The sequence below is a fragment of the Micromonospora sp. C28SCA-DRY-2 genome (assembly GCF_030519475.1).
In the GTDB taxonomy this organism is placed as follows: domain Bacteria; phylum Actinomycetota; class Actinomycetes; order Mycobacteriales; family Micromonosporaceae; genus Micromonospora.
Genome location: NZ_JAUMKD010000009.1, coordinates 1 through 111,281, shown reverse-complemented (window position 1 = coordinate 111,281; position 111,281 = coordinate 1). Strand labels below are relative to the sequence as shown.

105 protein-coding genes, 2 tRNA genes, 1 pseudogene and 1 riboswitch (1 of these 109 running past the window's edge) are annotated in these 111,281 nt (G+C 73.7%); of the genes and pseudogenes, 58 read left to right on the top strand and 50 right to left on the bottom strand.

The genetic code is table 11. From position 1 onward, the window contains the following. Positions 1-411: the 5' portion of an MFS transporter gene (locus tag Q3W71_RS27815; RefSeq protein WP_302922428.1), read on the bottom strand. It extends 924 nt beyond the left edge of the window; only the first 411 of its 1,335 coding nucleotides appear in the window; its start codon is at positions 409-411; its stop codon lies off the left edge, out of view. 107 nt (positions 412-518) lie between these two features. Between Q3W71_RS27815 and Q3W71_RS27810 the strand changes: the two genes are divergently transcribed. Continuing rightward, on the top strand, positions 519-1,142 hold the full coding sequence (locus tag Q3W71_RS27810; protein WP_302922427.1) for a TetR/AcrR family transcriptional regulator: 624 nt from the start codon (positions 519-521) through the stop codon (positions 1,140-1,142). Positions 1,143-1,238: 96 nt separating this feature from the next. Next, positions 1,239-2,576, top strand: coding sequence for an acetyl/propionyl/methylcrotonyl-CoA carboxylase subunit alpha (locus Q3W71_RS27805; protein ID WP_302922426.1), 1,338 nt, complete (start codon positions 1,239-1,241; stop codon positions 2,574-2,576). A gap of 79 nt (positions 2,577-2,655) precedes the next feature. Here Q3W71_RS27805 and Q3W71_RS27800 read toward each other — a convergent pair whose 3' ends face one another. From Q3W71_RS27800 to Q3W71_RS27775, 6 genes are all read right to left on the bottom strand, one after another. Further along, positions 2,656-3,837 (bottom strand): ABC transporter permease, encoded by a 1,182-nt coding sequence (locus Q3W71_RS27800; protein ID WP_302922570.1) that lies wholly within the window; start codon positions 3,835-3,837, stop codon positions 2,656-2,658. A 62-nt stretch (positions 3,838-3,899) separates the two neighbouring features. Beyond that, complete coding sequence (locus tag Q3W71_RS27795) at positions 3,900-4,595, bottom strand: ABC transporter ATP-binding protein (protein WP_302922425.1); 696 nt, start codon at positions 4,593-4,595, stop codon at positions 3,900-3,902. Further along, positions 4,592-5,713 (bottom strand): peptidoglycan-binding protein, encoded by a 1,122-nt coding sequence (locus Q3W71_RS27790; protein WP_302922424.1) that lies wholly within the window; start codon positions 5,711-5,713, stop codon positions 4,592-4,594. Before Q3W71_RS27790 ends, Q3W71_RS27795 begins: the two co-directional genes overlap by 4 nt. Further along, positions 5,710-6,327, bottom strand: coding sequence for a hypothetical protein (locus Q3W71_RS27785; RefSeq protein ID WP_302922423.1), 618 nt, complete (start codon positions 6,325-6,327; stop codon positions 5,710-5,712). Before Q3W71_RS27785 ends, Q3W71_RS27790 begins: the two co-directional genes overlap by 4 nt. A 69-nt stretch (positions 6,328-6,396) precedes the next feature. Continuing rightward, complete coding sequence (locus tag Q3W71_RS27780) at positions 6,397-7,635, bottom strand: sialidase family protein (protein ID WP_302922422.1); 1,239 nt, start codon at positions 7,633-7,635, stop codon at positions 6,397-6,399. Continuing rightward, positions 7,632-8,171 (bottom strand): SigE family RNA polymerase sigma factor, encoded by a 540-nt coding sequence (locus tag Q3W71_RS27775; RefSeq protein ID WP_302922421.1) that lies wholly within the window; start codon positions 8,169-8,171, stop codon positions 7,632-7,634. The genes Q3W71_RS27780 and Q3W71_RS27775 overlap by 4 nt, the downstream gene beginning before the upstream one ends. A 211-nt stretch (positions 8,172-8,382) precedes the next feature. Between Q3W71_RS27775 and Q3W71_RS27770 the strand changes: the two genes are divergently transcribed. Then, a complete protein-coding gene (locus Q3W71_RS27770; protein ID WP_302922420.1) occupies positions 8,383-9,303 on the top strand; it encodes a hydroxymethylglutaryl-CoA lyase in 921 nt (306 codons plus the stop codon). Between the two features lie 54 nt (positions 9,304-9,357). Here the strand turns inward: Q3W71_RS27770 and Q3W71_RS27765 are convergent, their stop codons facing one another. After that, a complete protein-coding gene (locus tag Q3W71_RS27765) occupies positions 9,358-9,696 on the bottom strand; it encodes a rhodanese-like domain-containing protein (RefSeq protein ID WP_302922419.1) in 339 nt (112 codons plus the stop codon). Between the two features lie 34 nt (positions 9,697-9,730). On the opposite strand from Q3W71_RS27765, the gene Q3W71_RS27760 reads away from it, so the two are divergent. The 4 genes and pseudogenes from Q3W71_RS27760 to Q3W71_RS27745 form a co-directional block, all read left to right on the top strand. Next, positions 9,731-10,372 (top strand): TetR/AcrR family transcriptional regulator, encoded by a 642-nt coding sequence (locus tag Q3W71_RS27760; RefSeq protein ID WP_302922418.1) that lies wholly within the window; start codon positions 9,731-9,733, stop codon positions 10,370-10,372. Positions 10,373-10,662: 290 nt separating this feature from the next. Next, the gene (locus tag Q3W71_RS27755; RefSeq protein ID WP_302922417.1) at positions 10,663-12,195 is read left to right on the top strand and encodes an acyl-CoA carboxylase subunit beta; all 1,533 of its coding nucleotides are present in this window, start codon (positions 10,663-10,665) and stop codon (positions 12,193-12,195) included. A gap of 101 nt (positions 12,196-12,296) precedes the next feature. Next, positions 12,297-13,451, top strand: coding sequence for an acyl-CoA dehydrogenase family protein (locus tag Q3W71_RS27750; protein WP_302922416.1), 1,155 nt, complete (start codon positions 12,297-12,299; stop codon positions 13,449-13,451). 201 nt (positions 13,452-13,652) lie between these two features. Then, positions 13,653-16,169 (top strand): annotated as a pseudogene (locus Q3W71_RS27745) (helix-turn-helix domain-containing protein); the annotation flags it as partial. A gap of 331 nt (positions 16,170-16,500) precedes the next feature. Here the strand turns inward: Q3W71_RS27745 and Q3W71_RS27740 are convergent. Further along, positions 16,501-17,010, bottom strand: coding sequence for a MarR family winged helix-turn-helix transcriptional regulator (locus Q3W71_RS27740; RefSeq protein WP_302922415.1), 510 nt, complete (start codon positions 17,008-17,010; stop codon positions 16,501-16,503). Between the two features lie 102 nt (positions 17,011-17,112). Between Q3W71_RS27740 and Q3W71_RS27735 the strand changes: the two genes are divergently transcribed. Beyond that, entirely contained in the window at positions 17,113-17,694 is a 582-nt protein-coding gene (locus Q3W71_RS27735) for a YceI family protein (RefSeq protein WP_302922414.1), read from the top strand. Between the two features lie 321 nt (positions 17,695-18,015). Continuing rightward, positions 18,016-19,494 carry a glutamate--cysteine ligase gene (locus tag Q3W71_RS27730; RefSeq protein WP_302922413.1) on the top strand — a complete coding sequence of 493 codons (1,479 nt, stop codon included), beginning with the start codon at positions 18,016-18,018 and terminating at the stop codon, positions 19,492-19,494. 43 nt (positions 19,495-19,537) lie between these two features. Here Q3W71_RS27730 and Q3W71_RS27725 read toward each other — a convergent pair whose 3' ends face one another. Beyond that, a complete protein-coding gene (locus Q3W71_RS27725; protein WP_302922412.1) occupies positions 19,538-20,950 on the bottom strand; it encodes a hypothetical protein in 1,413 nt (470 codons plus the stop codon). Positions 20,951-21,138: 188 nt separating this feature from the next. Between Q3W71_RS27725 and Q3W71_RS27720 the strand changes: the two genes are divergently transcribed. Further along, a complete protein-coding gene (locus Q3W71_RS27720; protein WP_302922411.1) occupies positions 21,139-21,819 on the top strand; it encodes a PASTA domain-containing protein in 681 nt (226 codons plus the stop codon). A 259-nt stretch (positions 21,820-22,078) separates the two neighbouring features. Beyond that, a complete protein-coding gene (locus tag Q3W71_RS27715) occupies positions 22,079-22,852 on the top strand; it encodes a PASTA domain-containing protein (RefSeq protein WP_302922410.1) in 774 nt (257 codons plus the stop codon). Between the two features lie 159 nt (positions 22,853-23,011). Here the strand turns inward: Q3W71_RS27715 and Q3W71_RS27710 are convergent, their stop codons facing one another. After that, a complete protein-coding gene (locus Q3W71_RS27710; RefSeq protein ID WP_302922409.1) occupies positions 23,012-23,443 on the bottom strand; it encodes a hypothetical protein in 432 nt (143 codons plus the stop codon). Between the two features lie 99 nt (positions 23,444-23,542). Then, positions 23,543-23,830 (bottom strand): hypothetical protein, encoded by a 288-nt coding sequence (locus tag Q3W71_RS27705; RefSeq protein ID WP_302922408.1) that lies wholly within the window; start codon positions 23,828-23,830, stop codon positions 23,543-23,545. Positions 23,831-24,453: 623 nt separating this feature from the next. Here Q3W71_RS27705 and Q3W71_RS27700 point away from each other — a divergent pair. The 3 genes from Q3W71_RS27700 to Q3W71_RS27690 all read left to right on the top strand — a co-directional run bounded on the left by Q3W71_RS27700 (position 24,454) and on the right by Q3W71_RS27690 (position 26,182). Next, complete coding sequence (locus Q3W71_RS27700) at positions 24,454-25,335, top strand: helix-turn-helix transcriptional regulator (RefSeq protein WP_088996753.1); 882 nt, start codon at positions 24,454-24,456, stop codon at positions 25,333-25,335. Beyond that, a complete protein-coding gene (locus Q3W71_RS27695; RefSeq protein WP_088996754.1) occupies positions 25,305-25,526 on the top strand; it encodes a DUF397 domain-containing protein in 222 nt (73 codons plus the stop codon). Before Q3W71_RS27700 ends, Q3W71_RS27695 begins: the two co-directional genes overlap by 31 nt. A 248-nt stretch (positions 25,527-25,774) precedes the next feature. After that, a complete protein-coding gene (locus tag Q3W71_RS27690) occupies positions 25,775-26,182 on the top strand; it encodes a hypothetical protein (protein ID WP_302922407.1) in 408 nt (135 codons plus the stop codon). Here Q3W71_RS27690 and Q3W71_RS27685 read toward each other — a convergent pair. Then, positions 26,150-26,812 carry a hypothetical protein gene (locus Q3W71_RS27685; RefSeq protein WP_302922406.1) on the bottom strand — a complete coding sequence of 221 codons (663 nt, stop codon included), beginning with the start codon at positions 26,810-26,812 and terminating at the stop codon, positions 26,150-26,152. The two genes, Q3W71_RS27690 and Q3W71_RS27685, sit on opposite strands and share 33 nt — an antisense overlap. 223 nt (positions 26,813-27,035) lie before the next feature. On the opposite strand from Q3W71_RS27685, the gene Q3W71_RS27680 reads away from it, so the two are divergent. Further along, positions 27,036-28,910, top strand: a complete 1,875-nt coding sequence (locus Q3W71_RS27680; protein ID WP_302922405.1) for a S8 family serine peptidase — start codon at positions 27,036-27,038, stop codon at positions 28,908-28,910. A gap of 63 nt (positions 28,911-28,973) precedes the next feature. On the opposite strand, the gene Q3W71_RS27675 is transcribed toward Q3W71_RS27680, so the two are convergent. From Q3W71_RS27675 to Q3W71_RS27665, 3 genes are all read right to left on the bottom strand, one after another. Further along, positions 28,974-29,780 (bottom strand): WecB/TagA/CpsF family glycosyltransferase, encoded by an 807-nt coding sequence (locus Q3W71_RS27675; RefSeq protein ID WP_302922404.1) that lies wholly within the window; start codon positions 29,778-29,780, stop codon positions 28,974-28,976. Next, a complete protein-coding gene (locus Q3W71_RS27670) occupies positions 29,777-30,892 on the bottom strand; it encodes an NAD-dependent epimerase/dehydratase family protein (RefSeq protein ID WP_302922403.1) in 1,116 nt (371 codons plus the stop codon). The genes Q3W71_RS27675 and Q3W71_RS27670 overlap by 4 nt, the downstream gene beginning before the upstream one ends. A 68-nt stretch (positions 30,893-30,960) precedes the next feature. Next, positions 30,961-31,046: transfer RNA gene (locus Q3W71_RS27665), tRNA-Leu, on the bottom strand. A gap of 225 nt (positions 31,047-31,271) precedes the next feature. Here Q3W71_RS27665 and Q3W71_RS27660 point away from each other — a divergent pair. From Q3W71_RS27660 to Q3W71_RS27625, 8 genes are all read left to right on the top strand, one after another. Further along, positions 31,272-32,060: a DUF3662 and FHA domain-containing protein gene (locus tag Q3W71_RS27660; protein ID WP_088996759.1), complete on the top strand. Its 789-nt coding sequence runs from the start codon at positions 31,272-31,274 to the stop codon at positions 32,058-32,060. Between the two features lie 6 nt (positions 32,061-32,066). After that, positions 32,067-32,552: an FHA domain-containing protein gene (locus Q3W71_RS27655; RefSeq protein ID WP_074315675.1), complete on the top strand. Its 486-nt coding sequence runs from the start codon at positions 32,067-32,069 to the stop codon at positions 32,550-32,552. Beyond that, the gene (locus Q3W71_RS27650) at positions 32,549-33,988 is read left to right on the top strand and encodes a PP2C family serine/threonine-protein phosphatase (protein WP_302922402.1); all 1,440 of its coding nucleotides are present in this window, start codon (positions 32,549-32,551) and stop codon (positions 33,986-33,988) included. Before Q3W71_RS27655 ends, Q3W71_RS27650 begins: the two co-directional genes overlap by 4 nt. Before the next feature lie 137 nt (positions 33,989-34,125). Beyond that, on the top strand, positions 34,126-35,505 hold the full coding sequence (locus Q3W71_RS27645) for an FtsW/RodA/SpoVE family cell cycle protein (protein ID WP_302922569.1): 1,380 nt from the start codon (positions 34,126-34,128) through the stop codon (positions 35,503-35,505). After that, entirely contained in the window at positions 35,502-37,007 is a 1,506-nt protein-coding gene (locus Q3W71_RS27640) for a penicillin-binding protein 2 (protein WP_302922401.1), read from the top strand. Before Q3W71_RS27645 ends, Q3W71_RS27640 begins: the two co-directional genes overlap by 4 nt. Before the next feature lies 1 nt (position 37,008). Continuing rightward, positions 37,009-38,382: a serine/threonine-protein kinase gene (locus tag Q3W71_RS27635; RefSeq protein WP_302922400.1), complete on the top strand. Its 1,374-nt coding sequence runs from the start codon at positions 37,009-37,011 to the stop codon at positions 38,380-38,382. Then, a complete protein-coding gene (gene pknB / locus Q3W71_RS27630) occupies positions 38,379-40,199 on the top strand; it encodes a Stk1 family PASTA domain-containing Ser/Thr kinase (RefSeq protein ID WP_302922399.1) in 1,821 nt (606 codons plus the stop codon). Before Q3W71_RS27635 ends, pknB begins: the two co-directional genes overlap by 4 nt. 118 nt (positions 40,200-40,317) lie before the next feature. Then, the gene (locus tag Q3W71_RS27625) at positions 40,318-40,659 is read left to right on the top strand and encodes a hypothetical protein (protein WP_302922398.1); all 342 of its coding nucleotides are present in this window, start codon (positions 40,318-40,320) and stop codon (positions 40,657-40,659) included. A gap of 191 nt (positions 40,660-40,850) precedes the next feature. Here the strand turns inward: Q3W71_RS27625 and Q3W71_RS27620 are convergent, their stop codons facing one another. The 4 genes from Q3W71_RS27620 to Q3W71_RS27605 are packed head-to-tail and all read right to left on the bottom strand — an operon-like array spanning position 40,851 to position 44,757. Next, positions 40,851-41,501: an aminodeoxychorismate/anthranilate synthase component II gene (locus tag Q3W71_RS27620; RefSeq protein WP_302922397.1), complete on the bottom strand. Its 651-nt coding sequence runs from the start codon at positions 41,499-41,501 to the stop codon at positions 40,851-40,853. Positions 41,502-41,505: 4 nt separating this feature from the next. Continuing rightward, the gene (locus Q3W71_RS27615) at positions 41,506-41,787 is read right to left on the bottom strand and encodes a hypothetical protein (RefSeq protein ID WP_167180430.1); all 282 of its coding nucleotides are present in this window, start codon (positions 41,785-41,787) and stop codon (positions 41,506-41,508) included. A gap of 4 nt (positions 41,788-41,791) precedes the next feature. Next, positions 41,792-43,954, bottom strand: coding sequence for a class E sortase (locus Q3W71_RS27610; RefSeq protein WP_302922396.1), 2,163 nt, complete (start codon positions 43,952-43,954; stop codon positions 41,792-41,794). Beyond that, positions 43,951-44,757, bottom strand: coding sequence for a DUF881 domain-containing protein (locus Q3W71_RS27605; protein ID WP_302922395.1), 807 nt, complete (start codon positions 44,755-44,757; stop codon positions 43,951-43,953). Before Q3W71_RS27605 ends, Q3W71_RS27610 begins: the two co-directional genes overlap by 4 nt. 228 nt (positions 44,758-44,985) lie before the next feature. Between Q3W71_RS27605 and Q3W71_RS27600 the strand changes: the two genes are divergently transcribed. Both Q3W71_RS27600 and Q3W71_RS27595 read left to right on the top strand, forming a co-directional pair. Beyond that, positions 44,986-45,249, top strand: a complete 264-nt coding sequence (locus Q3W71_RS27600) for a cell division protein CrgA (protein ID WP_167180432.1) — start codon at positions 44,986-44,988, stop codon at positions 45,247-45,249. Positions 45,250-45,631: 382 nt separating this feature from the next. Then, the gene (locus Q3W71_RS27595; protein WP_302922394.1) at positions 45,632-47,827 is read left to right on the top strand and encodes a (Fe-S)-binding protein; all 2,196 of its coding nucleotides are present in this window, start codon (positions 45,632-45,634) and stop codon (positions 47,825-47,827) included. A 55-nt stretch (positions 47,828-47,882) separates the two neighbouring features. On the opposite strand, the gene Q3W71_RS27590 is transcribed toward Q3W71_RS27595, so the two are convergent. Then, the gene (locus Q3W71_RS27590; protein ID WP_302922393.1) at positions 47,883-48,563 is read right to left on the bottom strand and encodes a GPP34 family phosphoprotein; all 681 of its coding nucleotides are present in this window, start codon (positions 48,561-48,563) and stop codon (positions 47,883-47,885) included. Positions 48,564-48,689: 126 nt separating this feature from the next. Between Q3W71_RS27590 and Q3W71_RS27585 the strand changes: the two genes are divergently transcribed. The 3 genes from Q3W71_RS27585 (at position 48,690) to Q3W71_RS27575 (ending at position 52,175) form a co-directional block, all read left to right on the top strand. Then, a complete protein-coding gene (locus tag Q3W71_RS27585; protein WP_302922568.1) occupies positions 48,690-50,003 on the top strand; it encodes a hemolysin family protein in 1,314 nt (437 codons plus the stop codon). Continuing rightward, complete coding sequence (locus tag Q3W71_RS27580) at positions 49,996-50,997, top strand: hemolysin family protein (protein WP_302922392.1); 1,002 nt, start codon at positions 49,996-49,998, stop codon at positions 50,995-50,997. Before Q3W71_RS27585 ends, Q3W71_RS27580 begins: the two co-directional genes overlap by 8 nt. 182 nt (positions 50,998-51,179) lie before the next feature. Beyond that, positions 51,180-52,175, top strand: a complete 996-nt coding sequence (locus tag Q3W71_RS27575) for a C40 family peptidase (protein ID WP_302922391.1) — start codon at positions 51,180-51,182, stop codon at positions 52,173-52,175. A gap of 95 nt (positions 52,176-52,270) precedes the next feature. Here the strand turns inward: Q3W71_RS27575 and Q3W71_RS27570 are convergent, their stop codons facing one another. Further along, the gene (locus Q3W71_RS27570; RefSeq protein ID WP_302922390.1) at positions 52,271-54,229 is read right to left on the bottom strand and encodes an N-acetylmuramoyl-L-alanine amidase; all 1,959 of its coding nucleotides are present in this window, start codon (positions 54,227-54,229) and stop codon (positions 52,271-52,273) included. A 322-nt stretch (positions 54,230-54,551) separates the two neighbouring features. Next, positions 54,552-54,688: riboswitch (cyclic di-AMP (ydaO/yuaA leader) on the top strand. Positions 54,689-54,700: 12 nt separating this feature from the next. Here Q3W71_RS27570 and Q3W71_RS27565 point away from each other — a divergent pair. Then, positions 54,701-55,741: an NlpC/P60 family protein gene (locus Q3W71_RS27565; protein ID WP_302922389.1), complete on the top strand. Its 1,041-nt coding sequence runs from the start codon at positions 54,701-54,703 to the stop codon at positions 55,739-55,741. A gap of 59 nt (positions 55,742-55,800) precedes the next feature. On the opposite strand, the gene dcd is transcribed toward Q3W71_RS27565, so the two are convergent. Beyond that, positions 55,801-56,379 carry a dCTP deaminase gene (gene dcd / locus Q3W71_RS27560; RefSeq protein WP_302922388.1) on the bottom strand — a complete coding sequence of 193 codons (579 nt, stop codon included), beginning with the start codon at positions 56,377-56,379 and terminating at the stop codon, positions 55,801-55,803. A gap of 79 nt (positions 56,380-56,458) precedes the next feature. Here dcd and Q3W71_RS27555 point away from each other — a divergent pair, with 79 nt between their 5' ends. Beyond that, on the top strand, positions 56,459-56,992 hold the full coding sequence (locus Q3W71_RS27555) for a pyridoxamine 5'-phosphate oxidase family protein (RefSeq protein ID WP_302922387.1): 534 nt from the start codon (positions 56,459-56,461) through the stop codon (positions 56,990-56,992). A gap of 60 nt (positions 56,993-57,052) precedes the next feature. Here Q3W71_RS27555 and Q3W71_RS27550 read toward each other — a convergent pair whose 3' ends face one another. After that, positions 57,053-58,039: a zinc metalloprotease gene (locus Q3W71_RS27550; RefSeq protein WP_302922386.1), complete on the bottom strand. Its 987-nt coding sequence runs from the start codon at positions 58,037-58,039 to the stop codon at positions 57,053-57,055. 373 nt (positions 58,040-58,412) lie between these two features. Between Q3W71_RS27550 and Q3W71_RS27545 the strand changes: the two genes are divergently transcribed. Next, positions 58,413-58,486, top strand: a tRNA-Gly gene (locus Q3W71_RS27545). Positions 58,487-58,602: 116 nt separating this feature from the next. On the opposite strand, the gene Q3W71_RS27540 is transcribed toward Q3W71_RS27545, so the two are convergent. Then, on the bottom strand, positions 58,603-59,820 hold the full coding sequence (locus Q3W71_RS27540) for an MFS transporter (protein WP_302922385.1): 1,218 nt from the start codon (positions 59,818-59,820) through the stop codon (positions 58,603-58,605). A gap of 65 nt (positions 59,821-59,885) precedes the next feature. Between Q3W71_RS27540 and Q3W71_RS27535 the strand changes: the two genes are divergently transcribed. Next, entirely contained in the window at positions 59,886-60,284 is a 399-nt protein-coding gene (locus Q3W71_RS27535; RefSeq protein WP_302922384.1) for a MerR family transcriptional regulator, read from the top strand. 144 nt (positions 60,285-60,428) lie between these two features. Here the strand turns inward: Q3W71_RS27535 and Q3W71_RS27530 are convergent, their stop codons facing one another. After that, positions 60,429-61,607, bottom strand: a complete 1,179-nt coding sequence (locus Q3W71_RS27530; protein WP_302922567.1) for an epoxide hydrolase family protein — start codon at positions 61,605-61,607, stop codon at positions 60,429-60,431. Positions 61,608-61,912: 305 nt separating this feature from the next. Between Q3W71_RS27530 and Q3W71_RS27525 the strand changes: the two genes are divergently transcribed. Genes Q3W71_RS27525 through Q3W71_RS27515 form a run of 3 tightly spaced genes read left to right on the top strand, consistent with a single transcriptional unit; the run spans position 61,913 to position 63,163 of the window. After that, positions 61,913-62,371 (top strand): SRPBCC domain-containing protein, encoded by a 459-nt coding sequence (locus Q3W71_RS27525; protein WP_302922383.1) that lies wholly within the window; start codon positions 61,913-61,915, stop codon positions 62,369-62,371. Then, positions 62,368-62,718, top strand: coding sequence for a metalloregulator ArsR/SmtB family transcription factor (locus Q3W71_RS27520; protein ID WP_302922382.1), 351 nt, complete (start codon positions 62,368-62,370; stop codon positions 62,716-62,718). Before Q3W71_RS27525 ends, Q3W71_RS27520 begins: the two co-directional genes overlap by 4 nt. A 1-nt stretch (position 62,719) precedes the next feature. Then, the gene (locus Q3W71_RS27515) at positions 62,720-63,163 is read left to right on the top strand and encodes an SRPBCC domain-containing protein (RefSeq protein ID WP_302922381.1); all 444 of its coding nucleotides are present in this window, start codon (positions 62,720-62,722) and stop codon (positions 63,161-63,163) included. Positions 63,164-63,219: 56 nt separating this feature from the next. Here Q3W71_RS27515 and Q3W71_RS27510 read toward each other — a convergent pair whose 3' ends face one another. Together Q3W71_RS27510 and Q3W71_RS27505 are read right to left on the bottom strand one after the other, a co-directional pair. Further along, on the bottom strand, positions 63,220-63,594 hold the full coding sequence (locus Q3W71_RS27510) for a VOC family protein (protein WP_302922380.1): 375 nt from the start codon (positions 63,592-63,594) through the stop codon (positions 63,220-63,222). An 88-nt stretch (positions 63,595-63,682) separates the two neighbouring features. After that, entirely contained in the window at positions 63,683-64,579 is an 897-nt protein-coding gene (locus Q3W71_RS27505; RefSeq protein WP_302922566.1) for a bifunctional 5,10-methylenetetrahydrofolate dehydrogenase/5,10-methenyltetrahydrofolate cyclohydrolase, read from the bottom strand. Positions 64,580-64,815: 236 nt separating this feature from the next. Here Q3W71_RS27505 and Q3W71_RS27500 point away from each other — a divergent pair, with 236 nt between their 5' ends. After that, complete coding sequence (locus Q3W71_RS27500) at positions 64,816-65,154, top strand: YciI family protein (protein WP_302922565.1); 339 nt, start codon at positions 64,816-64,818, stop codon at positions 65,152-65,154. Beyond that, positions 65,147-66,370 (top strand): RNA polymerase sigma factor, encoded by a 1,224-nt coding sequence (locus Q3W71_RS27495; protein WP_302922379.1) that lies wholly within the window; start codon positions 65,147-65,149, stop codon positions 66,368-66,370. Before Q3W71_RS27500 ends, Q3W71_RS27495 begins: the two co-directional genes overlap by 8 nt. Before the next feature lie 71 nt (positions 66,371-66,441). Here the strand turns inward: Q3W71_RS27495 and Q3W71_RS27490 are convergent, their stop codons facing one another. Beyond that, the gene (locus tag Q3W71_RS27490) at positions 66,442-67,545 is read right to left on the bottom strand and encodes a hypothetical protein (RefSeq protein ID WP_302922378.1); all 1,104 of its coding nucleotides are present in this window, start codon (positions 67,543-67,545) and stop codon (positions 66,442-66,444) included. A 28-nt stretch (positions 67,546-67,573) separates the two neighbouring features. Continuing rightward, complete coding sequence (locus tag Q3W71_RS27485) at positions 67,574-67,894, bottom strand: PadR family transcriptional regulator (RefSeq protein WP_302922564.1); 321 nt, start codon at positions 67,892-67,894, stop codon at positions 67,574-67,576. A 99-nt stretch (positions 67,895-67,993) separates the two neighbouring features. Between Q3W71_RS27485 and Q3W71_RS27480 the strand changes: the two genes are divergently transcribed. After that, entirely contained in the window at positions 67,994-68,875 is an 882-nt protein-coding gene (locus Q3W71_RS27480; protein ID WP_302922377.1) for an LLM class flavin-dependent oxidoreductase, read from the top strand. A gap of 37 nt (positions 68,876-68,912) precedes the next feature. Here the strand turns inward: Q3W71_RS27480 and Q3W71_RS27475 are convergent, their stop codons facing one another. Further along, positions 68,913-69,344: an ASCH domain-containing protein gene (locus Q3W71_RS27475; protein ID WP_302922376.1), complete on the bottom strand. Its 432-nt coding sequence runs from the start codon at positions 69,342-69,344 to the stop codon at positions 68,913-68,915. A 103-nt stretch (positions 69,345-69,447) separates the two neighbouring features. On the opposite strand from Q3W71_RS27475, the gene Q3W71_RS27470 reads away from it, so the two are divergent. Further along, entirely contained in the window at positions 69,448-69,978 is a 531-nt protein-coding gene (locus tag Q3W71_RS27470; protein ID WP_302922375.1) for an alpha/beta hydrolase, read from the top strand. 49 nt (positions 69,979-70,027) lie between these two features. Here Q3W71_RS27470 and Q3W71_RS27465 read toward each other — a convergent pair whose 3' ends face one another. Continuing rightward, positions 70,028-70,579, bottom strand: a complete 552-nt coding sequence (locus Q3W71_RS27465) for a phosphoribosyltransferase (protein ID WP_302922374.1) — start codon at positions 70,577-70,579, stop codon at positions 70,028-70,030. A 208-nt stretch (positions 70,580-70,787) separates the two neighbouring features. Here Q3W71_RS27465 and Q3W71_RS27460 point away from each other — a divergent pair, with 208 nt between their 5' ends. The 4 genes from Q3W71_RS27460 (at position 70,788) to Q3W71_RS27445 (ending at position 75,258) form a co-directional block, all read left to right on the top strand. After that, entirely contained in the window at positions 70,788-71,402 is a 615-nt protein-coding gene (locus Q3W71_RS27460) for a septal ring lytic transglycosylase RlpA family protein (protein ID WP_302922373.1), read from the top strand. 100 nt (positions 71,403-71,502) lie between these two features. Further along, positions 71,503-72,630: a PP2C family protein-serine/threonine phosphatase gene (locus Q3W71_RS27455; protein WP_302922372.1), complete on the top strand. Its 1,128-nt coding sequence runs from the start codon at positions 71,503-71,505 to the stop codon at positions 72,628-72,630. 162 nt (positions 72,631-72,792) lie between these two features. Then, positions 72,793-74,649, top strand: a complete 1,857-nt coding sequence (locus Q3W71_RS27450; RefSeq protein ID WP_302922371.1) for an acyl-CoA dehydrogenase — start codon at positions 72,793-72,795, stop codon at positions 74,647-74,649. A 339-nt stretch (positions 74,650-74,988) separates the two neighbouring features. Next, entirely contained in the window at positions 74,989-75,258 is a 270-nt protein-coding gene (locus Q3W71_RS27445) for a DUF6458 family protein (RefSeq protein WP_043961115.1), read from the top strand. Between the two features lie 110 nt (positions 75,259-75,368). Here Q3W71_RS27445 and Q3W71_RS27440 read toward each other — a convergent pair whose 3' ends face one another. After that, positions 75,369-75,905 carry a histidine phosphatase family protein gene (locus Q3W71_RS27440; RefSeq protein ID WP_302922370.1) on the bottom strand — a complete coding sequence of 179 codons (537 nt, stop codon included), beginning with the start codon at positions 75,903-75,905 and terminating at the stop codon, positions 75,369-75,371. A gap of 114 nt (positions 75,906-76,019) precedes the next feature. On the opposite strand from Q3W71_RS27440, the gene Q3W71_RS27435 reads away from it, so the two are divergent. Next, entirely contained in the window at positions 76,020-76,307 is a 288-nt protein-coding gene (locus Q3W71_RS27435; protein WP_302922369.1) for a DUF6458 family protein, read from the top strand. A 57-nt stretch (positions 76,308-76,364) separates the two neighbouring features. Here the strand turns inward: Q3W71_RS27435 and Q3W71_RS27430 are convergent, their stop codons facing one another. Further along, positions 76,365-77,042: a hemolysin III family protein gene (locus tag Q3W71_RS27430; RefSeq protein WP_302922368.1), complete on the bottom strand. Its 678-nt coding sequence runs from the start codon at positions 77,040-77,042 to the stop codon at positions 76,365-76,367. Between the two features lie 110 nt (positions 77,043-77,152). On the opposite strand from Q3W71_RS27430, the gene Q3W71_RS27425 reads away from it, so the two are divergent. Genes Q3W71_RS27425 through Q3W71_RS27415 form a run of 3 tightly spaced genes read left to right on the top strand, consistent with a single transcriptional unit; the run spans position 77,153 to position 79,384 of the window. Then, positions 77,153-77,791 (top strand): allophanate hydrolase subunit 1, encoded by a 639-nt coding sequence (locus Q3W71_RS27425; protein ID WP_302922367.1) that lies wholly within the window; start codon positions 77,153-77,155, stop codon positions 77,789-77,791. Further along, the gene (locus Q3W71_RS27420; RefSeq protein ID WP_368051246.1) at positions 77,788-78,648 is read left to right on the top strand and encodes a biotin-dependent carboxyltransferase family protein; all 861 of its coding nucleotides are present in this window, start codon (positions 77,788-77,790) and stop codon (positions 78,646-78,648) included. The genes Q3W71_RS27425 and Q3W71_RS27420 overlap by 4 nt, the downstream gene beginning before the upstream one ends. Next, positions 78,632-79,384: a LamB/YcsF family protein gene (locus Q3W71_RS27415; RefSeq protein ID WP_302922366.1), complete on the top strand. Its 753-nt coding sequence runs from the start codon at positions 78,632-78,634 to the stop codon at positions 79,382-79,384. The genes Q3W71_RS27420 and Q3W71_RS27415 overlap by 17 nt, the downstream gene beginning before the upstream one ends. Before the next feature lie 15 nt (positions 79,385-79,399). Here Q3W71_RS27415 and Q3W71_RS27410 read toward each other — a convergent pair whose 3' ends face one another. The 7 genes from Q3W71_RS27410 to Q3W71_RS27380 all read right to left on the bottom strand — a co-directional run bounded on the left by Q3W71_RS27410 (position 79,400) and on the right by Q3W71_RS27380 (position 89,713). Then, positions 79,400-81,232, bottom strand: coding sequence for an NHL domain-containing thioredoxin family protein (locus Q3W71_RS27410; protein WP_302922365.1), 1,833 nt, complete (start codon positions 81,230-81,232; stop codon positions 79,400-79,402). Positions 81,233-81,383: 151 nt separating this feature from the next. After that, positions 81,384-84,041 carry a hypothetical protein gene (locus tag Q3W71_RS27405; protein WP_302922364.1) on the bottom strand — a complete coding sequence of 886 codons (2,658 nt, stop codon included), beginning with the start codon at positions 84,039-84,041 and terminating at the stop codon, positions 81,384-81,386. Between the two features lie 347 nt (positions 84,042-84,388). Beyond that, positions 84,389-84,526, bottom strand: a complete 138-nt coding sequence (locus Q3W71_RS27400; protein ID WP_167180486.1) for a hypothetical protein — start codon at positions 84,524-84,526, stop codon at positions 84,389-84,391. A gap of 222 nt (positions 84,527-84,748) precedes the next feature. Then, positions 84,749-86,233, bottom strand: coding sequence for a dihydrolipoamide acetyltransferase family protein (locus Q3W71_RS27395; protein WP_302922363.1), 1,485 nt, complete (start codon positions 86,231-86,233; stop codon positions 84,749-84,751). 5 nt (positions 86,234-86,238) lie between these two features. Continuing rightward, on the bottom strand, positions 86,239-87,228 hold the full coding sequence (locus Q3W71_RS27390) for an alpha-ketoacid dehydrogenase subunit beta (RefSeq protein WP_302922362.1): 990 nt from the start codon (positions 87,226-87,228) through the stop codon (positions 86,239-86,241). Next, positions 87,228-88,412: a pyruvate dehydrogenase (acetyl-transferring) E1 component subunit alpha gene (pdhA, locus tag Q3W71_RS27385; RefSeq protein WP_302922361.1), complete on the bottom strand. Its 1,185-nt coding sequence runs from the start codon at positions 88,410-88,412 to the stop codon at positions 87,228-87,230. The genes Q3W71_RS27390 and pdhA overlap by 1 nt, the downstream gene beginning before the upstream one ends. Positions 88,413-89,059: 647 nt before the next feature. Beyond that, positions 89,060-89,713, bottom strand: coding sequence for a hypothetical protein (locus Q3W71_RS27380; RefSeq protein ID WP_302922360.1), 654 nt, complete (start codon positions 89,711-89,713; stop codon positions 89,060-89,062). Between the two features lie 105 nt (positions 89,714-89,818). On the opposite strand from Q3W71_RS27380, the gene Q3W71_RS27375 reads away from it, so the two are divergent. Further along, positions 89,819-90,439 carry a phosphatase PAP2 family protein gene (locus tag Q3W71_RS27375; protein WP_302922359.1) on the top strand — a complete coding sequence of 207 codons (621 nt, stop codon included), beginning with the start codon at positions 89,819-89,821 and terminating at the stop codon, positions 90,437-90,439. An 88-nt stretch (positions 90,440-90,527) separates the two neighbouring features. Here the strand turns inward: Q3W71_RS27375 and Q3W71_RS27370 are convergent, their stop codons facing one another. Then, complete coding sequence (locus Q3W71_RS27370) at positions 90,528-91,211, bottom strand: NUDIX domain-containing protein (RefSeq protein ID WP_302922358.1); 684 nt, start codon at positions 91,209-91,211, stop codon at positions 90,528-90,530. 75 nt (positions 91,212-91,286) lie between these two features. On the opposite strand from Q3W71_RS27370, the gene Q3W71_RS27365 reads away from it, so the two are divergent. Together Q3W71_RS27365 and Q3W71_RS27360 are read left to right on the top strand one after the other, a co-directional pair. Beyond that, on the top strand, positions 91,287-92,348 hold the full coding sequence (locus Q3W71_RS27365) for an SPFH domain-containing protein (protein WP_302922357.1): 1,062 nt from the start codon (positions 91,287-91,289) through the stop codon (positions 92,346-92,348). Positions 92,349-92,415: 67 nt separating this feature from the next. Continuing rightward, positions 92,416-93,354 carry a hypothetical protein gene (locus tag Q3W71_RS27360; RefSeq protein ID WP_302922356.1) on the top strand — a complete coding sequence of 313 codons (939 nt, stop codon included), beginning with the start codon at positions 92,416-92,418 and terminating at the stop codon, positions 93,352-93,354. 93 nt (positions 93,355-93,447) lie between these two features. Here the strand turns inward: Q3W71_RS27360 and Q3W71_RS27355 are convergent, their stop codons facing one another. The 3 genes from Q3W71_RS27355 to Q3W71_RS27345 all read right to left on the bottom strand — a co-directional run bounded on the left by Q3W71_RS27355 (position 93,448) and on the right by Q3W71_RS27345 (position 98,313). Then, entirely contained in the window at positions 93,448-94,674 is a 1,227-nt protein-coding gene (locus Q3W71_RS27355) for a hypothetical protein (RefSeq protein WP_302922355.1), read from the bottom strand. 124 nt (positions 94,675-94,798) lie between these two features. Then, positions 94,799-96,460 carry a GTPase gene (locus tag Q3W71_RS27350; protein ID WP_302922563.1) on the bottom strand — a complete coding sequence of 554 codons (1,662 nt, stop codon included), beginning with the start codon at positions 96,458-96,460 and terminating at the stop codon, positions 94,799-94,801. Positions 96,461-96,477: 17 nt separating this feature from the next. Next, the gene (locus Q3W71_RS27345) at positions 96,478-98,313 is read right to left on the bottom strand and encodes an ABC transporter (protein ID WP_302922354.1); all 1,836 of its coding nucleotides are present in this window, start codon (positions 98,311-98,313) and stop codon (positions 96,478-96,480) included. A gap of 221 nt (positions 98,314-98,534) precedes the next feature. On the opposite strand from Q3W71_RS27345, the gene dnaK reads away from it, so the two are divergent. The 5 genes from dnaK (at position 98,535) to Q3W71_RS27320 (ending at position 103,273) form a co-directional block, all read left to right on the top strand. Further along, positions 98,535-100,391 carry a molecular chaperone DnaK gene (gene dnaK, locus Q3W71_RS27340; protein WP_302922353.1) on the top strand — a complete coding sequence of 619 codons (1,857 nt, stop codon included), beginning with the start codon at positions 98,535-98,537 and terminating at the stop codon, positions 100,389-100,391. A 48-nt stretch (positions 100,392-100,439) separates the two neighbouring features. Further along, positions 100,440-101,210 (top strand): nucleotide exchange factor GrpE, encoded by a 771-nt coding sequence (gene grpE, locus Q3W71_RS27335; RefSeq protein ID WP_302922352.1) that lies wholly within the window; start codon positions 100,440-100,442, stop codon positions 101,208-101,210. Positions 101,211-101,296: 86 nt separating this feature from the next. Then, a complete protein-coding gene (gene dnaJ / locus Q3W71_RS27330; protein WP_302922351.1) occupies positions 101,297-102,475 on the top strand; it encodes a molecular chaperone DnaJ in 1,179 nt (392 codons plus the stop codon). A 32-nt stretch (positions 102,476-102,507) separates the two neighbouring features. Next, positions 102,508-102,948, top strand: coding sequence for a MerR family transcriptional regulator (locus tag Q3W71_RS27325; RefSeq protein ID WP_109899609.1), 441 nt, complete (start codon positions 102,508-102,510; stop codon positions 102,946-102,948). Between the two features lie 142 nt (positions 102,949-103,090). After that, positions 103,091-103,273 carry a hypothetical protein gene (locus tag Q3W71_RS27320; RefSeq protein ID WP_302922350.1) on the top strand — a complete coding sequence of 61 codons (183 nt, stop codon included), beginning with the start codon at positions 103,091-103,093 and terminating at the stop codon, positions 103,271-103,273. A gap of 178 nt (positions 103,274-103,451) precedes the next feature. Here the strand turns inward: Q3W71_RS27320 and Q3W71_RS27315 are convergent, their stop codons facing one another. The 4 genes from Q3W71_RS27315 to Q3W71_RS27300 form a co-directional block, all read right to left on the bottom strand. Beyond that, the gene (locus Q3W71_RS27315) at positions 103,452-103,883 is read right to left on the bottom strand and encodes a hypothetical protein (protein ID WP_302922349.1); all 432 of its coding nucleotides are present in this window, start codon (positions 103,881-103,883) and stop codon (positions 103,452-103,454) included. Between the two features lie 162 nt (positions 103,884-104,045). Then, positions 104,046-105,251 (bottom strand): cation:proton antiporter, encoded by a 1,206-nt coding sequence (locus Q3W71_RS27310; protein WP_302922562.1) that lies wholly within the window; start codon positions 105,249-105,251, stop codon positions 104,046-104,048. A 7-nt stretch (positions 105,252-105,258) separates the two neighbouring features. Further along, the gene (locus tag Q3W71_RS27305) at positions 105,259-105,759 is read right to left on the bottom strand and encodes a cation:proton antiporter regulatory subunit (RefSeq protein ID WP_088996827.1); all 501 of its coding nucleotides are present in this window, start codon (positions 105,757-105,759) and stop codon (positions 105,259-105,261) included. Positions 105,760-105,838: 79 nt separating this feature from the next. After that, positions 105,839-106,138 carry a winged helix-turn-helix domain-containing protein gene (locus Q3W71_RS27300; RefSeq protein ID WP_368051239.1) on the bottom strand — a complete coding sequence of 100 codons (300 nt, stop codon included), beginning with the start codon at positions 106,136-106,138 and terminating at the stop codon, positions 105,839-105,841. Positions 106,139-106,397: 259 nt separating this feature from the next. Here Q3W71_RS27300 and Q3W71_RS27295 point away from each other — a divergent pair, with 259 nt between their 5' ends. Continuing rightward, a complete protein-coding gene (locus Q3W71_RS27295) occupies positions 106,398-106,649 on the top strand; it encodes a hypothetical protein (protein WP_302922348.1) in 252 nt (83 codons plus the stop codon). Positions 106,650-106,768: 119 nt separating this feature from the next. Here Q3W71_RS27295 and Q3W71_RS27290 read toward each other — a convergent pair whose 3' ends face one another. Next, positions 106,769-107,905, bottom strand: a complete 1,137-nt coding sequence (locus Q3W71_RS27290; protein ID WP_302922347.1) for an epoxide hydrolase family protein — start codon at positions 107,903-107,905, stop codon at positions 106,769-106,771. 82 nt (positions 107,906-107,987) lie between these two features. Here Q3W71_RS27290 and Q3W71_RS27285 point away from each other — a divergent pair, with 82 nt between their 5' ends. Further along, positions 107,988-108,635, top strand: coding sequence for a TetR/AcrR family transcriptional regulator (locus Q3W71_RS27285; protein ID WP_302922346.1), 648 nt, complete (start codon positions 107,988-107,990; stop codon positions 108,633-108,635). Positions 108,636-108,720: 85 nt separating this feature from the next. Beyond that, positions 108,721-111,281, top strand: a 2,561-nt coding sequence (gene clpB, locus Q3W71_RS27280; protein ID WP_302922345.1) for an ATP-dependent chaperone ClpB, incomplete at its 3' end; no start/stop codon positions are given.

The window sequence follows — 111,281 nt, the reverse complement described above, 5'->3', positions numbered from 1 at the left end:
CCGGGGCAGGGCGGCCGGCGGCACCACCGCCGGCAGCAGCGCGAACGCGGCGGCGTCGAAGAGCGTGCCGAGCGTGGCGAGCAGGAACGCGACCAGCAGCAGCGCGGCCACCCCGGCCCGGTCGACGGCCACCGCGACGGCGAGCCCGCCCACCACGGCGGCGCGCAGCCCGTCCGCCACCGCCATCGTCCGGCGCCGGTCCCAGCGGTCCGCGTACACGCCGCCGAGCAGGCCGAACAGCAGCGGCGGCAACTGGGCGGCGACGGTCACCGCGGCGATCACCCGCGGGTCCCGGGTCAGCGTGGCGGCCAGCAGGGCCAGGGCCGGCGTCCGCAGGGCGTCGCCGAACCGGGACGAGACGGCGGCGGACCAGAGCAGGTGGTAGTCGCGGCCGAGCCGGGGTGCGGTCATGCCGGGGACCCTGCGGGCTCGACCGGGTCGAGGGTCAACCCGGGAGTGACCCAACCGACGGGTAACCGAGCCTCCACGTGGTGCGGCGTGCGGTCTACGCTTGCCCGGTGACGGTGGAGCAGCAGGCACGGGGCACGAACGTTGCTGCGGGGTCGGGTCGGCGCCGGTCCCGCAAGGACGAGATCCTGGAGATCGCGGTCGGTCTCTTCGCCGCGCGGGGCTACCACGGCGTCTCGATGGACGACATCGGCGCGGCCGCCGGGGTCACCGGCCCGGCGCTCTACCACCACTTCGCCGGCAAGGAGGCGATGCTGGTCGCCGCGCTGATCCCGGTCAGCGAGGGGCTGCTCGCCGGTGGCCGGGAGCGGTCCGCGGGCCACCCCGACGACCCGCGCGCCGCGCTGGAGTCGTTGATCGACTTCCACGTCGACTTCGCCCTGGCCAACCCGGCGGTGATCGCCCTGCACCTGCACGAGCTGGACCGGCTCCCCGACGAGCCCCGGCGCCGGATCCGCCGGCTCCAGCGGCTCTACGTCGAGGAGTGGGTGACCGTGCTGACCGCGCTGCACCCCGGGATGCCCGACGGCGAGGCGCGGGTGCTGGCCCACGCCGCGTTCGGCCTGATGAACTCCACTCCGTTCCTCGGCGGCGAGGTGGACCGCCGCCGCCGGGCCGAACTCCTCCGCGGCGCCACCCTGGCCGCGCTGCTGGCCCCCACCCCTCCCGCCTGACTCCCCCCCACTCCCGCTTGGGGTGGGGGGCTCGTGGGGGGTTCGGGTGGCGTGGTTCGCTGTCAGCGTCCCAATCCCTGGACACCGGGAGGAAGCATGATCGAGTCGCTGCTGGTCGCCAACCGGGGCGAGATCGCCCGCCGGATCATCCGTACCGCCAGGCGGCTCGGCGTCCGCGCGATCGCCGTGCACTCGGAGGCCGACGCCGGCCTGCCGTTCGTGACCGAGGCCGACGAGGCGGTCTGCGTGGGTCCGGCGAACCCGGCCCAGAGCTACCGCAACGTGGAGGCCATCCTCGCCGCCGCCAAGTCGACCGGCGCGCAGGCCGTCCACCCCGGCTACGGCTTCCTGTCGGAGAACGCCGACTTCGCCCGTACCGTCGAGGCGAGCGGGCTGATCTGGGTCGGGCCCGGCGCGGACGCGATCAGCGCGATGGGCGACAAGATCAACGCCCGGAACCTGATGGCCGCGGCCGGCGTGCCGGTGGCGCCCGGCACCACCGAGCCGGCGGCCGACCTGGACGCGGCGGCCGCCGCGGCGGCGGAGATCGGCTACCCGGTGATGGTCAAGGCCGCGGCCGGCGGTGGCGGCATGGGCATGGGCGTGGCGAACGACGAGGCCGCGCTGCGCACCGAGTACGACAAGGTGCGCTCGTTCGCCGAGCGGATGTTCGGCGACGGCTCGGTGTTGATCGAGCGGTACTTCCCCCGGGTGCGCCACGTCGAGGTGCAGATCCTCGGCCTGGCCGACGGCCGGGTGGTGGCCCTGGGCGAGCGGGAGTGCTCGGTGCAGCGGCGCAACCAGAAGCTGGTCGAGGAGTCGCCGTCGCCGGCGGTCTCGCCGGAGCTGCGCGAGCGCTTCCTGGCGGCGGCCGTGCGGGCCGGCGAGGCGGTCGCCTACCGCAACGCGGGCACCGTGGAGTGCTTGCTCGATCCGACCACGCAGGAGTTCTTCTTCCTGGAGATGAACACCCGGCTCCAGGTCGAGCACCCGGTCACCGAGCAGGTCTACGGGGTCGACCTGGTCGAGGAGCAGCTGCGGGTCGCCGCCGGGCTGGCCCCGACCTTCCACCCGGACGCGCTCGCGCCGCGCGGGCACGCCATCGAGCTGCGGATCAACGCCGAGGACCCGAAGCGCTTCCTGCCCGGACCGGGTGCGATCAGCACCTGGAACGAGCCGGCCGGCGAGGGCGTACGGGTCGACTCCGGCTACGTCGCCGGCAACACGGTCACCCCGTTCTACGACAGCCTGATGGCGAAGCTGATCGTCAGCGGCGCCACCCGCGAGGAGGCGTTGCGGCGGGCCCGCGCCGCGGTGGCCCAGTTCGAGGTCGCCGGCCCCAAGTGCAACCTCCCCTTCTTCGCCGAGCTGCTGGAGAACGAGGAGTTCCGCTCCGGCGACTACGACACCGGCATCGTCTCCCGCATGCGCTGACCCGGTCTTCGCGTCGATCGAGAGGTTGGCGGTGCGCGTGGCTCGTCGCCGCCAACCTCCTCGATCGACACCGGTTCCGTCAGGGGCCGGCCAGGGCCACGGTGGGTGGGAGGCGACTGGCGCGGATCGCCGGAAGGAGGCCGGCGCCCGTACCGACCAGCACCGTCGCGCCCAGGCCGCCGACCATCGCCCAGGCCGGCACCACTGTGGGCCATTCCTGGCTGTACGCGTACAGCGCGGTGATCCCCGCTCCCAGCAGGGTGCCGCCGACGCCACCGAGGGCGGAGAGCAGCAGCGCCTCGGCGAGGAACTGGACCCGGATCTGGCCTCGGGTGGCGCCCAGTGCTCGCCGTAGCCCCACCTCCGCCCGGCGTTGCAGGATGGAGATCACCATCGTGTTGGCGATGCCGACGCCGCCGACGAGGAGCGCGACGGCGCCGAGACCGAGCAGCAGCCCGTTGAGCGCGGTGTCGGTAGCCTGCCGGGCGGCCAGCGCGTCCGAGGGGCGGGACACGACCACCTCCTCCGGCGCCGACGGGTTGGCGGTCCGCCCCAGCACCGCGCCGACCGCCTCGACGTGGCTCTCCGCCGTGCGGACGTAGACCCGGGTCGGCCGGCCGTCGAACCGGAGGTAGGTCCGGGCCGCGGGCCACCCCACCAACGCGGCCGAGTCCAGTTCCTCGGCCAGCGGCACGGGCGCGAGCACGCCGACCACGGTGAACCACTCGCCGCCCAGCCACACGCGTAGCCCGACCCTCGGTACGTCGAGCCGCCGCGCCGCGGTGGTGCCGAGGACGACCGTCGGGTATTCCGCCGTCGCGGCGGTGAACCAGGAACCGGAGCTGACAGTCGCGCCGACCGTGTCGAGCAGTTCCGGCTGGGCGGCGAGCACCGAGATGCTGCCGGTCTGGCCGGGCGGCACCCGGTCGTTGCGGTAGACGGCCTGGTCGACGGCGCCAGTCGCGCCGACCGACTCCACCGGCCCGATTCGGGCGATCATGCCCACCGACTGTTCGGGTAGGACCGCCCTCTCCCCGGCCAGGGTCTTTCCCGGCGCCACGGTGAGCAGGTTGGTGCCGAGCCGGTCCAGGGTCCGATCCAACTCGGCCCGGCTGGAGGTGGAGATGCCCACCACGGCCAGCATCGCGGCGATGCCGATGGTGACGCCCAGGGCGGTGAGCGCGACCCGGAGCGGGTGGGTCCGCAGCCCGACGGAGCCCACCCGCGCGATGTCGGCCGGGGAGAGCCGCCCCGGTCGCAGCTTCCCGGACCCACCCGGGGTCGGCGGGATGGTTCCGGGCGCCCCGCCGCCGGAGCGCCCGGTCACGCCGGCACCGCCGGTGTCCGGGCCGAATCGTGCACGACCAGACCGTCCCGCAGCACGACCCGGCGCGGCAGGCCGGCGGCGACCTGCTGGTCGTGGGTGATGACCACGACGGTGGTGCCCTGTTCGTGCAGGCCGCGCAGCAGCGCCAGCACGGACGCGCCGGCGGCGGAGTCGAGGTTGCCGGTCGGCTCGTCGGCGAGCAGCACCGCCGGTTCGCCCACCACGGCCCGGGCGATCGCCACCCGCTGCCGCTCGCCCCCGGACAACTCGTGCGGCCGGTGGTCGAGCCGGTGGCCGAGACCGACCCGCCGCAGCGCTGCCTCGGCGCGCCGCCGTCGCTGTTTCAGCGGTACGCCCGCGTAGAGCAGCCCGTCGGCCACGTTGTCCAGCACCGGCATCCCGGCGGCCAGGTGGAACTGCTGGAACACGAAGCCGATCCGGGTCCCACGCAGGGCGGACAGCTGTCGGTCGGTGAGGGCCGAGACGTCGTGCCGGTCGATCCGTACCGTGCCGGACGACGGCCGGTCCAGCGTGCCGATCAGGTGCAGCATGGTCGACTTGCCGGAGCCGGACGGGCCGACGACGGCGACCAGTTCGCCGTACCCGATGCGCAGGTCGACCCCGCGCAGCGCCGCCACCCCACCCGGATAGATCCGGGAGACACCCGCCAGCTCGATGACGTACCCGCTCATCCCGGCACCCCCACCAGCAGCCCTTCGGCCAGTCCCTCGCCCTGCACCTCGACCCGTCCCTCGGCGAACAGTCCCGCCCGCACCGGCAGGATCCGGGTGCCGCCGGGCCCGGTGACCTCGACGCCGTAGCCGCCCTCCGCCAGGGCGAGCAGCGCGTCGACCGGCACGGTGAGCACCATCTCGCGCTGCTGGGCGAGGTACCGGACGTCGACCGGCGCGTCGGTCAGCCCGCCCAGCGCCCGCTGGTCGGCGACGGCGATCGTGACCTGAACGGTGGCCGAGCCGGTGCCGGGCCGTTCCGCGTCGACCGGTCCCTGGCCGCCCGCCGCCGCGGCCGGCGGGCCCACCGACGTGACCTTCCCGGCGACCGAGGCGCCGGTCGGCAGGGTCACGGTGACCTTGGTGCCCTTCTTCGCCCAGGTCGCCTCGCCGGCGCTGGCGGACACCGTCACCACCCGGGTGCCACCGGTGTACGCCAGCACGGTGCCGGTCGCGCTCGCGCCGACGGGCACCAGCCGCTGGGAGATGCGGAGCGCGCCGGGGGCGTAGATCACCCGCTCCCGGTCCACCGTGCCGGTCTGCGGTATCCCCAGGTCCTTCTGCCAGCGCTTCACCGCATCGGCGGTGCTCGTGGAGAAGATGTCGTCGACGGTGAATCCGCGGTAGCCGAGGGCCGCGAGATTGCGTTCGAACTGCCGCACGTCCGAGCCCCGCACGCCGGTGGTCAACGGCCGGTACATCGGCAGGGCGCCGTACAGCAGCACCACCGGTTGCTCGTCGGCGCGCAGCAGGGCCTCGCCGCGCCGGACCGTGGCCCCCGTCTCGGGCAGCCAGGTCACCGTGCCGGCGGCCAGCGAGGTGAGCGGGGTGGCCGCGCCGTACCCCAGCTCGCCGGCCAGCGCCACGGACCGGACCAGGGTCTGCCGGGTGATCGGGGCGGTCGCGGCGGGCCCGGTACGGGTAGGTGGCGGGGCGTCGCCGCGACCGCCCAGGCCGAGGGTCGCCGCGCCGGCCAGCGTGAGCGTCACCAGCGCCAGGCTGGCCCCGGCGGCGGCTCGGAGCCGCCGCCGTGCCGGTCGGCGCCGGGTCACCTCGGTCCGGTCCATCGGGTCGCTCATCCGCGGCCGGTGGCGTGGGGGTCGGGCGTGGTCGACGGTTGCCCACGAAGCACCGGCTCGCAGATCTGGCCGGCCCGGCGCTGGGCGGCCGCCTGCTGCTCGCTGACCGCCGGGCCGCCGTTGTCGTCGTCCTGGGGCCAGTGGCCGTCGGGGCCCGGGTCCGGGAAGTCCGCGATTCCGTTCTCACGCATGCACCCGGCGTACGCCCGCCGGTGCCCGATCTCCTCCGCGGTCAGCGCCGACGGCTTCTCCTCCGCCCCCTCCGGAACCGGCACGTTGTACTTCGCGCAGGCCCGCTGGGCCTCCAGCCACTTCGGGTCACCCTTCTTCGGGACACCGGGCGCCCGCAGGTCGACTCCGCCCCGGGCATCCGGGTCCGGCACCTGGAAGCCTCTCTCGCGCAGGCAGGCGACCCACTGGCGCCGCGCCTCGACGTACTGGGCGACGACGCCCGTGGCGGCCGACGCCGACGGCTGGGTGCCAGGGCCGCCGGCGGTGGCGACCGCCGGTGGCTGGTCCTCCGCGCCGCAGGCGGCGAGCGCGACGACCAACGCGGTGGCCCCGAGGCCGACGAACCACGAGCGTCGGCGGCGAGGCGGCATGGAGTAGATCATGACTTTTCCCATCTTTTCGGGGTGACCAGGGCGCGGCGCATCGCCGATCGCCCGCTGAGGGTGTGGGTGCTAGCGGTGGGTCACCGGCGACCAGCGCCAGCCGTCGGTGGAGCCGTACAGGGTGCCGTCGGCGTCGGGGGCGTAGAACCAGCCGTCCGGCGCGCGGCGGACGGCTTCGGCGCTCTTCGGCAGCCCGTCGAGTTCGACGGCCCGGTACGCGTCGCCGTCCCTGGCCGCCCAGTAGCGGCGCACGTCGCCGTCCCGGCCGTTCAGCAGTTGGGTGAGCACGTGGGTGCCGTCGGCGGTGACGAAGGAGCCGGTTCCGGCCAGCCCGTCCGGCAGGCCGGCGGTGGTCAGCCGCTGCCACCGCGTGCCGTCGGCCCGGTAGACGGTCCGTAGGCCGTCGACGGAGACCACCGCGTAGGCCGTCGCCGTCCCGGTCACCGCCAGCATGGGCGGCTCGCACCTCTGTTCCGGGCAGGCCGGCGCGTCGGTGAAGACGTGCGTGGACCAGGTGCGGCCGGCGTCGGTGCTCGTCGACACGGCGGGCTTGCGGGTCGTCGGGTCGGTGCCCGCGATCCGGAGCCGACCGGCCGACTCCTCGATCCGTAGCTCGTCGGTCCGCCTGTTCAGCGGGGGCTGCGCTGCCAGCCGCCCCACCCCGCCGGTCGTCGGGTCCACCGCGTGCAGGACGCACGGCTGGTCGGCCCGAGCGGACCAGCAGATGGCCACGCCACCGTCCGGTACGGCTTCGGCCGTGCCGGTGGACGGGGCGGCGGCCCAGGTGCGACCGCCGTCGAGGCTGGCAAGGAGGGCCGTTCCGGCGGCGGACCGCGCGTCGGGTGCGGTCGTGATCAGGGTGTCGGGGCCGACGACCGTCAGCGCGTCGGGGGCGATCGGGGCGCCCCGGTCGCTCCAGGTGCGGCCGCCGTCGGACGAGCGGACCACGGCGACGGTCTGCTTCCGGCACGGTTCGTCGGCGCAGTGCGACAGGGCCAGGTAGAGGTGGTCCCGGTCGGCGGCGCCGGCCCACCGGATCCGGCTTCCGGTCGCCGGATCGGGATTCCCGGTCGGGGTCGCCGGACCGTCGAGCGGCGGGCCGTCGACCGACGGAGGCACCGGCGCCAGCAGGTTCACGGCGGCGACGGTGACCAGGGTGAGGGCGGCGGCCCCGGCGACGGTCGTCGCCGCGCGTCGCCGACGGTGCCGGCGACGGCCGGCGTCGTACACCTCGTTCGCCGTCAGTAGGCCCGAGGGCCGCGCGGGCGAGCCCGCCGCATCCTCGAAGAGCTCACGCAGCCCGGTCATGCCCTTCCCTCCATGGCGCCGGTGAGGCTCGGAACGGCGTCGCCGAGAAGTTGGCGCAGCGTCGCGAGACCGCGTGCCGTCTGGCTCTTGACCGTGCCCTCGGAACACTTCAGCGCGGCAGCCGTCTCGGCCACGTCGAGCCCCTGGTAGAACCGGCAGATCAGGGTCACCCGCTGGCGCGGTGGCACCTGGTTCAGCGCCTGTGCGAAGGCCACCCGGCGGGCCGTCGTCTCGGCGTCGTCGTCGGGGCCGGCCACGTCGGGCGGCTCGGCGACGGTCCGCTCGCGGCGCCGCCACACTCGCCTGGTCTCCGACAGGTACGCCCGGATCAGGCAGGTGCGCAGGTAGGCGTCCACGGCCTGCGGATCGCGGATCCGGTGCCAGTTCGTGGCGAGCCGGATGAAGGCGGCCTGCGCCAGGTCGTCGGCCCAGTGCCAGTCGCCGCACATCAGGTAGGCGGTACGCCGCACCAGCTCACGCCGGGCCGCGAAGTATTCGCTGAACCGGCGTCGCTCCTCGTCCTCGTCGCGTCGCATCCCGCTCCCTTCACCGGTAGGTGCTCAACGCGAGGCCGACCGGTTGCACGGGTGGGCGATGTATTTTCCCGCCGCCGCCGCCGCCGCCGACGGTGGGTCGGGGGTCGGCGTGGTTCCCGGCGCGTGCGGCACGCCACCTCGCGTGGGCGGGGTGCGGGTGGGAGGCTGGGAGGACCCATCACGTAAGACCGTCACAGTGAGGTGACCCCTTATGGCGGAACTGCCGGACTTCGTCTCCATCCGGGAGGTCGGGCCCCGCGACGGGCTCCAGAACGAGGACCCGATCCCGACCGACGCCAAGGTGCGCCTGCTCGACGCGCTCTCGGGCACCGGTGTGCGGCGGATCGAGGCGGTGTCGTTCGTGCACCCGAAGGCGATCCCGCAGATGGCCGACGCCGACGAGGTGTGGCAGCGGGCCACGAAGGCCGAAGGGGTGCGCTACTCGGCGCTGGTCCCGAACACCCGCGGCGCGCAGCGCGCCCTGGCCGCCGGGTTCACCGAGATCGAGGTGGTGGTCTCGGCCAGCGACACGCACAACCGGCGCAACGTGAACCGCTCCACCGAGGAGTCGTTGGACGACATCGCCGAGCTGATCGACCTGCTGCACGGCGCCGGTGCGCAGGCCGAGGTGATCATCGCGACCAGCTTCGGCTGCCCGTACGAGGGGGACACCGACCCGGCCCGGGTGGCCGCCATCGTGGACCGGGTGGTCCGCGACGGCGCGGACCGGGTGGCGTTCGGCGACACCACCGGCATGGGCACCCCGCGCCGGGTCCGCGACCTGCTGACCGCGGTACGCGACCGCAACGCGCACATCCCCGTGCTGCTGCACTTCCACAACACCCGGGGCACCGCGCTGGCCAACATGCTGACCGCGCTGGAGCTGGGGGTCACCGAGTTCGACGCCAGCGTCGGCGGCCTCGGCGGCTGCCCGTACGCGCCGGGGGCCAGCGGCAACCTGGCCACCGAGGAGGCGGTGCACATGCTGCACGACATGGGCATCGACACCGGCATCGACCTGGACGCCCTGATCGAGGTGGCCGAACTGGCCGAGGAACTGGTCGGCAGGAAGCTCCCGTCCGGCGTCCTGCGCGCCGGCCCGCGTACCCGGCTCACGCCGCTGCCGGCCTGACCGGTCGACGGGGGGTGCGCGACGGCTCGCGTACCCCCCGCCGGCCGGGTCCGGTCAGCGGACGAGCGCGCCCGATTCGGTGGGCAGGCCCGCGGCCACCCAGTCCTCGATGCCCTCGGCGTACTTGCGCACGTCGGTGTAGCCGAGCGCGGTGAGCCGGTCGGCCACCCGGCCGCTGTTCGGGCAGGACGGGTTCGAGCAGTAGGTGACGATGGTGGCGGCGCGGTCCGGCAGCAGCTCGCGGGCCCGCTCGGCCACGTCGGCCTCGACCAGCGGCAGCGCGCCCGGCAGGTGCTGCCGGGCGTAGTACTCGCCGCCGAGGGCGTCGACGACGGTGACGGTGCCGGCGTCGATGGCGGCCCTCAGGTCGTCCCGGGTGATCCGAATGGTCATGGCAACCTCCAGGTAAGTGGACTAGAGTCCGGTTATGCCTCGGAACGATAGCGGACCGCAGTCCGTTTATGCCACCCCGCCGGCCGAACTGCTCCAACTGCGCGCGGCACCGCCACGCGAACGGGCGGACGCGGCACGTAACCGTGCCGCGGTGCTGGCGGCGGCCGCATCCCTCTTCCGGGAGCGCGGGGTCGAGGCCGTGTCGATGGACGCCGTCGCCGCCGAGGCCGGTGTCGGCAAGGGCACCCTGTTCCGGCGGTTCGGCGACAAGGCCGGTCTCGCCACCGCGCTCCTCGACGAGCAGGAACGCGCACTCCAGGAGGCGATCCTGTTCGGCCCGCCGCCGCTCGGGCCGGGTCCGGCCGACGCGCCGGCGTCCGCCCGCGACCGGTTGTCCGCCTTCGTCGACGCCTACCTGGACTACCTGCTCGCGCATCTCGACCTGGTCCGGATGTCCGAGACGGCCGCGCCCGGCGCCCGCTACCGCATCGGTGCGTACCGGTTCTGGCACCAGCACGTGGCCCTGCTCCTCGCCGGCCGCCCGGACCCGGCCGCCGACGCGCACACCGCGCTGGCCGCCCTCGCCGCCGACCACGTCCGCGCCATCCACGCCGAACTCGGCCCGAACCGCCTCCGCACCTCCACCCGCAACCTGATCACCGCCCTCCTGCCCTGACCCGCCCTCCTACCCCGACCCGCCCTCCCTCCCGCCACCCCCGCGATCTTGCACTTTCGGCCCTTGTTCTGCCCCATTTGCTCCCTATGCCGGGGCCGGAACTGCAAGATCGCGAGGATGCCAGGAGGGTGCGGCGAGGGGGCGGCGAGGGGGCGGCGAGGGGGTGGGCGGGCGTGGGGTGGGGGGTGTGGTGGGGTCGCCGGGACGCCGCCCGATGCGCTAGCCTAACGATCGTTCAGGTTGGTCGGTCCGCCATTGGGCGGCCGACCCCGGGGGGCGAGGGAGTCGGCGTGACGCTCGACGGTGAGGCACTGGAGCAGCTGCGCAAGCGGGCCCGGGCCGGCGGTGCGGACAAGTACCACGCGGCGAACGCCGCCAAGGGCAAGCTCTTCGCGCGGGAGCGGGTGGCGCTCCTGGTCGACGAGGGCAGCTTCGTCGAGGACGGCCTCTACGCCAACGCGATGGCCGAGGGGCTGCCGGCCGACGGCGTGGTCACCGGCACCGCCACCATCGACGGCCGCCCGGTCTGCCTGATGGCCAACGACTCCACGGTGAAGGCCGGCAGCTGGGGCGCGCGTACCGTCGAGAAGATCATCCGGATCATCGAGCGGGCCTACTCGACCGGCGTGCCCATGGTCTACCTGGTCGACTCGGCCGGCGCCCGGATCACCGACCAGGTCGAGCTCTTCCCCGGCCGGCGCGGCGCCGGCAAGATCTTCTGGAACCAGGTGCGCGCCTCCGGCTCGATCCCGCAGGTCTGCGCGCTCTTCGGGCCGAGCGCCGCCGGCGGGGCGTACATCCCGGCGTTCTGCGACGTGGTGGCCATGGTGGACGGCAACGCCAGCATGTACCTCGGCTCCGACCGGATGGTCGAGATGGTCACCGGCGAGAAGACCACCCTGGAGGCGATGGGCGGGGCCAAGGTGCACTGCGCCGAGTCCGGCGTCGGGCACTTCCTCTGCAAGACCGAGGCCGACGCCCTCGACGTGGTGCGGCGCTACCTGTCGTACCTGCCGGCGAACTGGACGCAGGCCCCGCCCGCCGCGGAGGCCGTGCCCGCACCGGAGAAGGCCGACCTGGCCGCGCTGGTGCCGGCGAGCGAGCGGCAGGCGTTCGACATGCGGCGGTACGTCAAGGGCCTGCTCGACGAGGGCAGCTTCTTCGAGATCCAGGCGCTCTGGGCCAAGGAGCTGACCATCGGCTTCGGCCGGCTGAACGGCGAGGTCGTCGGCGTGGTCGGCAACAACTCGATGTTCAAGGGCGGCGTGCTCTTCGTCGACTCGGCCGACAAGGCGACCCGGTTCGTGCAGCTCTGCGACGCGTTCAACGTGCCGCTGCTCTTCCTGAGCGACGTGCCCGGCTTCATGGTCGGCAGCGCGGTGGAGAAGCAGGGCATGATCCGGCACGGCGCCAAGATGATCACCGCGATCTCCGAGGCCACCGTGCCGAAGATCTGCGTGGTGGTCCGCAAGGCGTACGGCGCCGGCCTCTACGCGATGGCCGGCCCGGGCTTCGAGCCGGACGCCACCATCGCGCTGCCCACCGCCAAGATCGCGGTGATGGGCGCCGAGGCGGCGGTGAACGCGGTCTACGCCAACAAGATCGCGGCGATCGAGGACGAGGCCGAGCGGGCCGCCTTCGTCACCGCCAAGCGCGAGGAGTACGAGCGGGACATCGACATCGTCCGGCTCGCCAGCGAGCTGGTGGTGGACGCGATCGTCGAGCCGCACGAGCTGCGCGCCGAACTGGTCCGCCGGTTCGCCGCGGCACGGCACAAGGAACGGCACTTCTCCCGGCGCCGGCACGGCGTCACCCCGGTCTGACCCCGTCGCCGGCCGCACCCGGCCGGCGCGGGCCCACCCGCACCAGCGACCCGCCCGCCGGCGTCACGAGCGCCCGGTGGCCCGTCACACAGGAGGATTCCATGGACTTCCGGCTCACCGAGGAGCAAGAGGCGCTGCGGGAGAGCGTGCGGGAATTCGCCCGCGAGGTGGTCGCCCCGGTCATCGCCGAGCACTACGAGAAGCACACCTTCCCGTACGAGGTGATCCGGCAGATGGGCAAGATGGGGCTCTTCGGGCTCCCCTTCCCCGAGGAGCACGGCGGGATGGGCGGCGACTACTTCGCCCTCTGCCTGGCCCTGGAGGAGCTGGCCCGGGTCGACTCCAGCGTGGCGATCACCTTGGAGGCGGCGGTCTCGCTGGGCGCCATGCCGATCTACCGGTTCGGTACCGACGAACAGCGGGCGCAGTGGCTGCCGAAGCTGCTCAGCGGCGAGGCGCTCGCCGGCTTCGGGCTCACCGAGCCGGGCTTCGGCTCGGACGCGGGCGGCACCCAGACCCGGGCCGTGCTGGACGAGGCGACCGACGAGTGGGTGATCAACGGCTCGAAGGCGTTCATCACCAACTCGGGCACCGACATCACCGCCCTGGTCACGGTCACCGCGGTCACCGGCACCCGGCCGGACGGCAGCAAGGAACTCTCCACCATCATCGTCCCGTCCGGGACGCCGGGCTTCACCGTCGCGCCCGGCTACTCCAAGGTCGGCTGGACCGCCTCGGACACCCACGAGCTGACCTTCGACGACTGCCGGGTGCCGGCGGCCAACCTGCTCGGTGCGCGCGGCCGGGGCTTCGCCCAGTTCCTGCGCATCCTCGATGAGGGTCGGATCGCCATCGCCGCGCTCGCCGTCGGCCTCGCCCAGGGCTGCGTCGACGAGTCGATCAAGTACGCCAAGGAGCGGCACGCCTTCGGCCAGCCGATCGGGAACTACCAGGCGATCCAGTTCAAGATCGCCGACATGGAGATGAAGGCGCACACCGCCCGGCTGGCGTACTACGACGCCGCCGCCCGGATGCTCGCCGGCGAGCCGTTCAAGCGGCAGGCGGCCATCGCCAAGCTGCACGCCAGCACTGTCGCGGTGGACAACGCCCGGGAGGCCACCCAGATCCACGGTGGCTACGGCTTCATGAACGAGTACCCGGTGGCCCGGTTCTGGCGCGACTCGAAGATCCTGGAGATCGGCGAGGGCACCTCCGAGGTGCAGCGCATGGTCATCTCCCGCGACCTCGGGCTCTGACCCGCGCCGAGGGCCGCTGCCGCCAGCGTCACGCCGCCACCCCCGGCCCGGCCGCCACCAGTTCCGCGCCGGGGGCGGCGGTGTGCCGGGACGTGCCGATGCCGGGCACGGCGGCTCGGGCTGTCGGATTTCGGCGCGGCGGCGTCGGCAGCCCGACGCTCCGCTGCCGGCGGTCGCACCCCATCCGTACGCTTCCAGCCGATGAACGCGGACCGTGATCCAGCGCCGAGCTCCGGCCGCCCCAGCCTGGCGGAACTGCTGCGCCGGCACCGGCTCGCCGCCGGCCTCACCCAGGCCGAGCTGGCCGCCCGGGCCGGCGTCGGTGTGCGTACCGTCCGTGACCTGGAGCGGGGCCGCTCGGCCCGGCCGCAGCGGACCACCGTGGAGCTGCTGGCCGGCGCGCTGACCCTGACCGGGCCGGCCCGCTCAGCGTTCCTCGCCGCCGCCCGCCCGGCGGTGCCGGCCGACCCGGCCGGGGTGTCCGCCGACGCCGAGCCCGCCGACGCCGCCGCCGGCCCGAACGCCCTTCCGCCCCCGGTCGAGCTGATCGGGCGGGACCGTGACCTGGCCGAGCTGGCCGACCTGCTCGCCGACGAGCGTGGCCCGCGGCTGGTGAGCCTGGTCGGGCTGGCCGGCGTCGGCAAGACCGCGCTGGCCCTGGCGGCGGCCCACGCGGCGGCCGGCAGCCATCCCGCCGGGGTCGCCGGAGTGCTGATCGGGGAGGGCTCGGACGCGGGCGACGTGCTCGCCGCGTCGGTGGCCGTCTTCGGCGTCGCCCGGATGCCGGAACTCGCCGCCCGGCTCGACGGCCGGCCCGCCCTGCTGCTCATGGACGCGGTCGAGCGCGCGCCGGACGCGGTGGCCGAGGCGCTGCACCGGCTCGCCGCCGCCGTGCCGTCGCTGCGGGTGCTGGTCACCGGCCGGCACCCGGTGGGCGTCCCGGGCGAGCGGGTACGCCCGGTGTCGCCGCTCGACGTACCCCCGCCGGGCAGTGAGCGGGCCGGGCCCGCCGCGCTCGCCGGCTACCCGGCGGTGGCGCTCTTCACCGCCCGGCTGGCCCAGGTGCGACGCGAGCCGCCCCGCCCGATCGAGCTGCCGGCGCTGGCCGCGCTGGTCCGGCGGCTCGGCGGGTTGCCGCTGGCCATCGAACTGATGGCCGCCCGGGGCCGGATCCTCGACCTCAACGAGCTGCTCGACCGGTACGGCGACCGGGTCCTGGACCTGGCCACCGGGCCCGCGGGGCGGTCGGGCTGGGAGGTCGAGCCGGGCTGGCCGGAGGGCACCCGGGCGGCGGTGGCGATGACCCTGCGGGACGCGGTGGCGACCAGCTACCGGCTGCTCGCCGCGGACGAACGGGCGGCGCTGCGCCGGCTCGCCGTGTTCGGCAACCGGTGGTCGGTCGAGCTGGCCGAGGAGATGCTCGCCGACGAGGCAGACCGGGACGGCACGGTCGCCGTCGACCCGGTGCCGCTGCTCGACCGGCTGGTCGAGATCGGGCTGCTGAGCGTACGGGGCACCGGTTCGTTCCGGTTCCGGCTGCTCGACGCGGTCCGGGACTTCGCCATCGAGCAGGCCACCGGTTCCGGCGAGCTGACCGCGATCCGGCGCCGGCACGCCCAGGTGATCGCCCGGCTGGTGACCCGGACCGCACCGGACCTGGTCGGGGCGAACCTGCCGGCCGCCGTGCGCCGGCTGGACGAGGTGAGTGGCGACATCAGCTCCGCGCTCGCGCACGCCGCCGTCGACGACCCGCTGACCGCGCTGCGCCTGGCCGCCGGGCTGACCCGGTGGTGGCGGTTCCGGGGGCGGGACGTCGCCGGGCGGCAGTGGCTGTGCCGGCTGCTCGCCGACCCGCGCACCGCCGACGCCGACCCGGTGCTGCGGGCGTGGGCGCTGCTCGGCGTGGCCCGGCTCGCCGCCGAGCACGGCGGCGGCGCCGAGGAGCTGCCGGCGGCCCGGGCCGCGCTGGCCGCGTTCCGCGACGTCGGCGACGTGACCGGGGAGTTGGAGGCGCGCACCGTGCTCTGCGCGCTGCTGATCGCCACCGGCGGGCACGACGAGGGCCGCGAGCAGACCGAGGCGGTGTTGAAGCTGGCCGCCCGCAACGGCCGGACCCGGGACATGGCGGTGGCCCAGAACAACCTCGCCTGGCACGAGATCCGGGTGGGTGACCTGCCCGCGGCCCGGCGCCGGCTGGCCGCAGTCGACCGGCTCGCCGCCCAGGCCGGGGAGCCCCGGCTGCGGGTGCTGGCCCGGGCCAACCTGGCCGAGGTGGCCCGCCTCGCCGGCCGGTACGCGGACGCGGTCGACCAGGGCCGTCAGGTGGTGGCGGCGCTGACCGGGCTGGGTGATCCGGGACACCGGCGCCGGGTGCTCGGCACGGTCGGCCTGGCGCTCGCCCAGGACGGCCGGTCGGCGGAGGCGGACGAGGTGCTCGCCGAGCTGCGCTCGGCCCCGGCGGCGGGCTGCGGCTCGGGGCCGCGGCCGGAGGACGGCATCTGCGCGTTGATCGAGGGGAACCTGGCCCTGCACCGGGGTGACCGCGAGCTGGCAGCGGAGTGGTTCGCCGCCGCGGCGGAGGCCGGGGTGGACGGCCAGGACCGGCGGGACGTGGTGGAGGCGCTGGTCGGGCTGGCCGCCAGCACGGCCGACCACAGCGTGCTCGACCGGCTCGACCGGGTCTGCCGGGAGAGCGGCATCCGACTGCTGCCGCAGGAGGAGGGGCTGCTCTACGCGCTGGCCGAGGCGCGCAGCGGGGCGGCCGGGCCGGGCGGTGGGCCGGGTGCCGGGGACGAGCCGGTGGCGCGGGTGCCGCGGCAACGCGGGACCGGGGTGGCGCGGGCGAGGAAGCCCCCTGTTACCCCTCGCTCTTCGCCCGCGCCGTCACCCCCCGGTGGGTCCCCGTGGCAGGAAGATTAGCCACCGGGCCGAGGGACGCCCGTCCGGTTTGATCGACTATCTCCCGCTGCCGGCGGCAGTTCTGCCGGTCTTTCTGCCGGTGTCCGGTTCGGGGCCGGGCGGAGGTGCCGGTTCCGGCGGGCGGGCGGGCTCAGCAGCCGGTCGGCGCCGCCGCGGACTCCACCGGCAGCGTGGTGCTGCCGGCGGTGGCACCCGGGTGCACGGCGTCGCGTACCCGGCGCAGGCCGTCGAGCAGCGCGTCCAGCGCGGCCGGGTCGAGCTGGCCGGTGAACCACTGCTCGATGATGCGCAGGTGGCCGGGGAGCGTCTCGTCGAGCCGTTGCAGGCCGGCGGCGGTGACCACCGCGTACGAGCTGCGCCGGTCGGAGGGGCAGGCGCGCCGGGTGAGCAGGCCGTCGCGCTCCATCCGGTCCACCACCCGGGTGACTCCGCTGGTGGACAGGGAGGTCTGTGCGGCCAGGTCGGTCATCCGCAGTTGGTTGCCGGGTGAGCGGGCGAGCCGGGTCAGCACCTCGAACTCGACCGACGACAGGCCGTGCTCCTCGAACTGCGCGGAGAACCGGGCCGACAGCCCGGCATGCGCCTCGAAGAGCAGGCCGACGGCGGTGATCCGGGGGTCGTCGAACACGTTCTGGTTCACCCGTACATCCTAACAGTCCTTGACACGAGGAATATTGCTGCCGCTATAGTTGCTGAGGCAGTCGTTGGGCTACTAAACGATATCTCTCGGAGGGCAGTTTCCATGACCAGCAGCGTCGAACCGGTTACCCGCGACTGGGAGGGCCTCACCATCCCCACCGCCGGCACCTATGTGCTGGACGCGGCGCACAAGCGCGTCGGGTTCGTCGCCCGACACATGATGGTGAGCAAGGTACGCGGTGAGTTCGCCGACGCCGCCGCCACCATCACCGTCGCCGAGGACCCGATGCAGTCCTCGGTCACCGCCACCATCCAGGCGGCCAGCATCGACACCAAGCAGGCCGACCGGGACGCGCACCTGCGCAGCGCCGAGTTCCTCGAGGTGGAGAAGTTCCCCACCCTGGAGTTCCGCAGCACCGGCGTGAAGTCCCGCGACGGCAACGAGTTCGTCCTCCTCGGCGAGCTGACGGTCAAGGGCGTCACCCGGCAGGTCGAGCTGGAGGTCGAGTTCGAGGGTGTCGGCCGCAGCCCGTTCGGCCAGGACATCTTCGGCTTCTCCGCGAGCACCGAGATCGACCGCGAGGAGTTCGGCCTGACCTGGAACGTCGCCCTGGAGACCGGCGGCGTGCTGGTCGGCAAGAAGGTCAAGATCGAGATCGAGGGCGAGGCCGTCCGCCAGGCCTGATCCCCGGATCCGACGCACTCGGGCCCGTGCCGCACGCCGGCACGGGCCCGACGTCGTCCGTACCCCCGGAACCGGCCCGCGGGGTTGGCGGGGACGGGTGCGATTTGTCACGGCTCGTTCCCCCGGCGGTGCGGTGGCCGGCCGGACCGGCTGGGTAGAGATGCCGGCGGGAGCGCGTTCGCACGGGTCGCGGTCGTCCCGGCCGGTGGGCCGCGGACCCGGCCTCTGGTCCGCCGCGATCAACGCTCTTAACGTGGATGGTTCACAATGCGTTTCCGGGACGGTACGCGTCCCGAGTGCGCCTCGCGCCGGGAGGACGACATGGGCAGGGACGTCGCGCAGGGCGCCTTCTCCCGGGAGGACCGGGTCCGCTACCGGCAGAAGGTCCGGCGCTGCCTGGACGTGTTCGCGCTGATGCTCGACGACTTCGGGTTCGACGCCGACCGGCCGATGACCGGCCTGGAGATCGAGCTCAACCTGGTCGACTCGGCCGCCGAGCCGGCGATGCGCAACGAGGAGATCCTCGCCGACATCGCCGATCCGCTCTTCCAGACCGAGCTGGGGCAGTTCAACCTGGAACTCAACGCGCTGCCCCGGCTGATCGAGGGCACCGGCTTCGTCGACTACGAGCACGAGCTGCGCGGCAGCCTCACCCGGGCCGACGAGCGGGCCGCCAAGTCGGACGCGAAGATCGTCCTGGTCGGCATCCTGCCCACCCTCACCGAGCGGCACCTGGTCGCCGACAACCTCTCCACCAACGAGCGCTACCGGGTGCTCAACGACCAGATCGTCGGCGCCCGCGGAGAGGACATCGAACTCGACATCCGGGGCGTCGAGCGGCTCCAGACGCACACCGACTCGATCGCCCCCGAGGCCGCCTGCACCAGTCTCCAGTTCCACCTCCAGGTCGCGCCGGACAGCTTCGCCGACTACTGGAACGCCTCCCAGGCGATCGCCGCGGCCCAGGTCGCCATCGGCGCCAACTCGCCGTACCTCTACGGCCGGCAGCTCTGGGCCGAGACCCGGATCGCGCTGTTCCAGCAGGCCACCGACACCCGTCCGGACGAGCTGAAGGCGCAGGGCGTACGCCCCCGGGTCTGGTTCGGCGAACGGTGGATCACCTCGATCTTCGACCTCTTCGAGGAGAACGTCCGCTACTTCCCGCCGCTGCTGCCCATCTGCGAGGACGAGGACCCGGTCGAGGTGCTGCACGGCGGCGGCGTGCCGCAACTGGGTGAGCTGCGGCTGCACAACGGCACTGTCTACCGCTGGAACCGGCCGGTCTACGACATCATGGACGGCCGTCCGCACCTGCGGGTGGAGAACCGGGTGCTGCCGGCCGGGCCGACCGTGGTCGACATGCTGGCCAACGCGGCCTTCTACTTCGGGCTGGCCCGGGGGCTGGCCGAGGCGGACCGGCCGATCTGGAGCCAGCTCACCTTCAGCTCGGCCGAGGAGAACTTCCACGCCGCCGCGCGGCGCGGGATGGACGCCGTCCTGCACTGGCCGCGGCTGGGCGAGGTGCCGGTGACCAAGCTGGTCCTCGACGTGCTGCTGCCCCGGGCGGCGGCCGGACTGGACCGGTTCGGGGTGGCCCCGGCGGAGCGGGACCGGTTGCTCGGCATCATCGAGCAGCGCTGCCGTACCGGCCGCAACGGCGCGGTCTGGCAGACCGAGGCGGTCTGGGCCGCCGAGCGGCACCGGGGGATGGACCGCGACGCCGCCCTGCACCACATGGTCCAGCGCTACGCCGAACTCCAGCGCAGCAACGAGCCGGTGCACACCTGGCCGGTGGACTGACGGAGGCGGCGGCCGCCGCCGGTCGTCCCGTCGGGGATGGCCGTCAGCGGGGGCGTCGGGTCGACCGGGCGCGTCGCCCGGCCGGACCGTCGCCAGCCGCGGCGCCTTCCGGGTCACCCGCCGGCGTCGCCGGATCAGTCCCCGTGGTTCCCGCGCCACCGGCCGGCTTCGGGTCGCCTCCGCCGGCCGGCTTCGAGGTGCCGGCCCGCTTCGCGTCGCCGGTCGGGGCGGCGGACGGGCCGCCGGCCGTGGCCGGCTCGGTGCCGGTGGCACCGGTAGTGGCCGGGTCGACGGCGGTGCCGCCCACGGTGGTCGGATCGGGGGCGCCGACGGTGGCCGGGTCGCCGACCGCGGGTGGGCGGACGGTCCTGCCGGCGCGCTGCCGGGGCACCCGCGCCGTCCCGGATCCGACCGGATCCGTCGACCTCGGCTCGGCCGGTGTGGCCGGTGCCGGCTCGACGGCGGCCGGGGCGGTGGGCGCCGAACGGCGGGCGGCGCGCTGGGCGAGCGCGGCCACCAGCGCCGAACCGCCGACGCCGACGATCACCGCGTACGGGGCGATCAGGTGTGCCGACACCTGCTCCGGGCTGATCGCGGTCACCCGGGGCACCGCGAGGAAGTAGGCGACCGCGACGAGCAGCGGCCCGGCCGCGCCGGAGGCCACCGCGCCGACCCGGTGGTCGGGGTGCCGAGCGGCGCCCCGGGCCGCGAGCGCGCCGATGACCAGCGCGGAGCCCAACGACAGCACCGCGCCGGGCCAGTAGAGGTAGTCCCGGATCCAGTACCGGCCGTCGTCGGCGCTGAGCTGCCAGATGCCGAGTTGCGCGCTGGTCAGCCCGCGCCCGGCGAGCACGCCGTCGACCACGGCGACCACCGCGAGCAGCCAGAGCCAGGCGATGGTGGCGATGACGTTGGCGGCGGCGGCCCGGGAGCGCAGCGCCCAGGTCGCGGTGAGGACGCCCACCAGCACCCCGACCGCCGCGTAGCCGGCGGCGACCTCCCGGGGTGAGGGGGTGTCCGCCACCTCCGCCATCCGGGCCGGTACGGCGACCAGCAGCACGGTGATCAGCGCGCCGGCACCGGCGGCGAGCGCCAGGAGGAGCAGCCGCAGCGGCCCGACCTGCTCCGGTCCGGCGTCGGGGTCGGCCGTGCCGGTGCCCGGCGTCGGGTCGGCGGCGGGCGAAGCGTCGTCGGCTCGGGGATCGACCGGCGGGCGGCTCGGCGTACCCCGGTCGCGCAGCCGCTGGGCGCAGACCGCACCGAAGACGGTCGACGTGGCGGCGATCCAGGTGGCCCAGACCAGACTGGCGACCCAGCTCGCCGGTCCGGCGCCGGGGTCGGCCGGTGCCCAGTTGATGATGCCCAGCCCGTAGCCGAAACCCAGTTGGGCGGCGCCCGCGCCGGCAGCCACGCCGATCGCGGTGGCGATCGATCCTCCCCAGCCCCGTCTGGCCATGCGGGGCAGCGTAACGTCCCGGGGTCGGCGCGGCGAGTGGTGCGGGCACGCCGGGGATCGGGACGCGGGGAACCGTACCGCCGGGTGGTCGCCCGATGACGGGCGGCGACCACGGTGCCGCGCGGCGACCGCGCGGAACGGGCTTGGCGGCGCCGGGTACGGTCGCCGGGGATGAGGCGGTGGGCGGTATGACGGATGGGAACACGGGCCCGGGAACGGACGGCGCGCGGGCCGGGCGGGATCGGCTGACCCTGGTGCTCGGCGGCGGGCTGGCCGTCGCGCTGCTCGCCGCAATCGGCGCCACCGGCGGGTGGCTGCTCGCCGGGGAGGACACCGAACCCACCGGCCGGCCCGTCGCCGGCGCCAGCACCGGTGTGCCGACCGGCAGCCCGAGCGCCGCTCCGAGCCGTGCCGAGGTCACCCCGACCGCGCCCCGGTCGACGTCGCCGACCCGGTCCACCGGGCTGACCGTGCCGCCGCTGATCGGCACCGACTTCGTCGAGGCCCGCGACGAACTGCGGGAGCGGCGGCTGGGCTGGCGGCTGATCTTCGGCACCGGCACCGGGCGCAGCGTCACCCGTACCTCTCCCGCTGTCGGTGAGGAGGTGCGGCCGGGCACCACGGTGCACCTCTACGTCGCCGGTCCGGCGCCGGCCAGCACGGTGCCCGACGTGGTCGGTGAGGAGTGCGACGACGCGGCCGACGAACTGGTCGACGAGGGCTTCTACCCGCGGTACCGGTCCGGCCGGCGGGGCGTGGTCACCCGCCAGGAGCCGGCCGGCGACACCGCCGGTAACTGGAACGACCCGGTGGCCCTCTGGTGCGGGGTGGGGGCGCCCGGCTCGGTCACCGCGTCCCCGGTGCCGTGACGGGCGGGTCGGCACGCTGATCCCGGCCGATGGCCGCCCGGACCGCTAGGTTGACGGGCGAGGGCCAAGTCGCCCGTCCCGGCTCCGGGAGGACGTGCCATGAGCGAGCGTCAGCGAGCGAATCATCGGTACAGCGTGAAGGTGCCTCATGGCGGCACGCGGCGAAGCGGAGTGCCGGCATGAGCGAGCGTCGGCGAGCGAATCATCGGTACAGCGTGAGGGTGCCTCATGGCGGCACGCAGCGAAGCGGGGTGCCGGCATGAGCGACGAGCGCCAGGAGCCGCCCGCCGGGGAGCAGGACGACTCCACCCGGCCGCTGCCGCCGTCGGACGACCGGGCCGGCGGGCCGGAACCGGTCGACCGGACGCAGCGGCTGCCCGGCCCGGTGGACCGGACGGCGGCGCAGCCGCCCGAGCCGGCCGCGCCCGACCGGACCGCCCCGCTGCCGCCGACCGACCGTCCCGGCCCGGCGCTGTGGTCGGGCCGGGCCGAGGTGCCGCCACCGCGGCCGGCCGACTACCAGCCGGCTGGCGGCGAGTGGTACGCCGAGGACAGCGGCCGGCCCTGGTGGCTGCCCATCCTCTGGGGCGTGGTCGTGCTGCTGCTGCTCGCCCTGCTCGGTGCCGGGCTGTGGTTCGCGCTCCAGTCGGCGGACGACGGGACGGAACCCGGCCCGACCCCGTCGGTGTCACCGACCCGGACCGCGCCGACCACGCCCGCGCCGACCACCGCGGAGCCCACCACCGAGTCGCCGTCCGCACCGCCGACCAGTGAACCGGTCGAGGTGCCGGTGCCGCCGCTGGTCGGTCTGTCGCGGGAGGCGGCGGAGGCGATCCTGGACCGGCTCGGGTTGGACCACCGGGTCGAGTACCGGGCGTCGGACCAGCCGGCCGGCACGGTGATCGAGACCGACCCGGCGGCGGGCGAACGGGTGCCGGCCGACGAGGAGGTCACGTTGACCGTCTCCCGGGGCAGGCCGACGCCGACCGCGAGCCCCAGCGAGCCGACCACCGAACCCACCCCGACGGGCTGAGCCCATTCCGGCGGCGCGCCCGAGCCGACCCGGCCCCAGCCGACCCAGGGCCCGATCCGACCCCGGCCCGATCCGAGCCCGGGCCCAGCCCAGCCCAGCCCAGCCTGATCCGGCCCGGCGGACTGATCCGGCGCTGGGGGCGGCCCGGTTGGGGACCGGTCACCACATCCGGCGTCTCGTCCCCACCAACCCCAGGCCGGCGAGCGAGATGGCCAGGCCGAGGACGCCCGACCAGAACAGCGAACGGCGGATGTCCTCCGGTGTGTGCCCGCCGGCCGCCGCCGGCTCCGCGCCCGGCGGTGCGGCGTCGACCGGCGCGCCGGCGTCGGGGGTCGGCTCGGTCGCCGGCGGGTCGGACTCGTCGAACGCGAACGGGTCGTACTCGTCGTGCGGTCGCGCCGACGGGTCCTCGCCGATCACGGTGATCTCGGGCGCCGGGACCGGATCGGTGAGTCGGGTGGACGACAGGGCGGGGTCGCGGACCACGACCACGAGCGTGGTCGCGGCGCCGAACAGCGCCAGGATTCCGAAGGCGTAGGCGATACGGGAGCGGTGGGGCCGCCGCGCGGCGGACTGATTGACCATGGCCATCCCAGGTTCGGGGTCCTGGACGCGCGGGGTGGAAACCTGCCGGGGTGGGCATACCGATTCTATGGCGGCGGCATGCCCCCCGGCGGCCGTTCGGAGCGGTCAGCCCACCCGGACCGGGGTCCGTACGACCGGCCGGCGGGCCGTCCGCACGGTGTGCGGGCGGGTTTCCGGGGCGGCCCGCAGCTGGCGCAGCCCCTGCCGCTGTACGAAGATCGACCGCCGGTTGACCGCGTCCCCCGCCGCGTTCAACTCGTAGCCGTCGAGCCAGAGCCAACCGTCGTAGGTCGGCCAGTCGAGCACCCGGATCACCCGGAACATGATGGGCCTGAGGAACTGGACACTCGCCGCGCGAGTCACGTGCAGTACGTCACCGGAGCGGGGAAGCACATGGGCTCCTGGGGAGGGTTGGCCGGCGGACGGGCCGGCGGAGCTGGGCGGGGGAAGGTTTCCGGCCGGGCGACGGGGTCGTGCCCGGTGGGCCGGCGGGTGCGGGTGGTGGTGGTCGGGCGGCGCCCGCTGGTGGCGTGCCGCCACCCGACCAACACCCGATCGCTCCCGGGCACCGCTCCCGCCGCCGCAGTCTGCTGGCGTGCAGCGGCGGGGTCATCAGCCCGGGGCAGATCTTGTTGTCGCAGGTCGGGCACGATCACCGTCCGGTTTCCGGGCGCTGGTGGGGTCACCGCTCCGGACGAGCGATCTTGACGGTGAGTGACCCGTGCCATACGGACAGAGTGCATCAGACACGTGCGACATGCAAGTTGCACGTCGACTTTTGCCGATACGCGAGCGGCTCGCGCATCGGGACGCTTGAAGCCGTCGCCGTCCAAACGGCACACTGAGGGCCGGTTTCGCCCGTCGCGGCCGGCCGACGACCGGCACCACCCCTGCCGCGAACGCCTCGCCCGCCGCCCCAGTGTCGCGCCCCGGCGGGCGGCGACAGCGGCGCGTCCACGCGGAGGTGTACCGGTGAGGGCCAGCGAGCGGGCCGGAACGGCAGCCGAGGTGCGATCGTGAGCGAGCGGCGCAGCCCGACGATCCGCCGGCGCCGGCTCGGCGCCGAGTTGCGCCGGCAGCGGGAGGCGGCCGGGATCACCATCGAGGCCGTCGCGGAGCAGTTGGAGTGCTCGGCGTCGAAGATCTCCCGGATCGAGACCGGCCACACCACCGCCACGCCGCGGGACGTGCGGGACATGCTCCGGATCTACGGCGTGGTCGGCGCGGAGAGCGACGAGCTGGTGCAGATCGCCCGGGAGGCCCGGCAGAAGGGCTGGTGGCACCCCTACAGCACGGTCCTGGTCGGGGCGTACGTCGGGCTGGAGGCGGCCGCCAGCTCGATCCGGGCGTACGAGCAGCAGGTGGTCCCCGGTCTGTTGGAGACCGAGGAGTACGCGAGTGCCATGATCCGCGCCGCTCGGCCGGACTTCACCGCCGAACAGGTCGCACAACGTGTCCGTGTCCGACTGGGTCGCCAGTCGTTGCTGACTCAGGATGATCCGGTCGATCTGTGGGTGGTGCTCGATGAGGCGGTGGTGAGCCGGCCGGTGGGCGGGGACGAAGTGATGCGTGGCCAGCTCAAGCGGCTGGTCGAGGTGGCCGAGTTGCCGAACGTGACGTTGCAGATCCTGCCGTTCGAGGTGGGGGCGCACGCCGGCATGGACGGCACCTTCACGATCCTCAGCTTCCCCGAGCCCGGTGATCCGGATGTCGTGTACGCGGAGAACGCCACGGGTGGGCTCTTCCTGGAGAAGAGTGACGAACTGCAGAAGTACAGCTTCATCTTCGATCACATCCGTGCGGCCGCCATTCGTCCGGAGGAGTCCATCGCACACATCGCGAAACTGGCAGAGGAGCCGTTGTGGAAATGGCGACCAAGGGGTTCCCCGTGGACCTGACGCAGGCAACGTGGTTCAAGAGCTCGAAGAGCGGGCCGAACTGTGACAACTGCGTGGAGGTGGCGTACGTGACCGGGGCGGTCGGGGTCCGGGACTCGAAGGACAAGACAGGTCCCGCCCTGGTCTTCGCCCCGGGCGACTGGCACGCCTTCGTCGATGGCGCCAAGCGCGGCGGCTTCGGCCGGGACTGACCACCGGGTGACACCGCGGCTGTCCCCGTCCGGTCCGCCGGACGGGGACCCGCCCGTGCCCGTGGCAGACGGGAGGGGGCCGCGGTCGCCCCGCCGTGCCCGCCGCCGCGGCGCCGCCCGCCGCCCGGACGCGACCCCGGCTCCGGGATTCCCGTCGCCACATCGGTCCCGTCTCGTTGTACCCCTCGGTACGGCGCTGGTCGACAACCCGCCGCGGATCGACAACCGAGGCTAGGCAGGCGAGACGGATGACGACGATCGGTTCAGACAACCTCACCAACGGCCCGGGCAAGCCGGAGCGGTTCGGTGGCAAGTACCGGGGGGCGCGCCGGGACACCGTGCTGACCGAGGTGGTGTCGACCGACGCCGAGAACGCCGGCCGGGACGCCGCGCCCACCGCACCCGAGCAGGCGGGCCCGCCGCTCTCCCTGCCGTCGTTGGACCCGAACCCGCTGACCGAGCCCTCGTTCCCGCCCGGCGGCTGGTCGATGGAGCCGAACGAGTCGCTGGCCGACCACCCGCTGCTGCGCGGCCTGCTGATGGAGCTGCCGCCGAAGGGCAGCGTGCCCCCGCCGGGATGGCTGGACCGCTGGTTCGAGGCGACCCGGGCGATCCTGGAACTGCTATACGTGCAGGGGACCGGCCGCTCCCGCTGACACCGGTTCGGCCGGTTCGGCCAGCGTCATCCGCTCGACCGGCACCGCCCAGCGCACCGCTGCCGGCGGTTCCGCCGGCAGCGCCCGCTCGGCCAGCCGGTTGTGCCGCAGCGCGTGCCGGACCCCGAGCACGGCGACACCGAGCGCGCCGGCGGTGATCGCCGGGCCGGTCACGCCGGGTTCGACGAGCAGGTCCGCGCCGCCGGCGGTGAGCAGCGCCGGCACCGTGGCCAGGCCGGTGACCTGCAACGGGAGCCCGATCATCGGATGCGCGGCGGCGGCCCGCAGGCCGTGCGGCGCGGGCGTGTCCGGCGCGTCGGCGAAGGCGCCCGCGCCGGCCCACAACCGGCGCAGCCGGCGTACGGCGAGCAGCGCGACCAGCGCGGCCGGTCCGGCGGCGAGGGCGAGGTTGCCGGCGGCCCGGTCCGCCATGGTGGCCCCGCCGCTGGACAGCCCGGCGGCCAGCACCGCCGCGGTCAGCCCCAGTCCGGTCAGGGTGAGGACGAGCGACCAGCCGGCCCGCCGGCGCAGGGCGTGGGCGTGGTCGATCCGGGGCAGCCCGTCCGCGACGTAGCCGGCGGCCAGCCAGACGGCGGCGACCGGCAGCAGCACGGCGAGATGGCTCTCCATGTCTCACAGCCTTGCCCGTTCGCGGGCCGGGCGAATCCGGGCCCGTCCCCCGTTCCGCCCGTAGTCGCGTCCCGTAGGGGGTCATCCCCCTGGTGTTATTGACGATTCGACATGTTTATCAGTCTCTCCGGGTCGATCTACCCTCAGATCGATTGGTGCCCATCGATCCGCCCGCCACGAACGGGTGGACGCTCGGTGCTGGTCGGAGGAGGGAGGTAGGAAGATGGCTCTTCCACACAGGTCCGTACTCGTCGGGGTGGCCGCGCTGGCGATGGTGGCGGCCGCCACGCCCGCGATGGCCGCCGAACCGGTCGGGGTGATCCGCAGTGCCGGCGGGGACACCGCCGTCGCGGACAGCTACATCGTCGTGTTCAAGGACAGCGCCGTCGGGCGGAGCGCGGTGGGTGACAACGCCCAGCGCCTGGTCGGCCGGCACGGCGGCACGGTGGCGCGTACCTACGGCGCGGCGTTGCGCGGCTTCGAGGTCCGGGTCGGCGCGAAGGCCGCCGCGCGGATCGCCGCCGACCCCGCGGTGGCGTACGTCGAGCAGAACCACACGGTGACGATCTCCGGCACCCAGACCAACCCCCCGTCCTGGGGTCTGGACCGGATCGACCAGCGCAACCTGCCGCTGAACAACTCGTACACCTACCCGAACACGGCGTCCAACGTGCGCGCCTACGTCATCGACACCGGCGTGCTGTACGGGCACAACGACTTCGGCGGCCGGGCGGTCTCCGGCTTCGACGCGGTGGACGGCGGCTCCGCCGACGACTGCAACGGCCACGGCACGCACGTCGCGGGCACCGTCGGCGGCTCCGCGTACGGGGTGGCAAAGGGCGTCCAGATCGTCGGCGTCCGGGTGCTGAACTGCCAGGGCTCCGGCACCAACGCCCAGGTCGTGGCCGGCATCGACTGGGTCACCGCGAACGCGGTCAAGCCGGCGGTGGCGAACATGAGCCTGGGCGGCGGCGCCAACAGCTCGATCGACACCGCGGTCACCAACTCCATCAACTCCGGCATCACGTACGCCGTCGCGGCCGGCAACGGCGACATCTTCGGCAACCGGCAGAACGCCTGCAACTACTCGCCGGCCCGGGTCGCCTCGGCGATCACCGTCGGCGCCACCCAGAACAACGACGCGGCGGCGAGCTTCTCCAACTTCGGCACCTGCGTCGACATCCTGGCGCCGGGCGTCAACATCACCTCCGCCTGGCACACCGGCAACACCGCCACGAACACGATCAGCGGCACCTCGATGGCGTCCCCGCACGTGGCCGGCGCCGCGGCGCTGGTGCTCTCGGCCAACCCGTCGTGGAGCCCGCAGCAGGTGCGCGACAGCCTGGTCAACAACGCCACCCCGAACGTGGTGACGAACCCGGGCACCGGCACCCCGAACCGGCTGCTCTACGTGGTGAACGACGGCACCCCGCCGGTGAACGACTTCTCCGTCTCGGTCTCGCCGACCTCCGGCTCCACCGCGCCCGGCGGCTCGGTGACCACCACTGTCGGCACCGCCACCACCAACGGCTCGGCCCAGTCGGTCAGCCTCTCCGCCAGCGGCCTGCCGTCCGGCGCGACCGCCACGTTCAACCCGGCCACGGTGACCTCGGGTGGTTCGTCGACGCTGACCATCAGCACCTCGGCCAGCACGCCGCCCGGCACCTACCCGGTGACCGTCACCGGCAGCGCGGCCTCCGGCACCCGGACCGCGACCTACACCCTGACGGTGACCGGCTCCGGTGGCGGCGGCTGCTCCGGCAGCAACGGCACCGACGTGGCGATCCCGGACACCGGCGCCACGGTGTCCAGCTCGATCACCATCTCCGGGTGCGCCCGGAACGCCTCGGCGAGCTCGACGGTGGCGGTGAACATCGTGCACACCTACCGCGGTGACCTGGTGGTCGACCTGGTCGCTCCGGACGGCTCGGCCTACCGGCTGAAGAACAGCAGCTTCTGGGACGGCGCGGACAACATCAACACCACCTACACCGTGAACCTGTCGAGCGAGGCGGCGAACGGCACCTGGCAGCTGCGGGTGCGGGACGTCTACTCCGGTGACACCGGCTACCTCAACACCTGGACGCTGACCCTCTGACCAGCGACCGCTCGGGGCCCCTCCCAGCCCGGGAGGGGCCCCTCGCGGTAGTCGTGACGCGGGTCAGACAGCGAATTCGGTCAGGCGTTCGGTGGCCGGCGGCGGCGGGGTCGCCTTCCACAGGCCGGTCTTCTGCCCGAACAGCCGGCTCAGGTAGGCCGGGTTGAGCACCAGGTAGCGGTGCCAGAGCCGCTTCGGCTCCAGGCCGAGCCGCCAGAGCCACTCCAGGCCGGCCCGCTGCATCCACGGCGGCGGCTTGCGCAGCAGCCCGGCGTGGTAGTCGAACGCCGCCCCGACCGCCATCAGCGGCATGTCCAGCAGCGGCCGCATGGCGTACGCGAAGACCTCCTGGCGCGGGCAGCCGAGCCCGACCAGGACGAGCCGGGCCCCACTGGCCTTGATCCGGTCGGCGATCTCGACGTCCTCGCCGGGGCGCACGGCGCGGAACTTGGACGGCTCCACCCCGGCGATCTTGAGGGCCGGGAACATCCGCTCCAGCGCCGGGATCAGCCGGGACAGGGTCTCCTCGGTGGAGCCGTAGAGGTAGACCGGCAGTCCCTCGTCGGCGAACCGGGACAGCACGTGCAGGGTCAGGGTCGGGCCGTAGACCCGGTCGGTGAGGCCGGCGCCGTGCAGCAGGTTGAGCGCCCAGCGCACCGGCTGACCGTCCGGGGTGACCACGTCGAACGAGTTCAGCCGGGCGTTGTGCGCCCGGTCGAGCACCCCGGTCATCACCCCGTGCACGGCGAGCGCGGTCAGCGCCAGCGGCCGGCGCTCCTGCGCGGCGGCCACCACCTGCTCGGTGGCGGCGGCGTAGTCGGTGGCGTCGACCAGGACGCCGAGGACGTTGCGCTTGCGGCTCGGCGTCATGCTCCCGGCACCCACTTGTCCACGTTGGCCTCGTAGATCTCCCGCATGATCATGGGCACGTCGTAGACCTGCTTCCACTCCGGGTAGTCGGCCTGGAAGGCCTCGTTGGAGCCGATCCACCACTTGTGGTCGCCGATCCGGTTCGCCTCGACGTACTCGGAGATCATCTCGTGGCCGGTGATCTCCTGGGCGATCGTGAAGGCCTCCCGCATCGAGGTGTTGGAGTGCCGGCCGCCGCCGAGGTTGTAGACCGCCGCCGAGCGGGGGTTGCGGAAGAACGCCTCGAACGCCGAGACCACGTCCGAGCTGTGGATCGCGTCCCGCACCTGCTTGCCCTGGTAGCCGAAGATCTTGTACGTCCGGCGCTCCATGTTGGCCCGCATCACGTAGCCGAGGAAGCCGTGCAGTTCGGTGGCCGAGTGGGCCGGGCCGGTCAGCGTGCCGCCCCGGAAGCAGGCGGTCCGCATGTCGAAGTAGCGGCCGTACTCCTGCACCATCACGTCCGCGGCCACCTTCGAGGCGCCGAAGATCGAGTGCAGGCACGAGTCGATCGACATGTCCTCGCGGATGCCCTGCTCGTACGGGTGCCCCGGCTCGATCTCCCAGCGCGTCTCCAGCTCCACCAGCGGCAGACTGTTGGGCCGGTCGCCGTAGACCTTGTTGGTGGAGCAGTGGATGACCGGCGCCTCGATGCAGTGCTCGCGGACGTTCTGCAGCACGTTGAGGGTGCCGCCGGCGTTCACGTCGAAGTCGGTGAACGGGTCGCGTACCGCCCAGTCGTGCGAGGGCTGCGCGGCGGTGTGCACCACCACGGCGACGTCGCTGCCGTACCGGCGGAACAGCTTCGCCAGCGCGTCCCGGTCCCGGATGTCGATGCTGTGGTGCGAGTACGCGCTCCCCAGTTCGTCGGTGAGCCGCCGGACGTTCCAGGCGGTCGACGCCTCCGCGCCGAAGAACTCCTGCCGCATGTCGTTGTCGATGCCGACGACGTCGAGACCGAGGCCGGCGAAGTGCCGGACCGCCTCGGAGCCGATCAGCCCGCCCGACCCGGTCACGAACGCGACACTCACACGCCACTCCTGGTCCATCGGAGGCAGAAACCATCGGAGCATAGCGTGACGTACGGCACGCCCCGATACGGCGCGAGGGCCCCGCATCGCTGCGGAGCCCTCGTCACTTCTGGTGGGGAAGGGGGGAGTTGAACCCCCACGCCCTTTCGGGCACACGGACCTGAACCGTGCGCGTCTGCCATTCCGCCACTTCCCCGTGGCTCGACCTCGAACACTGTAGTCTGTGCCGGTCCTGCTGTCTCCAGCGGGGCCCGGCCAGGTTACCGGCTCCGGTCGTCGACCGCGACCGGTTACCGTTCGTCGAGCGGTTACCGTTCGTGGCGGACGAAAGAGTAGCACGACAACATCGGCCCGTCCGAACGGGCGGGCGCCAGCCGGCCGAGCGGCGTGTGAGCTGCGCGCGCCCCGGCCGGATACCATCATGTCCTCGGGACCCGAGGAGGAGCCGGTGAGCGTGCTGCAACGCTTCGAGAAGCGTCTGGAAGGCCTGGTCGAGGGGGCCTTCGCCAAGGTCTTCAAAGGGGTGGTCCACCCCGTGGAGATCCTCAACGCCATGCAGCGGGAGGCCGAGGCGCACAAGGCCATCCTGGCTGGTGGGCGCACGTTGGTGCCCAACCGCTACGTGATCGATCTCTCGCCGTACGACCACAGTCGGCTGGCGCCGTACGCCGCCGCGCTGGCCCAGGAACTGGCCCAGTCGCAGGCGGAGTTCATCGGCGAGCAGGCCTGGACGGTCTACGGCGACGTGATCGTCGAGATCGAGCGCGGCGAGGGGCTGGACACCGGCATGTTCCGGGTCACCGCCGAGGTCTACACCGGCGGCGAGGTCGCCCCGGTCTCGGCGCCCGGCTACGACGCCGGCCCGCCCGCGTACCCCGCCTACGACCAGGGCGGCGGCTACGGCCCCCCGCCGGGGCACGGCGGCGGCCGCAACGTCCGGCTGGTCTCCGGCGACGGGCGCACCTACCCGCTGCAGATGGGCTCGACCGTGATCGGCCGCGGCGACCAGGCCAACCTGCGCCTGCCGGACGTCGGCATCTCGCGCCGGCACGCCCGACTGGACTTCGACGGCGGCCAGGTCGTGCTGACCGACCTCGGCTCGACCAACGGCACGATGGTCAACGGCCAGCGGGTCTCCGCCGTCGCGCTCAACCCCGGGGACATGATCCAGCTGGGCACCACGACGCTGACCTTCCGCGTGGACGGCTGACCCGCCTTGCCGGAACTCGTCATCACCGTCGCCCGGTTCGGGTTCCTCATCCTGCTGTGGATCTTCGTGTTCACGGTGGTCGGCGTCATCCGCCGGGATCTCTTCGCGGGCGCCCGGTCGGGCCGGCTGGTGGCCGCGCCCCGGGCGGTCGGCGCGTCGACCGGGCAGGCGGCGAAGCCGGCGAAGGTGAAGCGGGGCAGGGCGGCGCACCAGCTGGTGGTGACCGCCGGTCAGCTGGCCGGCACCAGGATCACTCTCGGTGAAGCGCAGATCACCATCGGTCGGGCCGAGGACTCCACCCTCGTCATCACTGACGACTACGCCTCCGCGCGGCACGCCCGGCTGGTGCCGCGCGACGGGCAGTGGTTCGTCGAGGACCTCGGCTCGACTAACGGGACGTACCTGGATCGCGCTAAGGTCACCGGACCGACCCCCGTCCCCCTCGGCGTGCCGATCCGGATCGGCCGCACTTCCCTCGAATTACGGCCATGACTCTGACCCTGCGCTATGCGGCCCACAGCGACCGCGGTCTGATCCGAGACGGTAACCAGGACTCCGTCTACGCCGGGCCGCGGCTACTCGCCGTTGCCGACGGCATGGGCGGCATGGCCGCCGGTGACGTCGCCAGCAACATCGTCATCGGCGCCATGGCGCCACTGGACGAGGACGTCCCCGGGGACGCCCTCGTGGACGCGCTGCGGTCGGCGGTGGGCACCGCCAACCAGCAGCTCCGCGACACCGTGGACGCCAACCCGCAGCTGGAGGGGATGGGCACCACGCTCACCGCCACCCTCTTCTCCGGCAGCAAGCTGGGCATGGTGCACATCGGTGACTCGCGCGCCTATCTGCTGCGCAACGGCGAGTTCGCGCAGATCACCAAGGACGATACCTACGTCCAGATGCTGGTCGACGAGGGTCGGATCAGCGCCGAGGAGGCGAGCAGCCACCCCCAGCGCTCGCTGCTGACCCGGGCGCTCGACGGCCGCGACATCGACCCGGAATACTCCGTCCGCCAGGTGCTGCCCGGTGACCGCTACCTGATCTGCAGCGACGGGCTCTCCGGCGTGGTCAGCGCGGACACCATCGCGGACACAATGCGCGAGTACGCCGACCCGCAGCAGTGCGTGGAGCGGCTGGTGCAGCTCGCGCTCCGCGGCGGTGGTCCGGACAACATCACCGTGATCATCGCGGACGCCACCGACCAGGACATCGTCGAGGCCACCCCGATCGTCGGCGGCGCCGCCGCCCGCGACCGCGGCATGGCCACCTCCGCCGACGTCTCCACCCCGGCGGCCCGGGCCTCGGCCCTGTCCGCCCCCCGGCCCGCCGCTCCCGAGGAGCCGGCGGCGAGCGCCGAGGACGAGCCGGAGCGCCGTCGGCACCGCCCGGTACGCGCCGCCGCGATGACGCTGGCGCTGCTGGTGATCCTCGGTGGCGGCCTGTTCGGCGGGTGGAGCTACACCCAGCGGCAGTACTACGTCGGGGCGACCGAGGACGGCCAGGTGGCGGTCTTCCGGGGCATCCAGGGCGAGATCGCCGGGATGGACCTCTCCACCGTGCACTCCACCAGCCCGGCCGAGCTGGACGATCTCACCCTGGCCGCGCAGGAGCAGGTCAAGCAGGGCATCCCGGCCAAGAGCCAGCCGGACGCCGAGCGCCGCCTGGCCGAGCTGACCAGTGACACCCCGACCAACCCGAACCTGAAGCCGATCTGCCCGCCGAGCCCGACCATGACGGCGGCCGCCACCGGCGCGACGCCCGCTCCGGGCACGCCGTCGCCGGGCGTGACGCCCGGTCCCGCCACCGGCAGCCCGACGCCCGGCGGCGCGCCGAGCGGTAGCGCCGCGCCGGCCAGCACGCCCGACGCCCCGCCCTCCGACACCATCGCGCCGGCGCTGGATCCGGCCGCCTGCCGGTCGCCGGAATAGGCGCCGGCTCGAACCAGAGGACGATCGTGACCGCACCGGCCACCCCGGCACCCTCGCCCGCCACCACGGGCGAGCAGCCCGGCGTACGCCTGGCCCGGTCCCGGCGCAACGCCGAGCTGTCGCTGCTGCTGCTGGCGATGGGCCTGGTGGCCGCGTACGGGGCGATGGTCGAGGCGAAGGTGCTCGACACGGTCACCCCCGACTTCTGGATCCCGGCCGCCGCGCTCACCGCCGTCTTCCTCGGCCTGCACCTGGTGATCCGGTTCCTCGCGCCGTTCGCCGACCCGGCCCTGCTGCCGGCGGTCGCCCTGCTCAACGGCATCGGGGTGGGCTTCCTGCGCCGGCTCGACCTCGGCGAGGCGCTGCCGGCCGACCGGGAGAACCTGGCCACCTTCGCCGGCACGGGTGGCCGCCAGCTCGCCTGGACGCTGTTGTCGGTGATCCTCGCCGCCGGGCTGCTCGCCCTGATGCGCGACCACCGGTCGGTCTCCCGGTACGCGTACACCCTGGGGCTGGCCGGCATCGTGCTGGTGATGATCCCGGCGGTGCTGCCGAGCCGATACTCGGAGATCAACGGCGCCAAGCTGTGGATCAAGTTCGGCGACACGTTCTCGATCCAGCCCGGCGAGTTCGCCAAGCTGGCGCTGCTGGCCTTCTTCGCCTACTACCTGGTGCGCAAGCGCGAGGTGCTGTCGCTGGCCAGCCGCCGGTTCCTCGGCATCGACTTCCCCCGCGGGCGCGACCTCGGCCCGGTCGTGGTGGTCTGGCTGATCAGTCTCCTGGTCCTCATCTTCGAGAAGGACCTGGGCACCTCGCTGCTCTACTTCGGCATGTTCGTGGTGACGCTCTACATCGCCACCGAACGGGTCAGTTGGCTGCTCATCGGCCTGGTGCTCTTCTTCGGCGGCGCCTACCTGGCGTACCTGCTCGGTGACGTCGTCGGCGGTCCCTTCGCCAACTTCTACCTGCGGGCGCAGATCTGGCTGGACCCGTTCGCCGACCCCCACGACGACGGCTACCAGCTCGTGCAGGGGTTGCTCGCGCTCGGCACCGGCGGGCTGTTCGGCGCCGGGCCGGGCGGCGGCCAGCCCGGCCTGCTGCCCGAGGTGCAGAACGACTTCATCTTCGCCGGCATCGGCGAGGAGATCGGCCTGTTCGGCCTCTCCGCGCTGCTCGTGGTCTACCTGCTGATCGTCGAGCGGGGGCTGCGCGCCGCGCTGGCGGTGCGGGACTCGTTCGGCAAGCTGCTCGCCGGCGGCCTGGCCTTCACCCTCGGGTTGCAGGTCTTCGTGATCGTCGGCGGGATCAGCAAGCTCATCCCGCTCACCGGCCAGACCACCCCGTTCCTCTCCGCCGGTGGCTCGTCGCTGATGGCCAACTGGCTGCTGATCGCGGTGCTGCTGCGGGTCTCCGACGCGGCCCGCCGTCCGGTCACCGGTGGTGGTGGGCGGGCCCGGCCCGCCGGCGGCCCGCCGGAGCAGTTGCACGGTGCTCCCACGGAGGTGATCAGGCCGTGAACGCACCCCTGCGCCGGGTCGGCGTCGTCGTGATGATCCTCTTCGGGCTGCTCTTCGCGAACCTGAACTGGATCCAGGCCTACAAGGCGGATGAATACCGCACCAGCGACTACAACGGTCGGGTCCAGGTCGCCGAGTACGAGCGCAAGCGCGGCAACATCGAGGCCGGCGGCACCGCTTTCGCGGTCAGCAAGGAGACCGACGGCGAGCTGAAGTACCAGCGCACCTACCCGGGCGGCGCCAAGTACGCGCACGTGCTCGGCTACAAGCCGGTCAACCTCGGGGACACCGGCATCGAGCGGAGCGAGAACGACTTCCTCGCCGGCACCAGCGACCAGCTCTTCATCGACCGGTTCAAGGACATGTTCACCGGCGACCAGACCGCCGGCGGCAACGTGCTGCTGACCATCTCCAAGCGCGCCCAGGACGTCGCTTACGACCAGCTGCGGAACAACAAGCAGGGGGTCAGCAAGGGGGCGGCGATCGCCATCGACCCGCGTACCGGGGCGGTGCAGGCGCTCGTCTCCATGCCGAGCTTCGACCCGAACCCGCTGGCCAGCCACGACACCGACGCGGCGACCGCGGCGTACAACAAGCTGGAGCAGGATGCGGACCGCCCGCTGCGCAACCGGGCGCTCGGCGAGGTGCTGCCTCCGGGCTCCGCCTTCAAGATCGTGGTGGCGGCCGCCGCGCTGGAGAACGGCGTCGGCAAGAACACCCAGATCCCGGCCGGCGCCAGCTTCACCCCACCGACCTCCGGCACCCCGATCCGCAACGCCGCCCCGTCCATCTGCCCGGAGTCCCAGGTCAGCCTGATGGAGGCGGTCACCGAGTCGTGCAACACCGGATTCGCCAAGCTCGGCATCCGGCTCGGCGCCGACACCATCAAGGAGAAGGCCCGCCAGTTCGGGTTCGAGCAGGAGGACCTCACCGTCGGCCAGCTCGGCGAGGGCGGGCACGCGGTGGCGGCCAGCCGTACCGGCGACATGCAGAACGCCGACGGCGGGGACGACCCGGCGGCGCTGGCCCAGTCCTCGATCGGCCAGCGCGACGTCCGGATGACCCCGTTGCAGGGCGCCATGATCGCCGCGTCGGTCGCCAACGGCGGCAGCCAGATGCGGCCCTACCTGGTCCGCCAGCTGCTCGGCCCGGACCGCACCACCAGCTACTACACCGCCGACCCGCGGGAGCTGCGCCAGCCGGTCAGCGGCCAGGTCGCCGCCGACCTGCGCGAGATGATGGTCAGCGTGGTCGAGAACGGCACCGGCCGGCAGGCGCAGATCGACGGCTACACCGTCGGCGGCAAGACCGGTACCGCCCAGTCCGGCCCGCAGACCCGCGACCACGGCTGGTTCATCGGCTTCGCGCTCGACAAGAACGGCAACGCGGTCTCCGCGGTCTGCGTGCTGCTGGAGGAGGCCGGCGACGGCGGCAGCGCCGAGGCCGCCCGGATCGGCGGCCAGATCATGCGGGCGGCGATCACCGATCCGGGGGGCCGCTGACATGCTCAGCCCCGGCGTGCTGCTCGGCAACCGATACCGCCTCGACGAGCGGATCGCCAGCGGCGGCATGGGCGACGTCTGGCGCGGCACCGACCAGGTGCTCGGCCGGACGGTCGCGGTGAAGAGCCTGCTCCCCGCGTTGCTGGACGAGCCCGGCTTCGCCGAGCGGTTCCGCGGCGAGGCCCGCACCATGGCCACCATCAACCATCCCGGTGTGGTCGACGTCTACGACTTCGGCAACGACCAGCAGATCGCCTTCCTGGTGATGGAGTACGTCGAGGGCGACGCGCTGTCGGCCACCCTGAACCGGGTCGGCCGGCTCACCCCGGCCCGGACGATGGCGCTGATGGCCCAGGCGGCCGACGCGCTGCACGCGGCGCACGAGAAGGGCATCGTGCACCGGGACGTCAAGCCCGGCAACCTGCTGGTCCGGCCGAACGGCACGCTGGTGCTGACCGACTTCGGCATCGCCCGCTCCGACCTGGTCGGGCAGCTCACCGCCGCCGGCTCGGTGCTCGGCACCGCCTCGTACATCTCCCCGGAGCAGGCCACCGGCGGCGTCGCCACCCCCGCGTCGGACGTCTACGCCCTCGGCGTGGTCGCCTACCAGTGCCTGGCCGGCCGGCGGCCGTTCGAGGGCGACAACCCCCTCGAGATCGCCATGCGGCACGTCCGGGAGGCCCCCCGGCCGCTGCCCGCCGACATCCCGCCGCAGGTCCGGGCAGTGGTCGAGCGGGCCCTGGCCAAGGACCCGGCCGCCCGCTGGCCCAGCGCCGCCGCGCTGGCCGGGGTGGCCCGGCAGCTCAAGGTCGCGCTCTCCCAGCAGGCCCGGGCCGCCGGCCAGGCCAGCCCGGTCTCCGCCGCCCCGTCCTCGCCGGCCGCGCCGGCCGCCCGCGCCCAGGTGCGCCCGCCGACGGCGGTGGCCCGGCCGCCGGCCGCCGCGCCGCAGCAGTCCCGCCCGCCGGTCGCGCCGCGCGCGACGGTCGCCCCGCAGCGTCCGACCGCTGTCGCGCCGGCCGCGGCGCCCCGCCCGCCGGCCGCCCAGCCCGGCTACCCGCGCGGCGCGGCCCCGGTGCCCCCGCCCGCCGCGGCCCGCCCGATGGCGTACGCCCCGCAGCCGGCTCCCCGCCGGTCCCGCGGCATGGTGTTCGTCGCCATCCTCCTGGCCGTACTGGTACTCATCTGCTCCGGCGTGATTTCCTACAGTCTGCGGAAGGGCACGCAGTCGGGCGCGCTCGCCCCGCAGACGGTGACGTCCGGCGCGCTACGGTTCGACGGACGCGACGATCCGGCCGAATGGTCGTACCGTCGACAGGTACGGCCCGGGCCGGGCAGCGGCGAGACGACGACGAGCGAAGGACGACAGACGCGATGACAGCGCAGGCCCGCCTGCTCGGTGGCAGGTACCAGGTCGGCGAGCTGCTCGGCTACGGCGGCATGGCCGAGGTGCACCGCGGTCGTGACCTCCGGCTCGGGCGAGATGTCGCGATCAAGATGCTTCGGGCGGATCTGGCCCGGGATGCCACCTTCCAGATGCGGTTCCGCCGCGAGGCGCAGAACGCCGCGTCGCTCAACCACCCGGCGATCGTCGCCGTCTACGACACCGGCGAGGAGACCGCGCCGACCGGCGAGACGCTGCCGTTCATCGTCATGGAGTTCGTCAACGGGCGGACCCTCAAGGAGGTGCTCGGCGCCGAGGGGCGGCTCCAGCCCCGGCGGGCGCTGGAGATCTGCGCCGACATGTGCGCGGCGCTGGAGTTCAGCCACCGGCACGGCATCATCCACCGGGACATCAAGCCCGGCAACGTCATGCTGACCCAGACCGGCCAGGTCAAGGTCATGGACTTCGGCATCGCCCGGGCGCTGGCCAGCGGCGCCACCACCATGACGCAGACCAGCGCGGTGATCGGCACGGCCCAGTACCTCTCCCCGGAGCAGGCCCGGGGCGAGGCGGTCGACGCCCGTTCCGACGTCTACGCCGCCGGCTGCGTGCTCTTCGAACTGCTCTGCGGCCACCCGCCGTTCGTCGGCGACAGCCCGGTCAGCGTCGCCTACCAGCACGTCCGGGAGGCGCCCCCGACGCCGAGCGACATCAACCCGGATGTCAACCCGGCGGTCGACGCGATCGTGCTCAAGGCGCTGTCGAAGAACCCGCTCAACCGCTACCAGAGCGCCGGCGAGATGCGCGCCGACCTGCTCCGCGCGGCGGCCGGCCGGCCGGTGCTGGCCACCCCGGTGATGCGCGAGGACGAGACCATGCCGATGGCGCCGGCCGCCGGCGCGGCGGGCTACCCGCCCGCCCCCGGCGCGCCGCAGACCCGGCAGATCCCGGCCCGGGTCGGCGACCCGCGCCAGCGCAAGGCGTCGTCCTGGCTGATCGCCACCTTCTCCGCGGTCGGCGTGCTGGCGGTGATCGCCCTGGTCGCCGCGCTGCTCTGGAGCCAGCAGGCGGAGAAGCAGGTCACCGTGCCCACGGTGACCGGGCTGACCCAGGAGCAGGCGTTCGCCCAGATCCAGCAGGCCGGCCTGGTCCCCCAGGCCGGTGACCAGATCTTCAACGCCACCTGCGAGAAGGGCAAGGTCGCCCAGCAGGACCCGCTTCCGAACGCCCGGCTCGAGGCGAACCAGGTGGTCACGGTCCAGGTCTGCGGCGGCCCGGCGACGAAGGCCATCCCGTCGGGCCTCGAGGGGTCGACGTTCGAGAGCGCGAAGAAGCGGCTCGAGGGCGAGGGCTTCGTGGTCGACCGGAAGGAGGCGGACAGCCCGGAGCGGAAGGACACCGTGCTCAAGGTGTCGCCGGCCGAGGGCACGTCGGTCGCGGAGGGCGCGACGGTCACGCTCACCGTCTCCAAGGGCAACGTCGCTCAGGTGCCGAACGTCCTCAACGCCACCGAGGAGGACGCCCGGGACGAGCTGGAGGACGCCGGCTACCGGGTGGACGTGGAGCAGGGCGACGAGGTACCGGCGGACCGGGCTGGCCGGGTGCAGTCGCAGAACCCGAAGGCCGGCAGCAACCTGGCGAAGGGCGAGACGGTGACCATCGTGGTCAGCGTGCCGGAGGTGGTCGACCCGACGCCGACCGGCACGGCGACCCCGACGCCGACGAACTCGCCGCCCAACGGTGGTGGTGGCGGATTCCCGCTGTTCCCGACCGCGCCGACGAGCCCGCCGGCCCGCCTCAACGGCGACTGACGCCGCGGACCGCCCCGGCGACCCGAGGGCGACCGCCGGCGAGGCGGTGACCCGGGCGGGGCGGTGCTGGGCGGTCGTGGCCCCCCAGGGGGCGGATCGGTGCTCTAGCATCTGGCCGATGGAGGCCACGGCCGAGCCGGCCCGATCGAGGTTCCGCACCTGGGTGACACCGTCGCGGGTCGCGTTCCTCGGGACTGCCGTAGCGGTGCTCCTGCTGACCCTGCCGATCCACATCCGCTCACCCGGCGACCACGAGACGGCGCCCTGCGGCACCGCGTTGGCCCTCGACCTCGACCGCTGGGTCGGCCCGATGGACGGGAACTACTGGGAGCAGGCGTACCGGACCTGCAACTCGCGGCGGATCGACCGGATCGGCAAGGCCGTCGGCGTCCTCTCGCTGACCGTCCTGGCCGTCACCCTCCTGGCGAGCGCCCGTCGGCGGGATGACGACGAGCGCTGACGGGCCCGTGCGGGCGGCCGTCCAGGAAACCGGCGCTCACGAGTGGACAGGTGGGCACGGTCGGTGGACGCGTCCGTCGCTGGCGGTCGCCGGCGCGGTCCGCCGGCACCTGGAGGCCGTCCTGGCGCGGCCTGGCGCCACGCGGCGTGCGCGTACAGTCCCGGGCTGGTCCGGCGCCGGCCGGCATGACGTCAGGTGGTGGCGAAGGCGGCGCGGCGGCGGGCGTCGACCTCGGCGGCGAGTTCCGGGGCGCGCTCCAGCGCCTCCGGGTGGCCGCACCCGGCCAGCCAGTTCGCCAGCATCAGGTGCCCACCCTCGGTGAGCACCGACTCGGGGTGGAACTGGACGCCCTCGATCGGCAGGCTGCGGTGGCGCATCGCCATCACCACGCCGGAGCCGGTCCAGCCGGTGACCTCCAGCTCGCCGGGCAGCGTCTCGGGCAGCACGGCCAGCGAGTGGTAGCGGGTCGCGGTGAACGGGTCGGGCAGGCCGGCGAGCACCCCGACCCCGTCGTGCCGTACCTCCGAGGTCTTGCCGTGCAGCAGCTCCGGGGCGCGGGCCACGGTGGCGCCGAACGCCTCGCCGATCGCCTGGTGGCCGAGGCAGACCCCGAAGATCGGCAGCTCACCGGCGTAGGCGCGGATGACGTCGAGGCAGATGCCGGCCCGGTCGGGGCTGCCCGGTCCGGGCGAGAGCAGGACGCCGGCCGCGCCGAGCCGCCCCACCTCGGCCACGTCGATCTCGTCGTTGCGGCGTACCTCGCACTCCACGCCGAGCTGGCCGAGGTACTGCACGAGGTTGAAGACGAACGAGTCGTAGTTGTCGATCACCAGGACGCGCATCGACTCACCTGTCCGGAGAGGGGGGCGGGGTGTTGTTCCGCTCGGTGTCGTACGGCAGGTCGTGCTCGTCGCCCGAGGGCGCGTCGCCGGGCACCACGTCGCCGCCCGGGTCACCGGGTACGCCGGAGTCCTGGGTGACCTGCACGTCGTCGAAGGGCAGCAGCGGCTCCGCCCACGGGAAGACCACGTACCAGAGCAGGGCCACCATCGCGGCGGCGATCAGCACGCTGCCGGCGAGCTTGCCAGGCAGCCCGAACGGGAGCTTCCGCCAGATCCAGGCGTACACGCCGTCAGCCTCCCAGCTCCGCCGGGCGACCCGCCGACTTCGGCTGGGAACGGTCCAGCTCCGCGTGGATGATCAGGCGCTGGTAGTTGTCGAACTTCGGGTTGCAGGTGGTCAGCGTGAGCATCCGCTTGGTCGGCTTCTCGCCCGGCTTGCCCGGCACCGGTGCCACCACCTCGACCTGGGTCGGTTTCACGATGTGGTTGCGGGTCACCTTGTAGACGTACCAGGTGTTCTTGTCCTCGACCACGATGGCGTCGCCGTCGTGCAGCTCGTCCAGCCGCCAGAAGGTGGCCCGGTTGCGGTGCCCGGCCACCGAGAAGTTGCCCACCTGGCCGGGCATGGCGCTGGTCGGGTAGTGGCCCGGCGCGTACCGGATGTCCTTCTGGGTGACGCCCTCGACCACCACCCAGTTCTTGTCCAGCTTCGGGATGTAGAGGCCGGCGATCGGCTTGCCCTGCACCGGCGGCTTGGGCTTGCCGGTCGGGCTGGCGCTCGCCGACGGCGCCACCGTCGGATCGCCGTCCGGCCCCCAGGCCTGCGCGAGCTGCTGGCTGAGGTCGTTCTGGTGGGCGTCCACGATCGCCGACTTGCCCCACACCTCGTAGCCGGCGAAGAGGAGCACCACCAGCCCGAACGTGATCAGCACCTCGCCGGTGACCCGGATGCCGGTGCGCAGCCGGGAGCCGAGCGACGGGCGGGTCAGCTCCGAGTAGACGCTCCGATAGCCCTCGCCGGTCTGCTCCGGCCGGAGCTGGACCACCCGCTCACCCCGGCGCGGGCGGGGCGGCTCGTCAACGTTCTCCGAGTCGGCGGTCGGGTCGGTGGGCGGACGCGGGACGGCGCCCATCAGCGCTGTCGAGTCCAGGGCGGGCGGGCCGCCCGGCGTACGCCCGGTGACGGCCGGGATCAGCGCGGTGGCCGCGGGGTCGGCGCCGGCCGGGGAGACCGGGGCGCTCGCACCGGGGCCCGCGGCGGCGGGGCGGGCGACCTGCGGGAGGAACGCGGTCGGCGCGTCGGCGGTCGGGGTGGGCCGGCCCTCCTGGGCCGTGGTGCGGCCGGCCGGCTCGGCGCCGGACCGGGCGGGCGAGACCGGCCGGTCGGCGTCGGGTGACCCGCCGGGGTGGCCCGGTGCGGCCGGGCCGCGCGGCGTGAGCGGGGCCGCCGGCCGGAGCGTGCCGTTGCCCGGCCACGGCGGCGGCGCGTCGGCGTGCCCCGTCGGGGGGCCGGCGTGGCTCGCACCGGCGGACGCCTCCGGCTGGCCGGGCACCGCCGCGGGCTGGCCGGCGACACCGCTCCGCCCGCTCCCGGCGGCTGACCGGTCGGCGGCGGTGTGGCGGGCGGCGTCGGGGGCGCCGGTCGGGCCGATGGCGGCCGCTCGGGGCTCGGTGGGCGGACCGGAGCGGCTCGGGTTCGCCGGCCAGCCCGGCTCCTGCGCGGCGGGAGTATCCGGCGTGGCGGAGCGGGCCGCGTCGGCCGCCCAGGACGGGCCGGCGGGGCGTGACGCGCCGGGCGACCAGCCCGGACCGGCGGAGTCAGCCGGATCGGTGGCCGGGCTCGGGCCGACCGAGCCGGCCGGATCGGCGAACCAGCCGGCTCCGGCGGCGGGCGCCGGGTCGGCGGGCCAGGTCCGTTCCGCGGAGCGGCCGGGCCGGCCGCGGCCGCCGGCCTCGGCGGGCCAGGTCGGATCGGTCGAGCGGGTGGTGGCAGCGGGGCGACCCGGCCCGGTGGGATCGGCGGGCCAGGTCGGATCGGTCGAGCGGGTGGTGGCAGCGGGCCGATCGTGGCCGTCGGCCTCGGCGGGCCAGGTCGGGTCGGTCGGGCGCGCCGTGGGGGCGGGCCGGCCCGGCCCGGACTCGGTGGGCCAGGCGGGCTGGTTGGGGCGGGTGGGCTCGGCCGGGCCGGCGGATTCGGTGGGCCGGGCAGGCCGGTTGGCGCGGGACGGCTCGGCGGGCCGCGGCCGGTCGATCGGATCGCGCCCGGTGGCCGGGGCGCCGGTCGTCGGGTCGGCGGCCACCCGGCGCGGCAGGACCGGATCGGGCCAGCCGCCCGCGGTGCGGGCCGTCGGTGCGGGCCGGTCGGTCTTGGGGATGAACGCGGTCGGCTCGTCGGCCGGGTCGCGGTGCCGCCCGTCCCGGTCCTCCCACCAGTCCTCCGGCGCGCGACTCACCGCGGCACCGTCGCCGAACGCAGGGCGGTCGAGTCCTCGAACGCCGGGACGGTCACCGTGGAGACGGTCTCCTTGTAGCCGAGCTGGTAGTGGTCGACCGCGTCCTTGAACAACCGGACTCCCTCAGAGCCGGCGAGGGCCTGCTGGAGGGCAGCGGGATCGCCGATTGCTACGATCTTGAATGGTGGGGAGTACACCCGACCGTGCAGCAGCAGGGTGTTACCCACGCAGCGTACCGCGCTGGTGGCGAGCACGCGGACGTTCATGATTGACATGGCCTCCGCGCCGCCGGCCCAAAGCGCGTTCACCACCGCCTGGACGTCACCCTGGTGGACGACCAGGTAGTCGTTGCTGACCCCTTCGGGCAGGTTCTGTTCGCTGCGCCGGGGTGCGTCGTTGAGTTCCACCGTGACGCCGGGCCCGGTGAGAGCGGTGAAGCCGGCGGCCTCCCGGGTGGCGGCGGCCCGCTGCTGCTGCTCCTTGATCGGGCCGTCGGTGTCGGCCAGCGCGGTGGTCTGCTGCTCCACCTCGTGGCGGAGCGCCGCGGCCCGGCGCTCGCTCGCCGCCACCTGCTCGCGGCGGTCCTCGATCAGCTGGTTGAGCTGGGGTCGCCGGTCCTCGCGCAGCGCGGTGCCACCGGCGGTGGTGGCGGTGGTGGTGAAGAGCAGTCCGGCCGCGGCGGCGATCAGCGGCACGCCGATGGACCAGCCCGGTCGTCGCTGCCGAGGTCGCCGGGGCAGCAGCCCGGCGACGGCCCGCCGGAGCACCTTCTGCCAGGAGGCGGCGCCGGATGTGTACTCCACCGAGCGTTCCTTCCGCGTCGTCTGGTTTCCGCCCGGCACCGCGCGAGCTGGTGCGGTGACCGGTTCCCCCACCTTTTTCGGTCACTCGGTGCACCGGCCTGACCCCATTCGTGGCCCGGACGGGTCTTCGGGACTACGCTAGCTGTCGAACATTATTGGCCATGGACCGTCGCCCCCGCGCCCGGTTGTCAGGCCGGACGAGGTCAGTCATCCCCTCTGGAGAGCGTCGTGCCCAAGTCTCAGGTCCGCAAGAAGAAGGTGTACACCCCGCCGACGGACGTGCGTCCGACGGCGACGGCGGCGACGCGCAAGCCTAGCCCGGTGTGGTTGCCGATCACTGCGGTCGCGCTCATCGTCGCCGGTATCGGCTGGCTGGTGGTGTACTACCTCTCCGAGCAGGAGTACCCGGTCATGTCGTGGGGTTACTGGAACCTCGCGGTGGGCTTCGGCGCGATGGTCGCCTCGCTGCTCCTGCTCTCCCGCTGGCGCTGACGCTCGGCCGCCGCGGACCGCGCGGCGGCGGCACCCGAGGCCGTCGCGGCGGCAAGCGGAAGCCAGGCCGTCGTGGACGCGGCGGCGGCACCCGAGTCGCCCGCGCCTCCTGTGCGGCAATCCACATCACTCGACGCGGCCCCTGCCCGGCAGTTCCGGGCGGGGGACCCTATGGTGTGCGCAGGGCGGCGTGGCCGGGTGCGAGAAGACTCACGTTACCGCTGGGTAACCTTGCGCGTAGGCTGCACTGCATGACCGAGCGGAGCGAGGTCATCGACCGGTCCGGTCGAGGGTGCGGCAGCGGCGACTCGCCGATCGCGCCCTGACCCGGCCCCGGTCGCCGAGCCGCTCGCCAGGCAGCAGACCGGGGAGGCCAATCTCGATGGGCAGCGTCCAGATCGTCACCACGATCATCGCGTTCGCCATCACCGCCGTGGCGGTGGGGCTGGCGGTACGCGCGGTCATGAAGATGACGGCCGTCATCCGGCTGGGTCAGCCCGACCCGGAGCGGTTCGGCAACAAGGGCACCCGCACGAAGACCATGCTGGTCGAGACCGCCGGCCACACCCGGATGCTCCGGTGGAGCATGGTCGGCGCGGCGCACTGGTTCGTGATGGTCGCCTTCATCGTGCTCTCGTTGCTGGTGCTCGAGGCGTACTTCGAGGTGGTCAGCACCACCGGCGAGCTGCCGATCATCGGGCACTGGACGATCTTCGGCCTGGCCACCGAGGTGATCGGGGTGCTCGGCCTGCTCGGCATCGGAGTGCTGATGGCGATCCGGCTGCGCAACCGGCCGACCCGGCCGGGCGGCCGGTCCCGGTTCACCGGCTCCACCATGTGGCAGGGCTACTTCGTCGAGTGGGTCGTGCTGCTGGTCCTGATCTTCGGCTTCCTGATCCGGGGCTTCAAGGTCGCCACCGACCACTTCGTGTACCCGGCCTGGGCCACCCCGGTCAGCCACGCCCTCGGCGCCGTCCTGCCGGACTGGGAGGCGGGCGTCAGCCTGGCGGCGCTCATCAAGATCATTATCTCGATGACCTGGCTCATCGTCATCTCGCTGAACGTCACCATGGGCGTGGCCTGGCACCGCTTCCTGGCGTTCCCGAACATCTTCTTCAAGCGCAACCCGGACCGGGCCGGTTCCGGCCTCGGCGCGCTGCGGCCGATGATGAGCGCCGGCAAGCCGCTCGACTTCGAGGAGGCCGACCCGGAGAAGGACCAGTTCGGCGTCGCCCAGGTCGAGCAGTTCACCTGGAAGGGCCTGCTGGACTTCAGCACCTGCACCGAGTGCGGCCGCTGCCAGTCGCAGTGCCCGGCCTGGAACACCGGCAAGCCGCTGTCGCCGAAGCTGCTGGTGCTGAGCCTGCGTGACCACGCGTACGCCAAGGCGCCCTACCTGCTGGCCGGTGGCGGCAAGGACCTGACCGGTGAGGAGAAGGCCACCGCCGCCCAGCTCGCCCACGTCGACGTCCTCGCGCTCGCCGAGGCCGACAAGCCGCTGATCGGCACCGCCGAGGAGGGCGGGGTCATCGACCCGGACGTGCTCTGGTCCTGCACCACCTGCGGCGCCTGCGTCGAGCAGTGCCCGGTGGACATCGAGCACGTGGACCACATCGTCGACATGCGGCGCTACCAGGTGCTCATCGAGTCGAGCTTCCCGTCCGAGGCCGGCGTGATGCTGCGCAACCTGGAGAACAAGGGCAACCCGTGGGGCGCCCCGCAGAACACCCGCGAGGACTGGACCAAGGGTCTGGACTTCGAGGTGCCGCGGGTCGGCGAGGTCGAGGACTTCGAGTACCTGTTCTGGGTCGGCTGCGCCGGCGCGTTCGAGGACCGGGCCAAGAAGACCACCCGGGCGGTCGCCACGTTGCTCAACGAGGCGGGCGTGAAGTTCGCGATCCTCGGCGAGGGCGAGACCTGCTCGGGCGACCCGGCCCGCCGGATCGGCAACGAGTTCGTCTTCCAGATGCTCGCCCAGCAGAACGTCGAGACGCTCAACGAGGCGTTCGGCGACCGGGAGAAGGCCAAGCGCAAGATCGTGGCGACCTGCCCGCACTGCTTCAACACCCTGGGCAACGAGTACGGCCAGCTCGGCGGCGAGTTCGAGGTCGTGCACCACACCCAGCTGCTGGCCCACCTGGTCGCCACCGGCAAGCTCACCCCGGTGCAGCCGGTCGACGGCGGGGTCACCTACCACGACCCCTGCTACCTGGGCCGGCACAACCGGGTCTTCGCCCCGCCGCGTGAGGTGCTCGGCACCGCCATCGCCGGCGAGCTCACCGAGATGCCGCGCAACAGCGAGCGCTCCTTCTGCTGCGGCGCCGGCGGCGCCCGGATGTGGATGGAGGAGAAGATCGGCAAGCGGATCAACGTGGAGCGGGTCGAGGAGGCCATGTCCACCGGGGCCCGCACGGTCGCCGTCGGCTGCCCGTTCTGCTCGACGATGCTCAACGACGGCGTGAACGGCAAGGGCGCCAGCGAGCAGGTCGAGGTGGTCGACGTGGCCAGCGTGCTGCTCCGCTCGGTCAAGCCGGAGCAGGCGCAGGGCGACAAGGAGACCGAGCCGGTCGCCGGCTGAGGCGTACCGCCGCGCGCGCGGTGCCACCGGGCGGTGGTGCCGCGCCCGCGGCGTGTCAGCTGGTGGCGGCGGTCATCGTGGCGGCGGTCGCGGCCGAGGTGATCACCATCAGCACGGCGGCCTCGGTCTCCTGGATGGCCTTCCGGGTCGCGGCCGACGCCCAGTCGCCCGCCGCGATCTCGGCCAGCCGGCGCTGCACCCGGTCCCGGGGCAGGTCCCGGAAGAGGTGCCGGTCCAGCCGGACCGCCCGGGCCAGGCCGATCAGGGCGGCGGTCCGCGGCTCCACCGGGCCGTCGGCGGCCACCGCGGCGGTCATCCGCTGCCGGGCCCGGGCCTCCGCCGCCGGCTCCGCCCCGGTCTCGGACGGATAGCGGGTACGCGGGAAGACCCACAGCACCCGGTCCGACTCCCGGCGCAGCACGCCGGCGGTGACCAGCCCGTCCAGCACCTGCTCGGGCAGGTCCCTGGCGAGCCGGCCGACCCAGTCCTTCGGCCGGCGGCGCTTCACGTCGGCCCCGATCCGGGTCAGTGCGTCGTCGAGTTGCCGCTGCCCGAGCGGGGTCGGGTCGGCCACCAGCAGGCGGTCGTCGACCACCTCGACCCGGCCGGCGAGCGCCAGCTCCAGCAGCAGCGCCCCGGCCAGCCCGTGGTCGAGTGCGGGCCGGTTGAGCTGGAGATTCCCCTTGTCGTCGTAGGCCAGCAGGGCCAGTTCGTGCGCGAGGGTGAATTCGGCCATGGCCCCGACGGTAGCCCGGCCGGGCGAGCTCCACGCGCGACGCGCGGGCCGTGCCGCGACGACCCGCCCGTGCGAGAATCGCGCCGAGGTGAGACGACCATCGATGGCCTGCTGCTGACCACACTGCTGCCCCTGGTCGGCTTCCTGCTGCTGACCGGCGGCAACGCGTTCTTCGTCGCGGCCGAGTTCGCCCTGGTCACCGTGGACCGCGCCGAGATCGACCGGCGGGCCGCCGCCGGCGACGGCCCGGCCGCGACCGTACGCCGGGCGCTGCGGGAGCTCTCCTTCCAGCTCTCCGGCGCGCAGCTCGGCATCACCATCACCGCGCTGCTCACCGGCTACCTCGCCGAGCCCGCGCTGGCCCGGCTCTTCGCACCGGTGCTGGAGCCGCTCGCCGGGTCGGCCACCGACCGGATCACCCCGTTCCTGGCGCTCGCCCTGGCCACCCTGGTCTCCATGCTCTTCGGCGAGCTGGTGCCGAAGAACCTCGCGCTGGCCCGACCGATGCCCGCCGCGCTGGCCACCGCGGCTCCGATGCGGGCCTTCTCGCGCACCTTCGGCTGGCTGATCCGAGGGCTGAACGGCTCGGCGAACCGCCTGGTCCGCGCGTTCGGCATCGAACCCCAGGAGGAACTGGCCAGCGCCCGCTCACCGGAGGAGCTGGGCCTGCTGGCGGCCATCTCGGCCCGGGCCGGGGCGCTGCCGCCGGACACCGCCATGCTGCTGCGCCGCACCATCCGCTTCGGCGAGAAGCGGGCGGCCGAGGCGATGACGCCCCGGGTGGACGTGATCGCGCTGCGCGCCACGGCCACCGTGACCGAGCTGCTGGCTCTCGCCCGGCACACCGGCCGGACCCGGTTCCCGGTCTACGAGGAGACGCTCGACCTGGTCACCGGCGTCGCCGGGGTGTCGGACGCGCTCGGCGTGCCGCTGGCCCAGCGCGCCTCGACCACCGTCGGCTCGGTGGCCCGTGAGCCGGTGTACGTGCCGGAGAGTCTCGACCTGGACGGGGTGCTCGCCGCGCTCCGGGCCGCCGACGCGGACCTCGCCATCGTGGTCGACGAGTACGGCGGCACCGACGGCGTGGTGACCGTCGAGGACCTGGTGGAGGAGCTGGTCGGCGAGATCGCCGACGAGTTCGACCCGGCCGCGGTGCCCGACGTCGGACCGGTCGAGCTGACCGTGCCCGGCGGGGAGCGCACGGTGCTGGTCGACGGCGTGCTGCGCGCGGACGAGCTGGTCGAGCAGACCGGGTTCCGGCTGCCCGAGGGGCCGTACGAGACGCTCGCCGGGTTCCTGATGGCCCGGCTGGGGCACATCCCGGTCGCCGGCGAGACGGTCGAGGAGTCCGGGTACGAGTTCACCGTCGTGGAGGTGGACCGGCGCCGGATCGAGCAGGTCCGGGTGCTCCGCCCCGAGGATCCGGACGACGATGGCTGAGCTGCTGGTCACCGCCCTGCTGCTGCTCGGCAACGCGTTCTTCGTGGGCAGCGAGTTCGCCCTGATCGCGTCCCGGCGCACGGTGGTGGAACCGCTCGCGGCGACCTCGAAGCGGGCCCGGTGGGCCCTCTCCGCGATGAACCAGATCCCGCTGATGATCGCCGGCGCCCAGTTGGGCATCACCGTCTGCTCGCTGGGTCTCGGCGCGATCGCCGAGCCGGCCCTGGCCCACCTGCTGGAGCCGGCGTTCCACGCGCTGGGGCTGCCCGCGCCGGCGGTGCACCCGGTCGCCTTCGTGCTCGCCCTCGGGATCGTGGTCTTCCTGCACACCGTGGTCGGCGAGATGGTGCCGAAGAACATCACGCTGGCCGGGCCGGAGCCGTCCGCGCTCTGGCTGGGCCCGGCCATGCTCGCGTTCTGCCTGGCCACCAAGCCGCTGCTGCTGGCCATGAAGTGGGCGTCCCGGCGGGTGCTGCGGCTGTGGCGGATCGAGGCCACCGAGGCGGTCAAAACCGTCTTCACCGCCGAGGAACTGGCCGGGCTGGTGTCGCAGGCGCGTACCGAGGGACTGCTCGACGCCGAGGAGCACGCCCGGATCACCGGCGCGCTCGCCCTGCACGCGCGGACCGCCGCCGACGCCCTGCGGCCCTGGTCGGCGGTGACCACCGTCGCCGAGGACGTCTCGCCCGCCTCGCTGGAGGTGCTGGCCACCCGGACCGGCCGGTCCCGGTTTCCGGTGGTGCAGCGCTCGACCCGGCGGGTGCTCGGCTTCGTGCACGTCAAGGACGTGCTCGGCTACGCCGGGGTGAGCCGGCGGGCGCCGGTGCCGGCCGAGGTGTACCGGCCGCTGGCGGTGGTGCCGCCGGAGCGTACGCTCGCCGACCTGCTGCTCGCGATGCGCCGCGAGCGGCGGCACATGGTGCTGGTGAGCGACGGCCGGCGACCGCTCGGCGTGGTGACGCTCGACGATGTATTGACGGCAATCGTTGGCTGACGGGCGCACACCCTTGGTACACAAGCGGTTGCGCAGGCGTGATGTGAACGTTGGTCGCCTTGATTCCGCTGCGGGCCTTCCCTAATGTGGGGCACCGGCCGCTGTGGGTCGTCTGTCTCGCCTCTTCCCCTCTGCGAGGCGCCCGGCGGTCGGACGCTAAGGAGTCGGTGCCGGTGGCAACCATGCCCCCCCATCGTCACGCACCGGGACGGTCTGCTCGTCCGGGTGGCCTGCGCCGGGCCGCCCACCGTCTGCTCACCCTGGTCGCCGCCGCGGCCGTTGGAGCCGGTCTGCTCGCCGCGCCGGCGTACGCCGCGCCCTCGGTCGAGGAGATCGAGGCGCAGATCGACAAGCAGTGGGAGCAGTTGGAGCCCACCATCGAGCAGTACAACAAGGTGCGGGCGCAGCTGAAGAAGAACCGCAGCAAGGCCGCGGACCTGGAGAAGAAGATCCAGCCGCTGGCGCTGGAGAGCGAGCTGGCGATGGACCGGGTGGGCGACCTCGCCTCCCGCTACTACATCACCGGCCCGTCCCAGGACGTCGCCGCCCTGCTGGTCAGCGCCAAGCCGAGCACGCTCACCGAGCAGCTCACCCTCCTCGACCGGCTGGCCGCCCAGGAGCGCAAGCAGATCGAGGGTGTGCTCGCGGTCCGCAAGAAGTACGACGACCAGAAGCAGCAGCTCGACACGCTGATCGCGGACCAGGTGAAGCAGCAGAACGAGCTGGCGGCGAAGAAGAAGCACATCGAGGCCGAGGTCAAGCGGCTGGAGAAAATGCTGCCGGTGACCACCGTCAAGACGGACCAGTGCCCGACCATCAACGGGGTGGTCAGCGAGAAGGCCCGGATCGCGATCCGGACCGCCTGCGCCCAGGTCGGCAAGCCGTACGTGTGGGGCGCCGACGGCCCGGACTCGTTCGACTGCTCCGGCCTGACCCAGTACGCCTACAAGGCGGCCGGGGTCTACCTGACCCACCACACCGGCGCCCAGTGGAACGAGGGCAAGGCCATCTCGCGCTCCGACGCGCGCCCGGGTGACCTGGTCTTCTTCTTCAGCGACCTGCACCATGTCGGGCTCTACCTCGGCAACGACAAGATGGTGCACGCACCGCGCGCCGGCAAACCGGTCAACGTCTCCAGCATCAACACCATGCCGGTCGCCGGATTCCGCCGACCCTGATCCGTCCCGAACCGCCCGAGGGCCCCCGGTCGACCGACCGGGGGCCCTCGGTGTTTCCGCGGCTCGGTGCCGAGCCCCGTCTCAGGCCGGGCGGCTCACCGCGGAGCGCCGACCGGGGACGGCAGGATCAGCACGTCGTCCAGGTTCACGTAGCCGATCCGGTGACCGAACTGGACCTGCACGTAGCGCAGGTCGCCGCGGACGACGGTCCAGTCGCCCGGGGACGAGCCGTCGAAGGTCACCGCGCGGTAGTACTCGCTCGGCACGACCGCGCCCACCGCGTACCGCTGCCCGGCGGCGAGCGTGTACTGCAGCGGTGAGATCGCCTGGTACGGCACGCCGGCCGGGTAGGCGTCCCGCTCCGGGTAGGCCCGCCCGTAGACCGGGATGGTGGCCTTGCCGGGCTTCGGCGTCACCACGAAGCCGGTGGCCCACTTCGCCGTCGGCGCCGACGCGGGGTTGTGGAACCACGCCTTCTGGCCGAGGTACCAGATCGCCGTCCAGTCGCCCCGCACCTCGGCCACCGCGTACGTCTGGCCGGCCGACCCGCGGGCGCTGTGGTCCGGGACGTACATGGTGCCCGGCGAACCGTCCGGGTGCTCGCCGAGGTCCACGGCCAGCGGCGCGTCGTGGCTCGGCGCGCTGCGCAGCAGCACCGCGGAGGAGCCGCGCAGCGGGCAGGGGTCGGTGACCGGCGGCGGCGGGGTCGGCACCCCCGGCGGCTGCCGCGAGCAGCCGGTGAACGCCGGCTGGTTGTCGGGGAAGTCGGGGTCGATGGTCACCAGCCCGGTCCGCGCCGTGCCGGTGGCCCGGAACGGCGCCTTCAGCAGGTCGAAGTAGTGCGACCAGTCCCAGTACGGCCCCGGGTCCCAGTGCATGCCCGCGACGTTCGCCGCCACCGTGCCGGGGACGTTGTCGTGCCCGATGATGTGGTGCCGGTCGAGCGGGATGTTGTAGCGCAGGGCCAGGTGCCGGACCAGCTTGGCCGAGGTGCGGTACATCGCCTCGGTGTACCAGGTGCCGTGGCCGGCGAAGCCCTCGTGCTCCAGGCCGATGGACTTGGCGTTGACGTACCAGTTGCCGGCGTGCCAGCCGACGTCCTTGGTCTTGATGTGCTGGGCGATGTGGCCGTCCACCGAGCGCAGCGTGTAGTGCCAGCCCACGTAGTCCGCCCGCTGCACCAGGCCGACGCTGGGCCAGAAGTAGCCCTCGGTGTCGTGGATGACGATGTACTCGATCTTCTGCTGGACCGGCCGGTTGCCCAGGTCGTGGTTGCCGTAGTCGCCGGCGCCCGGGCCGTACTTCTCGTACGGGGCCGGGATCCACTCGCAGCCGAGGCCGATCGGGCACTCCAGCCCGTCGGGCCGCTCCGCCCGCCGCAGCCCGAGCCTGTGCAGCGTCGACTCGTCCGGGCTGACGTCGCGCGCGGCGAGGGTCACCAGGTGCCCGTCGTCGGTGGTCCGGGTCGCGCCCGCGTTGATCTGGCCGTACACCTCGTCGGCGAAGGCGGCGGCGGTGTCCTCGGCGCCGGCGCCCGAGTAGCGGGCCACCGCGCCGTACCAGGCCGCCGGGTCGCTGTCCGCGCCGACCGGGGCACGCAGTTCCCGCTGGTACGCGGCGAGCAGCGCCGCGCCGCCGCGGATGTTCGCGGTCGGGTCGGAGCGCAACGCCTCCTCGCTGGCGCCGGTCAGCGCGGCGGCGGCCTGGAGGGTCTGCAGCGCGGCGTCGGCCGGGGCGGCCGGGGGCGACCCGGCTCCGACCGGCGCGGTGACGGTCAGCGGCCGAGCGTCGTCCCCGCGCGGGTCCTCGCCCTCGTCGATGTGGCCGCGGGCGGGCTGTGCGGTGACGTGGGCGGCGTCGGTGAGGTGCATCGGGCCGTAACCGCCGCTGGTGCTCGGGTTGCCGGGATGGGTGTCCCACCGCGACTCGAGGTACGACACGGCGAGCAGGACGCTCTCCGGCACGCCGAACTCGGTGGCCGCGGCGGCGTACTGCTGCTGCCGGTCGAGGGGTTCGGCGGCGGCCGGACCGGCGGCGAACGGGGTGACCGCCATGGCGAGCGCCGCGGCGGCGGCGAGCAGGGCGCGCCTGCTCCTCGATCTCGTGGATCTCGTGGATCTCGTGGACGACTGCATCGGACCCCCTGCTCAGACGGGTGGACGATGCGGTCACCTTCACCCCGGGCCCGGCCTTACGTCAATACCTTTCCATGCATCAACTCCTGAAGAAGAAAACCTTCGGCTCGCCCCGCCGAAGGTTGTCGATCCCTGTGGCGTACGGAGTGTCACGGCGACACGGGTTGCGGATTGATAACGAGCGTCTCTACTCTGGTCATTCGTCGGCCCGACAACAGGTCCGTCCAACCCGGGCGGTAACGGTCCGACACCGCCGAATCGCTTCCGAGCGAACCGGGGAACCAGGTAACCCGGGGTGAATCCGCAGCCACTGCGGTAGGGCGTCCCCTTCCCGCCCGAACCCGTCAGCTAACCCGGTAGGCGGTCTGGGAAGAAGGAGTACGGAGCCCGGTGGCACACCATGCCCCGCGGCCACCGTCGGCACGGTCGGCGTCCGCCGACCCGGCCACGGCTGCGCCGCGCCCACGCTGGTCCCGCTGCACCACCGCACTCGCCGCCCTGGTCGGCTTCGCCGTCGTTCTGACCGGCGGCGCCACGGCGGCCCACGCCGAACCCACCGTCGCCGAGATCGAGCGCCAGATCGACGAGGACTGGAACAAGCTCGAACCGATCATCGAACGGCACAACGCCACCCGCCAGGACCTGGCCGCCAAGCGGAAGCAGGCCGACGCCCTGGCCGCCCAGATCAAGCCGCTCCAGGCCCAGGTCGACCAGGCGATGGAGAAGGTCAGCGCGCTGGCCGTCCGCGCCTACAAGGGCGAGAACGTGCTCACCATCAACGCCGTGCTGGACAGCCGCTCGCCGAGCGAGGTGGTCGGGCAGCTCGAACTGCTCGACCGGTTCGCCCACCGCCAGCAGCAGGACGTTCGGCAGGTCGCCGACCTGCGCGACCAGTTGGCCGCCAAGAAGGCGCCGCTGGACGAGATGGTCGCCCAACTCGCCAAGACCGAGGCGCAACTGGCGGCGAAGAAGAAGCAGATCAACGCCGAGATCGACCGGCTGCAGAAGCTGCGGATCAAGGTCTACGGCAACGGCGGCGGCGGGCCGCTGCGCCCCGCCCCCTGCCCGGCCAGCTACCCGGGCGGCGCGGCCGGGGTCGCTGTCAAGTTCGCCTGCGCCCAGATCGGCAAGCCGTACGTCTGGGGCGCCGAGGGCCCGAACTCGTACGACTGCTCGGGGCTGATGCTGGCCGCCTGGGCCAAGGCCGGGGTCTCGCTGCCGCACAACGCCGCGCAGCAGCGCGGGGTCACCAGGACGGTCAGCCGGGGCGAGCTGCGCCCGGGCGATCTGGTCTTCTACTACTCCGACCTGCACCACGTCGGCATGTACGTCGGCGGTGGCTGGGTGGTGCACGCCTCCCGCGCCGGGGTGCCGATCAAGATGAAGAAGGTCGACGACGGCCCGATCCACAGCTACGGCCGGCCGGGCTGACCGCGTACCACCGAAAGGGGGCCCGCTCCGGCGCCGGAGCGGGCCCCTTTTCGGCTGCGTCAGCGGGTCGGCCAGGTGCGCCACTGCTGCCAGGAGCGGCTCGGCGTCGGGCCGCGCTGCCCCTGGTAGCGCGAGCCGTAGACGGCCGAGCCGTACGGGTGCTCGGCCGGCGACGAGAGCCGGAAGATGCAGAGCTGGCCGATCTTCATGCCCGGCCAGAGGGTGATCGGCAGGTTCGCCACGTTCGACAGCTCCAGCGTCACGTGCCCGGAGAAGCCGGGGTCGATGAAGCCGGCGGTGGAGTGGGTGAGCAGGCCGAGCCGGCCCAGGCTCGACTTGCCCTCCAGCCGGCCGGCGAGCTGGTCGCCGAGCGAGATCACCTCGAGCGTGGAGGCGAGCACGAACTCGCCCGGGTGCAGCACGAACGGCTCGCCGTCGGGCACCTCCACCACCGAGGTCAGCTCGTCCTGCTGCCGCGCCGGGTCGATGTGGGTGTAGAGGTGGTTGTTGAAGACCCGGAACAGCTTGTCCAGGCGTACGTCGATGCTGGACGGCTGCACCAGCGTGGGCTCGAACGGCTCCAGCGCCAGGGTGCCCGCCTTGATCTCGGAGACCAGGTCGCGGTCGGAGAGCAGCATCGGAACACCATAGCGAAGCGGCCGGGGTGACCTGCGTGTCGGACTAGGTGTTCGTACACCTGTTCGATAGAATGTCCACATGGCATCCTGGTCCGAATTCGCCGCTGACGAGCCCCGACTCGCCGACGGGATCCGCCTTCTCATGCAGCAGTACGGGCCGGGCTTCGGCTACCTGGCCACGGTCCGCGCCGACGGCGGGCCCCGGGTGCACCCGGTCTCCCCGGTGATCACCGACGAGGGGCTGTTCTGCTTCGTGGTCGACTCGCCGAAACGGCGCGACCTGGAACGCGACGGCCGCTACGCGCTGCACTCCTTCCCGCCCGAGGAGAGCGACGACGAGGCCTACGTCGCCGGACGCGCCCGCCCGGTCACCGACCCGGCCCGGGTCGCCCGGCTGGCCCGCAGCTACCGGGCCGCCCCGCACGTCGACTGGCGGTTGTTCGAGTTCACCGTCGACGTGGCGATGCTGACCCGCCGCGACGCCGGCGCCGCGGGTGGCCCCGGCAACGGGCACGGCCACCCCGCCGTCCAGGTCTGGCTCGACCCGGGTGCGCCGGCCGACGCCCCGGCCGCCGACCCCGCCCCCCGGATGCGCCGCCGCGAGGCCGCCTGAGCCCGAAGACACCGGTGCCGGCTCCGTCCTCCGGAGCCGGCACCGATGGCGTACGTCAGGTCAGGCCGCGCGGTACGCGTTCCACGCGGTCAGCATTCGGCTCGCCTGCCCGGCGGTGAACTGGTACATGCACGAGTCGTAGGTGTAGTCCATGAAGTTGGTGATCGGGTCCACGCCCGGGGCGGTGCAGGTGTCCCGCCCGGTCGGGCACTGGAAGGCCGGCGAAGCCTCGGCCGCGGTGTCGCTGACGCTGTCACCCTGACCCGAGCAGCCGCCCTGGAAGGTGTGGTAGAGGTTCAGCCAGTGGCCCACCTCGTGGGTGCCGGTGTCGCCCTGGTTGTAGTTGGTGGCGGTGCCACCCGGCAGCGACTCGCTCAGCACGACGACGCCGTCCATGCTGCTCAGCTTGCGCTGCGGGAAGGTCGCCCAGCCGAGCAGGTCGTCGCTCAGCTCGCCCAGGTACATGTTGAGGGTGTTCTTGCCGCCCTCACGCAGCGAGGTCTTCATCGACCGCTCCGCCGACGAGCCCTGCACGATCGGGTACCACGCCGGGTTGGTCACCCGGTTGATCTTCTGTAGCTGGAAGCTGAACGCCGTGGCCGCGCCGCCGGTCGCGCCGCTGTAGGACTGGTTCAGCACGTTGATCTGCGAGGTGATCATCGAGTCCGGGATGTTGCCGCCGGCCCGGGTGCTGTCCCGCTGGATCACGTGCACCACCACCGGGACGGTCACGGTGGCGGCGAGGGTGCTCGCCCCGGCGCCGGTGCGGAACCGGGCGCGCTCCCGGAGCGCGGCGGCCAGGTCGGCCTCCCGCTCGCGGGTCTCCGCGAGGGTCAGCTCGTTCGGTTCGTGCTTGGCCGCGCCGCCCGCCTTGATCCGGGCGTCGGCGTGGACGTCGGCCGGCTCGACGCACGCCTCACCGGGCGCGGCGGAGAAGGCCGAAGCGGCCGGTACGACGCCCACCGCGGCGGTGCTGAGCAGCAGCGCGAGGGTCGTCGACGCGACACCGGCGGCACGCCGGGTCAGCAGGTCGGGACGAAGTCCCATGGGCCCACCTCTTTCTGGCGGCGCGACAGGGGGTATGTCACGCCGTGGCTGAGAACGTGGGCCAGACGTTACAACCGATCGACAGATTTGAGAACGACCATATGTTGCCGGAGTGAAACTTTTTCCTGGCAGCGGTGCCCGGTGCCCGCCACCCCCTCGTGCCCTGCCTCGCCGGGCTGCCGTGCGGACGGGCGGCCGGGCAAGATCCGCGCAACATCCCGGATGTAGTTGCCTCGCGGGGGGCCGGAGGCCACTACATCCCGGAAGTTGTGTGGATCTTGCGGAGTGGGGTCGGGCGCTGGCCGCAGCGGTCGACGGCGCGGGGGGTACCTGGATGCATCGGGGTGGTGACTCGGGTACAGTGGTGCCGCCTGCGGGTGTAGTTCAATGGCAGAACATCAGCTTCCCAAGCTGACAGTGCGGGTTCGATTCCCGTCACCCGCTCCAACGCGAGGCCCCAGCTCAGGACGATTTCCTGGCTGGGGCCTTGATCGTTGCCACCGCTTCCTGCGCTTCCGCCAGCTACGTGCCCGATCTCTGCTCTGCTGTGTTCGGGCTTGCGTTCATGGGGCCATGCTCACGCGCTCTGCGGGAAAACCGTGCGCGCGAGCGGTGGTCACCACGAGCAGCACCGGCATCAGGAGCACAAGGACACTCCAGGGGAAGGAGGTGTGGCCAAGGAGGTCGAGAAGGATCCCGCCGGCGACTCCGCCGCCGGCCATGGCCACGTTCCACAGGGTAACGAGCATCGCTTGTGCGGCGTCTGCCGCCTTGCCTCCCGCATCGCCGACGGCCGTTTGCAGAAGAGTAGGCGTGCCTCCCCATCCCAGCCCCCACAGCAGCACCGCGACGTAGACCAGAGCGGGGCTGCCGGCCATCGCTGCCAGGATGGCTGCTGCCACGGCGACCAGGAGGGTGCTGGCGATGGTGAGGGTTCGCAGCCGACGGTTGATGTGAGCGCCCACGATCCAGATGCTCATCAGGGAGGCTGCACCGAAGACCAGCAGCACGAGGTCGGTGGACGTGCCCATGCCGACCCGGTCGAGGAACGTGGCGATGTAGGTGTAGAGGATGGTGTGGGCCAGCACGAAAACCAGGGTGACGAACAGAACGGGCGACACGCCGGGGATGCGGAGGGTCCGCACCATCGACGTTCGATTTTCTGGCCTGTGCCCTGGATAGTCCGGGACCGTCACGGTGATCCATGCGAGCAGGACGATGGTGAGCCCGGTCATGATCATGAAAGCTGCCCGCCAGCCAAGTGCGGCGCCGAGGAAGGTCCCCGCGGGCACTCCCAGCGACAGCGCGATCGGAATGCCGGCCATCGCGATCGCGATCGCCTTGCCCTGCAGGTGAACGGGCGCCATGCGCCGGGCGTATCCCGCCAGCAACGCCCAGGCCAGGCCCGCGGCCACTCCGGCGACGAACCGCGCCGCCATGGTCAGTGCGTAGTTCCCCGAGACTGCCGTAACAGTGTTGGCAATGGCGAATCCCGCCGTCGCCGTCAACAGCAGACGTTTGCGACGCCACCCTGCCGTCGCCGCAGCCAACGGGATAGCTGTCAGCGCGGTCCCGATCGCGTAGATCGTCACTGTCTGCCCCGCCGCCGACTCGCTGACCTTGAGGTCAGCACTCATCGCGGGAAGCAGACCAGCCGGGAGCGTCTCGGTCAGGCTGGTGATGAACACGGCCGTGGCCAGCGCCAGCAGCGCCGGCAGCGGGAGTTTCCGATCCTTGGGCTCGGCGGGGGAGCCGGCTACTTGCGTGGTCTTGGTTCGCATGGTGCGTATGCTCGAACCATCACATCGATGTGATGGTCAACGCGAACATGTATGAGGGTAGTCACATGCGTATCGGAGAACTGTCGGAGCGCACCGGTACGCCTCGGCGGCTGCTGCGCTACTACGAGGAGCAGGGGTTGATTTTCCCTAGCCGCTGCGCCAACGGCTACCGTGCGTACGACGAGTCGCTCGTGGACCGGATTTTGCAGATCAGGGGGCTGCTCGATGCGGGACTGCCGACCCGGATCATCAAGCAGATCCTCCCATGCCTGAACAAGCCCCGGGTCATCCACTTCTCTGATGCGACCCCGGAAATGATCGCCACGCTCGAAGACGAACGCGACCGAATGACCGAACGTATCGAGTGCCTGGTCCGCAACAGGGATGCGATAGCTGACTACCTCGACGCAGTGCGGGGCGACAAGCGCCCAGACGCCGCCCCGGAAGCGTCTACAACGCCGTGATCCGTACGGAGTAGGCCCGCCGGCGCAACGTTCCGCCTGAACGGTCTGACTCCCGGGCCGGGTGACCAACTGGTGACGACCGGGGCGGCCGACGCAGCGGGTTTGCGCCGGCTCCGGGACCGGCCGGCCGGAGCGCTGACAATGTCAGTCGGGGACGCCCTCGCGGAGCTTCCGGAAGAACATCCGGACGTCCCCGACCAGGAGTTCCGGTACCTCCATCGCCGCGAAGTGCCCGCCCCGGTCGTACTCCGTCCATTGCACGATGTGGTTCGTGCGGTCCGCGATGTGTCGTAGGGGAATGAAGTTGTCCTGCGGGAAGACGGCCAGCGCGGTCGGTGCCGTCGACGGTTCGGGGGGCTTGCCCCAGTAGTCGGCGTGCGCCCGCTCGTAGTAGATGCGGGCGGACGATCCGGCCGTGCCGGTCAGCCAGTAGAGCATCACGTTGGTGAGCATCTGGTCGCGGTCGACGGCGTCCTCCGGGCGGTCCGCGGAGTCCGTCCACTCCTTGAACTTCTCCACGATCCAGGCCAGTTGGCCGACCGGTGAGTCGGTCAGGCCGTACGCCAGCGTCTGCGGCCGGGTGGCCTGGATGTCGGCGTATCCCTGACGCTCGCGGCTCCAGGTCTTGAGGCGTTCCCAGGAGGCCACCGTGCGCTCGCGCTCGGTCGGGCTCAGCGCCGCCAACTCGCCGGGGTCGGGTTCCTCGGGCTGGAACGAGTTGGGCAGCAGGTTGAGATGTACGCCGACGACCCGGTCGGGTCGGGTACGGCCCAGCTCTCGGGAGATGATCGATCCCCAGTCACCGCCCTGCACCCCGTACCGCTGGTAGCCAAGCCGTTCCATCAACACCGCGAACGCCGCGGCGACCCGCTTGAACTCCCAGCCGGTCTGCCTCGTCGGCCCCGACAGGCCGAATCCCGGGATGCTCGGGAGCACCAGGTGGAACGCGTCCGCGGGGTCGCCACCGTGCGCGCGGGGGTCGGTGAGCGGGCCGACGATCCCGGCGAACTCGACGATCGACCCGGGCCAGCCGTGCGTCATGAGCAGCGGAGTGGCATCCGGTTCGGGCGACCGGAGGTGAGCGAAGTGAACCGTCGCACCGTCGATGGTGGTGACGAACTGCGGCCACTGGTTCAGCTCGGCCTCCGCGGCGCGCCAGTCGTACCCGTGGCGCCAGTAGTGCACGAGCTCCCTGAGGTAGTCGCGCGGGACGCCGTACGCCCATCCCACGCCCGGCAGTTCGTCGGGCCAGCGGGTGCGGTCGAGACGCTCGTGCAGATCGTCCAGATCGCTCTGCGGGATGTCGATGCGGAATGGATGGATGCCCTCGTCGGCGGTCCCTGTGGTCACTTCGCGCATGTTACGTCGGGCCATCGTGTGCCGTACCCGCCGGCTAGGGTGCGCCGCAGGTGGCCGGTCAGAGCAACCCAGGTGGGACAGCGCGGCTACGGGGGGCGGGCACTGGTAGGTCCCCGGAGTGATCCCGGGACTGAATATCGGACACCGCGACCCGCCCCCCGCCGAGCGCGCCGCATCCGCACAGGACCCCGATGCGCAACCGAAGGTTGCGTGTCGGGAGGCTGCTGGGTAGGGTTGACGCAACCAAAGGTTGCGAAAGGTTGGCAGACATGGAGTACGGATCCATCGAGCGCGACATCCAGGTCGACGCGGCACCCGAGGTGGTCTTCGAGGTGATCAGTCGGCCCGAGCACATGCGGGAGTGGTGGCCCGACGACGCGCGGTTCGAGCCGGTCGCCGGCGCTCCCGGCGAGTTGGTCTGGCGCGACGCGGAGACCGGCGAGACGACGACCGTCGCCCTCGCCGTCGTCGAGGTCGACCCGCCGAAGCGGTTCTCCTTCCGGTGGTGCTACTCGGACCCGGACCGCTCCGGGAACTCGTTGTTCGTCACCTTCGACCTGGTCCCGGCCGGTGGGGGCACCCGGGTCCGCATGACCGAGACCGGGTTCCGGGAGATGGGCTGGGAGATCGCTCAGCTGGAGGCGCAGTACCGCGACCACGAGACCGGTTGGGACCACTACCTCGCCAGGCTCGGCACGTACGTCACGCGGCTGGTCGCCACGTCATGAGCACAGCGATCGACGACGACCTGTGGTCGGCGGTCGGCGACCCCATCCGGCGTACGATGATCGATCTTTTGCTCGCCGGAGGGCCGGGCACGGCCACGTCGCTGAGCGAGCGACTACCCGTCACCCGCCAGGCCGTCTCGAAGCACCTGGCCGTCCTGGACCGGGTCGGTCTGGTGCACGGCACGCCGGCCGGTCGCGAGCGTCGCTACCAGGTCGACGAGGCGCAGCTCGCCCGGGCTGTCGCCCAGTTGTCGGCGGTGGGTGCCACCTGGGACGCCCGACTCCGCCGGATCAAGCGGATCGCCGAGGCGATCGACCGCAGCCGCGACAACAACCGAGGAGACTGAGATGGTCGACATCCTGCACCGGGTCGGCGTCGTCGCGCCGCTCGACGACGTCTACCGGGCGGTGGCAACTCCCGAGGGCATCGCCGGGTGGTGGACGACCGACACCACGGGCAAGAGCGAGGTCGGCGGGCGGCTGGCGTTCCGGTTCGGCGACGTCGGAGGCTTCGACATGGACGTCCTGGAACTCGATCCCGCCGGCCACGTACGGTGGCGGGTCACCGACGGCCCGGCGGAATGGCTCGGCACCGAGATCGACTGGCGCCTGGACCAGCGTGGCGAGTACACCATCGTCCAGTTCACCCACGAGGGCTGGCGCGAGCCGGTCGAGTTCATGCGCCACTGCAGCACCAAGTGGGCGACGTTCCTGATGAGTCTCAAGGAGCTCGTCGAGACCGGGCGCGGCCGGCCGGCGCCGGACGACGTCGCGATCAGCGACTGGCACTGATCCCGACGGCCCGACCCGGACCGACGCGCCGGCGCCGGTCCGGGTTCGGCGCCCGCTCAGAGGTAGAGGCAGAAGGGGTGGCCGGCCGGGTCGAGGTGCACCCGTACGTCGTCCTGGGGTTGGAAGTCCGCCAGGGTGGCCCCGGCGGCGACGGCGTGGGCCGAGGCCGCCGCCAGGTCGTCGACCTGGATGTCGAGGTGGACCATCATCTGCGGGTCCCCCGGACCGGCCGGCCACACCGGTCGTACGTAGTTCGGCTCGGTCTGGAACGACAGGCCGGCGCCGCCGCCCGGGGCGCGCAGCGTGACCCAGTCCGGTTCGTCGTCGTCCCGCGACCAGCCGAACAGGCGTTCGTAGAACCCGGCCAGTTCCCGGGCGTCGGGCGAGTCCAGCACGGTGGCGGTCAGCGTCAGCCGAGGTCGATCTCCCATGCCACCGTCCATACCCGCATCCCGGCATGCGGCAAGCACGAACCCGGCCGGCCGTCCCGGGCGGGACGGCCGGCGGGAACCCGGCGGCTCAGCCGCGTCCGCTCAGCCGTTCGGCGGCGTCGACGGCGTTGCGGAAGAGCATCGCCACCGTGGTCGGGCCGACCCCGCCCACCCGGGGCGTGATCGCGCTGGCCACCTCGGCGCACGACTCGTCGACGTCCGGCAGCAGCCGGCGGCCCTCGTAGCGGACGCCGGCCCCGATCACCACCGCGCCGGGCTTGACGTGCTCGGGCTGGATGATCCCGGGTACGCCGGCGGCGGCGACCAGGATGTCGGCGCGGCGGGTGTAGCGGTCCCAGTCCGGCACGCCGGTGTGCACGACGGTGACCGCCGCGTTGGCGGTGGGCCGCTTCTGCGCCAGCATGATCGACAGCGGCCGGCCGAGCGTCGCGCCCCGGCCGAGGATGACCACCTCGCGCCCGGCGACGGGGATCTCGTAGTGGGCCAGCAGCGCCTCGATGCCGGCCGGCGTGCAGGGCAGCGGGCCGGGCAGCCCGAGCGCCAGCCGCCCGATGTTGAGCGGGTGCATCCCGTCGACGTCCTTGTCCGGGTCGACGCTCTGCAACGCCCGGTCGTAGTCCAGGTGGGCCGGGACGGGGTACTGCACGAGCAGCCCGTGCACCCCCGGGTCGGCGTTGTAGCCGGCGATCACCCGGTGCAGGTCCTCCTGCGTGGCGTCCGCGGGCAGGTGGGTGTGCGGCGACTCGAAGTCCAGCTCCGCCGCCTGGCGCTGCTTGATCCGGATGTAGCCGGCGCTGGCGTCGTCGTCACCGACCAGCACGGTCGCGAGCGCGGGCACGACGCCGGCCCGGCGCAGCCGGGACACCCGGTCGGCCACCTCGGCGAAGACCTTGTCGGCGAGCGGCTTGCCGGAGAGCAGCCGGGCGGTGTGCGGGATCACGGCGGTGTCGTCGGCGATGGGCATGGCTCCCCCAACGTGGGTGCCCAGGCGGTCGACTCCCACGGCGAGCTCCCCGATGGTTGGTGCCATCCCCGTGCCGCCAGTCGCGTTCCCACCCAGCTTGCCCCATCCGGTTCCGGCCGCGCCAGGCGACCCCCGGCGGCGTCGGCGGAAAGTCTTGACCGGTGCGGTCCGGTAGCGGGCCGCCCGTTCGTCACCCTGGTGAGAATCGCCGACCAGGGAGTGCCGAGATGAAGTACATGATGTTCGTCTGCAGCGACACCGAGCCGGACACCGACCGGGAGAACTGGCCCGACATCGAGGCGTGGGTGGCCGAGAACGACGCCCGTGGCCGCCGGCTGACCGGCGACGTGCTGGCCGAGACGTCGGCGGCCACCACCGTCCGGGTGCGCAACGGCGAACTGCTGGTGTCCGACGGTCCGTTCACCGAGACCAAGGAGGTTATCGTGGGCTTCGACCTGCTGGAGTGCGCCGACCTGGACGAGGCGATCGAGGTGGCGCGCACCCACCCGATGGCCCGGGCGGGCCGGATCGAGCTGCGCCCGTTCGCCGACCTGGCCGACCAGCCGGGTGACTGACCCGTCGGCGGCCGCGACGGGGGACGCCGTCGCGGCCGCCTGCGCCGACTCGTACGCCCGGATCGTCGCCGCGCTGATCCGGGTGACCGGGGACTGGACGCTGGCCGAGGACTGCGCCCAGGAGGCGCTCGCGCTCGCCCTGGAACGGTGGCCCGGCGACGGCGTGCCGGCCAACCCGGGCGGCTGGCTGATGACCGTGGCCCGCAACCGCGCGCTGGACGTGCTACGCCGGGCCTCCGTCGAACGCCGCAAGCTGGCCGAGCTGGCGCTGCTCCGGCTCGCCGGCCCGGAGCCCGCGACCGGGGAGGAGATCGTGGACGACCGGCTCCGGCTCGTCTTCACCTGCTGCCATCCGGCGCTGTCGCTGGACGCCCGGGTGGCGCTGACGCTGCGCGTCGTCTGCGGCGTACCGACCGCCGACATCGCGCGCGCCCTGCTGGTCAGCGAGGCGACGATGACCCGGCGGCTGACCCGGGCGAAGACCCGGATCGCCACCGCCGGGATCCCGTACCGGGTGCCGACCGGCCCGATGCTCGCCGAGCGGCTCCCGGGCGTGCTCGCCGTGCTCTACCTGCTCTTCACCCGGGGCTACGACGCCGACGGCGAGCCCGCCCTCGCCGACGAGGCGATCCGGCTGGCCCGCCTGCTCGTCCGGCTGATGCCCGACCAGCCCGAGGTCGCCGCGCTGCTCGCGCTCTTCCTGTTGCAGCACTCCCGCCGCGACGCCCGGCGGGACGCCGACGGCAACCTGCTCACCCTCGACCGGCAGGACCGCTCCCGCTGGGACCACGCCGCGATCGCCGAGGCCGTCGACCTCCTGGCCCGGGCGCGCCCGGCCGGCCCGTACGCCCTCCAGGCCCGGATCGCCGCCTGCCACGCCACCGCCGCCTCCGCCGCGGCCACCGACTGGCCGGCCATCGCCCGGGCGTACGACGAACTCGCCCGGATCCAGCCGTCACCGGTGATCGGGCTGAACCGCGCGGTGGCGCACGGCTTCGCGCACGGGCCGGCGGCCGGGCTCGCGCTGCTGGCCGAGGCCCGGGCCGGCGGGGCGCTGGACGGCTACCCGCCGGCCGTGGCGGCGGAGGCCGAGCTGACCGCCCGCCGGGGGGACCGCGAGCGGGCGGCGGCGCTGTTCCGGCGGGCCGCGGCGATGTGCCGGGCGGAGTCCGAGCGGCGCGCCCTGCTGGACCGCGCCGCCGACCTGTCGAGCTGAACCGCCGCCGACTGGTTCACCGGGCCGGTCGCGCCGTCGGGTGCCGCCGCCCACCGGGTTTCCGCCGGCGGTCAGCCCGCCGCGGCGGTGGGCAGCGGGTCGGCGGCGTGGCGGGGCAGGGCGGCCAGTGCCAACCCGAGCAGCGCGCAGAGCGCGCCGCCCACGAAGAACAGCGCGAGCGCGGGTTGCCCGAGCCATTCCCACAGCGGGTGCCAGCTCGGGTGCGGCTCGTCGAGGTGGTGGCCGAGCAGGTGCGGGACGGTCAGCAGGGCGGGTGACCACCACAGGAGCATGCTCACTCCGAAGAGAGCGGTGACCACACCGCCGGCCGGGTGCCCGGCGTCGGTGCGCCGGCTCGCCCACCCGAAGGCCAGCCAGCCGAGACCGGCGCCGAGCAGGCCACCGAGCAGGCCGGCGGGCAGCACGGCGGGCGGTGCGGTCCGGTTCACGCTGACCAGCAGATAGCTGCTCACGCCCTGCGGTGGCGAGGTGATCGTCACCCGCAGCGCGGTGTCGCCGCGGCGGGCCAGGATGGTGGTCTCGGTGAACCGGACGATGGAGGCGCACCACTTGTCGGTGCAGCCGGAGTCCCCGCTGACCATCGGCTCGTACACCTGCCAGCCGGCCTCCCGGAGCCGCCGCTCGGTGTCGGTGAGCATCCGCCCGGCCGGCGTGGGCGGTGCGCCGGCCGCGCTGAGCAGCGTCTCGCCCTGCTGGTACTCGCCGCCGTCACCGAGGAGCACCTGGTCGAGGTTACGCAGCCGCAGCGGCTGGCTGTAGAAGGTGAACAGCGCCGTCGCGGGCTCGACGTCGCCGAGCCGGTGGCCGGGGAACACGTCGGCGAAGAGCGCGGCGGCCTCGGCCCGGTCGGGCTGCGGGCGGGAGGTCTCCCAGGCGACCCGGGTGGCGGCGGCCCCGGTGAACAGCCCGCAGATGACGGCCGCGAGGGTCGCCCAGACGCCCACCGTACGGCTGGCCGGGCGGCCGAGCCGGCAGCGCAGACCGTGCCGGAGCAGGTCGACCGCCTCCCGCAGGGTCGGCCGGGTGCGGCCGGGCGGTGCGCCGTCCAGCAGCACGCCGACCATCTCCTCCCCGCGGGCGCGGCGGTAGGCGCGCGGGTGGCACCAGAGCAGCCGCCGGTAGCGGCGGGCGAGCGGGTCGCCGGTCGGCGGCATGGCCGTCCCTTCGGGAAGGTGGCGCGGGTCAGGCGGTACGGGCGCGGAGCGGGCGCAGCCGGGCCTCGGCGGCGGTGGTGAGCTGCCGCAACCGGGCGGTCTCGGCGTCGAGGGCGGAGACGCCGTCCGGGGTGAGCCGGTAGTAGCGGCGCAGCCGCCCGTCGACGGTCTCCTCGCGGTCCGGGGCGACCAGCCCCTGCGCGCTGAGCCGGTCGAGGGCGGCGTAGAGGGTGCCGGGCAGCAGCGTGACGCGCTGCTCGGAGAGGGCGGCGACCTCCTGGATGAGGCCGTAGCCGTGCCGTGGGCCGGCGGCGAGCGCGGTGAGGATGAGGAACGTCGGCTCGCGCATCGGGGTCACGCGGGTCAACATATTCAGATCATCGATACATGGCAAGGTCCCTAACCCGACCGGGCCGGGCCGTCGGTGCCGGCCATTAGGCTGCCGATCATGCGGATTGGCATCGTGATCCTCCCCGACCAGCGCTGGTCCGAGTCGCAGCGCCGCTGGCGGCAGGCCGACGAGTGGGGCTTCGACCACGCCTGGACCTACGACCACCTGGGCTGGCGGGACCTGGTCGACGGGCCCTGGTTCGACTCGGTCACCACGCTGACCGCCGCCGCGACGGTGACCTCCCGGATCCGCCTCGGCACGCTGGTCGCCTCGCCGAACTTCCGGCACCCGGCCGCGTTCGCCCGGCAGGTGACAGCGCTCGACGACGTTTCCGGCGGCCGGCTGCTGCTCGGCCTCGGCGCCGGCGGCATCGGGTTCGACGCCACCGTGCTCGGCGGTGAGACGCTGCCGCCGCGGCAGCGGGTGGACCGCTTCGGCGAGTTCACCGAGCTGCTCGACCTGGTGCTGCGCGAGGACGGGACGACCTGGCGGGGTGACTGGTTCGCCGCAATGGACGCCCGGAACAACCCCGGCTGCGTGCAGCAGCCCCGGGTGCCGTTCGTGGTGGCGGCGAACGGGCCCCGCTCGATGAAGCTGGTGGCCCGGTTCGGCCAGGGCTGGGTCACCACCGGTCCCGGCGGCGACGACCTGGAGAGCTGGTGGGTCGGGGTCGGCGAGCTGTGCGCCCGGCTGGACGCGACGCTGGCCGCCGCCGGGCGCGACCCGGCCACCCTGGACCGCTACCTCTCGCTCGACTCGGCGCCGGTCTTCTCGCTGCGCAGCGCCCAGTTCTTCGCCGACCAGGTCGAGCGTGCCGCCGCGCTCGGCTTCACCGACGTGGTGACCCACTGGCCCCGGGCCAGCAGCTGGTACGCCGGCGACGAGGAGGTGCTGGTCGACGTGGCCACCCGGCTGCTGCCCGAACTGCGCCGCGGCTGACCGCTCCCGCCCCGCCGTTCGCCGTCCGTCCCGCCGGCTACGGACCGAGGTCTCCGGTGGCCACGCCGCCCGCGCCGCCGGAGACCAGCCGGAAGCGGATGCAGACGACGTCGGTGTCGTCGGTGACCGGGGTGCCGACCCGCGCCCAGTAGGCGGCGTGCCCGGCCCGCCACTCCTCGATCGACCGGTCGCCCTCCCCCTCGGAGCGCGCGAAGTCCCAGGACACCTCGGCGAACGGGACCACCTCGACGCCGGTCACCTCGACGACGCCGGCCAGCGCGTCCCGGTCGTCGACCAGGACCAGCCGTTCACCGACCCGCTCCAGCTCCTCGCCCTCCTCGGCGTACTCGGTGAGCAGGCCGGCGGTGGCGGTCTTCACCCCGGCCAGCACCAGCGTGTTCAACCGCGTCCGCAGCTCGCCGGGGGTGCCGAGGGCGAGCGTGCGCAGTCCACCGATCCGAGGCCACATCCTGCCGAGGCTACGCCCGGCACGGTCGGGGGCCGCGACATTTGGCGCCCACGGGCGGACCGTACGGCGATACGGTGGGCGGGTCGACGATCAGGAGGCGGCCATGGCGGACCGGCGTGCGGTGCTCATCCCCGGCCGAGGCTACGACACCCGGTTCCCGCTCTTCCTCTACCTCGGCGAGGCGTTGCGCCGTGCCGGCTTCGCCCTGCACGCGATCTCCTGGCAGGTGCCCGAAGGGCTCGCGCCGGACCGGGACGGGGCGGACGCGGCCGTCGACTGGGTGACCGGGCAGGTCGCTTCGACCCTCACCGGGCGGATGGAGCTGCTGGTCGGCAAGTCGCTCGGTACGTTCGCCGCGCCGCTCGCCGCCGACCGGGGGCTGCCCGCCGTCTGGCTCACCCCGCTGCTGCACCTGCCCGCGGTGGTCGACGCGCTGGATCGCGCCACCGCACCGTTCCTGCTGGTCGGCGGCACCGCCGATCCGTCCTGGGACGGCGCGGTCGCCCGCCGGCTCACCCCGCACCTGGTGGAGATCGACCAGGCCGACCACGCGCTGATGGTGCCGGGCCCGCTGGCCCGCTCGGCCGAGGCGCTGGGCCGGGTCTGTACGGCGGTCGAGGAGTTCGTCCGCTGAGCCCGGCCGGCCGCCCCTCCAGCGCCGACGCCGGCGGGCACCCGGTCGGTCAGGGACGCAGCGCGTCGGCGGTCACCAGGCCCCGGATCCGTAGCTCGGCGGTGACCTCCGGAGCGCAGTCGAGGACCACGGTGGCGGTGCCGAGCGGCTGGGCGCCCCGGGCGGCGCAGATCTCGTAGAGCGCGCGCACCTGCGCCGCGGTGGCCACCCAGTCGTCCACCACCAGCACCCGGTCGGTGCGGTCGAGGGCGTGGTCCCGCACGGCCAGGTCCACCCGCCTGCCGCGGAAGTCGGGCGGGCTCTGCGCCCAGGTCAGCGGCCCGGCCGGCAGGCGGCCGTCGCCCGGTTTGTGCGCCGGCACGAAACCCACCCCGAGGGCGGTCGCGGCGAGCGGTCCGAGCAGGAACCCGGTGACCGCCGGAGAGACCACCACGGTGGGCCGGGCCGCCCGGAACGGCTCCACCAGGGCCGGGCCCAGCCGGGCGAGCACGTCCGGATCCCGCCACCAGCCGGAGACGTCGCTGACCAGGTGGCTGGCGCCGGGACCGGGATCGATCCAGCGGAACAGCTCGGCCAGACGTTCGCTCAGCTCGGCGGGCATGTCACCCATCCTGCGGGATCGGCGCGCGGCCGGGCGGGGCGGGCGGTCACCGGCGCTCACCGGGCCGGGCGGCCCACCTCGGGTCGGATGATCGGCTACACGTATCACCGCAATTCCGGGCATACCACAATGATCACGTTGACTTCGGAAGTGCTTCTCTCGTTACGGTCCGAGCCGGTTTGTTCAGATCGTGAAAGGACCGGTTCCGGTGGCTGGTAGGCACTCCCGTTCCCGCAGGTTCTCGCCGGCCGGCATCGCGGCCACCGCGGCGGTCGGCGTCGCGCTCGCCGTCGGCGGCACCGTCGGCGCCGTGCAGCTCACCGCCGGCTCGGAGCCGGCGCGGCCGGTCGCCGTCGACCTCTCGCCCGTCGCCACGCCGACCAGCGCCGCACCCATCTCGCCGAGCGCGAGCCCGTCGTCGAGCGTGACCGCGAGCCCGACGGCCACCCGGTCGCCGCAGGCGCCGTCGCGGAGCAAGCCCCGCACCGCCAGCCCGAAGCCCACCGCGACGGCGAAGAAGACCGCCACCACCAAGGTGGTGGAGAGCGGCTCGTGCGGCGCCTCCTTCTACTCCGACGGCCAGTTGACCGCCAACGGCGAGAACTTCAACCCGGACGCGCTGACCGCCGCGCACAAGACGCTGCCGTTCAACACCCGGGTCCGGGTGACCAACCCGGACAACGGCAAGTCGGTGACCGTACGGATCAACGACCGGGGCCCGTTCATCGAGGGCCGCTGCATCGACCTGTCCCGGGCCGCGTTCGCCGAGATCGCGTCGCTGGACCTCGGGCACGTGGACGTGCGCTACGAGGTGCTCGGCTGAGCCCGTGCCGGACGGCGATCGGCCCGCCGACGGGGTCCGCGCGGCCAGAACCTCCTCGGTCGACGGGCCAGGTTCATTCAACCGTTCACGTCCATCAGGCATGCTGTCCCTCGTACGCACGCATCCCTTCCAGTCGGGCCGCGGCCCGCTGAGCCCCGGATCCCGCGCCGGTCTCGGCGCGGCCCTCGCCCTGCTCGCGATCGTGTCCTCGGTCGAGCTGGCCGACGGGCGGCCGGCCCACTACATCGCACTCATGGTGGCCGCGCCCTTCCTGGCCGCGGCGCTGGCGTCCTGGCGGGTGGTGCTCGGCGTCGGCGTAGTGGCCACCGCGGTCGGCGCCGCGTTCGCCCTCTGTGACTGGTCGATCTCCCTGGTCAACGGGGTGAACGTGGCCGGCATCGCGCTCGGCACCGGCATCGCGGCCGCCGTCGCCGCGGTGCGGCAGCGGCAGGCCGAGCAGATCGCCGAGCTGTCCAAGCTGGCGGCGGTGGCCCAGCAGGCGGTGCTGCGCCCGCTCGGCCCGCAGGTCGGCACGCTCTCGGTCGCCGGCCGGTACATCTCGTCCACCGCCACCGCGGAGATCGGCGGCGACCTGTACGAGGCGATCGACACCCCGTACGGCGTGCGCATGATCATCGGCGACGTACGCGGCAAGGGACTGGAGGCGGTCCGGCTGGCCAGCATCGTGCTGGGCTCCTACCGGCACGTCGCGTACGAGCGGGCCGACCTGCGCGCCGTGGTGGCCGACCTGGACCGGGCGGTGGCCCGCAGCGTCGGCGACGAGGACTTCGTCACCGCGGCGCTGGTCGAGGAGCGGGGCGGGACGCTCACCATCGTCAACTGCGGCCACCCGCCGCCGCTGCTGCTGCGCCGGGGTGCGGTGATCCCGCTGGAGCCGCCGGCGCCCGCCCCGCCGCTGGGTTTCATGCCGGTGGTCCGGCCCCGGGTTGAGCGGCTGGAGCCGGGCGACCGGCTGCTGCTCTTCACCGACGGGCTCGGCGAGGCCCGGCGGGACGGGGAGTTCTTCCCCACCGCCGACCGGGCCTGGCGGCTGCTCGGCCACGGCACCGTGGCCGACGGGCTGGCCTCGCTGGAGACCGCGCTGGTGGAGTGGGTGCACGGCCGGCTGGACGACGACATCGCCCTGGTGCTGATGGAGTACACCGGATCCCGCGGCGGCTCGGACGCGCCCGTGCCGAGCTGGGAGGTCGGCGCCGCCGAGAGCTGAGCGCACCGGCCGCCGACGGGCCGGGCCCGCGCCTGGCGGACAGCCGAACCGGAAGTGTGTAATGGCTGTCACTTCCGGAATCGGGTTGTCGGTGCCTACCGGTCGGTAATACAGTCTGGGTTACTGATCGGTAACACCTGTCCGGAAGCGGGGCCAGCGAGCATGACCCACTACAAGAGCAACCTTCGGGACCTCGAGTTCAACCTCTTCGAGGTCTTCGGGGCGGACCGGGCGTTCGGCCAGGAGCCGTACTCGGATCTCGACATCGACACCGCGCGCAGCATCCTCGCCGAGGTCGACCGCCTCGCTCGCGAGGACCTGGCCGCCAGCTACTCGGACAGCGACCGCAACCCGCCGGTCTTCGACCCGGCCACGCACACCGCGCCGCTGCCGGAGTCGTTCAAGAAGTCGTACCGCGCGTTCATGGAGTCGGAGTTCTGGCGGCTCGACCTCCCGCCGGAGCTGGACGGCACCAACGCCCCGCGGGCTCTGTGGTGGGCGCTCGCCGAGCTGGTCCTCGGCTCGAACGCCCCGGTCTGGATGTACGCCTCCGGCCCGTCCTTCGCGCACGTGCTGCACGTCGAGGGCACCGAGCGGCAGAAGAAGTGGGCCAAGCTCTTCATCGACAAGCAGTGGGGCTCCACCATGGTGCTCACCGAGCCGGACGCCGGCTCGGACGTGGGCGCCGGCCGCACCCGCGCCATCCCGCAGCCGGACGGCTCCTGGCACATCGAGGGCGTCAAGCGCTTCATCACCTCGGGCGAGCACGACCTGAGCGACAACATCGTCCACTACGTGCTGGCCCGGCCGGTCGGCGTGGAGGGCGTGGGCGGCCCGGGCACCAAGGGCCTGTCCCTGTTCGTCGTGCCGAAGTACCACTTCGACGAGGAGACCGGCGAGCTGGGCGAGCGCAACGGCGTCTTCGCCACCAACGTCGAGCACAAGATGGGCATCAAGGTCTCGAACACCTGCGAGATGACCTTCGGCGAGCACGGCGTGCCGGCCAAGGGCTGGCTGCTGGGCGACAAGCACGACGGCATCCGGCAGATGTTCATGATCATCGAGTACGCCCGGATGATGGTCGGCACCAAGGCGATCGCCACCCTCTCCACCGGCTACCTGAACGCGCTGGAGTACGCCAAGAACCGCGTGCAGGGCGCCGACCTGATCCAGCAGGCCGACAAGACCGCGCCCCGGGTGACCATCACCCACCACCCGGACGTGCGCCGCTCGCTGCTGCTGCAGAAGTCGTACGCCGAGGGTCTGCGCGCGCTGGTGCTCTACACCGCGTCCTGGCAGGACAAGGTCGCCATCGCCGAGGCGGCCGGCGACGAGAAGGCCACCAAGCTCGCCAAGCGGGTCAACGACCTGCTGCTGCCGCTGGTCAAGGGCGTCGGCTCGGAGCGGGCGTACGAGCTGCTCGGCCACGAGGCGCTGCAGACGTTCGGCGGCTCCGGCTTCCTCCAGGACTACCCGCTGGAGCAGTACGTCCGGGACGCCAAGATCGACACCCTGTACGAGGGCACCACGGCGATCCAGAGTCTCGACCTGATCTTCCGGAAGATCGTCCGGGACAACGGCAAGGCGCTGATGGCGGTGGCCGCCGAGATCCAGGAGTTCATCACCACCGAGGGCGGCAACGGCCAGCTCAAGGAGGAGCGGCAGGCGCTGGGTAAGGCGCTCGCCGAGGTGCAGAACATCCTCGGCGTGATGACCGGCTGGCTGGGCGAGGCGCAGGGCGGTGACCCCCGGGCCCTCTACAAGGTCGGCCTGAGCAGCCGCCGGTTCCTGCTGGCGATCGGCGACCTGGTGGTCGGCTGGCTGCTCCAGCGGCAGGCCGACGTGGCGCTGAGCGCCCTGAACGGCGAGGTGTCCGCCGCCGACAAGGCGTTCTACACCGGCAAGGTGGCCGCCGCCCGGTTCTTCGCCCGCGAGGTGCTGCCCCGCATCGGCGCCGACCGGCGGATCATCGAGGGCGCCGACCTGGAGATCATGGACCTCCCGGAGGAGGCCTTCTGAGGTAGGCCGTACCGCGCCCCGGCGCGGCGGCCGAGCCGGGGTGACCCGGCACCGACCTGGTACCGACGGCCGGCGGGCAGCAGCCCGCCGGCCGTCGGCGTGTCCGCGGGACCGGTGCCCGATCGCGGTCGGCGGCGCACCGGGTGCGCCCGGATACCGCCGTGCGGTCCCTGCCGTCCGGATCGCCCCGGGCTCGGCCATACCGCGTGCGACCGCCCGCCGCCGGGAAGTCGGCGGATTCGGCCGGGCCGGCCGGGTAGCCCCTCGGCGTGGCGGGTAACCGTCGCGCGACCACGTCAGAGCACGCCCAGAGCCACCGCACGGGGGAGTGCAGCGCACATGGGCATTGGTAGCGGGATCTTTCTCATCGCCATCGGCGCGATCCTGACCTTCGCCATCCGGGCCAACGTCTGGTGGGTCGACCTGCGCGCGGTCGGCTGGGTGTTCATCCTGGCCGGGCTGGCCGTACTGCTCACCACGCTCTGGTTCTGGCAGGACCGCCGGAAGCGGGCGCGGACGCTGATCGTGGAGGAGAACCGGCTGTCGCATCCGACCGCGATGATGCCGCCCCCACCGGATCCGCCGCCGCCGACCGCGCCGCCCTCGTGAGCCGGGCGGCCACCGCCCGACGGCTCCCTTGACCGCCGCGACACCAGCGGCTGCGAGCCACCCGCCGAGCACCGGGCGGGTGGCTCGGCCACGTCCACCGGCCGGCCGGCTCAGCCGCGGGCGATGTGCCGGTCGGTGATCTCGGCCCGCCCCCGGCCCAGTTCCGCCCACGTCACCCCGGTGCGGTGTACCACCACGTCGCTGGTGCGCAGGCCGTCCGGGTCCGCCCGCTCCGGGTCGAGCAGCGCGGAGAAGAGCGAGATACCCGGGTTGTGGGCGACCAGCAGCACCGTCCGGGCGGCCGGGTCGATCCGCCGGACCAGGGCCAGCAGGTCTTCCGGCTGCGCCTCGTAGGCGTCGGCCTCGTAGTGCACCGCCGGGGCGGGACCGGCCGGGCCGCCCTCCGGCGGCGTACCGGTCATTCCCATCGCCACCCGGTGCCAGGTCTGCCGGGTGCGCCGGGCGGCCGAACAGATCACCACGTCGGGCAGCAGGTCGTGCCGGGCCAGCCAGGCGCCGGCCGCGGCGGCGTCGGCCTCCCCGCGTGCGGACAGGCCCCGATCAACGTCCGGCCCGTCGTCGGGAGGCTCGGCCTTGGAGTGCCGGAGCAACACCAGCGTCCGTTCCTCGGCGTACGCGTCCGTCATGTCCTCAGCTTGCCCGATTGGCGATCACAGCGCCGGGGTAAGTCGATGGATGCCGCAACCTCACCGATGGCCGCGGCGGAGGGAAACGCCAGCTACAGCCGAGGAGGCGCCGAGATGGGCATTGGTGGCAGTATCTTCCTGATCGCACTGGGTGCGATCTTCGCGTTCGCCGTGCAGGCGGATCTGGGCTGGCTCGACCTGAGCGTCGTCGGCTGGGTGCTGATGCTCGCCGGGGTCGCCGGCCTGCTCGTCACCCTCTACTTCTGGAACTCCCGGCGGCGCACGGTGGTGGCCAGCCCCGCCCGCGACGACCGCGTGGTCGCCGAGCGGGTCGTGCCGGTGCAGGACGACCGGGTCGTGCAGGAGTACCGCGAGGTGCGCCGGCCGGGCCGTACCGTCTGACGTCGACCGCTGCTTCCGGGGGCTCCGCGACGCCTCGGGGCCCCCGGCGCGCGTCGGTCAGGCGAAGAGCGCGAAGTAGATGGCGATGTGGTGGCAGAGCGCGGCGACCAGCGTGCAGGCGTGGAAGAACTCGTGGTGGCCGAAGACGTTGGGCCACGGATTGGGCCGGCGCAGCGCGTAGAAGACGGCGCCGACGCTGTAGACGGCCCCGCCGACGATCAGCAGCACCAGCGCGGCCACCCCGCCGGAGTGCAGGATGTCCGGCAGCATGGCGACCGCCACCCAGCCCAGCGCCAGGTAGAGCGGCGCGGAGACCCAGCGGGGCGCGTGCGGCCAGACCAGCTTGAGCGCCACCCCGGCCAGGGCGCCGCCCCAGACCAGCGACAGCATGATCACCGCTGGTCGGAAGTTCAGCAGCAGGACGCAGAACGGCGTGTAGGTGCCGGCGATGAACACGAAGATCATCGAGTGGTCCATCCGGCGCATGATCTGGTAGCCGCGCTCCGACCACACTCGACGGTGGTAGAGGGCGCTGGTGCCGAAGAGCCCGCAGACCGTCAGGCTGTAGACGAGGCAGCTCACCAGCGGCGCCCAGCCGGGCCGGGTGGCGGCGATCGAGCAGAGCACGATCCCGCAGACGAGGGCGACGAAGAACGCGTACGTGTGCAGCCAGCCGCGCATCCGGGGTTTACCGATGTCGACCGGCTTGAGTCGAAGCGGAGCGGAGGTGGTCACGTAGATAGGTTACGGCACCGTAGGTTACTTGTTGGTAGTGCGACCGGTCACTCCCGCCGCGGGACCGCGGACCCTCCCCCGATCCGCGCCCGATCGGCGAGGATGGCCGGATGCGGATCCGACCCGTCGGGGCGCACGCCCTGCTGCTCGACTTCGCCGTACCGGAGGCCGCCGCCGGGCCGGGCGTCGCCGACCTGGTCGAGGCGTGGCGGGCCGAGCTGTGGCGCCGCCGGGAAAGCGGTGAGCTGACCGCCGCCGAGATCGTGCCGGCGGCCACCACCGTCCTGCTCGACGGCGTGCCGGACCCGACCGCCACCGCCCACCGGATCGCCGGCTGGACGCCGCGACCGGCCGCCACCACGGCCCCCGCCGGCACGGTCGAGATCCCGGTGACGTACGACGGGCAGGACCTGCCCGCCGTCGCCGGCCACTGGGGCGTCGACGTGCCGGCCGTGGTCCAGCGGCTGCGCCGGACCCGGTTCCGGGTGGCCTTCTGTGGCTTCGCGCCCGGGTTCGCGTACCTGACCGGGCTGCCGGCCGGGCTGGCCGTGCCCCGGCTGCCCAGCCCGCGCCCCCGGGTGCCGGCCGGCTCCGTCGCCCTGGCCGGCCCGTACGCCGGCGTCTACCCGAGCGCCTCACCGGGCGGCTGGCTGCTGGTCGGGCGCACCGAGCTGACCCTCTTCGACGTGCACGCCGACCCGCCCGCCCGGCTCACCCCCGGCACCGAGGTACGCCTGGTGGCCGGGTGAGGCCGGCAACCGTCGAGGTGCTCCGGGCCGGCGCGCTCACCACCGTCCAGGACCTGGGCCGGCCCGGCTGGGCGCACCTCGGCGTACCCCGCTCCGGCGCGCTCGACCCGGCGGCGCTGCGGCTGGCCAACCGGCTGGTCGGCAACCCGGAGGCCGCGGCCGGCCTGGAGATCACCCTGACCGGCTGCGAGCTGCGGTTTCCCCGGGCCACCACGGTCGCGGTGACCGGCGCCGGCACCGCCGTCCGGGTCGACGGCCGCCCCGGCGACGTGGGCCGCCCGCTGTCGCTGCCGGCGGGCGCGGTGCTGCGGATCGCCCCGCCCCCCGACGGGCTGCGCAACTGGCTCGCGGTCGCCGGCGGGGTCGCCGTCGAGCCGGTGCTCGGCAGCCGGTCCACCGACACCCTCTCCGGGCTCGGCCCGGCACCGCTGCGCGACGGCGACCGGCTGCCGCTGGGCACCCCGTCCGGCCCGCCCGCCCCGGTCGACCTGACCGTCGGCGTGCCGGCCCCGGCCGAGCTGTGGCTGGCACTGCGGCTCGGCCCCCGGCACGACTGGTTCACCCCGGACGCGCTGGACCGGCTGCTCGGTACGGCGTACGTGGTGAGCCCGCTGAGCAACCGGGTCGGCGCGCGCCTGACCGGCGCGCCGCTGCCCCGCGCGGTGGCCAGGGAACTGCCCAGCGAAGGGCTCGTCCTCGGCGCGGTGCAGGTGCCGGCGGACGGCCAACCCCTGGTCTTCCTCGCCGACCACCCGACCACCGGCGGCTACCCGGTCGTCGGGGTGGTGGCCGACGTGACCCCGCTCGCGCAGGCCCGGCCAGGTACTACGGTGAGATTTCATGGACCTCAACGCTGACCTCGGCGAGGGTTTCGGCATCTGGCGGCTCGGTGACGACGACGCGCTGCTGAACCTGGTCACCTCCGCCAACGTCGCCTGCGGCTTCCACGGCGGCGACCCGCCCACCATGCGCCGGGTCTGCGCCGCCGCCATCCAGCGGGGCGTCGCGATCGGCGCCCAGGTCGGCTACCGCGACCTCGCCGGTTTCGGCCGCCGGCACATCGCGTACGCCTTCACGGAGCTGCGCGACGAGATCATCTACCAGCTCGGCGCGCTGGACGCGTTCTGCCGGGTGTTCCGCGGCCGGGTGCGCTACCTCAAGCCGCACGGCGCGCTCTACCACGCCGCGGCCCGCGACGAGTCCCAGGCCGCGGCGGTGGTCGCCGCCGTCGGCGAGTACGACCACGAGCTGCCGGTGCTCTGCGCGCCCGGCTCGGTGCTCGCCCAGCTCGCGGTCGGCGCCGGCCTGCGGGTGGTGGCCGAGGGCTTCGCCGACCGGGGCTACCTGCCCAACGGGCAACTGGTGCCGCGCACCGCGTTCGGCGCGCTGGTCACCGACCCGGAGGAGGTGGCCGCCCGGGCCGTCCGGATGGCCACCGAGCGGACAGTGGTCGCTGTCGACGGCAGCGTGATCCCGTGCCAGGTGGAGTCGATCTGCCTGCACGGCGACAGCCCCGGCGCGGTGGCCGCCGCCGAGCTGGTCCGCGCCGCACTGATCGACGCCGGCGTCCCGCCCACGCCGTTCGCCGGGTAGCCGGCGCGGACCGCCTCAGGCGTCCAGCCCGCGCAGCACCAGCGGCAGCCGGGCCGCGCCGCCGTCGACCACCCGCACCGGCACGCCCCAGTCCTGCCGGGTCAGGTGGCAGGCCGCGTGCTCGACGTCCGCGTCGCAGGTCGCCGCCTGGGCGGTCACCTGGAGCACGCCGCCGGCGACGTCGCCGTTGACCACCAGCCGGCGGGACAGCTCGGTGCCGGTGCCCGCCCCCTCGACCAGCAGCTCCGGCGGGGACGCGGAGACCACCAGCCGGGTGGACGGGCCGTACGTCTCGTCCAGCTTCTGCCCTGGCGCCGGGGTGAAGATGACGTCCAGCGTCAGCTCGCCGGCCCCGACGTCGGTCGGCTTCCGCTCGGCGCGGTGCCGGGGGCCGGCCACGGTGCTCGCCCCGGCCGCGGAGAGCGCACCCGGGGCCAGCCGGGTGAGCCGGTGCGCGGCGGACTCCACCACCAGCACCTCGCCGGCCGGGGTGAGCACCAGGTCGCTCGGCTCGGCCAGCCCGTCGGCGACGGTGGAGACCTGGTCGCCCGCCGGGTCGTAGCGGCGCACCGCGCCGTTGTAGGTGTCGGCGATCAGCACCGAGCCGTCCGGCAGCGCGCAGACCCCGAGCGGGTGCTGGAGCAGCGCCGACGCGGCCGGCCCGTCGACGTGGCCGAAGTCGAAGAGACCCTGCCCGACCGCGGTGCCCATGACCCCGTCCTCGACGTACCGGATCGCGCTGGTCTCGCTGTCGGCGACCCAGAGCCGGGTGCCGTCGGCGGAGACCGACAGGCCGGAGGGCTGGGCCATCCAGGCGTCCGCCAGCGGGCCGTCGCGCAGCGCCTCGACAGTGGTGCCCGCGTACATGCCGGCGGTCCGCTTCACCGGGTCGAACCACCAGAGCTGGTGGATCCCGGCCATCGCGATGACCACCTTGTCGTCGTACCAGGCCAGGTCCCAGGGGGAGGAGAGGTCGACGGCGAGCGCGTCGTGCGCGTGGTCGTCGACGGTGGAGCGCCACTGCCGCCCGGTGCCGGCCACGGTGACCACCTCGCCGGTGGCCAGGCGTACGCCCCGCAGCAGGTGGTTGACGGTGTCCGCGACGACCAGGTCGTAGCCGGCCACCTCGGCGACGTGCGCGGGGAGCAGGCAGAGCCCCTGCGGCTCGGAGAACCCGGCCGCCTCGGCCGGACCGTCGGCGCGGCCCCGGCTGCCCGAGCCGATCCGGCGGACCAGCGTCTCGCCGTCCGGCGCCAGCTCGGCCAGCGAGTGCCGGGCCGAGTCCGACACCAGCAGGTTGCCGTTCTCCAGCAGCACGGCCTTGCCCGGGAACCGCAGCGTGGTCTCCGGCTCGGCCGGCGGCACGTACGGGCCGTCACCCCGGTGCAGGGTGCCCTTGGCCTCGTGGGTGGCGATCAGCTCGTCGATCAGCCGGGCCAGCCCCTCGGCGTGCCCCTCGCCGGCCATGGTGGCCACCACGTAGCCCTCGGGGTCGATCACCGACAGGGTCGGCCAGGCCCGGGCCGCGTACTGCTGCCACGTGTGCATCTCGGGGTCGTCGAGCACCGGGTGGTGCACCCCGTACCGCTCGACGGCCGCGGCCAGGGCAGCCGCGTCCTTCTCGTGCTCGAACTTCGGCGAGTGCACGCCGATCACCACGAGCACGTCGCCGTACTTCTCCTCCAGCGGCCGCAGCTCGTCGAGTACGTGCAGGCAGTTGATGCAGCAGAAAGTCCAGAAGTCGGCGACGACGATCTTGCCGCGCAGGTCGGCGAGCTTCAGCTCCCGACCGCCGGTGTTCAGCCAGCCCCGGCCGCGCAGCTCCGGTGCCCGTACTCGTGCGCTCATGTCGCCAGTCTGCCGGACGGTACCCGCCGTTCCGGCCGGTACCCCGGGGCGGGCTCCGTCACATCCGCCCCGCCCCGGCCGGCTCTCCTGCGGGCCGGACAACGGCGGCGGGGCCACGGTCACCCGTGGCCCCGCCGGTCGTCTGGTGCGGTTACTGCCCGGCCGGCTTCAGGCAGATCACCCGGTTGGGTCCCTCACCGGCGAGCACCACGTGCGGCTGCGCCGGGTCGGCGCACTTCTCCTTGGCGTCCACCTTGGAGACCACGGTGAACGCGCCCGCCTCGCCGCAGTCCGCGGCGGCGGCGCCGTCGCCGGACTTCTTGACGCAGGTCCCGACCGCCGGGTCGAACGCCGGCGTGTCGGAGCCCCCGACCTTGCCGAGCAGCATCAGCAGACCCAGCGGCACGGCCAGGATCAGCACGGCGGCGACCAGCACGGCGGCGAGCACCCGGCCGTTGCGCACCTTGGGGGTGGGCGCCTCGGTTTTCGGCTCCGCCTCCGGCTTGAACGAGTCGAACCGGTTCTGCTCCGCCGGCTGCTGCTGCTCCCAGGGGGCCGGGCCGGTCGGGTGCTGCGCCGGCGGCGGGAACGGCGGCGGGAAGCCACCGCCCGGAGCCGGGTCGGGGGCGGGACCGTAACCGGGCACGGCAGCGCCCACCGGAGCACCGCCGACGGCGGGGCCACCGGCGGCCGGACCGCCGAAGGGGTCGGCCGGGCCGCCGAACTGGTCGGCCGGGCGGTCGCCGGCGTGCGGCCGCACCCCGTTGACCGGCCGGTTCTGTTGCGGCGCGTCGACGAAGGAGGGCACCCCCGGCGGGAACGCCGGCGGCGGCGCCGGCGAGGCCGGCGCGACCGGGGCGGCCCCGGCGAAGCCGTTGGGCCCGCCCGGCGCGCGGTCGTCGAAGCCGTTCGGGCCGGCTGCCGCCCGGTCGTCGAAGCCGTTGGGCCCGCCGGGCGCGCGGTCGTCGAAGCGGGGCTCCGGCGCCGGGTCGAACCGCGGCGGGGCGTGCTCGGCACGCATCGGGTCCTGCTCGGCCGGCTCGGGCTCGTCCGCCGGCTCCGGGCGGGCCGGCCGCCCGTACACCCGCGGCTGCGGCGCGGGCGTGCCGGCCGGTCGCAACGCCTGGTCGGTCGGGGGCATCACCCGGCTGGCCAGCGGCACGGCGGCACTCGCCGAGACGCTGCCGGCGGCCGGCTCGGCGCCCTCCGGGGAGGTACGCGGGGCGGGCACCACCGGACCGGCCGGGGACTGCGGCTCGTCGTGCCGCGATCCGGCCGGCGCCCAGCCCGGCTGCTCCCGCTCGTACGCCGGCGCGCCACCCTCGCGGGCGGACTGCTCGGCGTACGCCGGCTGCTCCGGCGCGAACTGGGCGGGCGGGGTGTAGTCGGCCGGCGGCGCGGCGGCCAGGCTGGCGCCCGGCACCCGCTGCTCCTGCGGGGGCAGCGGCACCGCGTTGGCCGGCGAGATGCCCGGCCCCGGAGCGGGCTGGTAGATGGGGGCCTGCTCGGCCCGGTCGGCCTCCCGGTCGTGGTCGGCCCGGGCCGGCTCGGCCTCGGCGCGGCCCCACGCCTCGGCGGCGTCCCAGGGCTCCGCGTCCGCGAGGGCGCGCTCGGCACCGTTCCACTGTGGCGACTGGCCACCGGCGGCCGGCGACCAGGCCGGCGGGCCGCCGTCGCCGGGCACGGACGCGCTGGCCCGGGCCGGTGGCGCGGCGGCCGGCTCGGCCGGCGTCCAACCGTTCTCCTCCGGCCGGTCGGCCGGCTGCGGCGCGGCGGTGGCGCCCCAGGCGCCGGGCTCGTCACGGGCCGGGTCGTCGGCCGGTCCACCCCAGGCGCCGCCCGGGCGCTGCTCGGCGGGGGCGTCCCAGCCGACCGCTGACCGGTCGTCGGGGGTGGCCCAGTCGGCCTGCCGCGGCTGGTCGTCCTGCCGCGCGGCCCAGCCGCCGGAGCGGGCCGGGTCGTCCTGCTGCGGCCCGGCGGCCCAGTCGGGCTGGCGCGGCGGGTCGTCCTGCTGCCCGGCGGCCCAACCGCCGGACTGCTCCGGCCGCTCGTTGTTCCAGCCACCCGGGGCGGCCGGCTCCTCCTGGCCGCCCCAGGCCGGCGCGGCCTGCGGCACCTGGGCGGCACCCCGGGCGGCGGGCTGCTCGGCCGGCGCCCAGGCGGGCGGCTCGTCCTGCGCGGCGGCACCCCAGCCGCCGGAGCGGGCCGAGTCGTCCTGCTGCGGCCCGGCGGCCCAGTCGGGCTGGCGCGGCGGGTCGTCCTGCTGCCCGGCGGCCCAACCGCCGGACTGCTCCGGCCGCTCGTTGCTCCAGCGGCCCGAGGTGGCCGGGTCCGGGCCGGTGGCGCCGCCGTTCTGGGCGGGCCAGGCGTCGGGGGCGGCGGACGGCACCTGGGCGGCGCCCCGGACCGGGGGCTGCTGCGCCCAGGCCGGGGCCGACTGCTCATCCTGCGCCCAGCCGGGCTGCTCGGCGGAGCCGCCGGCGGCCCACGGCTGCTGGCCGGGCTGCTCGCCCTGGGCGAGCCAGGCCGGTGGCCCGTCGCCGGGCGGGTTCCACGCGCCCGGCTCGCCCGGCTGCGGCGGGGTGGCCGTGCCCCGGGCGTGCGGCGGCTGGTCCTGGGCCGCGGCCCAGGCCGGAGCGGGTGGACCCGGCTGCGCGGGGGGCGGTGGCGCCCAGCCCAGGTCGGGCGTGGGCACGCCGTAGCCGGTGTGCTGCTGCGCCGGTCGGTCGCCGTACGGCGCCGGTCCGCCGGCGCCCGGCGACACCTCGTCCGGCTCCTGGCCGGGGTGGTGCGGGCCCTCGGACGTCATGCGTGCGCCTCCTCCATCACATGTCGGCCGCCGGTGCCGATCGGTCTGCTCGGCAGGGCTGCCGGCGTCGCCGGCGGTACCGGCCGTGCCGGCTCCCCGCACCGTATCCGGTGGCGGCCCGGGGGCGCCCGGGGAGCACTCGGTCGTCACTCCGCGTCGCCGGATGGTGTCGAGCAGCTTCTATCGGCCCGACCCGGTCCGGGTCGGCGGGTGACGACCGAGCCCCACCGTACCGGGCGCTGCGGCGAGGTGGAATCCCGGTGCCGAGGGCTGTGAAACGCCGACGACCCGCCCGGGTGGACCGGGCGGGTCGTCGATCTGGAGGAGGTGAGGAAAGTTGTGGAGCGTCAGCTCATGTGACGCTGGGCGATGGCGAGGATCTCGTCGCGGACCGCGGGCGAGTTGGCCGAGCGCAGCGCGTGCTCGATGGCACGGGCCCGGCGGTTGGCGTCGCGGCGGTTCCGGATTCGCTCGATCATGCTCATGGTGGTGTCTCCTCCTGGCTATTCGGTTGTCAGCCCGTCGATGTCTCCATTGAACCGCAGAACGCGGGCAACTTCCATCGATTATTAGGTGAGCTGAGACACCTGCCGAACAATCAAAGGTGAAGGGGTCATCTCACCGACGTTTCTCGTCCTCCAAACGAACACGGCCGGTGTGCCGGGAGTTCACCCCGGGCACACCGGCCGTGGCCGGATGTCGAGCCGTCAGGTCCAGGCGAGCAGCGCCGCCTCCGGGTCGCTGAGGAAGTCCCCGATGTCGCGCAGGAACTTCGAGCCCAGCTCGCCGTCGATGATCCGGTGGTCGAAGGAGAGCCCCAACGTGGTGACCTGGCGCGGGCGGACCTTGCCCTTGTGCACCCAGGGCATCTCGCGGACCGCGCCGAAGGCCAGGATCGCCGACTCGCCCGGCGGCAGGATCGGCGTGCCGGTGTCCACCCCGAACACCCCGACGTTGGTGATGGTCAGGGTGCCCCCGGACATGTCGGCCGGCGAGGTGCGGCCAGCCTTGGCCGTCTGCACCAGGTCGGTCAGCGCGTCGGCCAGATCCCGCAGGGACAGCCGGCCGGCGTCCTTGATGTTCGGCACGATCAGCCCGCGCTCGGTGGCCGCCGCGATGCCCAGGTTGACGTACTCCTTGACGACGATCTCGTCGCCGGACCAGGTGGAGTTCACCATCGGGTGCCGCTTGACCGCCAGCAGCACCGCCTTGGCCACCAGCAGCAGCGGGGAGACGCGCACGTCCCGCCACTCCGGCCGGTTGCGCAGCCGGTCCAGGGCCTTCATCGCCCGGGTCATGTCGACGGTCAGGAACTCGGTCACGTGCGGCGCGGTGAACGCCGACCGGACCATGTTCTCGGCGGTGAGCTTGCGTACCCCCTTGACCGGGATGCGCTGCTCGCGGTCCGCGCCGAAGCTCGCAGCCGCGGTGGCCGGCCGCGTCGCCGCGACCGGCTCGGCCGCCGCCGTGGCGCCGGCCGCCGCCCGCTGCACGTCCTCCCGGGTGATCGAGCCCAGCGGGCCCGAGCCGGTCAGCGTGGCGAGGTCGACGCCCAGGTCCTTGGCGAGCTTGCGCACCGGCGGCTTGGCCAGCACCAGCCCGCCCGCGCCGGTGTGGCCGTTGCGGTCGGCGGCCGGGGCGGCCTCGACCGGCGGGGCCGCGGCCGGCTCCGGCCGCGCCGGCGCCGCGCCGGCCGCGGCCGGCCGGGCCTGCGCCGGGACGTCACCCTTGCGCGGGCGGCGCTTCGCCGCGGTGGTACGCGGGCCGTAGCCGACCAGCACGGCGGTGCGGCCGCCCGGGGCGGGACCGCCGATCAGGCCCGGCTCGACCATGCCCTCGGCGGGCGCCACCTCGACCGCGGCCAGCGAGGCCGCCGACGGGGTGGGCAGGTCGTCGCCACCGGCGGTGCCGGACGGCGTGTCCGGCGTCTCCACCGGCCCGGCGTTCGGGTCGGTGTCGATCGCGATGATCGGGGTGCCGACCTCCACCGTGGTGCCCTCCGGGTGGAAGATCGCCTGCACCCGGCCGGCCCACTTCGCCGGGATCTCCACGGCCGCCTTGGCCGTCTCCACCTCGACGATCGGCTGGTTCAGCTCGATGGTGTCGCCCACCGCGACCAGCCAGCTGAGGATCTCGCCCTCGGTCAGACCCTCGCCCAGGTCGGGCAGGTTGAACTCCTTGATCCGGGACATGCCGATCACCAGCCGTAGGTGCGGTCGACGGCGTCGAGCACCCGGTCGAGGTCGGGCAGGTACTCCTCCTCCACCCGGGCGGCCGGGTAGGGGGTGTCGAAGCCGGTCACCCGCAGCACCGGGGACTCCAGGGAGTAGAAGCACTCCTCGGTGATCCGGGCCGCCAGCTCCGCGCCGAGGCCGACGTTGGACGGCGCCTCGTGCACCACCACGGCCCGACCGGTGCGCTTCACCGACTCGTACACCACACCGAGGTCGAGCGGGGAGAGCGTGCGCAGGTCGATGACCTCCAGCTCCCGGCCGTCCTCGGCGGCGGCGGTCGCCGCGTCCAGGCAGGTGCGCACCATCGGCCCGTACGCCAGCACGGTGACGTCCGTGCCCGGCCGGGCGACCCGGGCGGCGTGCAGCGGGTACGCGTCGGCCAGCGGCGCGTCCACCTCCACCGGACCCTTCTCCCAGTAGCGCCGCTTCGGCTCCAGGAAGATGATCGGGTCGTCCGAGGCGATGGCCTGCTGGATCATCACGTAGGCGTCCTGCGGGTTGGCGCAGGAGACGACCTTCAGGCCGGCGGTGTGCGCGAAGTACGCCTCGGGCGACTCCGAGTGGTGCTCGACCGCGCCGATGCCGCCGCCGAACGGGATCCGGATCACCATCGGGATCTTCAGCTTGCCGCGCGAGCGGTAGTGCATCTTCGCCACCTGCGACACGATCTGGTCGTACGCCGGGTAGACGAAGCCGTCGAACTGGATCTCGCAGACCGGCCGGTAGCCGCGGATGGCGAGGCCGATCGCGGTGCCGATGATGCCGGACTCGGCGAGCGGGGTGTCGATCACCCGCTGGTCGCCGAAGTCCTTCTGCAGCCCGTCGGTGATCCGGAAGACGCCGCCGAGCTTGCCGACGTCCTCGCCCATGATGACGACCTTCGGGTCGTTCTCCAGGGCGCGGCGCAGGCCGACGTTAAGGGCCTTGCCGAGGGTGAGCGTCTCCGTGGCCATCAGTGCGCGCTCCCCTCGAACGACTCCAGGTACCTGCTGAACTGCTCCCGCTGCTGCTCGACCAGCGGCGACCCGTTGGGGTAGACGTGGTCGAACAGGGTGGTCGGCTCCGGGTTGGGCATGGCCAGCACCCGCTCGCGCAGGTGCACCGACTCGCGGCGGGCCTGCTCGTCGACCTCGGCGAAGAAGTCCGCGTCGGCCAGCTGCTGCTTGGTCAGGAACGCCTTCATCCGGGCGATCGGGTCCTTGGCCTGCCAGGCCTCGACCTCGCTGGCGATCCGGTACCGGGTCGGGTCGTCGGAGGTGGTGTGCGCCCCCATCCGGTAGGTGTACGCCTCGATCAGGCTCGGGCCCTGCCCGTGCCGGGCGTTGTCCAGCGCCTGGCGGGTGACCGCGTACGTGGCGAGCACGTCGTTGCCGTCCACCCGGATGCCCGGGAAGCCGAAGCCGGCGGCCCGCTGGTAGAGCGGGATCCGGGTCTGCCGCTCCAGCGGCTCGGAGATCGCGTACTGGTTGTTCTGGCAGAAGAAGACCATCGGCGCGTTGAACACGCCGGCCCAGACGAACGACTCGTTCACGTCGCCCTGGCTGGTCGCCCCGTCGCCGAAGTAGGCGATGACCGCCTCGCCGTCGTCGGTGCCGGTCTTGCCGTCCATGGCGATGCCCATGGCGTACCCGGTCGCGTGCAGGGTCTGCGCCCCGATCACGATCGTGTACATGTTGAACTTGAACTCGTTCGGGTCCCAGCCGCCCTGGTCGACGCCGCGGAACAGGCCGAGTGGCATGATCGGGTCGATGCCCCGGCAGTAGAGCACGCCGTGCTCGCGGTAGGTCGGGAAGGCCATGTCCTGCGTACGCAGCGCCCGGCCGGAGCCGACCTGGGCCGCCTCCTGACCCAGCAGGCTCGCCCAGATGCCCAGCTCACCCTGCCGCTGCAGGGCGGTGGCCTCGGCGTCCAGCTTGCGAACCAGCACCAGGTCCCGGTAGAGGCCGCGGTACTCCTCGTCGGTGAAGTCGACGCGGTACTCCGTGCCGTCCGGCCCGGTCACGCTCTCGATCCGCTCGCCCTCTGGGGTGAGCAGCTGCACCAGTTCCGGGTCACCGGCCTTGCCGGCCCCGGCCTTCTTCGACCGGGGTGCGGCCCGCCGGCCGCGGGTGGTGACCCCGGGGTCGCCCTTTGCCATCCGTCTCTCCCTGTCATGTCTGCGTCGGCACCGGGGGGTCACCCGGCCGCGCAACTCGTGCGCCCGTCCGGCTGGTGCCGGACCGGTTCCTGGCGGCCGCGCCTAGCCCCGGTGGGGGTTGCCGCGCGGCGTGAGCCGGATTCAGGCCGAACCCGGTTCGGGGAGCGCCGGCGCCGCGCCGCGCCTGCCGCGAGGGTGCGCGGAGGTCGCGGCTGCGTTGCCGTCGTGGTCCATATTCGCATCAAGGGTGAGCGGGCCCACAGTACGCCCGCCCCGCACCGTCGGGGCCGCCCAGTTCGTTACACCGATCGCCCGGTGTCCCTCCAATCGCCGCCCGACCGTTCCGGCGATGGTTCGTCACCGTTCGGCCAGATACGCGTGGCGACACGCGGTAACGGGTTGGCTGACGCACCGTCACTGCGCCACCCTGGTTCGGGCGGATCGCCACCGATCGAGTGGTTTGCCGCTTCCCCGGGTGGGCGCGGCCCGTCCGGTCTCCCGGTGGCCGACGACGACGAGGAGTGTGCGGTGTCCGACCCAGCTGAGGGACCAGGCGCTCCACTGCTCGGCCGGCACCGTGCGGCCGGCGGCTACCGCCGGGTGGTCGGCGCGCACCGCGCGCCGGGCTCGGTGGCCCCCTCGCGGGGCTACCTGTTCACCGTGGCCCTGCTGGCCGGCACCGCGTCGATGCCGATCCTGGCCGCGATCAGCACCGGGTCGGCCACCGTCGGCAGCACCGCGCTGCCGGACACCAGCACCCCGTTCATCCCGACCCCGTCGGTCGGCCCGGTGGTGATCCCGCTGCCGGTGACCAGCCAGCCGGCGGTCACCCCGTCCGCCACGCCGTCCGTCGGCCCGGCGGCCACCGCCCCGTGGCGGCCGGCCGCGCGCCGACCCGGCGGTCCGGCCGGGTTCGCGGCCGACCCCGCACCGGCCCGGACTCCGCCACCCGGCCGGCCGCGGCCCACCGCCGGTACGACGGCCCCGCCGCCCCGGCCGGCGCCCTCACCGTCGCCGTCGCCGACCGGCGGCACCTCGCCGTCGCCGTCCCCGTCGTCGTCGCCGTCGCCCTCGGCGGAGACCAGCCCCAGCGGCACCGGCTCGCCCAGCCCGACGGGCGGCCCGCCCGCGTCGCCGGACGGAGCGACCCCGTCACCCGGCGGCACCACTCCCGCCTCCGAGGCGGCCACCCCGACCGGCACGCCGGCCAACGCCGGCGGTACCAGCCCGACGTCGACCGGGTCGCCGGTGCCGGCGCCCCGTCCGGCCGCCGGTACGCCGGCCCCGGGTGCGGAGCGCACCCCGTCGCCGCGTACCGGCCCGCCGGCCACCGGGCCGGCCGCTCCGGTCCCCGCGCCGCGGACCTCGCCGACCCCGGTGACGGGCGCGGTGCCGGCTCCCGCCAGGTGAATCGCGAGGTCCCACCGGCCGACGCCACCCGCTCCGGTCCGGGATTCCGGCTGGCCCGGATCGTCACCGAGGTGACCGCGCCCGCGGTGCTGGTCACCGTGCTGACCGTGACGATCGGCTGGCACAGCAGTCAGGGCGACCCGCGCGGCCTGGCCTGGGGGCTGCTCGCCACGCTCTTCGTCACCGGCATCCCGTTCGCGTACATCCTCGGCGGGGTGCGCCGGGGCCGGCTCACCGACCACCACGTGGGCGTCCGCGAGCAGCGGCGGATCCCGTTGCTCTTCGGCCTCTGCTCGGTGGCCGCCGGGCTGGTCCTGCTCGCCGCGCTCGGCGCGCCCCGCCCGGTGCTGGCGCTGACCGCCGCCGGCGTGCTCGGTCTGGTGGTCGCCGTGGGGGTGAGCCACTGGTGGAAGCTGTCCATCCACGCGGCGGTGGCCGCCGGCACGGTGGTGGTGCTGGTGTTGACGTTCGGCGTCCGGCTGCTGGTCACCGCGCCGCTGCTCGCCCTGGTCGGCTGGTCCCGGGTGCGGCTGGGCGATCACACGGTGGCCCAGGTGCTGGCCGGCGGCGGGCTCGGCGGGCTGATCGCGGGCGTCGTCTTCGCCACCCTTCGCTGAGCTGGCGCGATCCGGGGCCGCCCGGGTCGCCGCCCGTCCGGTCCGGACAGGCGCGCCGAGCACGGCCACGGCGGTAGCGCACCCCCGGTCAGGACGGGCGCAGCATCGGCGGGTGCAGCAGGGTGGCCGTACCGCGCCGGAACAGCTGGGCCGGCCGGCCCCGCTCGCCCTCGGTGGCGCGGCCCACCGGCTCCACGAACCCCGGCGTGCCGGTCACCTTGCGGTGGAAGTTGCGCGGGTCCAGCCGGGTGCCCCAGACCGTCTCGTAGACCGCCCGCAGTTGCGCCACGGTGAACTCGGGCGGGCAGAACGCCGCGGCCAGCGGGGTGTACTCGAGCTTCGCCCGGGCCCGCTCCACCCCGTCGGCGAGGATCCGGTCGTGGTCGAAGGCGAGCTGCCCGGGGGTCAGCCGGGCGACCGGCAGCCAGTCCGCCGAGGCGGCGTCCGTGCCGGCCACCGGGCTGCCGAGATCGGGCAGCAGGGCCAGCCAGGCCACCGTGACCACCCGGCCGCGCGGGTCGCGGTCCGGCCGGCCGTACGTGCCGAGCTGCTCGAGGTGCCCGGCCGGCTCGGCGAGACCGGTCTCCTCGGTCAGCTCGCGGACGGCGGCGGCCGGTAGGTCCTCGTCGATCTGGACGAAGCCGCCGGGCAGCGCCCAGCGCCCCCGGTACGGCTCGATGCCGCGCCGGACCAGCAGGACGTTCAGCTCGTCGGCCCGGACGGTCAGCACCACCAGGTCGACGGTCACCGCGAAGGGCGGGTACTCGGCCATCTTTATCACCACCTTGACGAGAATCTAGCAGAGCGTTTATCGTCGTGACGACGAAAAAGAAACGAGGTGGAGACGATGGCCGATGTGACGAGGCGCTTCTTCCTGCGCCACCTGCGCGGAACGCCGACCAGCTGGGTCCGGTGGCAGGTCGGCGGGCGGGTCCGCCGGGAGGGCACCGGGCTCTCCTTCTGGTACCGGCCGCTGCGGGCGGTGCTCAGCGAGGTGCCGGTGGACGACCGGGAGCTGCCGCTGCTCTTCCACGCCCGCACCGGCGACTTCGCCGACATCACCGTGCAGGCCACGGTGACCTACCGGGTGGCCGACCCGGCGCTGGCCGCGGCCCGGCTCGACTTCTCGGTCGACCCGCGTACCGGCCGGGCCCGGTCCCGCCCGCTCGACCAGGTGGCCACGCTCCTCGCCGAGCTGGCCCAGCAGCCCGCCCTCGACCTGCTCGCCCGGGTGCCGCTGGCCGAGGCGCTCACCACCATCGCGCCGGTCCGCGAGGCGGTCTCGGCGGCCCTGGCGGCCGAGCCCCGGCTCGCCGACGTCGGCGTGGCGGTGGTCAGCGCCCGGGTGGTGGCCATCCGCCCCGAGCCCGAGCTGGAGCGCGCGTTGCAGACGCCGACCCGGGAGGCGGTGCAGGTCGAGGCCGACCGGGCCACCTACGCCCGGCGCGCCCAGGCGGTCGAGCAGGAGCGCTCGATCGCCGAGAACGAACTCCAGAACAAGATCGAGCTGGCCCGGCGGGAGCAGCAACTGGTCGAGCAGCACGGCGCGAACTCCCGGCGCCGGGTAGAGCTGGACGCCGCCGCCGAACTCGCCGCCGCCCAGGGCAAGGCCGAGCGGGAGAAGGTCGCCAACGCGGCGGCCGCCGAGCGGGCCCGGGTGCTCGCCGGCGCCGAGGCGGAGAAGGAGCGGATGCTGGCCGCCGCCCGGGCCGACGGGGTGCGCGTGCTCGGGCACGCCGAGGCCGAGGCGGAGGCGGCGAAGCTGGCCGCGTACGCCGAACTGCCGCCGGAGGTGCTGCGGGCCCTGACGGTCCGGGAGCTGGCCGGGCAGCTGCCGCAGATCGGGCAGCTCACGGTCACCCCCGACCTGGTCTCCGACCTGCTGGCCCGGCTGGTCCCGGCCCGATGAGCGGCGGGACGAGCCGCCGCGCGGCGGAGATCGGGCCGGGCCCGGCGTGCCGCCCGGGGTCGCTCCGGTGAGCGGCCGGGCGGGCGGCGGCGCCGGGGCCGGCACCCTCGCGCCCCGGGTCGTCGTGGTCAGCCGGCGCAGCGAGCTGGACGAACTGCTGGCCCGGCACGGCACCCGGGCCGCGGCCGCCTGGTACCTGCGGGAACGCGGCCGGGACCTGGCCGAGGTGGTGGACCGGCACGAGGCGCTCCAGGCCGCGCTGACCACCGTCGGGGCGGCCGTGCCGGCGGACTGGCGGCGCGGCGCGGTGGACCGCGACGACCTGCCCCGGTTCCTCTTCGCCCCAGAGGACGTGGTGGTGGCGGTGGGGCCGGACGGCCTGGTGGCCAACGTCGCCAAGTACCTGTCCGGGCAGCCGGTGATCGGCGTCGACCCCGAACCGGGGCGCAACGCCGGGGTGCTGGTCCGGCACCGCGCCGGGTCGCTCGCCGCCCTGCTGCCGGCGGTGGTGGCGGGCGCGGCCCCGACCGCCGCCCGGACCATGGTCCGGGCCGCCCTCGACGACGGCCAGGAACTGGTCGGCCTCAACGAGGTGTACGTCGGGCACACCTCCCACCAGTCCGCCCGCTACCTGCTCTCGGTCTGCGAGAGCGGGCGGACCCGGCGGGAGCGGCACTCCTCCTCCGGGGTGGTGGTCGGCAGCGGTACGGGGGCGACCGGCTGGTGCGCGTCGATCGCGCGCGACCGTCCGGGTGCGCCGCCGCCGCCCGCCCCGGAGGAGGCCGCGCTCGGCTGGTTCGTCCGGGAGGCGTGGCCGTCCCCGGTCACCGGCGTCGGCCTCACCGCCGGCCGGCTGGCCGCGGGCGACCGGCTGGACCTGGTGGCCGAGTCCGACGGCCTGGTGGCCTTCGCCGACGGCCTGGAATCCGACCGCCTCACCCTCGACTGGGGCCAGCGCCTCACCGTCTCGATCGCCCCCACCCACCTCACCCTGGTCAACCCGTGACCTCCGCCTGTTGATCATGAGGTTGGCGGCGGTGTCGATCTCGTCGACCGCCGCCAACCTCATGATCAACGGGGTTCACGGGGGGTGGGGGGGTTAGGCGCCGTCGTCGGCTAGGCGGTGGCGGTTGGCTTCGATCCAGGCGTTCAGGGCGGCGGGGTCGTCGGGGTCGACTCCGTCGGCCATGAGCTGGGCGACCGCGGCGGTGGCCGGGCTGCGCCGCTCGCCGGTGGTGTAGAGCCGGGCGAACTCCGGCACCATCTCCTCGATCGCGGTGTCGGTCTGCGCCGCGGCCGGCTCGGGCAGCCCGCGCTGGCGGGCGGCGTAGCCGGCCCAGGCGCGCAGCACCCGGGGCAGCATCGCGGCGTCGTCCATGTCGAGCACGGCCCGCCGGTGCACCCAGTCCAGCAGGAACAGCCCGGCCACCGCGGGACTCCAGCGCAGCGGGTCGGCGTCCGGGAAGCTCGCCGCGTGGTCCAGCAGCAGGCTCAGGCAGAAGTGCAGGGACGCCAGTTCCGGGCCCTCGACGCTGTCCAGGCCGAACCGGGCCGCCTCGGGCGAGGCGAGGAACCGCCGCACCAGCTCCGTACGCTCGGCGGCGGAGAGCGGCTCGACGGCGTCCGGGTCGGCCGGCGGGACCGCGCCGTGCGGCAGCAGCGCCAGCCGCGCGCCGACCAGCGCCCGGTCGGTGGCCAGCGAGCCCTCACCCGGCAGCTCACCGAGGTCGTCGGTGATCGCCAGGTGCCGGCTCACCTCGCCGTGCATCCGGGCCGGATCCTCCTCCCGGAACCAGGTCAGCTCGTCGCCGGCGCACATCTGCCGGACCTGCTCCAGGATCCGTTCGGCCGGCCCGCCGACGAAGACGTCCTTGGTGATCCCGATGTTGTGGTCGACCAGGGCCACCAGGGCGTGCTCCGGGCCGCCGGCCGCGTCGTCGTAGGCGAAGGTGGCGAGGTAGGAGGTCTGGTCGCCGTACACGTCGCCGTAGGCCCAGCTGCCGGTGAGGTGCACCTTGCCGAGCTGGCCCGACCAGGCCGGCGCGGTGGCGCCGGGGCGGACCCGGGCGGCGCCCTCGGCGTCGGGCACCAGGGCGGCGAAGACGGAGCGGATGGTGGTGGCGGCGGCCGTGCGGCGGCGGGAGGTGGCGGCCAGGAAGCCGGCCACGAAGTCCCGCACCGCGGCGCTGCGGTCGGTCTCGGCGACCGCGTAGACGCTGCCGAGCAGCGCGGCACCGAGCATCTCGGCGTCGAGGGCGGTGTCCAGCCTGGTCACGTCGCGTGCGGCCTGGAGCACCGCGTCGTAGGGGGTCTGGGGCGTGGCCATGTATCGACCCTACGCCGCCGCGCCGTTCCGGTCAGCGGTAGCGAGCCGAGCGATTCGCCCGCACGCCGGGCACCCGGTCACCCGCGCCGGGCCCCCGGGTGGGCCGCGCGCCGGGCTGCCCGGGTCAGTCGCGCGTGGCCGACCGGAGCGCCTCCCGCGCCTTGGCGTACGAGCCGAGCACGACCCGTACCGGCGCGAGGACGTACGTCTCGCCGACCGTCGCCACCGCGGCGGTGAGCCGTTGCTCGGCCCGGCCCCGGGCGCGCCGGGCGGCCAGCCGGACGACCGGCCGGGTCAGCGCGGCCACCAGCAGCCCGGCCAGCAGCCCGCCGAGCAGCAGCAGGGTCGGCAGCGGCACCACCCCGACGGTGGGGTTGTCCAGCGCGGGCAGGCCGAGCGCGCGCAGCGCGTAGCCCAGCGCGAGCCAGCCCAGGCCGACCAGCGCGGCCAGGGTGAGCAGCCACTGCAGCCCGCCCACCAGCCGCCACCAGACCGGCCGCCGGTCCATGCCCAGGTCGGTGCCGGCCACCGCCCGGTCCAGCGCGTCCGGCAGGTCGGCGAGGCGGGACCGCGCGGCGGCGGTCACCGCCGTCTGCCAGGCACCCGGGAGGTCGGCCCCGGTCCCGTCGGCCACCGACCGGATCGCCAGCCCGAGCGCGGACCGCTGCGCGGCGGTCGGGTCGGGCACCGAGGTGGCGGCCACCAGGCTCTCCGCCGGATCGTCGCCGGCGGCGCCGCCGGCCAGGTGCAGGCGGCGCAGCGGGTCGGGGCGCAGCCGCCGCCAGCCCCGCACCACCGGCCAGCCGGTGGCCGCGCCGGCCCGGTGCCGGTACGCCAACTCGACCGCCTCGGCCACCGCCGGCACCCCGGCCGCGCCGGCCAGCGCCCGGTTCAGCTCGCGGACCACGGCGGCGTCCGGGCCCGCGGACGGTTGGTCCCGGCCGACCAGTTCGGCCAGCCCGGCGACCACGCCGTCCACGTCGCCGGCCAGCCGGCGCAGCGCCGCCTGCCGTTCGGCCACGGTGCGTTCCAGCGCCTCCCGCAGCCCGGCGATGCCGGCCTGCTCGGTGGCCGTGGTGGCCAGCAGCGGTACGCCGGCGAGCTGGTCGGCGTCGAGCAGCCGGCGCAGGTCGGTCAGCACCCGGGGCAGTTCGGCCGGGGGTAGCCGGTCGGCCTGGTTGAGCACGACCAGGGTCACGTCCCTGTGCCGGTGGAACTCGCGCAGGTAGCTGGTGTGGATCACCCGGTCCGCGTACTTCTGCGGGTCGACCACCCAGACCACCAGGTCGACCAGGCCGAGCAGCCGGTCCACCTCCAGCCGGTGGGCGTGCTGCACGGAGTCGAAGTCGGGCAGGTCGAGCAGGATCAGCCCGTGCAGGGCCGACTCGTCGGCACCGTCCAGCGCGCTCTCCCGGACGAACCGGTGCCGGGGCAGCACGCCGATCCAGTCGAGCAGCCGGCTGCCGCCGTCCAGCGGCCCCCACGCGCAGGCGTGCGTGACGCCGGTGGTGGGCCGGCGTACCCCGACCGGTGACAGCTCCAGCCGGGCCAGCCCGTTGAACAGGCTGGACTTGCCGCTGCCGGTGGCCCCGGCGAGGGCCACCACTGTGTGGTCGCGGGAGAGTGACAGCCGGGTGCCGGCCCGCTCGACCAGGGTGTGCGCGGCGACCAGCCGGGCGTCCGGCAGGTGCCCGTCGACCAGGCCGAGGAACCGCTCGATCGCCTCCAGCCGGGCGATCAGGTCGTCCGCGTCCACCCGCTGGTCGCCGCGGAACGCCTCGCGCATCCGCCCGACGATGTTGTTCACCGCTCCTCCTCGGTCGGGAGGGCGGCGCCGGTGGCCTCGGCGAAGCCGCTGCGGTGCCGGGCGACCTCCACCCGGCGGGCGGCCCGGCGCAGCTCGGCGGCGGTGTCCGCGGCCGGCCGGGCCTGCTCGGTACGGGTGAGGTAGCGGGCGGCCTCGTCGTCCAGCAGCGCCCGCACCCGGTCCAGCAGGTCGGTCCGGGCCTTGTTGGCGAGCGTACGCACGGCCTGGTCGCCGAAGATCGCCTGGAGCACTGCCTGCGCGGCGACGGTGGTGCCGGCGCCGGTGGCCACCTCCAGCCCGGTCGGGATGAACGCGGTCGAGGCGAACACCGCGATCATCACCGCCAGCCCGGTGGCGTTCACCGCGTACGCCGCCGTGCGGGCCACGAACCGCTTGTCGCCGCCCTCGGCCCGGACCAGCTCCAGCACCGCGCGCTGCCAGTCGCGGACCATCCGCTCGGCGCGCTCGGGCAGGTCGTCGGAGGGGTGGGCGAGCGGCGGTTCGAGCAGCGCCGACCCCGCCGGGTGCGCCTTCCACCCGGTGTACGCGTTCTCGGCCGCCTCGGCGGCTACCCCGCGCAGCAGGGTGACCAGCTGCGACTCGATGGCGGTCCGCAGCTCGGCGGCCGGGGCGGGCCGGCCGGTCACCGCGGCCACCACCCGGTCGCGCAGCCGGCCGATCCGCGCCTCCAGGGTGCGGAAGAACTCGCCGGTGCCGACGAACTCCTGCCAGCGGGCGAGCACCTCGCCGCGGAGCAGCCGACCGTCGCGCAGCCCCTGCTCGACCGTCCGGTGCGCCCCCCGGTACGCGGCCCGGACCCGCTCGTCGAGCGCGTCCGCGGCGGCCACCTGCTCCTCGGCGGCCTCGGCGAGCCCCTCGACGGTGGGGTGCAGCGAGGCGAGCGCCCCGTCCAGGGTCTGCCGGACCACGGCGGCCCGGGCGTCCGCGTCGGCGGCCAGCCGGGCGAACCAGCCGGCCAGCGGCGCGGTGACCCGGTCGGGCAGCAGCCCCTGCCCGTCGACCCAGGTCTCCGGCAGCACGAAGAGCGGCGCCGCGCCGAGATCCTGCGCGGCCAGCATCTCGGACAGGTGGGCGGCGATCTCGTCGGCCGCCTCCGGGGGGACCCGGTCGAGCACCATGGCGATCACCGCGCCCCGGGAGCGGGCGCTGCGCAGCAGCTCCCAGGGAACCGCGTCGGCGTAGCGGGCGGCGGTGGTGACGAAGAGCCAGAGGTCGGCGGCGGCCAGCAGTTGGCCGGCCAGGGCCCGGTTGACGTCGACCACCGAGTCGATGTCGGGCGCGTCGAGGAAGGCCAGCCCGGCCGGCAGCGCCGGGGCGGTGACCAGGTGCAGGGTGCGCGGATCCGCACTCGGTTCGTTGGTGCGGGTGAGGCCGGGCAGCAGCTCGCCCTGGCGGAACCAGGCGGCGTCGGCCGGGCTGCAGACCAGCACCGGCGAGCGGGTGGTCGGCCGGAGCACGCCGGCGGCGCTCACCCGGGCCTGCACCAGGCTGTTGACCAGTGTCGACTTGCCCGCGCCGGTGGACCCGCCGACCACCACCAGCAGCGGCGCGTCCAGCCGGGCGAGGCGGGGGATGAGGTAGTCGTCGAGCTGGTCGGTGAGGGCGGCGCCGGTACGCCGGGCCGGCTCGGCCGAGGGCAGGACGAGCGGGAACCGGGCCGCCCCGATCGCGGCCCGCAGGCCGGCGAGCGCCGCGGGCAGGGTGTCCTCCCCGGTGGTGGCGGGCGGGTCCTCCCCGGCGTCCGTTCCGCCGGTGCGGGCTGCGACGGCGGGCGCGCCGGACTGGGTGGCGGAATCGCCGTGCGTCGTCACCGCTAAAGCGTGCCCGACCGATGCAAGGGAAGACAACTGATGAGTAGCTGTGTCGGACTTGCGTCAGCCAGACTCAACCTCGACTTGACGATCGCGGACCGCGTGGCACTATTGAGTCAAGTTCACTCAACTTGTGGTGGGGTCCGGCAGCGGGCACCCGCCGGACAGTTCAGCGGGCGGTGCCCGTCACCTGCTCAACGTAACGAAGCGAGGAAGCGAAGATGGCACGTGCGGTCGGTATCGACCTCGGCACGACGAACTCCTGCGTCAGCGTCCTGGAGGGCGGTGAGCCCACCGTCATCGCCAACGCGGAGGGCTCGCGGACGACCCCGTCGATCGTCGCGTTCGCCCGCAACGGCGAGGTGCTCGTCGGTGAGGTCGCCAAGCGCCAGGCGGTGACCAACCCGGACCGGACCATCCGGTCGGTCAAGCGGGAGATCGGCACCAACTGGTCCGTCGACATCGACGGCAAGAAGTACACCCCGCAGGAGATCTCGGCCCGGACGCTGATGAAGCTCAAGCGGGACGCGGAGGCGTACCTGGGCGAGCAGATCACCGACGCGGTGATCACCGTCCCGGCCTACTTCAACGACGGCCAGCGCCAGGCCACCAAGGAGGCCGGTGAGATCGCCGGCTTCAACGTGCTGCGGATCGTCAACGAGCCGACCGCGGCCGCCCTGGCGTACGGGCTGGACAAGGGCTCCAAGGAGCAGACCGTCCTGGTCTTCGACCTCGGTGGCGGCACCTTCGACGTGTCGCTGCTGGAGCTGGCCGAGGGCGTCATCGAGGTCAAGTCGACCAGCGGTGACAACCACCTCGGTGGCGACGACTGGGACCAGCGGATCATCGACCACCTGGTGAAGACCTTCCGTGGCGAGCACGGCATCGACCTGGCGCAGGACAAGATGGCCCTGCAGCGGCTCCGTGAGGCGGCCGAGAAGGCCAAGATCGAGCTGTCCGCCGCCACCACCACCAACATCAACCTGCCGTACATCACCGCCGGCGCGGCCGGCCCGCTGCACCTGGACGTGACGCTCAGCCGCGCCGAGTTCCAGCGGATGACGCAGGACCTGCTGGACCGCTGCAAGGGTCCGTTCGAGCAGGCCGTGAAGGACGCCGGGATCAAGGTCTCCGACGTCGACCACGTCATCCTGGTCGGTGGTTCGACCCGGATGCCGGCCGTGACCGACCTGGTCAAGCAGCTCACCGGCAAGGAGCCCAACAAGGGCGTCAACCCGGACGAGGTCGTCGCCGTCGGCGCCGCCCTGCAGGCCGGTGTGCTCAAGGGCGAGGTGAAGGACGTCCTGCTGCTCGACGTGACCCCGCTGAGCCTGGGCATCGAGACCAAGGGCGGCATCTTCACCAAGCTGATCGAGCGCAACACCACCATCCCGACCAAGCGCTCCGAGGTCTTCACCACGGCGGACGACAACCAGCCGTCGGTGCTGATCCAGGTCTTCCAGGGTGAGCGCGAGATCGCCGCCTACAACAAGAAGCTCGGCACCTTCGAGCTGACCGGCCTCCCGCCGGCGCCGCGCGGCGTGCCGCAGATCGAGGTCACCTTCGACATCGACGCCAACGGCATCGTCAACGTGCACGCCAAGGACCTCGGCACCGGCAAGGAGCAGAAGATGACGATCACCGGCGGCTCCTCGCTGCCGAAGGACGACATCGAGCGGATGCGCCGGGACGCCGAGGAGCACGCCGAGGAGGACAAGCGCCGCCGCGAGGAGGCCGAGACCCGCAACGTGGCCGAGGCGCTCCAGTGGCAGACCGAGAAGTTCCTGGCGGAGAACGGCGACAAGCTCCCCGCCGAGAACAAGGACCAGCTCAACGAGGCCCTCGGCGAGCTGCGCGGCGCGCTCGGCGGCAGCGACATCGAGAAGATCAAGTCGGCGCACGAGAAGCTGGCCCAGGTCTCCCAGCAGGCCGGTTCGCTGCTCTACGCCCAGCAGGCCGAGCAGCAGCAGCCGGGTGCCGCGGGTGCCGGCGCCGGCGCCGGGGCGACCGGTGGCGCGCAGGCCGGTGGCGACGACGACGTGGTCGACGCGGAGATCGTGGACGAGGACAAGAAGTGACCTTCGGCCTCGCCACCCGAACTCCACGCACAGGGATGAGGTAGCCGTATGACGGAGAAGCCACGAGCCGCCGACCCGGGCGCCACCGGGTCGGCGCCGGGTGGCTCGGCGCCCGCCGAGCAGGCCGAGCAGGCAGCTGGCGAGAAGCCGCGGGTCGTCATCCGCAACAACCGCAAGATCAGCGAGACGGTCGAGCCGGACGCGGCCGCCGCCGACGCCGGGACGGACGTCCCGGCCGAGGGGCTGGTCGAGGACGCCGAGGTCGTCGTCGACGAGATCGAGGTCGAGGCCACGCCCGCCGAGGGCTCGGCGCCGGGCGGTCCGCCGGTGGTGGACGCGCCGGCCGAGCCGGCGGAGGGCGGCACCGGCACCGGCACGCCGCTCGCGGCCGAGCTGGAGGCGCTCCGCGCCGAGCTGGACGAGCGGACCCGGGACCTGCAGCGGGTGACGGCGGAGTACGCCAACTACCGCAAGCGGGTGGACCGCGACCGGGGCCTGGTCACCGAGCAGGCCACCGGGGCGGTGCTCGCCGCGCTGCTGCCGATCCTCGACGACCTGGACCGCGCCCGCGAGCACGGCGACCTGGTCGGGCCGTTCGGCTCGGTGGCCGAGCAGCTCACCACGGCGCTCGGCAAGTTCGGGCTGACCGCGTTCGGCGAGCAGGGCGACCCGTTCGACCCGACCCGGCACGAGGCGGTGGCGCACCAGACCTCGGCCGACGTCACCGAGCCGACCTGTGTGCAGATCATGCGACGCGGCTACCAGATCGGCGAGCGGCTGCTGCGGCCGGCGCTGGTCGGGGTCGCCGACCCGGAATAGATGCGAGTGAGTGACCGGACCGCCCCGCCCGCCGGCGTACGACGGGCGGGGCGTCCGGGCCATGTGGGCCGGGAGGGGGTGGACCGGTGAGTTCCAAGGACTGGATCGAGAAGGACTACTACGCCGAACTGGGCGTGGCGAAGGCCGCCTCCGCAGACGAGATCAAGAAGGCCTACCGGAAGCTGGCCCGGGAGTCGCACCCGGACCACAACCCGGGTGACCCGAAGGCGGAGGAGCGGTTCAAGGCCGTCTCCGAGGCGTACGCGGTGCTCGGCGACGAGGCCAAGCGCCGCGAGTACGACGAGATGCGCTCGCTGTTCGGCTCGGGCGCGTTCCGGCGCAGTGCGCGTGGCGCCGGCCAGCCGGGCGGGATGCCTTTCGACGTCTCCGACCTGTTCGGGGGCGCGGCCGGCGGGGGCGACCGGCGCTTCGGCGGCGCCGGCTTCCAGGACCTGTTCAGTTCGATCTTCTCGGGCGGCGGAGGCGGGGCGGCGCCCCGCGGGCCGGCCCGGGGGCGGGACGTCGAGGCCGAGGTGGCGCTCGACTTCGGCGACGCGGTACGCGGGGTGACGCTCCCGCTGACGCTGCGCGCGCCCGGGGTCTGCGACACCTGCCACGGCAGCGGGGCCAAGCCCGGCACCCAGCCGCGCACCTGCCCGGTGTGCCAGGGCGCCGGCGTGACCACCCGCAACCAGGGGTCGTTCAGCTTCTCCGAGCCGTGCCGCAACTGCCAGGGCGTGGGCACGATCGTGGAGGAGAAGTGCCCGGAGTGCCAGGGCACCGGCGGGGTCACCAAGACCCGGACGCTCAACGTCCGGTTCCCCGCCGGGGTGGCCGACGGGCAGCGGATCCGGCTGGCCGGGCGGGGTGAGCCCGGCGAGCGCGGCGGGCCGGCCGGTGACCTGTTCGTCCACGTGAAGGTGCGTCCGGACGAGCTGTTCGGGCGTACCGGCGACGACCTCACGCTGACCGTGCCGATCACGTTCGCGGAGGCGGTGCTCGGCACCGATCTGCGGGTACCCACGCTCGACGGCGCGGTGACCCTGCGGGTGCCGCCGGGCACGCCGAGCGGCCGGATCCTGCGGGCGCGGGGCAAGGGCGTGGTACGCCGCGACGGGCGGGCCGGTGACCTGCTGGTGACGCTCGACGTGGTGGTGCCCGCCGGAGTGTCCGACGAGGCGCGGGCGGCGCTGGAAACCTTCGCCGCGCAGACCCCGCCGGCCGCTCGGGAACATCTCGACGCGCGGGTGCGTCGGTTCAGTTAGCCGGTGGTGGAGTGCACGCGGAGGTGAGTGGCATGTCGGGCGAGTTCGTCGGCTCGGACGACCCTGCCTACGAGGCCAAGGTGCTGATGATCTCGGTGGCCGCGCGGATGGCGGGGATGCACCCGCAGACGCTGCGCCAGTACGACCGGTTGGGCCTGGTGCAGGCCGGTCGGGCGGCCGGCGGCGGGCGCCGGTACAGCGTCCGGGACGTGGTGCTGCTGCGCGAGGTGCAGCGGCTCAGTCAGGACGACGGGATCAACCTGGCCGGGGTCAAGCGGATCATCGGCCTGGAACGGCTGCTGGAGCAGGCCCAACAGCGGGTGGCCCAGCTGGAGGCGGAGCTCGACGCCGCGTACCGCCGGATCGCCGAGCTGGAGTCGCTGGCCCGCTTTCCGGGCCGGGACCTCGTGCCCACCAACCGCACCACCACCGCCCTGGTGGTCTGGCGACCCCGCCGGGGGCCCGAACGCTGACCACCGCTGACCCGGAGACCGCTGTGCCGGCCCGGTCCGCTCGCCGGATTCCCGGCGCGGGCCGGGCCGGCTCGGTTAGGGTGCCAATAGGTCCTATCCGCTTAATCCGGACCTAACCTACCGACCCGGCGAGGGGGAGCAGGTGGCGGAGCCAGCGAAGAAGGTGGCGGAGCAGGCGGAGCAGCGACTCGACAAGGTGGCCGAGACGGTCCGGGAGAAGTTCGACGAGATCCTCGACGGCCGGTTCGCCGACCAGGTCGACCACGGCGTCGACAAGGGGCGGACCGACACCCGTCGCCGCGAGCAGGGCGGGCCGGTTCCCTGACTTCCGGTACGCCGACGTGCGGGCCGGGACCCACGGGGGGTCCCGGCCCGTTCGCCGTCCAAAACGTGCGGGCGGGCCGGAGCTAAAGATCCACTGGGTGTGCGGCGAAGCGGGGTGTCGGCGGCGCGGTTGGCGCGTCATCCCGCATCGGAGTCGATCGCCGCCGGCCGGTGGCGCCTCAGCCGATGCGGCGGTTCTCCCGGACCAGGCCGCCCTCGCACCAGTCGCGGTAGGCGAAGAGATCCGGTCGGGCCAGCAGCACCCGGCTGTTGTGTGCCCAGGTGCGCATCAGCTCGTCGCCGTCCCGCTCGGCCTGCTCGACCAGCTTCCGGAAGCGCCGCTTGGGGTGGGCCCGGAAGTTCGTCCGGATGCCGTCGGCGGCGTAGATGTAGAGGCAGTGCAGCGCGAACCGCCGGGCCGGGCAGCTCGGATCCATCGCCAGGTCGAACAGCGTCGTCACCAGCCGGTCGCCGGAGACCAGCAGGTCCCAGTCGGGCGGCATGGAGGACAACGGAACGGAGTCGGGATGGTAGGCCCACGCCCGCAACTCCGCCGGGGACGGGTCGACCGGGTTGGCGAACCCGTGGAACGTCGACTCCTGCACGCTCACCGGCCAACCTTCCGCTCTCGCCCCCGCGAACCTGGCTGCTGGGGCGACACGGTAACGCGCCATCGGTGACCGGCGGTAGACCCTGGCGGCAGCAATTCCACAACCGTTGGACCGGCCGGGCCGACCGTACGGTCGACCCGGCCGTCCGGGCTGATGCGCAGGTCAGTCCGGCACGGGCGCCGGCTGGGCCCGCTGCGCCGCGCCGCGCTGACGCACCCAGCGCTTGAACCAGGCGAGGTCGGGCAGTCGGGCCAGCATCGGTCCGGTCACCACCGTGATCAGGACGTACGCCGTGGCCAGCGCCGCCAGCTTCGGCTCGACGCTGCCGGCGGCCACCGCGAGCCCCGCGATGACGATGGAGAACTCACCACGCGGCACCAGGGCCAGGCCGGCCCGCCACCGACCGGGTTCGGCGATGCCGACCCGGCGCGCGGCCAGGTAGCCGGTGAGCGTCTTCGTCGCCATGGTGACGATGGCCAGCCCGAGCGCCGGCAGCAGCACCGGCGGGATGTCCCGCGGGTCGGTGACCAGGCCGAAGAAGACGAAGAACACCGCGGCGAAGAGGTCCCGCAGCGGGGTGAGCAGCTCGGTCGCGTGGTGCGCCACCGGCCCGGAGAGCGCGATGCCGACCAGGAACGCGCCGACCGCCGCCGAGACCTGGAGCTTGGCCGCCACACCGGCGACCAGCAGCGTCATGCCGAGCACGCCGAGCAGCAGCGCCTCGGGGTCCTTGGCCGACATGAAGGTGGAGATGGCGTTGCCGTACCGGATGGCGACCACCAGCACCAGCAGGACCGTGCCCACCGCGATGGCGAGCGCGATGCCGCCGCCCAGCAGGCCGGTGCCGGCCAGCACGGCGGTGACCAGCGGCAGGTAGAGGGCCATGGCGAGGTCCTCGATCACCAGGACCGACAGGATCACCGGGGTCTCCCGGTTACCCAGCCGGCCGAGGTCACCGAGGACCTTCGCGATCACGCCGGACGAGGAGACCCAGGTGATGCCGGCGAGCACCAGCGCGGCCACCCAGTCCCAGCCGAGCAGCAGCGCGAACGCCGCGCCGGGCAGCGCGTTGAGCAGGCCGTCGATCAGGCCGGCCGGGGCCGCGGACCGCAGGTTGCCGACCAGTTCGTTGGCCGAGTACTCCAGGCCGAGCATCACCAGCAGCAGGATGACGCCGATCTCGGCGCCGACGGCGAAGAACTCCTCGCTGGCGTTGAGCGGTAGCAGGCCGCCGTGCCCGAAGGCGAGCCCGGCGAGCAGGTACAGGGGGATTGGCGAGAGGCCGATCCGGCGGCTCAGCCGGCCGAGCAGGCCCAGCAGGAAGAGCAGCGCGCCGACCTCGACGAGCAGTGTTGTGGTCTCGTGCATCCGCGCCTCAGCCGTCCGGGTCACTGTCGGCGAGGATGGCGGTCACCCCGTCGAGGCCCTTGCGGGTCCCGACCACGACCACCACGTCGCCGGCGGCGAAGCGGAAGGACGGTTCCGGCGAGACGATGACCTCACCGTGGCGCAGCACGGCCACGATCGAGGCACCGGTGCGGGTACGCGTCTGGGTGTCGGCCAGCTTCCGGTTCACGTACTTCGAACCGGCCGGAATGGCGATCTGCTCGGTGAGCAGCCCGGCGGCCTGCTCACGCAGCCCGGAGAGCTGGCCGAGCATCAGCGACGCACCGAGGATGTCGGCGAGCGCCTCCGCCTCGTCGTCGGTCAGCGGGATGTCGTGCTGACATGAATCGGGATCGTCCGGGTCGTAGAGGACGAGGTCACGACGGCCATTGCGGTGGGAGACCACACCGAGCCGGCGCCCGGACTCCGTCAACAGATCGTGACGGACCCCGATGCCCGGGAGGGCGGTCTGTTCGACACGTACTCGCACATCGACAAGGCTACCGCTCACCCGCCGCAGCGGATCTTGGTACGAAATGGCCCCTCCAGGGGCACTTTACGACCAAGATCTACGAATGTTCGGGTGGGGTGGGGCGAGGGGTTACGTAGGTGCCCTTGCCCTGGTGGCCTTCGATCAGCCCCTCCGCTTGCAGGATCAGCAGGGCGGAGCGGACCGGCTCGGCCGAGACTCCGTATTGGGCGATCATCTCGCGCAGCGACGGCAACTTGTCGCCCGGCGCGTATTCGCCTGAGCTGATCTTGTCGCGGATGTCCTGGGCGATGCGCTGACGGTCGGATACTCGGGGCATGGGCGGCAACTCCTGGTAGGCCCCAAGATCTTCCCACGCTCCTGACGCGTCAGCCAACACCTACCGTGCCAGGCTCGGTCACTCATTGTCTTTGCATGCTTTGCATTGTATGTTGACTTCGCGGACGCGGTTGGCGGAAGTCCTGGTAGGCAACCGGCTCCTAGCACGGCGTTCGTCGTTCCGCTGGCACGGTCGGCCGCTCCCCCGGCGACCGGCCGTGCCAGCGCCTGCGCACGGCACGTCCCGCTCGCAGAGCGGGCACCCGCCCGTCACGACTCTCGCCAGGAGGACGACCGTTGACTGATCGCGCTGGCCCGCGATGAGCGGGCGGTACGTGATCCATCTGCCGGTGACCGCGCCCGATCTGGCGCGCGCCAAGATGCTCGGCCGCACCGCCGGCCGTGCGCTGGCCTTCCTCGCCCACGTCGAGCCCGGTGGCATCACCGTCTCCACCGAGGACAACCAGGGCGTACGGCACTGGGTGTTCTGCGACCGGCGGCTCGACGGGGGCCGGCGGTGCGTGCTGCGGGCCGACCACGAGACGCCCTGCACGTCACGGCTGCCGCGCTGACCGGCGCCGGATGCGACCGGGGAGCGCCGTCGGCCGTGATGGCGTAGCCGACTCAGCTCCACAGCGCGGCGGTGCCCGCCCCGGCGGGGAGCCGGGGCGGGCACGGGATCACGAGCAGGTCAGGCCAGGCTGGCGAAGAAGGCGCGGATGTCGCCGACCAGCACCTCGGTCGCCTGGTGGGCGGCGTAGTGGCCGCCGACATCGCCGCGCCCGTCGACGTCCGCCTCGTACGCCGTCCAGCGCACGATGTTGGCGTGGTCGCGCTCGGCGAAGCGCCGGATGGACTGGAAGTCGCCGGGGAACATGGCCAGCGCGGTCGGCACCGTGGTCGGGCCTTCGGGCTGCTCACCGGCGTGCGCGTCCTCCCAGTAGAACCGGATCGCCGAGGCGGCGGTGCCGGTGAACCAGTAGAGCGCCACGTTGGCCACGACGAACTCGTCGTCCAGGCTCTCGTCGAACAGCTGCGCGTTCCAGGCGAGCAACCCGACCGGCGAGTCGGCCAGCGCGAAGGCCAGGGTCTGCGGCTGCTGGCTGTGCACCTGGTTGAAGGAGAACTTGTTCTCGTAGAACCACTGGAGGTGCTTGAGTGCCGCCTGGTCGGCCGCGGAGAGGTCGGCGAACTCGGCCGGGTCGCCGGACGGGAACGAGAAGAGCTGGGTGACGTGCACGCCGAGCACGTGCTCCGGGTCGATCCGGCCCAGCTCCGGCGAGATGAGCGAGCCACCGTCGTTGCCGACCGCGCCGTAGCGCTCGTACCCCAGCCGGCTCATCAGCTCGGCCCAGGCGCGGGCGGTGCGGTAGCGGTTCCAGCCGGCCTCGCCGGTCGGGCCGGACCAACCGAAGCCCGGGATCGACGGGATGACCAGGTGGAACGCCGGCGCCGCCGGGTCGGCGGGCTCGGTCAGCGGGGCGATCACGTCCAGGTACTCCAGCACCGAGCCGGGCCAGCCGTGGGTGAGCACCAGCGGGGTGGCGTCCGGCCGGGACGACCGGACGTGCAGGAAGTGCACCCGCTGGCCGTCGATCTCGGTGACGAACTGCGGGTGGGCGTTCAGCCGGGCCTCGACCGCCCGCCAGTCGAACGTCTCCAGCCAGTAGGTGGCCAGGCCGCGGACCCGGTCGGTGGGCATCCCGTACGCGTCGCCGACGCCGGGCAGCTCACCGGGCCAGATGGTCCGGCGCAGCCGGTCGGCCAGGTCGTCCAGGGCGGCCTGCGGGACCTCGACGCGGAACGGGCGGATGTCGGTGGCGGTCATCTCTGCTCCTTCAGAACGGAATGCTTCGTTCCGTTACAACATAGCAGAGCGGAACGATCCGTTCCACTGCTAATCTGCACCCATGCCGAACCCGACCGGAAACCCCGCCGCGCCGCTGGCCGGCCGCCGCGCGCAGGCCGCCCGCAACGACGCGGTGATCCTGGAGGCGGCGCGCGCCGTCTTCCTCGACGACCCGAAGGCACCGATCGCCGCCGTCGCCGACCGCGCCGGCGTCGGCATCAGCGCCCTCTACCGGCGGTACGCGGGCAAGGAGGACCTGCTCCGCCGGCTCTGCCACGACGGGCTGCGCCGCTACGTGGCCGAGGCCGAGGCGGCGCTCGCGGAGCCGGACGGCTGGCAGGGCTTCGCCGGCTTTCTGGGGCGCGTGGTCGACGCCGACGTGCACTCGCTCACCGTCCACCTGGCCGGCACCTTCACCCCGACCGAGGAGATGGGCCGGGACGCGATGCGCGCCAACGACTTGACCGTGGCGCTGCTGGAGCGGGCCCAGGCGACCGGTCGACTCCGGCCCGACGTGGTGCCCCAGGACGTCGGGCTGTTGCTGGAGGGTTGCGCCGCGCTGCGCGTACCCGATCCGGAGCGGACCCGGCAGCTACGCCGCCGCCACCTGGCGGTGCTGCTGGCCGGCCTGGCCGTGACCGACCCCCCGCTGCCCGGTCCGCCGCCGGCGGCCGGCGAGTTCGCCTGGCGCTGGCGCCGCGCCGAGTGACTCAGCTCACACGGCCAGGGTTGAGCGGAATAGGCTCAACTCTGGTTGTGTCCTTCCCAGTGGACACGCCGATCCGGGGGAGCCCATGAACACGGAACGCCTCACCACCAAGAGCCGCGAGACCATCACCGGTGCCGTCGCGCTGGCGAACCAGCGCGGCCACGCCACCGTGGAGCCCTGGCACCTGCTGCTGTCGCTGCTGGACACCGAGGGGTCGACCGCTGCCGGCCTGCTGCGCGCCGTCGGGGCCGACCCGGCCGAGCTGCGCCGGGCCGCCCAGCGCGCGGTCGACGCGCTGCCCGCCGCGCGCGGCTCCAGCATCGCCGAGCCGACCCTGGCCCGCGAGTTCGTCAACGCCATCGGCGCCGCCGAGCAGATCGCCCGGCCGCTGGGCGACGAGTACACCTCCACCGAGCACCTGCTGGCCGGCCTGGCCCGGGTGGGTGGCGCGGTCTCCGGCGCGCTGAAGTCCGCCGGCGCCACCGAGGAGAACCTGGTCGCCGCCTTCCCGACCGTGCGCGGCGGGGACCGGCGGGTGACCACCGCCGACCCGGAGCAGACCTACCAGGCGCTGGCCAAGTACGGCGTCGACCTGACCGCCAGCGCCCGGGACGGCAAGATCGACCCGGTGATCGGCCGGGACTCGGAGATCCGCCGGGTGATCCAGGTGCTGTCCCGGCGTACCAAGAACAACCCGGTGCTGATCGGCGAGCCCGGCGTCGGCAAGACCGCCATCGTCGAGGGGCTGGCCCAGCGGATCGTGGCCGGCGACGTGCCGGAGTCGCTGCGGGACAAGAAGCTGGTCTCGCTCGACCTGGGCGCGATGGTCGCCGGCGCGTCGTACCGGGGGCAGTTCGAGGAGCGGCTGAAGTCCGTGCTGGAGGAGATCAAGAACTCCGACGGGCAGGTCATCACGTTCCTCGACGAGCTGCACACCGTGGTCGGCGCCGGCAAGGGCGAGGGCTCGATGGACGCCGGCAACATGCTCAAGCCGATGCTGGCCCGCGGCGAGCTGCGGATGGTCGGCGCGACCACGCTGGACGAGTACCGCGAGCACATCGAGAAGGACCCGGCGCTGGAGCGCCGCTTCCAGCCGGTGCTGGTCGGCGAGCCGACCATCGAGGACACCATCGGCATCCTGCGCGGGCTCAAGGAGCGCTACGAGGTGCACCACGGCGTACGGATCACCGACGCCGCCCTGGTCGCCGCCGCGTCCCTCTCCGACCGCTACATCACCGACCGGTTCCTGCCCGACAAGGCGATCGACCTGGTGGACGAGTCCGCGTCCCGGCTCCGGATGGAGATCGACTCCCGGCCGGTCGAGGTGGACGAGATCGAGCGGGCGGTGCGCCGGCTGGAGATCGAGGAGATGGCGCTGGCCAAGGAGCCGGACGCCGCCTCCGCCGAGCGGCTGGAGCGGCTGCGCAAGGAGCTGGCCGACAAGCGTGAGCAGCTCACCGCGCTGTCGGAGCGCTGGCAGCTGGAGAAGAGCCACATCACCAAGCTCTCCACCGCCAAGGAGGAGCTGGAGCGGCTCAGCGGCGAGGCCGAGCGCGCCGAGCGCGACGGGGAGCTGGAGCGCGCCGCCGAGCTGCGCTACGGCCGGATCCCCGCGCTGAAGGCCGACCTGGCGACGGCCGAGGAGGAGCTGGCCCGGCTCCAGGCCGACGGCGCGATGCTCAAGGAGGAGGTCGGCGCCGACGACATCGCCGCCGTGGTCGCCTCCTGGACCGGCATCCCCGCCGGCCGGCTGCTGGAGGGCGAGACGGCCAAGCTGCTCCGGATGGAGGAGTCGCTGCGCGACCGCGTGGTGGGTCAGTCCGAGGCGGTGGGCGCCGTCTCCGACGCGGTCCGCCGTGCCCGCGCCGGGGTCGCCGACCCGGACCGCCCGACCGGCAGCTTCCTCTTCCTCGGCCCGACCGGTGTCGGCAAGACCGAGCTGGCCAAGGCGCTCGCCGAGTTCCTCTTCGACGACGAGCGGGCCATGGTCCGCATCGACATGAGCGAGTACGGCGAGAAGCACTCCGTCGCCCGCCTGGTGGGCGCCCCGCCCGGCTACGTCGGCTACGAGGAGGGCGGCCAGCTCACCGAGGCGGTGCGCCGCCGGCCGTACTCGGTGATCCTGCTGGACGAGGTGGAGAAGGCCCACCCGGACGTCTTCGACATCCTGCTCCAGGTGCTCGACGACGGTCGGCTCACCGACGGGCAGGGCCGCACGGTGGACTTCCGCAACGCGATCCTGATCCTCACCTCCAACCTCGGGTCGTCGGTGATCAGCGACCTGACGCTGGCCGAGGAGCAGCGCCGGGAGGGCGTCCTCGCGGTGGTCCGGTCGCACTTCAAGCCGGAGTTCCTCAACCGGCTGGACGACATCGTGGTCTTCGCCGCGCTACAGGGTGCCGATCTGCGCGCCATCGTGGACATCCAGCTCGACCGCCTGCGGAAGCGGCTCGCCGACCGCCGGCTGGGCCTGGAGATCACCGAGACGGCCCGCGGCTGGCTGGCCGAGCACGGGTACGACCCGATCTACGGCGCCCGCCCGCTGCGCCGCCTGGTCCAGTCCGCCATCGGCGACCAGCTCGCCAAGGCCCTCCTGGCCGGCCAGATCCGCGACGGCGACACGGTCAAGGTCGACCTCGCCGAAAC

Excerpts from the sequence above, each read along its gene's own strand:
- Q3W71_RS27690 (WP_302922407.1), top strand. The coding sequence starts at position 25,775 with ATGACGACGATCGGTTCAGACAACCTCACCAACGGCCCGGGCAAGCCG.
- Q3W71_RS27295 (WP_302922348.1), top strand. The coding sequence starts at position 106,398 with ATGAGCGGGCGGTACGTGATCCATCTGCCGGTGACCGCGCCCGATCTG.
- Q3W71_RS27595 (WP_302922394.1), top strand. The coding sequence starts at position 45,632 with ATGGGCAGCGTCCAGATCGTCACCACGATCATCGCGTTCGCCATCACC.
- Q3W71_RS27325 (WP_109899609.1), top strand. The coding sequence starts at position 102,508 with ATGTCGGGCGAGTTCGTCGGCTCGGACGACCCTGCCTACGAGGCCAAG.
- Q3W71_RS27680 (WP_302922405.1), top strand. The coding sequence starts at position 27,036 with ATGGCTCTTCCACACAGGTCCGTACTCGTCGGGGTGGCCGCGCTGGCG.
- Q3W71_RS27670 (WP_302922403.1), bottom strand. The coding sequence starts at position 30,892 with ATGCTCCGATGGTTTCTGCCTCCGATGGACCAGGAGTGGCGTGTGAGT.
- Q3W71_RS27795 (WP_302922425.1), bottom strand. The coding sequence starts at position 4,595 with ATGAGCGGGTACGTCATCGAGCTGGCGGGTGTCTCCCGGATCTATCCG.
- dnaK (WP_302922353.1), top strand. The coding sequence starts at position 98,535 with ATGGCACGTGCGGTCGGTATCGACCTCGGCACGACGAACTCCTGCGTC.
- Q3W71_RS27645 (WP_302922569.1), top strand. The coding sequence starts at position 34,126 with ATGGGCCTGGTGGCCGCGTACGGGGCGATGGTCGAGGCGAAGGTGCTC.
- Q3W71_RS27720 (WP_302922411.1), top strand. The coding sequence starts at position 21,139 with ATGACGGATGGGAACACGGGCCCGGGAACGGACGGCGCGCGGGCCGGG.
- Q3W71_RS27635 (WP_302922400.1), top strand. The coding sequence starts at position 37,009 with ATGCTCAGCCCCGGCGTGCTGCTCGGCAACCGATACCGCCTCGACGAG.
- Q3W71_RS27765 (WP_302922419.1), bottom strand. The coding sequence starts at position 9,696 with ATGACCATTCGGATCACCCGGGACGACCTGAGGGCCGCCATCGACGCC.
- Q3W71_RS27735 (WP_302922414.1), top strand. The coding sequence starts at position 17,113 with ATGACCAGCAGCGTCGAACCGGTTACCCGCGACTGGGAGGGCCTCACC.
- Q3W71_RS27620 (WP_302922397.1), bottom strand. The coding sequence starts at position 41,501 with ATGCGCGTCCTGGTGATCGACAACTACGACTCGTTCGTCTTCAACCTC.
- Q3W71_RS27490 (WP_302922378.1), bottom strand. The coding sequence starts at position 67,545 with ATGCCGCCGACCGGCGACCCGCTCGCCCGCCGCTACCGGCGGCTGCTC.
- Q3W71_RS27780 (WP_302922422.1), bottom strand. The coding sequence starts at position 7,635 with ATGACCGGGCTGCGTGAGCTCTTCGAGGATGCGGCGGGCTCGCCCGCG.
- Q3W71_RS27405 (WP_302922364.1), bottom strand. The coding sequence starts at position 84,041 with ATGACGTCCGAGGGCCCGCACCACCCCGGCCAGGAGCCGGACGAGGTG.
- Q3W71_RS27520 (WP_302922382.1), top strand. The coding sequence starts at position 62,368 with ATGAGCACAGCGATCGACGACGACCTGTGGTCGGCGGTCGGCGACCCC.
- Q3W71_RS27750 (WP_302922416.1), top strand. The coding sequence starts at position 12,297 with ATGGACTTCCGGCTCACCGAGGAGCAAGAGGCGCTGCGGGAGAGCGTG.
- Q3W71_RS27550 (WP_302922386.1), bottom strand. The coding sequence starts at position 58,039 with ATGGGACTTCGTCCCGACCTGCTGACCCGGCGTGCCGCCGGTGTCGCG.
- Q3W71_RS27465 (WP_302922374.1), bottom strand. The coding sequence starts at position 70,579 with ATGCCCGCCGAGCTGAGCGAACGTCTGGCCGAGCTGTTCCGCTGGATC.
- Q3W71_RS27445 (WP_043961115.1), top strand. The coding sequence starts at position 74,989 with ATGGGCATTGGTAGCGGGATCTTTCTCATCGCCATCGGCGCGATCCTG.
- Q3W71_RS27570 (WP_302922390.1), bottom strand. The coding sequence starts at position 54,229 with ATGGCGGTCACCCCGTTCGCCGCCGGTCCGGCCGCCGCCGAACCCCTC.
- Q3W71_RS27590 (WP_302922393.1), bottom strand. The coding sequence starts at position 48,563 with ATGGCCGAATTCACCCTCGCGCACGAACTGGCCCTGCTGGCCTACGAC.
- Q3W71_RS27415 (WP_302922366.1), top strand. The coding sequence starts at position 78,632 with ATGGACCTCAACGCTGACCTCGGCGAGGGTTTCGGCATCTGGCGGCTC.
- Q3W71_RS27650 (WP_302922402.1), top strand. The coding sequence starts at position 32,549 with ATGACTCTGACCCTGCGCTATGCGGCCCACAGCGACCGCGGTCTGATC.
- pknB (WP_302922399.1), top strand. The coding sequence starts at position 38,379 with ATGACAGCGCAGGCCCGCCTGCTCGGTGGCAGGTACCAGGTCGGCGAG.
- Q3W71_RS27575 (WP_302922391.1), top strand. The coding sequence starts at position 51,180 with ATGCCCCCCCATCGTCACGCACCGGGACGGTCTGCTCGTCCGGGTGGC.
- Q3W71_RS27515 (WP_302922381.1), top strand. The coding sequence starts at position 62,720 with ATGGTCGACATCCTGCACCGGGTCGGCGTCGTCGCGCCGCTCGACGAC.
- Q3W71_RS27760 (WP_302922418.1), top strand. The coding sequence starts at position 9,731 with ATGCCTCGGAACGATAGCGGACCGCAGTCCGTTTATGCCACCCCGCCG.
- Q3W71_RS27625 (WP_302922398.1), top strand. The coding sequence starts at position 40,318 with ATGGAGGCCACGGCCGAGCCGGCCCGATCGAGGTTCCGCACCTGGGTG.
- Q3W71_RS27775 (WP_302922421.1), bottom strand. The coding sequence starts at position 8,171 with ATGCGACGCGACGAGGACGAGGAGCGACGCCGGTTCAGCGAATACTTC.
- Q3W71_RS27790 (WP_302922424.1), bottom strand. The coding sequence starts at position 5,713 with ATGAGCGACCCGATGGACCGGACCGAGGTGACCCGGCGCCGACCGGCA.
- pdhA (WP_302922361.1), bottom strand. The coding sequence starts at position 88,412 with ATGGCAAAGGGCGACCCCGGGGTCACCACCCGCGGCCGGCGGGCCGCA.
- Q3W71_RS27470 (WP_302922375.1), top strand. The coding sequence starts at position 69,448 with ATGGCGGACCGGCGTGCGGTGCTCATCCCCGGCCGAGGCTACGACACC.
- Q3W71_RS27695 (WP_088996754.1), top strand. The coding sequence starts at position 25,305 with ATGGCGACCAAGGGGTTCCCCGTGGACCTGACGCAGGCAACGTGGTTC.
- Q3W71_RS27580 (WP_302922392.1), top strand. The coding sequence starts at position 49,996 with ATGGCTGAGCTGCTGGTCACCGCCCTGCTGCTGCTCGGCAACGCGTTC.
- Q3W71_RS27715 (WP_302922410.1), top strand. The coding sequence starts at position 22,079 with ATGAGCGACGAGCGCCAGGAGCCGCCCGCCGGGGAGCAGGACGACTCC.
- Q3W71_RS27805 (WP_302922426.1), top strand. The coding sequence starts at position 1,239 with ATGATCGAGTCGCTGCTGGTCGCCAACCGGGGCGAGATCGCCCGCCGG.
- Q3W71_RS27310 (WP_302922562.1), bottom strand. The coding sequence starts at position 105,251 with ATGCACGAGACCACAACACTGCTCGTCGAGGTCGGCGCGCTGCTCTTC.
- Q3W71_RS27440 (WP_302922370.1), bottom strand. The coding sequence starts at position 75,905 with ATGACGGACGCGTACGCCGAGGAACGGACGCTGGTGTTGCTCCGGCAC.
- Q3W71_RS27350 (WP_302922563.1), bottom strand. The coding sequence starts at position 96,460 with ATGCGCGAGGCGTTCCGCGGCGACCAGCGGGTGGACGCGGACGACCTG.
- Q3W71_RS27770 (WP_302922420.1), top strand. The coding sequence starts at position 8,383 with ATGGCGGAACTGCCGGACTTCGTCTCCATCCGGGAGGTCGGGCCCCGC.
- Q3W71_RS27510 (WP_302922380.1), bottom strand. The coding sequence starts at position 63,594 with ATGGGAGATCGACCTCGGCTGACGCTGACCGCCACCGTGCTGGACTCG.
- Q3W71_RS27455 (WP_302922372.1), top strand. The coding sequence starts at position 71,503 with ATGCTGTCCCTCGTACGCACGCATCCCTTCCAGTCGGGCCGCGGCCCG.
- Q3W71_RS27285 (WP_302922346.1), top strand. The coding sequence starts at position 107,988 with ATGCCGAACCCGACCGGAAACCCCGCCGCGCCGCTGGCCGGCCGCCGC.
- Q3W71_RS27540 (WP_302922385.1), bottom strand. The coding sequence starts at position 59,820 with ATGCGAACCAAGACCACGCAAGTAGCCGGCTCCCCCGCCGAGCCCAAG.
- Q3W71_RS27710 (WP_302922409.1), bottom strand. The coding sequence starts at position 23,443 with ATGGCCATGGTCAATCAGTCCGCCGCGCGGCGGCCCCACCGCTCCCGT.
- Q3W71_RS27555 (WP_302922387.1), top strand. The coding sequence starts at position 56,459 with ATGGCATCCTGGTCCGAATTCGCCGCTGACGAGCCCCGACTCGCCGAC.
- Q3W71_RS27685 (WP_302922406.1), bottom strand. The coding sequence starts at position 26,812 with ATGGAGAGCCATCTCGCCGTGCTGCTGCCGGTCGCCGCCGTCTGGCTG.
- Q3W71_RS27395 (WP_302922363.1), bottom strand. The coding sequence starts at position 86,233 with ATGTCCCGGATCAAGGAGTTCAACCTGCCCGACCTGGGCGAGGGTCTG.
- Q3W71_RS27725 (WP_302922412.1), bottom strand. The coding sequence starts at position 20,950 with ATGGCCAGACGGGGCTGGGGAGGATCGATCGCCACCGCGATCGGCGTG.
- Q3W71_RS27390 (WP_302922362.1), bottom strand. The coding sequence starts at position 87,228 with ATGGCCACGGAGACGCTCACCCTCGGCAAGGCCCTTAACGTCGGCCTG.
- Q3W71_RS27535 (WP_302922384.1), top strand. The coding sequence starts at position 59,886 with ATGCGTATCGGAGAACTGTCGGAGCGCACCGGTACGCCTCGGCGGCTG.
- Q3W71_RS27505 (WP_302922566.1), bottom strand. The coding sequence starts at position 64,579 with ATGCCCATCGCCGACGACACCGCCGTGATCCCGCACACCGCCCGGCTG.
- Q3W71_RS27435 (WP_302922369.1), top strand. The coding sequence starts at position 76,020 with ATGGGCATTGGTGGCAGTATCTTCCTGATCGCACTGGGTGCGATCTTC.
- Q3W71_RS27400 (WP_167180486.1), bottom strand. The coding sequence starts at position 84,526 with ATGAGCATGATCGAGCGAATCCGGAACCGCCGCGACGCCAACCGCCGG.
- Q3W71_RS27485 (WP_302922564.1), bottom strand. The coding sequence starts at position 67,894 with ATGCGCGAGCCGACGTTCCTCATCCTCACCGCGCTCGCCGCCGGCCCA.
- Q3W71_RS27525 (WP_302922383.1), top strand. The coding sequence starts at position 61,913 with ATGGAGTACGGATCCATCGAGCGCGACATCCAGGTCGACGCGGCACCC.
- Q3W71_RS27410 (WP_302922365.1), bottom strand. The coding sequence starts at position 81,232 with ATGAGCGCACGAGTACGGGCACCGGAGCTGCGCGGCCGGGGCTGGCTG.
- Q3W71_RS27365 (WP_302922357.1), top strand. The coding sequence starts at position 91,287 with ATGGCCGATGTGACGAGGCGCTTCTTCCTGCGCCACCTGCGCGGAACG.
- Q3W71_RS27500 (WP_302922565.1), top strand. The coding sequence starts at position 64,816 with ATGATGTTCGTCTGCAGCGACACCGAGCCGGACACCGACCGGGAGAAC.
- Q3W71_RS27730 (WP_302922413.1), top strand. The coding sequence starts at position 18,016 with ATGGGCAGGGACGTCGCGCAGGGCGCCTTCTCCCGGGAGGACCGGGTC.
- Q3W71_RS27370 (WP_302922358.1), bottom strand. The coding sequence starts at position 91,211 with ATGGCCGAGTACCCGCCCTTCGCGGTGACCGTCGACCTGGTGGTGCTG.
- grpE (WP_302922352.1), top strand. The coding sequence starts at position 100,440 with ATGACGGAGAAGCCACGAGCCGCCGACCCGGGCGCCACCGGGTCGGCG.
- Q3W71_RS27785 (WP_302922423.1), bottom strand. The coding sequence starts at position 6,327 with ATGATCTACTCCATGCCGCCTCGCCGCCGACGCTCGTGGTTCGTCGGC.
- Q3W71_RS27475 (WP_302922376.1), bottom strand. The coding sequence starts at position 69,344 with ATGTGGCCTCGGATCGGTGGACTGCGCACGCTCGCCCTCGGCACCCCC.
- dcd (WP_302922388.1), bottom strand. The coding sequence starts at position 56,379 with ATGCTGCTCTCCGACCGCGACCTGGTCTCCGAGATCAAGGCGGGCACC.
- Q3W71_RS27290 (WP_302922347.1), bottom strand. The coding sequence starts at position 107,905 with ATGACCGCCACCGACATCCGCCCGTTCCGCGTCGAGGTCCCGCAGGCC.
- Q3W71_RS27480 (WP_302922377.1), top strand. The coding sequence starts at position 67,994 with ATGCGGATTGGCATCGTGATCCTCCCCGACCAGCGCTGGTCCGAGTCG.
- Q3W71_RS27660 (WP_088996759.1), top strand. The coding sequence starts at position 31,272 with ATGTCCTCGGGACCCGAGGAGGAGCCGGTGAGCGTGCTGCAACGCTTC.
- Q3W71_RS27425 (WP_302922367.1), top strand. The coding sequence starts at position 77,153 with ATGCGGATCCGACCCGTCGGGGCGCACGCCCTGCTGCTCGACTTCGCC.
- Q3W71_RS27450 (WP_302922371.1), top strand. The coding sequence starts at position 72,793 with ATGACCCACTACAAGAGCAACCTTCGGGACCTCGAGTTCAACCTCTTC.
- Q3W71_RS27675 (WP_302922404.1), bottom strand. The coding sequence starts at position 29,780 with ATGACGCCGAGCCGCAAGCGCAACGTCCTCGGCGTCCTGGTCGACGCC.
- Q3W71_RS27355 (WP_302922355.1), bottom strand. The coding sequence starts at position 94,674 with ATGGCCACGCCCCAGACCCCCTACGACGCGGTGCTCCAGGCCGCACGC.